Source organism: Pseudomonas sp. FG43 (genome assembly GCF_057809175.1).
Genome location: NZ_JBMDJL010000007.1, coordinates 1 through 114,809 on the forward strand (window position 1 = coordinate 1; position 114,809 = coordinate 114,809).

At 56.3% G+C, this 114,809-nt stretch carries 102 protein-coding genes, 3 tRNA genes and 1 pseudogene; 42 read left to right on the top strand and 64 right to left on the bottom strand.

The window, feature by feature from the left end:
• Positions 1–167 precede the first annotated feature (167 nt).
• Complete coding sequence (locus tag ACODS3_RS10250; RefSeq protein WP_489034103.1) at positions 168–890, bottom strand: pirin family protein; 723 nt, start codon at positions 888–890, stop codon at positions 168–170.
• 210 nt (positions 891–1,100) lie between these two features.
• On the opposite strand from ACODS3_RS10250, the gene ACODS3_RS10255 reads away from it, so the two are divergent.
• Complete coding sequence (locus ACODS3_RS10255; protein ID WP_489034105.1) at positions 1,101–2,051, top strand: GlxA family transcriptional regulator; 951 nt, start codon at positions 1,101–1,103, stop codon at positions 2,049–2,051.
• A gap of 220 nt (positions 2,052–2,271) precedes the next feature.
• On the top strand, positions 2,272–3,741 hold the full coding sequence (locus ACODS3_RS10260; RefSeq protein WP_489034107.1) for an ATP-binding protein: 1,470 nt from the start codon (positions 2,272–2,274) through the stop codon (positions 3,739–3,741).
• On the opposite strand, the gene ACODS3_RS10265 is transcribed toward ACODS3_RS10260, so the two are convergent.
• From ACODS3_RS10265 to ACODS3_RS10280, 4 genes are all read right to left on the bottom strand, one after another.
• Positions 3,721–6,495 carry an ATP-binding protein gene (locus tag ACODS3_RS10265; protein WP_489034109.1) on the bottom strand — a complete coding sequence of 925 codons (2,775 nt, stop codon included), beginning with the start codon at positions 6,493–6,495 and terminating at the stop codon, positions 3,721–3,723. The two genes, ACODS3_RS10260 and ACODS3_RS10265, sit on opposite strands and share 21 nt — an antisense overlap.
• A gap of 99 nt (positions 6,496–6,594) precedes the next feature.
• A complete protein-coding gene (locus tag ACODS3_RS10270; RefSeq protein WP_201000267.1) occupies positions 6,595–6,999 on the bottom strand; it encodes a helix-turn-helix transcriptional regulator in 405 nt (134 codons plus the stop codon).
• Positions 7,000–7,242: 243 nt separating this feature from the next.
• Positions 7,243–8,670 (bottom strand): mechanosensitive ion channel domain-containing protein, encoded by a 1,428-nt coding sequence (locus tag ACODS3_RS10275; protein ID WP_489034111.1) that lies wholly within the window; start codon positions 8,668–8,670, stop codon positions 7,243–7,245.
• A 64-nt stretch (positions 8,671–8,734) separates the two neighbouring features.
• Complete coding sequence (locus ACODS3_RS10280) at positions 8,735–9,757, bottom strand: alpha/beta hydrolase (RefSeq protein WP_489034113.1); 1,023 nt, start codon at positions 9,755–9,757, stop codon at positions 8,735–8,737.
• A gap of 150 nt (positions 9,758–9,907) precedes the next feature.
• On the opposite strand from ACODS3_RS10280, the gene ACODS3_RS10285 reads away from it, so the two are divergent.
• The 3 genes from ACODS3_RS10285 to ACODS3_RS10295 all read left to right on the top strand — a co-directional run bounded on the left by ACODS3_RS10285 (position 9,908) and on the right by ACODS3_RS10295 (position 14,334).
• Positions 9,908–10,801, top strand: a complete 894-nt coding sequence (locus ACODS3_RS10285) for a LysR family transcriptional regulator (RefSeq protein ID WP_200999893.1) — start codon at positions 9,908–9,910, stop codon at positions 10,799–10,801.
• A 232-nt stretch (positions 10,802–11,033) separates the two neighbouring features.
• Positions 11,034–11,957, top strand: a complete 924-nt coding sequence (locus tag ACODS3_RS10290) for an ABC transporter substrate-binding protein (protein ID WP_489034308.1) — start codon at positions 11,034–11,036, stop codon at positions 11,955–11,957.
• Positions 11,958–12,063: 106 nt separating this feature from the next.
• Positions 12,064–14,334 carry a molybdopterin guanine dinucleotide-containing S/N-oxide reductase gene (locus ACODS3_RS10295; protein ID WP_489034115.1) on the top strand — a complete coding sequence of 757 codons (2,271 nt, stop codon included), beginning with the start codon at positions 12,064–12,066 and terminating at the stop codon, positions 14,332–14,334.
• 2 nt (positions 14,335–14,336) lie between these two features.
• Here ACODS3_RS10295 and ACODS3_RS10300 read toward each other — a convergent pair whose 3' ends face one another.
• The 14 genes from ACODS3_RS10300 to ACODS3_RS10365 all read right to left on the bottom strand — a co-directional run bounded on the left by ACODS3_RS10300 (position 14,337) and on the right by ACODS3_RS10365 (position 29,189).
• Entirely contained in the window at positions 14,337–14,999 is a 663-nt protein-coding gene (locus ACODS3_RS10300) for a response regulator (protein WP_200999891.1), read from the bottom strand.
• A gap of 168 nt (positions 15,000–15,167) precedes the next feature.
• Entirely contained in the window at positions 15,168–16,220 is a 1,053-nt protein-coding gene (locus ACODS3_RS10305) for a protein-glutamate methylesterase/protein-glutamine glutaminase (RefSeq protein WP_304574438.1), read from the bottom strand.
• On the bottom strand, positions 16,217–16,747 hold the full coding sequence (locus ACODS3_RS10310) for a chemotaxis protein CheD (RefSeq protein ID WP_236250234.1): 531 nt from the start codon (positions 16,745–16,747) through the stop codon (positions 16,217–16,219). The genes ACODS3_RS10305 and ACODS3_RS10310 overlap by 4 nt, the downstream gene beginning before the upstream one ends.
• On the bottom strand, positions 16,738–17,550 hold the full coding sequence (locus ACODS3_RS10315) for a CheR family methyltransferase (protein ID WP_200999888.1): 813 nt from the start codon (positions 17,548–17,550) through the stop codon (positions 16,738–16,740). The genes ACODS3_RS10310 and ACODS3_RS10315 overlap by 10 nt, the downstream gene beginning before the upstream one ends.
• A 1-nt stretch (position 17,551) precedes the next feature.
• Positions 17,552–18,070, bottom strand: coding sequence for a chemotaxis protein CheW (locus ACODS3_RS10320; RefSeq protein WP_201019364.1), 519 nt, complete (start codon positions 18,068–18,070; stop codon positions 17,552–17,554).
• Positions 18,071–18,084: 14 nt separating this feature from the next.
• On the bottom strand, positions 18,085–19,713 hold the full coding sequence (locus tag ACODS3_RS10325) for a methyl-accepting chemotaxis protein (RefSeq protein WP_201019363.1): 1,629 nt from the start codon (positions 19,711–19,713) through the stop codon (positions 18,085–18,087).
• Between the two features lie 27 nt (positions 19,714–19,740).
• On the bottom strand, positions 19,741–21,807 hold the full coding sequence (locus ACODS3_RS10330; RefSeq protein WP_201019362.1) for a chemotaxis protein CheA: 2,067 nt from the start codon (positions 21,805–21,807) through the stop codon (positions 19,741–19,743).
• A 3-nt stretch (positions 21,808–21,810) separates the two neighbouring features.
• Positions 21,811–22,128 carry an STAS domain-containing protein gene (locus tag ACODS3_RS10335; RefSeq protein ID WP_201019361.1) on the bottom strand — a complete coding sequence of 106 codons (318 nt, stop codon included), beginning with the start codon at positions 22,126–22,128 and terminating at the stop codon, positions 21,811–21,813.
• A gap of 4 nt (positions 22,129–22,132) precedes the next feature.
• Positions 22,133–22,498, bottom strand: a complete 366-nt coding sequence (locus tag ACODS3_RS10340; RefSeq protein ID WP_201019360.1) for a response regulator — start codon at positions 22,496–22,498, stop codon at positions 22,133–22,135.
• Between the two features lie 33 nt (positions 22,499–22,531).
• Entirely contained in the window at positions 22,532–23,635 is a 1,104-nt protein-coding gene (locus ACODS3_RS10345; RefSeq protein ID WP_489034120.1) for a methyl-accepting chemotaxis protein, read from the bottom strand.
• A 496-nt stretch (positions 23,636–24,131) separates the two neighbouring features.
• Positions 24,132–25,310, bottom strand: a complete 1,179-nt coding sequence (locus ACODS3_RS10350) for an acyl-CoA dehydrogenase family protein (protein WP_201019358.1) — start codon at positions 25,308–25,310, stop codon at positions 24,132–24,134.
• Entirely contained in the window at positions 25,307–26,659 is a 1,353-nt protein-coding gene (locus ACODS3_RS10355; protein ID WP_200999880.1) for an LLM class flavin-dependent oxidoreductase, read from the bottom strand. Before ACODS3_RS10355 ends, ACODS3_RS10350 begins: the two co-directional genes overlap by 4 nt.
• A gap of 341 nt (positions 26,660–27,000) precedes the next feature.
• Positions 27,001–28,584 (bottom strand): rhodanese-related sulfurtransferase, encoded by a 1,584-nt coding sequence (locus ACODS3_RS10360; RefSeq protein WP_489034122.1) that lies wholly within the window; start codon positions 28,582–28,584, stop codon positions 27,001–27,003.
• Entirely contained in the window at positions 28,581–29,189 is a 609-nt protein-coding gene (locus ACODS3_RS10365; RefSeq protein ID WP_201019356.1) for a cysteine dioxygenase family protein, read from the bottom strand. The genes ACODS3_RS10360 and ACODS3_RS10365 overlap by 4 nt, the downstream gene beginning before the upstream one ends.
• 228 nt (positions 29,190–29,417) lie before the next feature.
• Between ACODS3_RS10365 and ACODS3_RS10370 the strand changes: the two genes are divergently transcribed.
• Positions 29,418–30,323, top strand: a complete 906-nt coding sequence (locus ACODS3_RS10370) for a LysR family transcriptional regulator (protein ID WP_489034124.1) — start codon at positions 29,418–29,420, stop codon at positions 30,321–30,323.
• Between the two features lie 60 nt (positions 30,324–30,383).
• Here the strand turns inward: ACODS3_RS10370 and ACODS3_RS10375 are convergent, their stop codons facing one another.
• Positions 30,384–31,472, bottom strand: a complete 1,089-nt coding sequence (locus tag ACODS3_RS10375) for an LLM class flavin-dependent oxidoreductase (RefSeq protein ID WP_489034126.1) — start codon at positions 31,470–31,472, stop codon at positions 30,384–30,386.
• A 252-nt stretch (positions 31,473–31,724) separates the two neighbouring features.
• Positions 31,725–32,606, bottom strand: a complete 882-nt coding sequence (locus ACODS3_RS10380; RefSeq protein ID WP_489034128.1) for a DUF4123 domain-containing protein — start codon at positions 32,604–32,606, stop codon at positions 31,725–31,727.
• 407 nt (positions 32,607–33,013) lie between these two features.
• Here ACODS3_RS10380 and ACODS3_RS10385 point away from each other — a divergent pair, with 407 nt between their 5' ends.
• Positions 33,014–33,316: an Rdx family protein gene (locus tag ACODS3_RS10385; protein ID WP_489034130.1), complete on the top strand. Its 303-nt coding sequence runs from the start codon at positions 33,014–33,016 to the stop codon at positions 33,314–33,316.
• Here ACODS3_RS10385 and ACODS3_RS10390 read toward each other — a convergent pair.
• Positions 33,310–34,197 (bottom strand): DMT family transporter, encoded by an 888-nt coding sequence (locus ACODS3_RS10390; protein WP_201019353.1) that lies wholly within the window; start codon positions 34,195–34,197, stop codon positions 33,310–33,312. The two genes, ACODS3_RS10385 and ACODS3_RS10390, sit on opposite strands and share 7 nt — an antisense overlap.
• A 133-nt stretch (positions 34,198–34,330) precedes the next feature.
• Between ACODS3_RS10390 and ACODS3_RS10395 the strand changes: the two genes are divergently transcribed.
• Positions 34,331–35,152 (top strand): UDP-2,3-diacylglucosamine diphosphatase, encoded by an 822-nt coding sequence (locus ACODS3_RS10395; RefSeq protein ID WP_201019352.1) that lies wholly within the window; start codon positions 34,331–34,333, stop codon positions 35,150–35,152.
• A 6-nt stretch (positions 35,153–35,158) separates the two neighbouring features.
• Here ACODS3_RS10395 and ACODS3_RS10400 read toward each other — a convergent pair whose 3' ends face one another.
• Positions 35,159–35,470, bottom strand: a complete 312-nt coding sequence (locus ACODS3_RS10400) for an Mpo1-like protein (protein WP_201019351.1) — start codon at positions 35,468–35,470, stop codon at positions 35,159–35,161.
• Positions 35,471–35,528: 58 nt separating this feature from the next.
• Positions 35,529–36,983 (bottom strand): TrkH family potassium uptake protein, encoded by a 1,455-nt coding sequence (locus tag ACODS3_RS10405; RefSeq protein ID WP_200999870.1) that lies wholly within the window; start codon positions 36,981–36,983, stop codon positions 35,529–35,531.
• Positions 36,984–37,146: 163 nt separating this feature from the next.
• Here ACODS3_RS10405 and ACODS3_RS10410 point away from each other — a divergent pair, with 163 nt between their 5' ends.
• Entirely contained in the window at positions 37,147–37,707 is a 561-nt protein-coding gene (locus ACODS3_RS10410) for a nitroreductase family protein (RefSeq protein ID WP_304574448.1), read from the top strand.
• A gap of 33 nt (positions 37,708–37,740) precedes the next feature.
• Here ACODS3_RS10410 and ACODS3_RS10415 read toward each other — a convergent pair whose 3' ends face one another.
• The 6 genes from ACODS3_RS10415 to ACODS3_RS10440 all read right to left on the bottom strand — a co-directional run bounded on the left by ACODS3_RS10415 (position 37,741) and on the right by ACODS3_RS10440 (position 41,921).
• Positions 37,741–39,081: a sensor histidine kinase gene (locus ACODS3_RS10415; protein ID WP_489034134.1), complete on the bottom strand. Its 1,341-nt coding sequence runs from the start codon at positions 39,079–39,081 to the stop codon at positions 37,741–37,743.
• Positions 39,082–39,161: 80 nt separating this feature from the next.
• A complete protein-coding gene (locus ACODS3_RS10420) occupies positions 39,162–39,623 on the bottom strand; it encodes a Spy/CpxP family protein refolding chaperone (protein ID WP_201019348.1) in 462 nt (153 codons plus the stop codon).
• Positions 39,624–39,762: 139 nt separating this feature from the next.
• Complete coding sequence (locus ACODS3_RS10425) at positions 39,763–40,440, bottom strand: response regulator transcription factor (RefSeq protein WP_200999866.1); 678 nt, start codon at positions 40,438–40,440, stop codon at positions 39,763–39,765.
• Positions 40,441–40,447: 7 nt separating this feature from the next.
• A complete protein-coding gene (locus ACODS3_RS10430; protein ID WP_201019347.1) occupies positions 40,448–40,861 on the bottom strand; it encodes an SH3 domain-containing protein in 414 nt (137 codons plus the stop codon).
• 159 nt (positions 40,862–41,020) lie between these two features.
• Positions 41,021–41,320, bottom strand: a complete 300-nt coding sequence (locus ACODS3_RS10435; protein WP_117164088.1) for a YciI family protein — start codon at positions 41,318–41,320, stop codon at positions 41,021–41,023.
• A gap of 1 nt (position 41,321) precedes the next feature.
• Positions 41,322–41,921, bottom strand: coding sequence for a septation protein A (locus ACODS3_RS10440; RefSeq protein ID WP_201019346.1), 600 nt, complete (start codon positions 41,919–41,921; stop codon positions 41,322–41,324).
• 67 nt (positions 41,922–41,988) lie between these two features.
• On the opposite strand from ACODS3_RS10440, the gene ACODS3_RS10445 reads away from it, so the two are divergent.
• The 7 genes from ACODS3_RS10445 (at position 41,989) to nadA (ending at position 48,139) form a co-directional block, all read left to right on the top strand.
• Complete coding sequence (locus ACODS3_RS10445; protein WP_304574451.1) at positions 41,989–42,852, top strand: PHP domain-containing protein; 864 nt, start codon at positions 41,989–41,991, stop codon at positions 42,850–42,852.
• 13 nt (positions 42,853–42,865) lie between these two features.
• Entirely contained in the window at positions 42,866–43,495 is a 630-nt protein-coding gene (locus ACODS3_RS10450) for an L-threonylcarbamoyladenylate synthase (protein WP_200999861.1), read from the top strand.
• Complete coding sequence (locus ACODS3_RS10455) at positions 43,495–44,313, top strand: segregation and condensation protein A (RefSeq protein WP_025261214.1); 819 nt, start codon at positions 43,495–43,497, stop codon at positions 44,311–44,313. Before ACODS3_RS10450 ends, ACODS3_RS10455 begins: the two co-directional genes overlap by 1 nt.
• Positions 44,314–44,328: 15 nt before the next feature.
• Positions 44,329–45,090, top strand: coding sequence for an SMC-Scp complex subunit ScpB (gene scpB / locus ACODS3_RS10460; protein ID WP_201019344.1), 762 nt, complete (start codon positions 44,329–44,331; stop codon positions 45,088–45,090).
• Positions 45,091–45,118: 28 nt separating this feature from the next.
• The gene (locus ACODS3_RS10465) at positions 45,119–45,310 is read left to right on the top strand and encodes a DUF1289 domain-containing protein (protein ID WP_200999859.1); all 192 of its coding nucleotides are present in this window, start codon (positions 45,119–45,121) and stop codon (positions 45,308–45,310) included.
• Positions 45,311–45,495: 185 nt separating this feature from the next.
• The gene (rluB, locus tag ACODS3_RS10470) at positions 45,496–46,716 is read left to right on the top strand and encodes a 23S rRNA pseudouridine(2605) synthase RluB (RefSeq protein ID WP_489034140.1); all 1,221 of its coding nucleotides are present in this window, start codon (positions 45,496–45,498) and stop codon (positions 46,714–46,716) included.
• Between the two features lie 364 nt (positions 46,717–47,080).
• Positions 47,081–48,139, top strand: a complete 1,059-nt coding sequence (nadA, locus tag ACODS3_RS10475; protein ID WP_489034142.1) for a quinolinate synthase NadA — start codon at positions 47,081–47,083, stop codon at positions 48,137–48,139.
• 63 nt (positions 48,140–48,202) lie between these two features.
• Here nadA and ACODS3_RS10480 read toward each other — a convergent pair whose 3' ends face one another.
• On the bottom strand, positions 48,203–49,636 hold the full coding sequence (locus tag ACODS3_RS10480) for a M48 family metalloprotease (protein ID WP_200999856.1): 1,434 nt from the start codon (positions 49,634–49,636) through the stop codon (positions 48,203–48,205).
• A 148-nt stretch (positions 49,637–49,784) separates the two neighbouring features.
• Between ACODS3_RS10480 and ACODS3_RS10485 the strand changes: the two genes are divergently transcribed.
• Both ACODS3_RS10485 and ACODS3_RS10490 read left to right on the top strand, forming a co-directional pair.
• Positions 49,785–50,036 (top strand): sulfurtransferase TusA family protein, encoded by a 252-nt coding sequence (locus ACODS3_RS10485; protein WP_200999855.1) that lies wholly within the window; start codon positions 49,785–49,787, stop codon positions 50,034–50,036.
• A 35-nt stretch (positions 50,037–50,071) separates the two neighbouring features.
• Positions 50,072–51,142 carry an AI-2E family transporter gene (locus tag ACODS3_RS10490; protein ID WP_200999854.1) on the top strand — a complete coding sequence of 357 codons (1,071 nt, stop codon included), beginning with the start codon at positions 50,072–50,074 and terminating at the stop codon, positions 51,140–51,142.
• A 45-nt stretch (positions 51,143–51,187) separates the two neighbouring features.
• Here ACODS3_RS10490 and ACODS3_RS10495 read toward each other — a convergent pair whose 3' ends face one another.
• Together ACODS3_RS10495 and ACODS3_RS10500 are read right to left on the bottom strand one after the other, a co-directional pair.
• On the bottom strand, positions 51,188–51,661 hold the full coding sequence (locus tag ACODS3_RS10495; RefSeq protein ID WP_200999853.1) for a peroxiredoxin: 474 nt from the start codon (positions 51,659–51,661) through the stop codon (positions 51,188–51,190).
• Between the two features lie 9 nt (positions 51,662–51,670).
• A complete protein-coding gene (locus tag ACODS3_RS10500; protein ID WP_200999852.1) occupies positions 51,671–52,234 on the bottom strand; it encodes a glycine cleavage system transcriptional repressor in 564 nt (187 codons plus the stop codon).
• Between the two features lie 326 nt (positions 52,235–52,560).
• Here ACODS3_RS10500 and dapA point away from each other — a divergent pair, with 326 nt between their 5' ends.
• The 12 genes from dapA to ACODS3_RS10560 all read left to right on the top strand — a co-directional run bounded on the left by dapA (position 52,561) and on the right by ACODS3_RS10560 (position 65,812).
• Entirely contained in the window at positions 52,561–53,439 is an 879-nt protein-coding gene (dapA, locus tag ACODS3_RS10505) for a 4-hydroxy-tetrahydrodipicolinate synthase (RefSeq protein WP_095067464.1), read from the top strand.
• 18 nt (positions 53,440–53,457) lie between these two features.
• On the top strand, positions 53,458–54,573 hold the full coding sequence (gene bamC / locus ACODS3_RS10510; protein WP_304574455.1) for an NlpB/DapX family lipoprotein: 1,116 nt from the start codon (positions 53,458–53,460) through the stop codon (positions 54,571–54,573).
• The gene (locus tag ACODS3_RS10515; RefSeq protein WP_122320391.1) at positions 54,574–55,332 is read left to right on the top strand and encodes an MBL fold metallo-hydrolase; all 759 of its coding nucleotides are present in this window, start codon (positions 54,574–54,576) and stop codon (positions 55,330–55,332) included. It abuts the gene before it with no gap.
• A gap of 28 nt (positions 55,333–55,360) precedes the next feature.
• On the top strand, positions 55,361–56,071 hold the full coding sequence (gene purC / locus ACODS3_RS10520) for a phosphoribosylaminoimidazolesuccinocarboxamide synthase (RefSeq protein ID WP_122320392.1): 711 nt from the start codon (positions 55,361–55,363) through the stop codon (positions 56,069–56,071).
• Between the two features lie 91 nt (positions 56,072–56,162).
• Positions 56,163–56,252 (top strand) — tRNA-Ser (locus ACODS3_RS10525).
• Positions 56,253–56,522: 270 nt separating this feature from the next.
• A complete protein-coding gene (locus tag ACODS3_RS10530; RefSeq protein ID WP_489034147.1) occupies positions 56,523–58,559 on the top strand; it encodes an acyltransferase family protein in 2,037 nt (678 codons plus the stop codon).
• A gap of 215 nt (positions 58,560–58,774) precedes the next feature.
• Positions 58,775–59,242 (top strand): gas vesicle accessory protein GvpU, encoded by a 468-nt coding sequence (gene gvpU, locus ACODS3_RS10535; protein WP_263964087.1) that lies wholly within the window; start codon positions 58,775–58,777, stop codon positions 59,240–59,242.
• A 344-nt stretch (positions 59,243–59,586) separates the two neighbouring features.
• Positions 59,587–61,278 carry an NAD-dependent malic enzyme gene (locus ACODS3_RS10540; protein ID WP_489034150.1) on the top strand — a complete coding sequence of 564 codons (1,692 nt, stop codon included), beginning with the start codon at positions 59,587–59,589 and terminating at the stop codon, positions 61,276–61,278.
• Between the two features lie 238 nt (positions 61,279–61,516).
• Positions 61,517–63,166 (top strand): phosphoethanolamine transferase, encoded by a 1,650-nt coding sequence (locus ACODS3_RS10545; RefSeq protein ID WP_489034152.1) that lies wholly within the window; start codon positions 61,517–61,519, stop codon positions 63,164–63,166.
• 205 nt (positions 63,167–63,371) lie between these two features.
• Complete coding sequence (rnd, locus tag ACODS3_RS10550) at positions 63,372–64,505, top strand: ribonuclease D (protein ID WP_201019340.1); 1,134 nt, start codon at positions 63,372–63,374, stop codon at positions 64,503–64,505.
• On the top strand, positions 64,502–64,795 hold the full coding sequence (locus ACODS3_RS10555) for a YcgL domain-containing protein (RefSeq protein WP_200999847.1): 294 nt from the start codon (positions 64,502–64,504) through the stop codon (positions 64,793–64,795). Before rnd ends, ACODS3_RS10555 begins: the two co-directional genes overlap by 4 nt.
• A gap of 84 nt (positions 64,796–64,879) precedes the next feature.
• Positions 64,880–65,812, top strand: a complete 933-nt coding sequence (locus tag ACODS3_RS10560) for a D-2-hydroxyacid dehydrogenase (RefSeq protein ID WP_201019339.1) — start codon at positions 64,880–64,882, stop codon at positions 65,810–65,812.
• A gap of 143 nt (positions 65,813–65,955) precedes the next feature.
• Here ACODS3_RS10560 and ACODS3_RS10565 read toward each other — a convergent pair whose 3' ends face one another.
• Positions 65,956–66,549 (bottom strand): nitroreductase family protein, encoded by a 594-nt coding sequence (locus tag ACODS3_RS10565; protein ID WP_489034155.1) that lies wholly within the window; start codon positions 66,547–66,549, stop codon positions 65,956–65,958.
• A gap of 216 nt (positions 66,550–66,765) precedes the next feature.
• On the opposite strand from ACODS3_RS10565, the gene ACODS3_RS10570 reads away from it, so the two are divergent.
• Positions 66,766–67,215 (top strand): YcgN family cysteine cluster protein, encoded by a 450-nt coding sequence (locus ACODS3_RS10570; RefSeq protein WP_200999844.1) that lies wholly within the window; start codon positions 66,766–66,768, stop codon positions 67,213–67,215.
• Between the two features lie 5 nt (positions 67,216–67,220).
• Here ACODS3_RS10570 and ACODS3_RS10575 read toward each other — a convergent pair whose 3' ends face one another.
• The 7 genes from ACODS3_RS10575 to ACODS3_RS10605 all read right to left on the bottom strand — a co-directional run bounded on the left by ACODS3_RS10575 (position 67,221) and on the right by ACODS3_RS10605 (position 73,996).
• Positions 67,221–67,598 (bottom strand): YgaP family membrane protein, encoded by a 378-nt coding sequence (locus ACODS3_RS10575; RefSeq protein WP_489034157.1) that lies wholly within the window; start codon positions 67,596–67,598, stop codon positions 67,221–67,223.
• Positions 67,599–67,675: 77 nt separating this feature from the next.
• Complete coding sequence (locus ACODS3_RS10580) at positions 67,676–68,164, bottom strand: RNA methyltransferase (protein ID WP_489034159.1); 489 nt, start codon at positions 68,162–68,164, stop codon at positions 67,676–67,678.
• Between the two features lie 52 nt (positions 68,165–68,216).
• Positions 68,217–69,089 carry a copper resistance protein B gene (locus ACODS3_RS10585; RefSeq protein ID WP_489034310.1) on the bottom strand — a complete coding sequence of 291 codons (873 nt, stop codon included), beginning with the start codon at positions 69,087–69,089 and terminating at the stop codon, positions 68,217–68,219.
• Between the two features lie 10 nt (positions 69,090–69,099).
• Positions 69,100–70,830, bottom strand: coding sequence for a copper resistance system multicopper oxidase (locus tag ACODS3_RS10590; RefSeq protein WP_489034161.1), 1,731 nt, complete (start codon positions 70,828–70,830; stop codon positions 69,100–69,102).
• A 114-nt stretch (positions 70,831–70,944) separates the two neighbouring features.
• Complete coding sequence (locus tag ACODS3_RS10595) at positions 70,945–71,316, bottom strand: YajD family HNH nuclease (RefSeq protein ID WP_200999840.1); 372 nt, start codon at positions 71,314–71,316, stop codon at positions 70,945–70,947.
• Between the two features lie 68 nt (positions 71,317–71,384).
• Positions 71,385–71,861 (bottom strand): cyclic nucleotide-binding domain-containing protein, encoded by a 477-nt coding sequence (locus tag ACODS3_RS10600; protein WP_201019335.1) that lies wholly within the window; start codon positions 71,859–71,861, stop codon positions 71,385–71,387.
• A 77-nt stretch (positions 71,862–71,938) separates the two neighbouring features.
• A complete protein-coding gene (locus ACODS3_RS10605) occupies positions 71,939–73,996 on the bottom strand; it encodes a S9 family peptidase (RefSeq protein WP_201019334.1) in 2,058 nt (685 codons plus the stop codon).
• Positions 73,997–74,137: 141 nt separating this feature from the next.
• Here ACODS3_RS10605 and ACODS3_RS10610 point away from each other — a divergent pair, with 141 nt between their 5' ends.
• The 4 genes from ACODS3_RS10610 to ACODS3_RS10625 all read left to right on the top strand — a co-directional run bounded on the left by ACODS3_RS10610 (position 74,138) and on the right by ACODS3_RS10625 (position 76,797).
• Entirely contained in the window at positions 74,138–74,611 is a 474-nt protein-coding gene (locus ACODS3_RS10610; RefSeq protein WP_201019333.1) for an MFS transporter, read from the top strand.
• 52 nt (positions 74,612–74,663) lie between these two features.
• On the top strand, positions 74,664–75,449 hold the full coding sequence (locus ACODS3_RS10615) for a class II glutamine amidotransferase (protein WP_201019332.1): 786 nt from the start codon (positions 74,664–74,666) through the stop codon (positions 75,447–75,449).
• A 29-nt stretch (positions 75,450–75,478) separates the two neighbouring features.
• Positions 75,479–76,003 (top strand): DUF2937 family protein, encoded by a 525-nt coding sequence (locus tag ACODS3_RS10620; RefSeq protein ID WP_201019331.1) that lies wholly within the window; start codon positions 75,479–75,481, stop codon positions 76,001–76,003.
• Between the two features lie 206 nt (positions 76,004–76,209).
• Complete coding sequence (locus ACODS3_RS10625) at positions 76,210–76,797, top strand: hypothetical protein (protein WP_489034165.1); 588 nt, start codon at positions 76,210–76,212, stop codon at positions 76,795–76,797.
• 48 nt (positions 76,798–76,845) lie between these two features.
• On the opposite strand, the gene ACODS3_RS10630 is transcribed toward ACODS3_RS10625, so the two are convergent.
• The 5 genes from ACODS3_RS10630 to ACODS3_RS10650 all read right to left on the bottom strand — a co-directional run bounded on the left by ACODS3_RS10630 (position 76,846) and on the right by ACODS3_RS10650 (position 82,095).
• Entirely contained in the window at positions 76,846–77,691 is an 846-nt protein-coding gene (locus ACODS3_RS10630; protein WP_304574468.1) for a hypothetical protein, read from the bottom strand.
• A 204-nt stretch (positions 77,692–77,895) separates the two neighbouring features.
• On the bottom strand, positions 77,896–78,615 hold the full coding sequence (locus ACODS3_RS10635) for a WbqC family protein (RefSeq protein WP_304574469.1): 720 nt from the start codon (positions 78,613–78,615) through the stop codon (positions 77,896–77,898).
• 189 nt (positions 78,616–78,804) lie between these two features.
• Positions 78,805–79,983, bottom strand: a complete 1,179-nt coding sequence (locus ACODS3_RS10640) for a vWA domain-containing protein (RefSeq protein WP_201019327.1) — start codon at positions 79,981–79,983, stop codon at positions 78,805–78,807.
• Between the two features lie 39 nt (positions 79,984–80,022).
• Positions 80,023–80,868, bottom strand: a complete 846-nt coding sequence (locus ACODS3_RS10645; protein ID WP_304574470.1) for an AAA family ATPase — start codon at positions 80,866–80,868, stop codon at positions 80,023–80,025.
• Between the two features lie 156 nt (positions 80,869–81,024).
• The gene (locus ACODS3_RS10650) at positions 81,025–82,095 is read right to left on the bottom strand and encodes a DUF748 domain-containing protein (RefSeq protein ID WP_489034168.1); all 1,071 of its coding nucleotides are present in this window, start codon (positions 82,093–82,095) and stop codon (positions 81,025–81,027) included.
• A 126-nt stretch (positions 82,096–82,221) separates the two neighbouring features.
• On the opposite strand from ACODS3_RS10650, the gene cysK reads away from it, so the two are divergent.
• Positions 82,222–83,196 carry a cysteine synthase A gene (gene cysK, locus ACODS3_RS10655; RefSeq protein ID WP_489034170.1) on the top strand — a complete coding sequence of 325 codons (975 nt, stop codon included), beginning with the start codon at positions 82,222–82,224 and terminating at the stop codon, positions 83,194–83,196.
• A 117-nt stretch (positions 83,197–83,313) separates the two neighbouring features.
• The gene (locus ACODS3_RS10660) at positions 83,314–84,252 is read left to right on the top strand and encodes an aspartyl/asparaginyl beta-hydroxylase domain-containing protein (protein WP_201019324.1); all 939 of its coding nucleotides are present in this window, start codon (positions 83,314–83,316) and stop codon (positions 84,250–84,252) included.
• Between the two features lie 76 nt (positions 84,253–84,328).
• Here ACODS3_RS10660 and ACODS3_RS10665 read toward each other — a convergent pair whose 3' ends face one another.
• Positions 84,329–85,954, bottom strand: coding sequence for a methyl-accepting chemotaxis protein (locus ACODS3_RS10665; protein WP_489034172.1), 1,626 nt, complete (start codon positions 85,952–85,954; stop codon positions 84,329–84,331).
• Between the two features lie 292 nt (positions 85,955–86,246).
• On the opposite strand from ACODS3_RS10665, the gene aceK reads away from it, so the two are divergent.
• Positions 86,247–87,971 carry a bifunctional isocitrate dehydrogenase kinase/phosphatase gene (aceK, locus tag ACODS3_RS10670; RefSeq protein WP_489034174.1) on the top strand — a complete coding sequence of 575 codons (1,725 nt, stop codon included), beginning with the start codon at positions 86,247–86,249 and terminating at the stop codon, positions 87,969–87,971.
• Between the two features lie 166 nt (positions 87,972–88,137).
• Here the strand turns inward: aceK and ACODS3_RS10675 are convergent, their stop codons facing one another.
• Positions 88,138–91,611: a hybrid sensor histidine kinase/response regulator gene (locus tag ACODS3_RS10675; RefSeq protein ID WP_489034175.1), complete on the bottom strand. Its 3,474-nt coding sequence runs from the start codon at positions 91,609–91,611 to the stop codon at positions 88,138–88,140.
• 217 nt (positions 91,612–91,828) lie between these two features.
• Between ACODS3_RS10675 and ACODS3_RS10680 the strand changes: the two genes are divergently transcribed.
• The gene (locus ACODS3_RS10680; RefSeq protein WP_201019320.1) at positions 91,829–93,703 is read left to right on the top strand and encodes an MFS transporter; all 1,875 of its coding nucleotides are present in this window, start codon (positions 91,829–91,831) and stop codon (positions 93,701–93,703) included.
• A 43-nt stretch (positions 93,704–93,746) separates the two neighbouring features.
• On the opposite strand, the gene ACODS3_RS10685 is transcribed toward ACODS3_RS10680, so the two are convergent.
• The 3 genes from ACODS3_RS10685 to rdgC all read right to left on the bottom strand — a co-directional run bounded on the left by ACODS3_RS10685 (position 93,747) and on the right by rdgC (position 98,083).
• Entirely contained in the window at positions 93,747–95,708 is a 1,962-nt protein-coding gene (locus ACODS3_RS10685; protein ID WP_201019319.1) for a methyl-accepting chemotaxis protein, read from the bottom strand.
• Between the two features lie 404 nt (positions 95,709–96,112).
• Positions 96,113–97,078, bottom strand: coding sequence for a bile acid:sodium symporter family protein (locus tag ACODS3_RS10690; RefSeq protein ID WP_122320655.1), 966 nt, complete (start codon positions 97,076–97,078; stop codon positions 96,113–96,115).
• 84 nt (positions 97,079–97,162) lie between these two features.
• The gene (gene rdgC / locus ACODS3_RS10695) at positions 97,163–98,083 is read right to left on the bottom strand and encodes a recombination-associated protein RdgC (protein WP_489034178.1); all 921 of its coding nucleotides are present in this window, start codon (positions 98,081–98,083) and stop codon (positions 97,163–97,165) included.
• 161 nt (positions 98,084–98,244) lie between these two features.
• Here rdgC and ACODS3_RS10700 point away from each other — a divergent pair.
• A tRNA-Val gene (locus ACODS3_RS10700) sits at positions 98,245–98,320 on the top strand.
• A 21-nt stretch (positions 98,321–98,341) separates the two neighbouring features.
• Positions 98,342–98,418: transfer RNA gene (locus ACODS3_RS10705), tRNA-Asp, on the top strand.
• Positions 98,419–98,657: 239 nt separating this feature from the next.
• Here the strand turns inward: ACODS3_RS10705 and ACODS3_RS10710 are convergent.
• The 13 genes and pseudogenes from ACODS3_RS10710 to ACODS3_RS10770 all read right to left on the bottom strand — a co-directional run bounded on the left by ACODS3_RS10710 (position 98,658) and on the right by ACODS3_RS10770 (position 110,859).
• Positions 98,658–99,791, bottom strand: a complete 1,134-nt coding sequence (locus tag ACODS3_RS10710) for an acetyltransferase domain-containing protein (RefSeq protein WP_489034180.1) — start codon at positions 99,789–99,791, stop codon at positions 98,658–98,660.
• A gap of 344 nt (positions 99,792–100,135) precedes the next feature.
• On the bottom strand, positions 100,136–100,816 hold the full coding sequence (locus ACODS3_RS10715) for an SDR family oxidoreductase (protein ID WP_489034182.1): 681 nt from the start codon (positions 100,814–100,816) through the stop codon (positions 100,136–100,138).
• A gap of 20 nt (positions 100,817–100,836) precedes the next feature.
• Complete coding sequence (locus ACODS3_RS10720) at positions 100,837–101,640, bottom strand: ABC transporter permease (protein ID WP_489034184.1); 804 nt, start codon at positions 101,638–101,640, stop codon at positions 100,837–100,839.
• Positions 101,641–101,645: 5 nt separating this feature from the next.
• Positions 101,646–102,404: an ABC transporter permease gene (locus ACODS3_RS10725; protein WP_489034186.1), complete on the bottom strand. Its 759-nt coding sequence runs from the start codon at positions 102,402–102,404 to the stop codon at positions 101,646–101,648.
• A gap of 78 nt (positions 102,405–102,482) precedes the next feature.
• A pseudogene (locus ACODS3_RS10730) lies at positions 102,483–103,328 on the bottom strand (ABC transporter ATP-binding protein); the annotation flags it as partial.
• Positions 103,329–103,508: 180 nt separating this feature from the next.
• Positions 103,509–104,525 (bottom strand): cytidine deaminase, encoded by a 1,017-nt coding sequence (locus tag ACODS3_RS10735; protein ID WP_489034188.1) that lies wholly within the window; start codon positions 104,523–104,525, stop codon positions 103,509–103,511.
• A gap of 11 nt (positions 104,526–104,536) precedes the next feature.
• Positions 104,537–105,436 carry a class I SAM-dependent methyltransferase gene (locus ACODS3_RS10740; protein ID WP_489034190.1) on the bottom strand — a complete coding sequence of 300 codons (900 nt, stop codon included), beginning with the start codon at positions 105,434–105,436 and terminating at the stop codon, positions 104,537–104,539.
• A gap of 41 nt (positions 105,437–105,477) precedes the next feature.
• A complete protein-coding gene (locus tag ACODS3_RS10745; protein ID WP_489034192.1) occupies positions 105,478–106,437 on the bottom strand; it encodes a hypothetical protein in 960 nt (319 codons plus the stop codon).
• Between the two features lie 78 nt (positions 106,438–106,515).
• Complete coding sequence (locus tag ACODS3_RS10750) at positions 106,516–107,583, bottom strand: hypothetical protein (RefSeq protein WP_489034194.1); 1,068 nt, start codon at positions 107,581–107,583, stop codon at positions 106,516–106,518.
• Positions 107,580–108,110, bottom strand: a complete 531-nt coding sequence (locus ACODS3_RS10755; protein ID WP_489034196.1) for a dCTP deaminase — start codon at positions 108,108–108,110, stop codon at positions 107,580–107,582. Before ACODS3_RS10755 ends, ACODS3_RS10750 begins: the two co-directional genes overlap by 4 nt.
• A complete protein-coding gene (locus ACODS3_RS10760; protein ID WP_489034198.1) occupies positions 108,091–108,636 on the bottom strand; it encodes a dCTP deaminase in 546 nt (181 codons plus the stop codon). Before ACODS3_RS10760 ends, ACODS3_RS10755 begins: the two co-directional genes overlap by 20 nt.
• A gap of 139 nt (positions 108,637–108,775) precedes the next feature.
• The gene (locus tag ACODS3_RS10765; RefSeq protein ID WP_489034200.1) at positions 108,776–109,885 is read right to left on the bottom strand and encodes an S-adenosylmethionine:tRNA ribosyltransferase-isomerase; all 1,110 of its coding nucleotides are present in this window, start codon (positions 109,883–109,885) and stop codon (positions 108,776–108,778) included.
• A 2-nt stretch (positions 109,886–109,887) separates the two neighbouring features.
• Positions 109,888–110,859, bottom strand: coding sequence for a nucleotidyltransferase domain-containing protein (locus ACODS3_RS10770; RefSeq protein WP_489034202.1), 972 nt, complete (start codon positions 110,857–110,859; stop codon positions 109,888–109,890).
• A 1,554-nt stretch (positions 110,860–112,413) separates the two neighbouring features.
• On the opposite strand from ACODS3_RS10770, the gene ACODS3_RS10775 reads away from it, so the two are divergent.
• On the top strand, positions 112,414–114,792 hold the full coding sequence (locus ACODS3_RS10775; protein WP_489034312.1) for a TonB-dependent receptor plug domain-containing protein: 2,379 nt from the start codon (positions 112,414–112,416) through the stop codon (positions 114,790–114,792).
• Positions 114,793–114,809: the final 17 nt, after the last annotated feature.

Consider the following 114,809-nt stretch of genomic DNA (forward strand, 5'->3'; position numbering starts at 1 on the left):
GAGCACGACCTTGCCAAGGTCGGGGTCGCGAGTTCGAGTCTCGTTTCCCGCTCCATATTCTACGAAAACGCCGCTCATTGAGCGGCGTTTTTGTTTTTGCCTTTTCCCTTTGTGTGCCCCCCAGTCATCAGGGGGCACGTTTTTTCCTTCTATATATAAGAAAGCCTTCAAGGCATCTGTGGCCGCTCGTTCGGGCGCAAATCGAAGACCAGTACTTCGGCATCGACGCCTTCACTCAACTGAATCAGTTGTTCGTTGCGCAGACGCACACCATCTCCTTCTCCAAGCCGTTCGCCATTGAGCACAACACTGCCGCGGGCTATATGCACGTAGGCATGACGGTCGGCTGCAAGTTTGAGGCTGGCCGTTTCATCTCCATCGAACAGACCGGCATAAACCCGGGCATCCTGACGAACTTTCAACGAGCCGTCGTTTCCTTCGGGGGAAATGATCAACTGCAAGCGGCCGCGTTTCTGTTCAGGGCTGAAATGCTCTTGCTGATAGTTCGGTTCAGCACCCGCCACATTCGGCACAATCCAGATCTGCAGGAAATGAACCTGTTCGCTTTTGGAGTGGTTGAACTCGCTGTGAGCGACGCCACTGCCAGCACTCATCAATTGCACATCGCCAGGGCGGATGACCGAACCGGTTCCCAGTGTGTCCTTGTGTTCCAGAGCACCTTCGAGCACATAGGAGAAAATCTCCATGTCGCGGTGGGGGTGTTGGCCGAAGCCTTTGCCTGCTGCAACACGGTCATCGTTGATCACCAACAGATCGGAAAACCCTTGTTCCAGCGGGTTGTAGTAGTTGGCAAACGAGAAGGTATGAAACGATTTCAGCCAGCCATGGTTGGCTGCGCCACGTTCGGAAGCTTTGCGAAGAGTCAGCATGATTCTTTCTCCATCCAGATGTCGACGCTGCACATTCAGGTATCGACCAAGTGAGATAGAGGTTACTGGTTATCGAGGTGCGTAATAAGTAGCTGAAAAACGAATGACTGTCCTGCTCTGGTTGACAGTCAAGGGCGTGCAGCAGAGCTGGCTCATCTTCGTCATAATGCGCAGTCTGTCTTCCCACCTTATTCAAGTGATGCACAACTTATGAAAACTGTGGCGATGGTTCTATTCCCGGACTTTCTCTTGCTCGACATGGCTGGGCCTATCGAGGTTTTTTCCATTGCCAATCGCTACCTGCATCCCGATAAGCACTATCAGATATCGACCATAGGGACCGAGCAGGGCGCTCTTCGTGCGTCCAGCGGCGTAAACATCGTGGCCGACCGGCATATGGATCAGGCCATTGAGGATTACGACCTTCTGTTGATACCCGGAGGGCCGGGTGCTTACAACGAAAGGCACCAGCCTTTATTGAACTGGTTGAATGAGGTTGCGCCCCGGTCTTCTTGCTATGGCTCCATCTGTACCGGGGCCTTCATTCTGGGAGATGCCGGGCTGCTCGACGGGCATCGCGTCACTACCCACTGGCATTACACGGACCGGCTCATCAAGCGTTTCCCCAAGGCGCAGGTGGAAACCGATCAGATCTACATCCGGGACCGCAACCTCATGACGTCGGGTGGCGTCACTGCCGGTATCGACCTCGCTCTCGCGGTTGTGGCTCAGGACCATGGCAAGAAGGTCGCTCAGGATGTGTCCAAAGTGCTGCTGGTATTAATGAAGCGCCAAGGCGGCCAGGCACAGTTCAGCCCCTTGATGACTGCCGTCGCTCTTCAGGAAACCGCCATCACTCGTGTGCAGAACTATGTGCTGGAACATCTGGACGAGGCCTTCAGCATCGAGCGCATGGCAGGATTGGCCAACATGAGTGCCCGACACTTTGCCCGCACCTTTGCTCGTGAAGTCGGGATGACGCCCATGGACTTCCTGCAAAGCGCCCGTATCGATCACGCGAGGAACCTGCTGGAAACCACGGACCTGCCGCTCAAGACCGTGGCGTATAAAAGCGGCTTCGGCAGCGTGCGACACATGCGGTTTTTATTCAGCGGCAGGATCGGGCTGACGCCAGCCCAGTATCGTGAGCAATTCAGCTAGGATTTGTGCGGGGCTGCATAGCCCCGGTCCCCTCCATGAGCGCAACGAGCGCTTCAACGGCTGATTCCACTCCCTATTGTCCGTATTGCGCACCGCAATGACCGTATCACGTCTCCCGTGCCGGTTGTCCCGGCGCTCCTGCCTGCCAAGATAAACGCCAATCCTTTACAAAGGTCGTGCGGTGGTCCGGGGAGCCGGGTTTATCGGCGCATGAATGGATATGGACAGCCTCAAGAACATTCACAACGATTCGGTGCTGGGCTTCGGTCCCTATGTGTTTCATGTTCGTCAACGCCTTGTGATGAAGGGCGATACGGCGTTGCGTGTGGGGGGCAGGGCGCTCGATATTCTTCAGGTGCTGATCGCACACGCGGGTAGCATCGTCAGCCAAAAGAGCCTGATGGCTCAGGTCTGGCCCAATTCTATCGTCGAAGACATCAACCTGCGTGTACAGGTTGCAGCCCTTCGGCGTGCCTTGGGGGATGGGCGTAACGGTCAGCTCTATATCCAGACGGTTCCCCAGCGAGGTTATTGCTTCGTGGCCAGCGTTCAGCATGTCGAACCATGCAGCGAGCCCCCTGCGTCACGGCATAATCTGCCAGCACGTCTGACGCCGGTCATTGGCCGTGACGAGGTCGTGGGCAAGATCGTGCGTCAGTTGCCAGGCCGGCGTTTCATGACGCTGGTCGGGCCTGGAGGTATCGGCAAGACAACCGTGGCCTGCCGGGTCGCCGAATCACTCCTCAGGCATTATCCGGACGGTGTCTGGATGATCGATTTTTCTGCGCTGGATGGCCCGCAGCAGGTGGCCGATCAATTGGTGACGGCGCTGGGGCTTGCCCGGCAGTTGTCTCTGGATGGTCTGGTCGATACCTTGGCCGGACGTCGTGCGTTGCTGATATTCGATGGTTGTGAACATCAGCCCGAAAGCGGCCGGCGTTGGGCCGAGTCCTTGTTGCCGGCCTGTACCCATCTGTCGATTCTGGTGACCAGTCGCCAACCGCTGCATGCCGAAGGCGAGTCAGTGTTGCGCTTGCCTGGGCTGGCCCTTGCGCCAGCCGGTACACATGACGCCATGGCCTATTCCGCCATTCAGCTATTTGTTCGTCGAGCCCAGGCGTGTCAGCAAGGTTTTGTCTTGCGCGAGCAGGATGTCGCGGTGGTGGGCGATATCTGTCGACGGCTCGATGGCATTCCCTTGGCAATCGAACTGGCGGCTGCGCGAGTCGACGTCTTCGGGCTATCGGGTTTGCAGGCGCAACTGGACAATTTCTTTCAGTTGCTGACCTTTGGCCGACGCACCGCCGTCACCCGGCATCAGACCTTCAAGGCCTCGCTGGACTGGAGTTTCGAGCGCCTGAGTCTTCATGAGCAAGTCGTGTTTCAGCGCCTTGCGGTCTTTACATCGGCATTCACGCTGGCGGCCGCCATTGAGGTGATCGCCTGTACCTCGTTGAGTGCCGATTGCGTGTGCAAGGCTGTGGAGCAATTGGTAGACAAATCGCTGCTGTCGGTAACCCAAAACACCGGCACGTTACGGTATGGCTTCCTGCATACCACTCGCTTCTATGCTCTGGAAAAACTGCAACACAGCGGTCATGGGCGAGTATATGAAGCACGTTTTGCGAGACATCTCGCTCATGGGCGTGTCTGTGAGACGTACACTCCGTCACTGCAACTGGTCGAGTAGTCGCCGGGCAGCGATCAGGTCCGGTGTTGCAAAACCTTCGGTGAACCGCGCATGGACAGCCTCCAGCACGTCGTACGCCTGCCGTTCATGTCCCTGACGCTGCTTGAGCCGCGCCAGTGATGTTGCGCTGCGCAGTTCCCAGGCGAGTGCTCCCTGTTTTTTCGCCACCTTCAACGCTTTATGCAGTATGGCTTCGGCCTCGTCTGCCTCTTGAGGCGGCAGGCTGTCGGCCCTGGCCCGCAGGATTTCCGATGTACACCAGCCGGCAGCTCCGCTTTGCGCCCGCTCGAACAAGGCATCATCGATCTGCCCCTGGCGCAGGGTGAGCATGATGTCCCTGATAATCCCGTCACTGTCCGCAAAGTTGATATCGGTGTCGGGAGATGCCATCAACTGCGCATAGTGTTGCCCCCAGTCATAGAACAGCAGCGCCGAGTGCCGTTGTGACTGTTCGCGCAGCAGTTTCAATAATTCGCTGGCTGTCTCGGTATTGCCGTTGTAGAGCGCGATGGCGCAACCGGCGAGGGAGAGGGTGTGGCAGATCGAGGTTCCGTGGTTGATCTGCAAGGCAATCTCCAGCGCCTGCCGGGCTGTCTGCCAGGCCAGTTCGGGGCGACCTTGCAGCCAGAGAATACGCGCCTGTATGGTCAGGGCCGCAACGCTCTGGTCGTACTGCACGCCGAAACCATAGGTGAATCGATTGAGATGCCCGCTTTGTGCCAGGCGCTGAATGACCCGGTCGGCATTCTGTCGCGCCAGAGTCTGATCGCCTGAAAAATGCAGCGCCAATACCCGTAAACGATGGGTGCTCAGGCAGGTGATGAGGTCGGTGCGCATGCCCAGTCGATTGAACTGCCGGTTTTTTTCAAGGGCTTCCTTGTACTGACCCTGACACAGATTGACGGTCATTTGCCCGGAGATTGCCCGCAACTGACCTGCCACATCATGAGTCTGTTCGGCCAGTGCCTGGGCTGTCACGAAGGCATCCATCGTTTCGGATATGTTGCTGTGCGTGTGATAGGAAACGCTCCCCAGTGCCAGCTTGAGAGAGATCAGCAGTTTCGGTGATGGAAATGGATCTGCTTCCAGCAGCTTCAAAGCCTTGCGTACATAAAAGCCATGTTCCTTGAGCAGCGAAAGCTCCTGCCAGAGCGGTGTGCAGTATGCGATCAGTTCGATGACCAGCTTCTGCGCATGCCAGTTATCGAGCCCCCAATCCAGCGCAGCCCTGATGTCTTCCAGGCTGTGGATATAGCGCTCGATCCATTTATGAGTGGGGATTTGCTCCCAGTCACTATGAGCCTGCTGCATGATGGCCAGGCAGCGTTGGGCATGGCGTTCGCGTATGGCCGGCAGTTGTTCGCTGTGGCGCAGTTTCTCCAGGGCATAACTGCGAGTGGTGTCGAGCAGGTAATAGAGCACGTCTTCGTCCACGAACTCGACATTGAGCAAGGACTTGGTGACCAGTTGGGGCAGGGTGGCAAAGACTTCAGGCGCTGTAATCTCTGGATCGGTCACCACTGCCATGGCTGACTCCAGGCTGAAGCGGCCCTTGAACAGGCTCAGGCGTTGCAGGCAGATCTGCTCGCTGGTGCTCAACATCTGGAAGCTCCAGTCCAGTGTGGCGCGCAAGGTCTGATGGCGAGCCAATGCACCCTGATGGTTTTGGCCATGCAGGAGGAAGCTGGCTTGCAGATGTTCAAGCAGATTACTGAAGCCCAGGTTGCCCACCTGAGCGGCTGCCAGCTCGATAGCCAACGGAATGCCATCGAGCCGCTGGCATATTTCAATGGCCAGCTGCAGGTTGGCTTCAGTCAGTTCAAAGTGTTCCTGGTTAGCCGTCGCGCGCTCGACGAACAATTGCAGGGCAGCAAAACTCATGGCTTCGGCAAGGCTTTTTCCCGCAGCGGGCGGGCAGTCCAGAGGCTCCAGGCGCTCCACGAACTCGCCATCGATCTGCAGGCTCTCGCGGCTGGTGATCAGAATATGCACATCGGGCGCATTGCGCAGAATGCCTTCGCTCAGCAAGGCAATGGCATCGACCATATGTTCGCAATTGTCGATCACCAGCAGCATCTGTCGGTCTCGCAGGAACGCGCCGATACGGTTCATCGGCTCGTCATCGTGCGCTGCGATATCGAGCAGCATGGCCAGATGAGTCGTGATCATTGCCGGGTCGGTAATGGGGGCCAGATCCATCAGGCGAATGCCATCGCGGTAATGGCCTATCAATTGTTCCGCGACCCGCAATGCGACCGTGGTCTTGCCGATGCCACCGGGGCCGGTCAGTGAAATGAAACGGTGTTGTTGCAGTTGGCTCGCCAGCCTGTTGACCAATGCATCACGTCCCAGAATACGCGATTGACGAGTGGGCAGATTATGGCTGGTCGAGGTATTCATATTGGCGTTTGGCCTGTGTTCGACCCGTTGCAGGGTGATGGGAGCGACAAAGCTGTAACCACGTTGCGCAACTGTAACAATATAGCGCTGCCCGGACTGACCATCGCCCAGCGCTTTGCGCAAGGCAGCCATGTGTACGCGCAGGTTGCCGTCCTCAACAACGCTTCTTGGCCAGACATGAGCCATGAGCTGTTGCTTGCTGACCATATCCCCGGCGTTCTCGATCAGGATCAACAGAATATCCATGGCGCGGCTACCCAGCCGCACGGGACGGTCGGCGTCCAGCACCAGACGTTGTTGAGGGTAGATCCGATAAGGGCCGAAATGCACAGCCAGTTCGGTGAGAAGGGTCAAGGGTTCATTCCTGTTATGTCGCCTCCGGCTGCTGTTTTTCGGGCAGATAAATGCGCCCCCGAGCTTGCTCGTGATGCGACTTTCAATCTAGCTCTTATTTCAGAATTCAGATGCGACAAAATGCTCGGTGTGATGTGTTTTCTTTAGCGCATGGCCACGCCATGTAAAGGGATTGATGCCCTCGGCGCGGGAAAATATATGCGAGAAGTGCGACTGGTCACAGAATCCGCACTCCTGGCTTATCTGCGTCAGGGTCATTTCAGTGTGCTGGATCAGGCATTTGGCGCGGGCGATGCGCTGGCAGCGGATCCATCCCTGAGGGGACAGGCCGGTGCTGCATTTGAATGCCCGGGAGAAGTAGCTCCTGGACAAGGCACAGGCGCGAGCCAGTTCGGCGACTTCGATATTTTCGCCCAGCCTCTCAAGGATCAACTGTTTGGCCAGGCGCTCGCGCCAGGGAGTAAGGCCACCGCTGACTGCTGTCTGCTTCTCGATGCCTTCCATGCGTTTGCATGTCGGGCAGGGGTATTGCGGAGCGTGGGTCATGGCAATGTCCATTATCGCGGTAGGGTGCGGATGGGTTGGCTGTGTTGTCAGCACCTTTCGATGGGCAAAAGTCTGCGCAGAGAGCGCCATTCTTGAGTGCAGGAACAGGGCTGACGAGTTAATCGTTGTTAATTTCGCAGGCGACGATCAGTCGCCATTTGCTTTTTCGCAGTGCTCTGGCCTGCGGTTTTCAGTGTTTTCTCAGCGAGTTTTCAGCCAGCCGAGAAAGCCGCCTTTCTTGATCTGGGCCGGCCTTGCCAGCAGCGCCGAATGGCTGTTCTTCTGCCGGACCGCCTGCAATTTGTGCAGCGCGTTATTGACCTGGCCGGATTGCTCCATGCAGGCCCGTGCGACGTTCTTGTCGATGCGATAAATGATGCTGGAGGTCATGGCCGTGAAGCAGGCTTCGGAAGGCGTATCGGCGAGAATGCTTTGCTCGCCCATGACTTCGCTCGGCCCCATGCGGCCTGCTTCGATCCGTTCGTTGCCGTCGGGGACCGAGGCACTGACCACTCCCGTGGCGATGACGAACAGGCAATCGGCAACCTCATTGAGATCCAGCACCACCTGACCGGCCGAGTACTGCTGCGCCGTCATGTTCTGTGCCAGTCGGTCCCGCTCCGATCCACTCAAGGAACGGAAGACTTTCACCTCTTCGAGCAGGGTCCGGGCACGGGAAGTCGGTTCGCTGCTGCCGTCTGGCTGGCGAGCGATGCCTGCGGCTTCCAGGTGGCGATGCGCAAGGTCGAAGAGTTGATTGCGCACTTCGCCTTTCTTGCCCAGGTCCGCGATAAAGCCGCTGGCCACATACTCGGACATGTTTTCGCCGGCTTCCTTGAGCACAGCTTTCGGGGCTGGCGAAAGCAACAGGCTGCTGCTGCCCTGCAAGGTGCGATCCAGTGCGTCAAGCACACGGCGTGGGCGGATATGGTTGGGGACCTGAATGCTGATCGAGACACCGTGCATGTGAGTCGGCCTGCTCAGGTTGACGATCTTGGCCTTGGCCGCTACGGAGTTGGGCACGACGGCAGTGCTGCCGGCGCCGGTCAGCAGGTGTGTGGCGCGCCAGTCGATATCGGTCACCTTGCCTTCGATACCGTCGATCGCGACCCAGTCATCGACCTGATAGGGTTTGGTGGTGTTGAGCACGATCCCGGAAAACACATCGCTCAAGGTGCTTTGCAGTGCCAGACCGACAATGATTGCCACGGCGCCCGAGGTTGCCAGAAGCCCTTTGACGGGGAGTTCCAGCACATAACCGGCCGCCGCAACCACTGCAATCAGAAACACCAGCGCGCCTATCACGTCCTGAAGAAGGCGTCCGCTATGACCGATGCGGTGCATCAAGGCCAGGCCGATCAGCACGGTCAAGACACGGGCGGCATACACCCACCAGAGAATGGCCAGTGCCGTGGCACCCAGTTGCAGCACGCTGTCATCCGGCCAGGACGGGGCCAGCAACGGGCTGATACCGGCATTGATGATGAGCGTACTGAAGGCCAGGAACAGACCCAGGCGAATGCCGACCCGAATCACTCGTAGCTGGATGGGCGACAGATGCCAGATCGACACATCGGCCAGCAGCAACAGGGCACTCCACAGCAGGGGATGGCTCAGCAGAAAAGACATGATGCGACTCCGGGCATGACAGGCTGGAACCTGCCCGGTCGGGCAGGTTGTGGCGGGTGGCTGATCAGTTGCCGAGGTGGGCCTTCAGCTCGTTAGCTGCCTGGCGCATCGCGGCGCGGACTTCAGGCACCTGGTTCAGCGGGTTGAGCAGGCCGAAGTCATGAATCATCCCGTTGTAGCGCACTGCCGTAACCGGCACGCCTGCCGCATCCAGCTTGCGGGCATAGGCTTCGCCTTCGTCACGCAGCACGTCGAACTCGGCGGTCTGCACCAGTGCCGCAGGCAGGCCACGCAATTGTTCGCTGCTGGCTTGCAGGGGCGAGGCATGGATCCGGGCACGCTGGCTGGCATCGGTGGTGTAGTTGTCCCAGAACCACTTCATCATGCCTTTGGTCAGGAAATGACCTTCGGCAAATTGCTGGTAGGAGCCGTTATCGAAGTTTGCATCGGTCACCGGCCACAGCAGCAACTGGAAGCGCAGCGCCGGGGTTTGCTGTTCCTTGGCCATCAGCGCAACGACGGCTGCCATGTTGCCGCCGACACTATTGCCCGCCACCGCCAGACGGCTGCCATCGACACCGATCTGCTTGCCATGCTCGGCCACCCAGCGGGTTGCGGCATAGGCCTGGTTGATTGCCGTCGGGTATTGCGCCTCAGGTGACGGCGTGTAATCCACATACACGGCTACCGCACCGGAGCCCACCACCAGATCGCGGATCAGTCGCTGGTGAGTCGGGAAGTCGCCCAACACCCAGCCGCCGCCGTGGAAGAACATGAACACCGGCAGGTCACCCTTGAGCTTGGCAGGGCGGACGATCTTGAGGGTGATCTTCTGACCGTTGGCATCAATGGAACGCTCGCTGACCTCCACGCCCGACAGATCCACCTGGACCGAGGCCTGCGCGCCGGTCAGCACTGCACGGGCGTCCTTGGGGCTCAGTTGCTCAAGTGGCTTGCCACCGCCAGCGGCCAGTGCTTCGAGAAAGGCCTGAGTGTTGTGCTCTACGCCTGGGCTGCCAGCGGCAAAGGCGTTGTTGACGGACAGGGCGAGCAGGGTGGTGGTCAGGGCTTTTTGCAGAGTGTTCATGGGGTCAGTCCTTTTGAGAAAACGAAAGTGGTTAGCGGGTGAGGGCAGTCCTGGCTTCGGGCCTCGGCTGCACCATGGACACAGATTAATAGGGTGCCGAAAGGCGAAAAAGCGGCTATAAAGCGTTTAACTGTCAACCAGGTTGTGACAATGAACCCCTTTGAAGATATGCGTATTTTTTGCCAGGTCATGGAGTCGGGCAGCTTCACGGCGGCCTCCGACAAACTGGGCCTGTCCAAACAGTTCGTCAGTCGTCGCTTGATGCAACTGGAGGAGCGGCTGGGCGTGCGCTTGCTCAATCGCTCGACCCGGCGTCTGGATGTCACCCCGCTGGGGCAGAGTTATTACGAGTCAGCCTTGCGCCTGCTGAGTGAAGTGGAACAGGTCGAGCAGGGTATTTCTGGGCAGAACAGCGAACCGCGTGGCACCTTGCGTCTGAGTGCGCCACTGTCGTTTGCCGTGGCGCATCTGGGTTGCCTGCTGCCGTTGTTCTTGCAGCGCTATCGGGATGTGGCGGTGGAAGTAGACCTGAGTGATCGCCCGGTGGATCTGCTCAGCGAGGGCTATGACCTGGTGCTGCGCATTGGCGTGCTGGAAGACTCCAGCCTGATTGCCCGGCGTATCGCCACGATCGACAGGGTTTACTGCGCAAGCCCTGTTTACCTGGCCGAGCGGGGTCGCCCGGAAAGACCGGAAGACCTGCATGCCCATGATTGTTTGCCCTACGGCCATAACCGTCAGGTGCAGTGGCGTTTCCAGAGCAGTGGCAAACCCGTGAGCCTGAATGTCAGCGGGCGCATGCGCACCAATAACGGCGAGTTGCTGCGCGATGCAGCGATTGCCGGGTTGGGCATCACCTACTTGCCGACCTTCATTGTGGGGGCCGCGCTGAGCAGCGGAAGTCTGGTCAGGGTGCTGGACGATCTGCGTCCCGAGCCTCTGACGCTGTCGGCGGTTTATCCGCAGCATCGTCAGGCTTCAAGGCCGGTTCAGGCCCTGATCGAGTTCCTGCGCGAACGGCTGGAACTCAATGACATGCTTTGAACCGAGAGGGCGGTAACTGAGTCGTTTGCATATTAGGCTAGATCGAAAATGAATTTAGATAATGATTTTCAGAGTGATAAGGTTCTAAAAATACCTTTCAAACGTTGAAATCGTTATCAAAAAGTCGGTGACCGTGCATGCGGACCCAGGCTTCATTCTGATCCAGTGGAGATTGCACGTGCCCGACAACACCCTCGCCCGATGGAAGAAAAGCGTTCTGTCCGGTCTGTTCATGACGCTTGCGGCTTCCTTGACTGCCGTCCATGCCGCCGATCTGGTGGTCGGCGACCAGAGTTACAGCGCCCGTACCGTGATGGAGGCCGCGGGTGTACTCGATGATCTGCCTTATGAGCTGGAGTGGAAGCAATTCACCGCTGGTTCGCCCGTGGCCGAAGCCCTGAACGTCGGCAGCCTGGATGTCGGTTTGCTGGGCGATTCGCCCGCCTTGTTCATGGGCGCTCTGGGCGCGCCGATCAAGGTCATCGGTGTTTCGCGGCAGAATCTGGATGGCGTGGCCATCGTGGTGCGCAAGGACTCCTCCATCAAGAGCGTTGCGGATCTGGCGGGCAAGAAAGTGGCGATCTGGAAAGGCTCGTTCAGCCAGCAATTGATGCTTACTGCGCTGGACAAGGCGGGCGTGCCCCGTGATGCCGTGGAGTATCGTTACCTCAGTGCGCTGGACTCCTCCCATGCCCTGGACGGCGGTTCGGTGGATGCCATCGCGACCTGGGAGCCCTATGTCACCCAGCAGGAACGTCAGGGTGCCAGGGTCATCATCACGGCCAAGGGGCTGATACCCGCGCAGAGTTTCATTGTTGCCAACGACAAGGCCATCAAGAACAAGCGCGCCCAGATCAACGATTTCCTTCAGCGTCTGCAAGCGGCCCGCGACTGGTCGGTGCGTGATCCGAAGAACAGCGAAACCTATGCCAACGCCTGGTCGAGCCTGACCCGGGCCGATGCGGAGGTGGCCCGGCGCTGGTTCTCCCGTTCACAGATAGTTGTGGTGCCGATTACACCCGAAGTGGTGGCTGGCGCGCAGCAGACCATCGATTTTTTCAACAGTGCCGGGCTGACCAAAAGCTATCCTGCGGCCAGCGTGTTCGATGAGTCGTTCAATTCGGCGCTTAAATTGCAGGAGCAGGTTTCACGTTGATTCATCTGCTTCTTTTCGCGAATGAATTCGCTCCCACACCCAAGGAGCGAATTCATTCGCGAAAGCTCCACGCCAAAACCCCACCCCCCCTCAGGAGCCCTTCACCATGACTTTCACTTCATTGCACTGGGGCGTCTACCGTCCACAGGTTGTGGACGGAAAGCTTGAGGCGCTGGTGCCCGCAGAGTGGGACAAGAACCCTTCGCCCATAGGGGATTCGGTAGCAGGTGCCATCGCATCGCCGACCCGTATCAAGCGTCCCGCCGTGCGCCGCAGTTTTCTTCACGAGCAAGGCGGTCGGCCCGACCTGCGAGGGCAGGAGCCTTTTGTTGAAGTGTCCTGGGACGTTGCACTGGATCTGGTCGCCCGAGAGCTGAAGCGCATCAGGGGCGAGCATGGCAATCAGGCAATCTTCGGTGGCAGTTACGGCTGGGGCAGCGCGGGGCGTTTTCATCATGCCCAGAGTCAGTTGCATCGCTTCCTCAACTGCCTGGGCGGTTATGTATTCAGCACCGACAGTTACAGCCTTGGTGCAGGACGAGTGTTGATGCCGCATATCGTCGGTAATATGGACTGGCTGCTGGCGGCGCACACCTCCTGGAAAAACCTGGCCGAGCACTGCGAGTTGTTCGTGGCCTTCGGTGGCCTGCCTGCCAAGAACGCCCAGACAAGCCCCGGTGGCGCCAGCGATCACTTGCTGAGTGATGCTTTGCAGTCGATGTCGAAAGCGGGTGTGGAGTTCGTCAATGTCAGCCCGTTGCGCGATGACTTGGTCGGCCCTGAAAGGAATGAATGGCTGGCGATTCGTCCCGGCAGCGATACGGCGTTGATGATGGCGTTGTCCTGGATCCTGATCACCCAAGGGCTGCATGATGAAGCCTTTGTGCAGCGTTATACCGTCGGCTATGAGCGCTTTCGTGACTATCTGCTGGGCCATGTCGACGGACAGCCAAAGGACCCGCAATGGGCCGAGCAACTGACTGGAATCCCGGCCCGCCAGCTCATCGAGCTGGCACAACGCATGGCCAGCAAGCGGACCATGATCAATGTCGCCTATTCCTTGCAGCGTTCGATCCATGGCGAACAACCGTTCTGGATGACCGTGACCCTGGCCGCACTGCTGGGACAGATCGGTTTGCCGGGTGGCGGTTTTGGGCTGGGTTATGGCTGCATGAACAATACGGGCAGCGGCCGCAAGGCATTTTCCGGGCCGCGTTTCGAGCAGGGCAGCAACCCGGTCAAGGATTTCATCCCGGTGGCACGTGTCGCCGACATGCTGCTCAATCCCGGTGCGCCTTTCGATTACAACGGCCAGCAACGGCACTATCCCGACATTCGGCTGGTGTACTGGGCCGGCGGCAATATCTTTCATCATCACCAGGACCTCAACCGTCTGCTGGATGCCTGGCAGCGCCCGGAAACCATCATTGTTCACGAGCAGTACTGGACCGCCCAGGCCAGGTACGCCGATATCGTCCTGCCTGCGACTACGGCGCTGGAGCGCAATGACATCGGCAGTTCGGCTTCCGACCGTTTCATGATCGCCATGCAGCAAGCCATCGAGCCAGTGGGTGACGCCCGCGACGACTATTCGATCTTCGCCGACCTGGCACAGCGTCTGGGCTTTGCCGATACCTTCACTGAGGGGCGTGATGCGTCTGCCTGGCTGCGTTATATCTATGAACAGTCTCGCGAGCGGGCCGAAACCTTCGGCGTGCAGTTGCCGGACTATGATCGGTTCTGGCGCGAGGGCCTGTTCGAGGTGCAGTACCCCGAAACCGACATGATCCTGCTCAAGCCCTTCCGCGACGACCCGCAGGCCAACCCTTTGCCCACGCCTTCAGGGCGTATCGAAATCTTCTCCGAGCGCATTGCCGGGTTCGGTTACGCGGACTGTCCGGGGCATCCGGTCTGGCTGGACAAGCCAGCGGCCACGTTTCCCTTGCACCTGCTCTCCAACCAGCCGCGAACCCGTTTGCACAGTCAGTACGACCACGGTGCCTATAGCCGCGCTTCAAAGATCCACGAGCGTGAGCCCTTGACCCTCAATCGCATCGACGCGCAGGCCCGAGGCATTGTCGATGGCGATGTGGTCAAGGTTTTCAACGAGCGAGGGGCTTTTCTGGCCGGGGTGATTGTCTCGGATGACATTCGCCCCGGCGTCGTGCAGATCGCCACCGGAGCCTGGTTCGATCCACTGGTCCATGGCCAGAAGGGCAGCCTTGAGAAACATGGCAACCCGAACGTGATTACCCTCGATGTGGGGGCTTCACGCTTGTCTCAGGGTTGCTCGGCACAAACCGCGTCGGTGGAGGTCGTCAGGTGGGATCAGGCGTTGCCGCAAGTGACGGCCTTTGAGCCGCCACTGCTGACGTGAGGCTAATCGTTGACCTGAATGATCCCCTCACGCACGGCAAACAACACCAGGCTGGCGATATCGTGAATCCCCAGACGATGCATGACCTGAGAGCGATGGGCCTCGACTGTCTTGACGCTCAGGCCCAGGCCCAGTGCGATGGAACGAGTCGATTCGCCACGGGCGATCAGGCGCAGGATTTCCAGTTGGCGTTCAGTCAGTGAAAAGTTTCCGGATCTGCTGCCCGAAGGCTGCGTAAGGCTTTTCTTGACGGCCTGGCTGACCACCAGCGGCACGACTTCCGAAGACAGATATTGATCGCCATGCTGCAACGCCTGTAAGGCCAGTTCCAGCTCCAGAAAGCTGGCGCTCTTGAGCAGATAGCCCTGGGCACCCAGTTGCAGGCATTTCATGACGAAGCTTGAGTCGGTATGTGTCGATAGCATGAGCACCTTGCTGCAGGGCGCATGGACTGACAACTCCTCCAGTGTATGGACGCTGCATGATCGCTCCATGGACATGTCGAGCAGGATGATGTCCGGCGACAACAGGCAAGCAAGCTGGACGATGCTATCCCCATCGCCAGCCTCCCCGACGATTTCGTATTCGTGTTGTTTTTCCAGTAGTGCTCGTATACCAGCCCGAAACAACGGGTAGTCATCGGCGAGCAGAATTCGGCAAGGCATATGTACGGCCTGTGTCGCATGGGAAGTGAATAGCGGCCAACGAGTGACAGCTACGATTACTATTCTCCCGTGGGGGTTGATGATAGCCCGCTGATGGCTAGCTGCATCCATTTGCAAGACGCCCACGGGGAGGACGTCCCTATCCCGAATATCGGCGATGGCATTCCGTTAGCCATGCCGTGCGCTGTCACCAAACTGTTGGATCAGTATCGGTACTCTGGACAGCGGTTCTATCGCTTGTGCCGCGCCCATGCGAATCGCTTCCTTGGGCATGCCGAACACAACGCAACTGGCCTCATCCTGGGCGACGGTGTGGGCTCCGCTTTCGCGCATGGCCAGCAGGCCGCGCGCTCCGTCGTCTCCCATGCCGGTCATGATCACGCCCAGCGTATTGGCGCCTGCATGTCTGGCCATAGAGCGAAACAGCACGTCTACCGATGGCTTGTGCCGGTTGACCGGTGGGCCATCGAGAACCTCGACTTGATAGTGTGCCCCGTTGCGTTTGAGCTGCATGTGCAGACCACCGGGAGCGATCAGTGCCAGACCGCTGTGAACGCGATCCAGATGCCTGGCTTCACGTACTTCTATCTGGCAGAGACTATCGAGACGTCTTGCGAAATCTGCCGTGAATTTTTCCGGCATGTGTTGAACGATCACAATGCCCGGGCAGTCACGTGGCAGTTGGCGAAGAATGAATTCCAGTGCCTGGGTGCCTCCGGTCGAGCAGCCCAGTGCGACCACCCGGTCGGTGGTCCTGAACAATGGATTTACTGCGGGCGGTGCTTCCTGGACCTGCGCGCGGGCAGGTGGCCGGAAAGCGCCTGGGCGTGTGCGGGCGGCCTCTTCGATCTTGCGGATCAGATCCCCCGACAGTTGCTCCAGGCTTTGTTTCAGACCCAGCCGGGCCTTGGTGAAAACCCCCACTGCACCGGCTGCCAGTGCCTCGACGGAAACGCTGGCACCTTCCTCGGTCAGCGTCGAACAGATCAGGGTCGGAGTAGGGCGTTCGCTCATGATCTGACGCAGAAAGGTAAGACCATCCATGCGCGGCATTTCGACATCCAGAATCACCACGTCAGGCCAGTCGCGGCGCATCTTGTCGATGGCGTAAAGCGGGTCACTGGCCTGGCCGATCACTTCGATGCCGGGATGGTTTGCCAGGCAATTGGTAAGCACCTGGCGAACCAGGGCCGAGTCGTCAACGATGAATACGCGGATCACAGAATATGCCCACCTGTCCTTGAGTTCGGCATGACGGGCGGCGTGACTTCATTGCGCTGACAGTCGATCCTGCCACTCAGGCCATCTATCTGAAGGCGGCGGTAGTGCTCGCCATTGAGGTCGTGCAAGTCCACCGCCCAGTTGCGCAGGCTGAACTGTTTGCGGGCGAAGTCGCTGTTGGTGTGGCCGATCTTGCGCAGCGAGTTACCCTCGAAACGCGACAGGCAGCCACCGCCGAAAATCCCTTTGCGGTACTCGCTCGGGTTGGTGCCGTGACGCACCATGTCGGCGTGCATGCGCTGGAACACGGCATCGCCGTAGCGCGTGTCCTGATCGTTGAGCGGTGCCTTGTTGTAGCTGGCCGTCGGGTCACGGGGCAGGACGTAATGGGATACGCCCAGCAAGCGCCAGCGTGGATGCCAGAGAATGATCGATACGCAACTGCCCAGCAGGGTCGTGACAGGACCGTCGTGGCGCCCAAAGAAGTAATCGCCGGGGCGCAGGAAAATGGGTTGATTCACAGACATTCGTACACCGAGGGCCGTACCAGTCGTACGGGTAGCTCAAAACCATGAATGCTTTCGGCGTGGCCTATGAATAGCAGGCCGCCGGGACGCAACTGACAGACAAGGCGCTGCACAATACGTTTCTTTTCTTCGTTGTCGAAGTAGATCAATACGTTGCGCAGAAAGATCACATCGAACATGCCCACGTCTTCTGCCAGCGGCTGGACGATATTCACCTCGCGCAGCGTGACCCGGTCGCGCAGGGCCGCCTGCACCCGGAAGCGTCCGCTCATGTCGCCTACGCCGCTCAGGCAGTAGCGCTGCATCCAGCCCTGGGGAAAGTACTTGGCCTGGGCGATGTCATAGATGCCTTCGTGGGCCTTGTGCAGCATGCTCAGGCTCAGGTCGCTGGCCATGATGGACCAGTCCTGTGTGGTGGCGTGTTCGCTGAGCACCATCGCAAGGCTGTAGGGTTCTTCACCCGATGAACAGGCGGCACTCCAGATCCGCAGTGAACCCCGACGTCTGGCCAGCCACTGGCCGAGAAACTCGAAGTGCGGATGTTCGCGGAAGAAGTACGTTTCGTTGGTTGTAAGCAGATCCACCACCAGACGGCGTTCCTGCTTGTACATGGGCTGTTCGAGCATGTGCAGGTATTCGGTGTAACTGTCGAGCCGGTAATAACGAAGGCGTTTCATCAGGCGACCGGCAACCAGCGGGCGCTTGTTCTGCGCCAGCTGGATGCCTGAAGCATCGGCCATGAGTTTTTGCAGATGGAGGAACTCGGTATCACCGAGTGTCGGCATCTTCAGTGCTTCTGACATCTCAGGTTCCCTTGAGCACAGCAAGACTGAGCTGGCGAATGTCGTCCAGTGACAACACTTGTGCAATGTTCAGAATGATGGTGAAAGTCTGGTCGCGACGAGCCATGCCGGCGATGAAGTCTGTGCGGATACCGGCCCCGAAAGGTGGGGCGGGCACCACCTGTTGCGGATCGATATCGAGCACGGCGTCCACGGCGTCCACCACCAGACCGATGCGCTGGTAGAGGTCTTCCAGCGTCAGTTCGATGATCACGATGCAGGTGCGCTTGCCGGGCTGCGTCAGCTCGAAGCCGAAGCGCGCCGCCAGATCGAGCACCGGCACCACGTTACCGCGCAGGTTGATCACGCCATGGATAAAGGCCGGCATCATCGGTACGGAAGTGACTTCGTCGTACTCGATGATCTCTCGCACCAGATCGATGGGTAACGCATACGCGGCATCGCGTACCCGAAACGACAGATGCTGGATGCTCATCGTGTCGGCGTCGGATAACAGCTCTACAGTTTGCGGAAGGCTCATAGGTCACGTCCCCCTTAATTGAAACTGACGAACTGGCCTTCATCGACCTGCGACTTGCCTCTGGACCATGGCGGCGGCGTGCTGCTGTAGTTGTCCGAGGCTCGTGGCTGAGGTCTGGATGAAGACTGTGCTTCAAAGCGGAAGAAGCCGATCAGTTCCTGCAACTGGCCGGCCTGGGCATTCATTTCTTCTGCCGTGGCCGCCAGCTCTTCGGAGGCCGAAGCGTTCTGCTGGGTGATCTGGTTCATCTGGCCCATGGCGATATTGATCTGCCCGGCCGCGCCGCTCTGTTCCTGGGACGCCGCAGTGATTTCCTGCACCAGGTCGGAGGTCTTCTGGATATTGGGCACGATCTCGTTGAGCAAGCGTCCAGCCTGCTCGGCCAGTTGTACGCTGCTGGAGGCGACCTGACCGATTTCCTGGGCCGCCACCTGGCTGCGTTCGGCCAGCTTGCGTACTTCGGCGGCGACCACTGCGAAGCCTTTACCGTGATCGCCCGCTCGTGCGGCTTCGATTGCGGCGTTCAGGGCCAACAGGTTGGTCTGGTAAGCGATGTCGTCGATGATGCTGATCTTGTCGGCAATCTGCTTCATGGCCAGAACCGTGTCTCCTACTGCGCCACCGCCTTGAACGGCGTCATTGGCAGCCTTGCCTGCGATGCCGTCAGTGATCTTGGCGCTTTCGGTGTTCTGGGCAATGGAAGCGGACATCTGTTCGACCGAAGCGCTGGTCTGTTCGACGCTGGCGGCCTGTTCGTTGGCCGCCTGGCTCAGGGATTGCGAGGTCGAACTGACCTGCTCCGAGGCTGAAGACAGCGAGTCTGCGGCACTGCGTACATCGCCCAGAATGCTGCGCAGACGCAGGGCCATGTTCTGCATGGAAGCCAGCAACTGACCGGTTTCGTCCTTGCTGTTGACTTCAAGATCCTTGCTCAGGTCGCCGGCCGCCATGCGGTTGGCGGCTTCCACCGCGCCATTGAGCGGTTTGGTGATGCTGCGTGTGACCAGTACGCCGATCAGCATGCCCAGCAGAGTGGCGACGGCCACCAGCACAATCATTTGCACGCGGGAGCTTTCGGAGATCGTGGTGATTTCCTGATTCGACTGTCCGGCCCGTTCTTTCTTGTAATCGACCACTTCACCCAGCATGCGGTCGACTATCTCGGACGTCGATATGGCCTTTGGCAACAGATTGGTTACCTCGCTGGCTTCCTGGAGCTGGCCGCTTTGTTGATGGGCGAGCAAGAGTTGCTTGGCTACGTTTTCGTATTCGGTCAGTGGTGCCAGCAAGCCATCGACTCTGGCCTGGCCTTCTTTGGTGATGAAGCTCTCGCGGGATTTGACGATCAGAGCGCGAGTGGTTTCCAGTGTGCTGCGAGTCAGGTTGGCCGCACTTTCCCGCTCTTCCTGAGTGGTGGAGAGCAGGCTCTGGCGCATGGCGCGACCTGCGGTGATCAGCTGGATATTGGCTTCCTGCAACTGGCTCATGCCCTCGACGTCGATGTCGTACATTCGATCCGAAAGCCGGTTCACCTCGTCCAGGTTGCGGATGCCAAGCAAGCCAATGGTCGCGGTCAAGGCCACGACGATCAGAAAACCGAGTGTCAGCCTGACCCCTATCTTCATATTTCGGATGAACTGCATGTTTACATCTCCTGAAGGCTGAAAAAGTTAGTTGGTGCTGGCGACACTGGTCTGGTTGGCGCTTTCGACCAGGGCTTGTAAATGGCGAAACAGGCTGGGTATATCCAGAATCAGTGCGACCTGACCGGAGCCCAGAATGGTGGAGCCGCTGATACCGCGAAGGTGCTGGAACATCTTGCCCAGAGGCTTGATGACGGTTTGCAATTCGCCATGCAACTGATCGACGATCAGCCCGGCCTGCTGGCGTCCCTGGCTGACCACGACAATATTGCGGCGGCGCGAAGGCTCTGCCTTGATACCGAAATGGCTGTCCAGTGCGATGCAGGGCAGGGGTCTGCCACGCAGGTTCAGATAGCCATAGCCGTTTTCCAGAGGTGGCTCGCTGGCCTCCATGCATTCGGTGACCATGTCCAGCGGAATGACGAAACTGTCCTGGCCTACGCTGACCAGAAAACCGTCGATGATGGCCAGGGTCAGTGGCAGGCGAATGCGGAATGTGCAGCCTTCACCGGCAACCGAATCGATCTCGATCAGGCCGCGCAGTTGATCGATGGCGCTACGCACGACATCCATTCCCACACCGCGTCCCGACAGGTTGGAAACCTGCTCGGCGGTGGAGAACCCGGCCTCGAAAATCAGCAAGTGAATATCGCTGTCGCTCAGTTGTGCGTCAGGTTCGACCATGCCTTTGGCGATGGCTTTTTCCAGAATGCGTGCGGTGTTCAGGCCGCGCCCGTCATCGCTGATTTCCAGCACGATCATCCCTGAGTCGTGATAGGCATTGAGGCTCAGATTGCCCTCGGCGGGTTTGCCGACGGCCAGGCGGTCGGCCGCGGACTCGATGCCGTGGTCGATGGCGTTGCGCACCAGATGCGTCAACGGGTCGGCCACCTTGTCGATCACCGACTTGTCCAGCTCGGTTTCGCCCCCGCGAATGGTCAACTGGATCTTCTTGTCCAGTTCCTGGCTGACGTCACGCACTACGCGGTGGAAGCGGTTGAAGGTTTCACCCACTTCGACCATGCGCAGCTTCAACGCGCTTTCGCGGATCTGCTCAACATGCTGGAGCACCGCCTGAGTGCTTTCGATACAGGCGTTGTGGCCACTGAGACGGGCCTGCATTTGCGCGCCGGCTGTACTGATGACCAGCTCGCCGACCAGATTGATCAGCTCATCAAGCTTGTTTGCTGCGACCTTGACCAGCGTGGTTTCCACGGGCCGACGGTCACGGTTGGGGGCCGCGGAGGGTCTTTCAGGCGCGGCTACGGGGACCTGAGCCACGGCCTGCGCTTGCATGACCGGAGCCTGTTCGACGACTGGGTAATGCTCGATAACGGTTTGGCCAGCATCGGGTTCAGGAGTCAGTTGCTCGATATGCAGTGTGCAGAAATCCTGAATGAACTCGAAAACGTCTTCGATCTCGCTGGCCTGAGCGCTGCTGCGCAGGGTCAGTTTCAGCTCCAGGTAGCAGTCTTCAGGGTCGAGTTTCCCCAGCTCGGGCAAGGAGGGCGTCAGCGTCTGCAAGTGCGTGATGGTGCCGAGCTTCTTGAGGTAACGCACGAAGGCCGCAGGGTCAAAACCGTTCTGGAACAGTTCCTTGGCAAACGCGATGCAAACCTGCCAGTCGCGTTCGTCGGCACTCACGGCCGTTTCACTGCTGCTCGACGCGGTATCTTTGGTCTCGACGGCATCATGTCCCTGAGCCTTGGCCAATGCCGCGAGCAGTGGGGCCTGGCGGCTTTCGTTGGCTTCCATCAGGCCGTTGTCGGGGTCTACGCTTTCGAGCATCGTGCTCAGTTCATCCATGCATTTGAGCATTAGCGAAGTCAGGTCCGAGGTCAGCACTCGCTGGCCGTCGCGTACCGACATCAACAGACTTTCCAGGTGATGGGTGAGGGTGACCAGCGGCGTCAGCGAAAAAATGCCGGCTGACCCTTTGAGGGTGTGTACAGCCCGGAAAAGGCCATTGACGGCGTCGTGATCGTCAGGCGAGGTTTCAAGACGCAGCAGGCTGTCTTCGGCATCCTTGAGCAGGTCACGGCCTTCATCCAGAAAGCCCTGGAGTAATTGATTCCACTGTTCGCCACTGAGCATCGGTCAATCCTCGGCCTTGGCCACAGGTTGGAGAACATCCAGAGCCAGCAGCTCGGCCATTTCAATCACGCTGGGCGAGGCTGCACTGACGGTGGCTGGTGTCCCGGTCAATGACAGCTCGCGCTGCAATGCCAGCAACAGTTGGGCGCCAGCGCTGTCGAGTTCATCGATGCCGCTGAGGTCCATTTGCCATGAATGGGCCTGGGTGGACATCAAGGGGATGAGCAACTCACGCGCCTGTCTGACTTCATAGATGGTCAGGTCGCCCTTCACATGCATCAGTGTCGGGGCGTCTTGCGTACCGCCTGTTATCGAGAACATGGGCTTACCCCAGCAGTTTCTCGACCGCAGCGAGCAATTGCTGAGGCTGAAAAGGTTTGACGATCCAGGCTTTGGCACCCGCGGCCTGGCCTTCGGCTTTCTTGGATTGTTCGCTTTCGGTGGTGAGCATGATGATGGGCGTGAAGCGGTATTCAGGGCGTGCCTTGACTTCCTTGACCAGGCCTATGCCGTCGAGGTTGGGCATGTTCACGTCGCTGATGATCAGGTTGACCTTCTGCCCGGTCAGCTTGTTGAGGGCATCGCGCCCGTCTACAGCCTCGATCACCTGATGCCCGGCGCTGCTCAGGCTCATTTTCACCAACTGGCGCATCGATGAAGAGTCATCGACGATCATTACGGTCTTGGCCATGTTCGGAACTCTCGTATAGGGAAAAAGCAGGAATCAGAAAAAAGTGATTTCGCTGGCAGCGGCCTGTGGTCGCCCGTTGCGCTCTTCTTCCGTGGTGAAGCGCTGACGCAGGCGATCCAGCCATGCGTGCGGATCATCGAGGCTCTGGTCTTGACTGTGCAGGGCATCGAGCAGTTGTTGCTGATCGGCCTGGACGTGATCGAGCATCTGGTCGGCGCGGTCCTGGAACTGCAGGTTGACCATGATCGAGTGGATATCGCGCTGGGTATCCCTGGCATCGCGTTGCAGCGCCTGGGAGGAATCTGAAAGTTCGTTGAGGTTCTCTCCTAGGCGGGCCATGACTTGAGTGACCGAGTCGTTGAGAAAGTCCAGGTTGTTGCGCTCGCTTGCGCCCAGTTCGGCGGCCGCTGTGATGGTGAACTGGATGGCCTGGTTGATTTCTTCGACCTTGGTGTCCATGCCCTGGCCTGTCTCGGCGGACAGCGAAGAGAGCTTGCGCACTTCGTCGGCGACTACCGAGAAGCCACGGCCATGTTCGCCGGCACGAGCGGCTTCGATAGCGGCATTGAGGGCCAGCAGGTTGGTCTGGCTGGCGATTTCCTGCACGCGCTTGGCCATGAATTGCAACTGACCGGCATAGCTGTCGAGTTTGCCGATCGTGGTCGTCAATTCCTGCTGGCGCTGACTGCTGGCGTTGAAGGAGTGGGTCACTTCCTTGAGCCGTTCGTTGGCTTCAAGCAGGCTGGCTCCGACGCCACCGTTTCCGAGGATGTTCTCGGAGTTCTGCAGGCTGCCTTCCAGGCGGGTCGCAATATTACTGAAGCTGTTGAACAGTTCACTGATATTGGTTTGCAGCAGGTCACGGCTCTGATTGATGCTTTCGCTCCAGCTTGGAACGACGGTATGCAACAGCGCCGGTACGTCGGGCTGGCTCAGGGATTGAGCCGGGTCTGAGTCGGAGTGTTCTGTGGCAAGTGGCGTTGTAGACGCTCTGGCACGTAAATGCAGGGCAATAGTAGCGATAGCAATAATAACCAGGCCACTGGCTGAAACTATGTTTTGTCCCAGTGCGATCCCGGTAGCGCTTACAGCGAGGCCAAGCCAAAAACCAATGTAAATAGCCATCCTCGCATCCATTCGATTGCCTTAAAGATAATCGGATGATATCGATGGTAAATTGACGTCAATATCGGGATAACCCCTAATCCTTGCAATGGGCGGCGTAGGCTCTACGACAAAGGTATTTGGATTTTTAGCTGACTGGAGTGTCAGGTAAAAGTCATTGTATTCAATGTTTTTGGATCCAGAACGGACTGTCGCAGGTGTGCGCGACAGGTGTGTGGTCCTAGGTAAATGGCTTAAGGGTGTGAGCTTGAAAGCGGTTTGAAAGGGCGAACTAATATGAGTTTTAGATGGATTTACTATCGATGTACGATAACTAACTAGGGTGATATTTCAGGGGGGATGAATGAGGGGGGACAAATAAAAAAGCGGTTTGCTAAAGGGTTGAAAAAATAGGCTTTTAATATTGAATATGACATTTTTATTTTGATGTTCGTCTTCACGAAGTTATTCGTGAAGACGCCTGTTAAATAGATTCATTATCATCGGAAAAAACGATCTGATGAAGTCCTTACAGGGATGTACTGCGAGCCGCGAAAACAGCCTTGCCCACCCCCTGAAGGACCGCGTCGTTTTGCGGCGTATGAACCCGGCCACACAGCACATTACGGTAATGGCGTTGCAGCGGATTGCTGCGTGACAGGCCGGGATTGCCGGTCGCTTCGATGGCCAGCTCTACAGCGCGAAGGGCGTTGCCGGTCACCAGGTATTTGATCTGCGCAGCGTTTTTCGTCGGCACCAGCCCCCTGGCGGCAGACTCCAGCAGGTTCTGATTGGCGAACAGCAAGGTGTCGATATGGCCGACCACCTCCTGAAAGCGTGGCAGGGTCGACAGTGCAGCTCCGAGGTTGGACGGTTTGCGCTGCTCCAGCCACTGAACCAGCCAGTCCCTTGCCGAGTGGGCGATACCGTCATAGACCGATGACAGCAGCACCGACATCCAGAGCAGGCCCGAAGCGTCGAGCTCCGGCTGTGGAGCGCTCCAGCGGCTGACACTGACGGCATGTTCCAGCGGTACCAGCACGTCCTCGAAGATCACTTCATGACTGCTGGTGGCACGCATCCCCAAATGGTCCCAATCTTCGACTATACGGATGCCGGGCGTGTCCTTGTGTACCAGCCAGGCTCCGACCAGTGGGTCTTCATCATCACTGCGAGCCCAGACGCTGAACCAGGTCAGGCCATGGCTGCCGGTGGAGTAGATCTTGCTGCCGCTGATCCGCCAGCCTTCCGCTGTGCGGCGGGCAGTGGTGGCAGGCAGGCCGCCGCGAGCTGGAGTGCCGAGGTCTGGCTCCACTCGCAGTGCATTGATCAGTGCGCCATCCTGAACGGCTTGTTTCGCGACCAGTACACGCAAATCCCTGGGCCAGCTTTTGCTTTCCTGCAAACGGGAATGCTGGATGTACTGCATGACCAGAATCAGCGCAGTGGAAGGTTCGCCCTTGGCAACGGCACTGACCGTTTGCAGTGCCTGAACCAGATCGGCACCGCCGCCGCCCAGGTCGGTGGGGACGGTAAGGCCCAGCAGTCCGTGTTCATGCAGCAGACGGAAGTTGTCGTGGGGGAACTCGCCGCTGACGTCGTAATGCTCGGCTGTTTCGGCCAGTTGTGCGGTGATCTGGGCCAGCCGGGCCGCGAAAGCCTCGGCTGATTCTGGATTGTCCTGAGGACGAAGCAGGGAAAGGCTCATGCCACGGCTTCCTCTCTGGAACCGAGGGCCTGGGCGTCTTGTGCATGGCGATTGACCGGTACGGACAAACCAAAGTGCTCACGCAGGGTTGCGCCCGTGTATTCGCTGCGGAACAGACCGCGTTGCTGCAACAGCGGCACGACCAGCTCGGTGAAATACTGCAAGCCGTCCGGCAACAGCGAATTGATGATGAAGCCATCCGCCGCGCCTTGTTCAAACCAGGTCTGGACAGCGTCGGCAACCTGTTCGGGTGTGCCGACGAAATCGCGGCGAGGGCGCGAGAAGTACAAGGCGACTTCACGCAGGGTCAGGCCTTCGTCTTTGGCCAGTTGCTTGATGCGGTCCGAGCCGCCTTTCTGACTGTTGGAGCCCAGGTCGCCCAGTTCGGGGAACGGCTCATCCAGTGGGTACTGGCTGAAATCGTGATCGTTGAATGGGCGACCCAGCGCAACGATGGCATCTTCGATGGATACCAGTTCCACGGCCTGTTGATAGCGGCTTTCCACTTCGGCTTCATCGCGGCCGATGATCGGGCGGATACCCGGCAGGATCGACAGGTCTTGCGGGTTGCGGCCGAATCCTGCGGCGCGTTTTTTCAGGTCCCTGGAATAGTTTTTGGCGTCTTCGAGGGTTTCTGCATGAACAAAGATGGCATCGGAATATTCCGCTGCGAAATTGCGCCCGTCCTCGGAAGTCCCGGCCTGAAACAGCACGGGATGACCCTGACGGGAGCGGGAAATGTTCAGCGGGCCTTTGACCTGAAAGAACTCGCCTTGATGGTTGAGCGCATGCAGCTTGCTCGGGGTGAAGAATTCGCCGGTCTGTTTGTTGCGGGCAAAGGCGTCGTCTTCCCAGGAATCCCACAGGCCCTTGACCACCGAGACGTGTTCCTTGGCGATGCGATAGCGAACCGCATGGGGCGGATGCTCTCCCTTGCTGAAGTTGTCGGCAGTACCGCTGAGCCAGGAAGTGACCACGTTCCAGCCAGCGCGACCGCCACTGATGTGATCCAGTGAGGCGAACTGGCGGGCCACCTGGAAGGGTTCGGTGTAGCTGACCGTGACAGTCGCCACCAGACCGATGTGCTGTGTGGTGGCCGCCAGTGCCGAGAGGATTGTCAGCGGCTCGAAGCGGTTCAGGTAGTGCGGGCTGGATTTCTCGTGGATATGCAGGCTGTCGGCAATGAAGACGAAATCGAATTTGGCCGCTTCGGCCAGGGCGGTCTGCTGCTTGTAGAAACCGAAATTGACACTGGCATCCGCCAGCGCATCCGGATGGCGCCATTCACCCCAACCGTGGCCCACGCCATGAACCATGGCTCCGAGTTTCAAGTGACGTTGTGTGCTCATGTCGAGTGCTCCTGAATGGGTGTCGTGGGCTGACGGCTCTGGAGGTCAGCAGTCCCTGCCTGGGTGAATGAGATTGAAGTTATTCCTATAAGAAACCGATGTGAAGTATCTTTTGGTTATATGCTAATTATGTAATTAACTGATTTTTAGTTTTAAAAATATAAATAATATTGATTTTGTTGGTGCGGATTCATCCGCTAGGCGTCATTGAAGGCAGTGGATTTTCCTTGGCTGTACAGGCCTTCGCGAATGAATTCGCTCCTACGGAATCAAGTTCACATGTGAGCTTTTCTGTAGGAGCGGATTCATCCGCGAAGAGGCTAGTGAAGTTCAGTGCAAAGTCAGATCACATTGAAGCCATGGGTCCCGTCGCGGCCCAGTTGCTCCACCAGACCAAACTCCCAGTCCAGATAAGCCTGCATCGCGTCGCGTGGTGCATCAGTGCCTTCATAGGGGCGGCGATAGCGATCAATGCGTGGCGAGGCCAGGTGACTTTCGCCGTGCTCCAGTGGCAGGCCAGCCTTGATCCAGCTGGCGGTCCCGCCGTTGAGCAGGAACACCTGCCTGCCGGTCAAGGCCTCTACCTCGGCCACCGCCAGGCGGGCCAGACGGCTGCTGCCACAAGTCAGCACATAACGTTCGGCACTGGGCACTTTGCTCAGGGCCTGTGCGAGATCCGCCCGCAATGTCCACCATGCGCCGGGGATGTGTTGCTTGACGTAGTTGGCGCTGGCGGTGAAGTCGAGCACCGCGACATTGCCGTCGGCCTGCCATTGGGCCAGGGTTTCAGGGCTGATTTCCTCGACCTGAGGCGGCGTCGGGAACGGCGCATCCCAATCACCTTGCTCGCTGAAGTCCGCAGCTTGCAGATCATCGATCACGAACACTTCCCAGCCCAGTTGCGCCAGCCACGAAGCCGACATGTTGGCTCGCACACCGTCATCGTCCACCAGCACCAGACGCGCACCGCGCACGCTGGCGAAGTGATCGGTTTCCTGCACCAGTTGCCCGCCGGGCGTGGAGCGAGCCGCAGGCAGGTGGCCTTTGGCGAATTCTTCCGGTGTGCGTACATCGAACAGATACGTGGTTCGTGTGGCGTCGGCCTGCCAGCGTTGCAGGTCGGCGCGGCTGGCGCGTTGTACGCCGGCCTTGTCGGCAACCTTGCGGGCATCGGCACTGGCCACTTCACGAGTTTCCTCGCTGACTGCCGCGAAGCGACGTGCCTGACCGTGATCCAGTGTCTGTCCGGCCAGCAGCCAGCCGATGGTGCCGTTGCGCAGTGCGTTGATCTGATTGGGAAGGCCCGCGTTGACCAGCGACTGTGTGCCAATGATGCTGCGGGTACGTCCGGCACAATTGACGATGATCCGGGTGTTCGGGTCCGGCGCCAGTTCCCGTGCGCGCAGCACCAGTTCGGCGCCCGGCACGCTGATCCCGCTGGGGATGCTCATGGTCTGGTACTCGTCATAGCGTCGAGCGTCGAGCACCACAACGTCTGCCTTGCTATCGAGCAGTGCCTTGACCTCTTCGGCCGACAGGGAAGGGGTATGGCGATGATGTTCAACCAGTTCGCCAAAGGCCTTGCTGGGCACGTTGACGTCGATAAACAGTTCGCCACCCGCATCGCGCCAGCCCTGCAGGCCGCCATCGAGCAGTTTGACGTCGCTGTAGCCCAGGCCCTGCAAGCGTTGCAGGGCAATCTGCGCCAGGCCTTCGCCATTGTCATAAAGGGTGATGGCGGTATCGCGGCGCGGAATGCGCGAGAACACTTCCAGCTCCAGCTTCGACAGCGGGATATTGGCTGCGAACAGCGGGTGCGCTTCAGCGAACGGGGCTTCTTCGCGCACATCCACCAGCGCGGTTTCCCGGCGTTCCAGCAGCGCTTGGCGAATGTCGGCAAAGGTTCGGGTCGATTGTGTGGTCATTGGGCTTTGCTCTCTTTTGACAGGTCCCAGATATTCGGGAGAAAGGCGTTGGAATAACCGGAAATGAACAGTTTTTCGGTGCCGTCCGGCTCATAGACGGCACGCTTTACCGCGCCGATGTTGGCGCCGTAGACATGAATGCTGATCGACACTTGATCGCTGAAGGCGTTACTGACCTGGTGGACATCGTTGCTGCGTGGCGACAGGGCCTCCACGTGACCGGGCTCCAGGCGAATCGCCGGGCCTTCGCGCTCCAGGCGTCCATCGGGGCTGCGAACGAAACCCTGTGAGTATTCGGCGCCACGCAACATGCCGATCAGGCCCCAGACCCGATGGTCGTGAATCGGCGTGCTCTGGCCCGGCCCCCATACGAAGCTGACAATCGAGAAGCGCTGCCGGGAATCGGCATGCAGCAGGAATTGCTGATAGCGGGTCGGGTCGGGGATCGCGAATTCGTCAGGTAGCCAGTCGTCATGGCTGACCAGTTGTGAAAGCAGTTTGCCGCCACGATGCAAGAGATCGCCCTCGCGCGGGTTGCCATCGATAAGCTCGGCCAGTGCTCCAATGAAGGCCCTGAGTCGTTCCGGGTGTCGAGTCTGTGTCATATCCATTCCAGGGCTGGTTGATGCCTGAATGGATGTAAACATAATGTGAGATCTTAATATGCTATTTTTTTATGATTAGGTTATAACGAAAAGCTCTTTAATACTTTTTTGCGAGCCGGGACTTTCGTGAATGATTCGCTCTTGTCGCGTGAAGGCAGCTATTCAGAATCCTGAAATCCCACTATGCTTTTTGCCTATGTTCTTTTTATATTTTTATGTGCGGTCCGAATGAAAATTGATGATATCGATGCTTTCGTTGCAGTGATTCGTTGTCAGTCGATCAGCCATGCGGCGGATTCGCTGGATTTGACTCAGCCTGCGATTACCCGCCGGGTACAGAATTTCGAGCAGGCGCTGGGTGTCGAGTTGTTCGACCGCAACACCAAGCCGCTCAAACCCACACCGATCGGCATGCAGGTCTATCAAAAGTGCCTGGCGATCCTGCGTGAGATGGACTCGCTGCGAGAACTCGTAGCCAGCGATACACCGCCCAGCGGTTTGTTGCGCCTGGGTGTGCCGCAGACCATTGGCGATGTGGTGCTGCTTGATGCGCTCAAGCAACTGCGGGGCGAATTCCCGGACCTGCGTGCCCAGGTGGTGACCGGCTGGGGCAGCAACCTGATCGGCAAGATCGAGAACGGTGAGCTGGATGCGGCGGCGGCGCTTTTCCCGGCAGGCAAGATATTCCCGGAAAACATCATCGGCCAATCCATCGGCAAGGTGGAACTGGTGGTGGTTTGCGCCAAAGACGCAGTGATGAAGAAGCCCGGCAAGCTGGCTGACTGTTATGAACAGGGCTGGGTGCTCAACCCGGATGGCTGTGGCTTTCGTGCAGGGCTACAGCGCACCTTGTCCGATCAGGGGCTGAACCTGAAGGTCAACCTGGAAACCTTCGGCACCGAGCTGCAACTGGGTCTGGTTGGCGATGGCATGGGGCTGGGGCTGGTACCGCGTCCATTGCTGGAGCGCAGCGCCCATCGCGAGCAACTGGCGGTACTGCCACTCAAGGACTTCAAGCCGGTGATGGATTTGTGGCTGGTCTACCCGCGCTTCCTCGGCAACCTGCAAGGGCCGGTGGAATCATTCGGCAGTCTGGTGGCGAGGTCGTTGCGGCAGGAACAGGTCGCGGCATGAATGACCAGGCCCTTCCCGCATGGGTAATCGTGGGAGGGGCCTTGCCGCGACGGCTACGTATCAGGCAACCCGTTCCCGAGCCTGACACTCACGTTCTGCAACCAGCTCCCGAGTCAGCGGGATCAGCTTCTTGCCGTAATCGATTGCATCGTCCAGCGGATCGAAACCACGGATCAGGAATGTGGTGATTCCCAGATCGTAATAATCCAGCAGTGCTTCAGCGACTTGCTCCGGCGTCCCCACCAGCGAAGTGGAATTTCCCTGGGCGCCCAGCAGGCCAGCAATGCCGGTCCACAGGCGTTTGTCCAGACGCGCCCCTTGAGCCGCCGCAGCCAGCAGGCGACGCGAGCCTTCATTTGGCGGTTCGCGACGTACGAAACCATTGCTCTGAGCCAGGGCGGTGGCCTTCTCCAGAATGCTGTCGGCACGCGCCCAGGCTTTCTCTTCGGTCTCTGCCAGGATCGGACGCAATGACAGGCTGAAGCGAATGGTGCGGCCATGTTTGGCCGCTTCGGCGCGGACTTGTTTGACGACATCGCGCACCTGCTCGTAAGTCTCTCCCCACAGCGCATAGACATCGGCATGCTTGCCTGCCACGGCAATCGCTGCGGCGGATGAGCCACCGAAGTACAGAGGGATATGCGGCTGCTGTGGCGATTTGACCTGCGAATGAGCGCCTTCAAACTGGTAATAGGTGCCTTGATGGTCGAACGGCTTGTCGCTGGTCCATTCCTGGCGCACCACGCTCAGGTATTCATCGCTGCGGGCATAGCGCTCGTCCTTGCCGATATGGCTGCCATCGGCACGCAGTTCCTTGTCATCCCCGCCAGTGATGATATGCACGGCAGTGCGCCCGCCATTGAAGACATCCAGCGTCGCGAACTGGCGTGCAGCCACGGTTGGCGAAATGAAACCCGGGCGATGGGCAATCAGAAACTTGAGTCTGGTTGTGACGCTGGCGGCATGAGCGGCAACAAACGCGCTGTCAGGGCTATTGGAGTGATACGCCACCAGCGCCCGATCGAAGCCTGCGTCTTCATGAGCCTTGGCGACCTTTTCCACGTAGTCGGGCTGAATGGTCGGGCCGCTGCGGGGATGGATTTCAGAACCGGGTTGGGTGGCGATATAGCCGATGAATTCGATGCTCATGACAACTCCTGCCAATGGTAGAGGTCCGTTCGACCTTGTCCAGAGCACCTTAAAGTGATGCAGCACTGCCTGTGAAATTCGATTTTGGTCTAAGTTAATTATAAAAAATATGCATCACTTTTATTGATTATGATCAGTAAGTTTTTTGGCTTACTGTGAGATGCCCAGGCACAATCGAGCTTGCGATATGAAGGTTGGGCATGCGCAAGCTGTACGACTTGCTGCATGCCGTTGCCGAAGGGGGCGTGCTTGTCAGTCTGGGGGCGCACCGGTGATGCTGCGTGCATGTGCTGCGACTGCCTCGACGCGAAGCTCGGGAGGCAACTGTGCCTTGTCGGGAAACAGCGTCAGCCAGCGCTGATAGGGGCCGTCAGTCCGATCCATGAAGTCCAGGCCCCAGGTGTGGCAGACATCCGCCCACGCCACGAAGGCGTAATCACTTTCCAGCCCCCATGCCCGGCCTTTTTCCAGTACGTGTTCCATCCAGCGGCGGACCTGTTCGTCCGTCTGGTTGGCGAACGCCGATGAGTGGTTCTCGGTGAGCCATTCGTGAAGCTGCTCGATGAACAGCCAGCGATAAGACTGCTCGAATGCGGCCAGTTGCTGTTCGCCCTGTAGCGCAAAACGTGCATCCCAGGTTTGAGGCGGGCCATGGCGGGCAAAGTGTGTGAAAGGGGACTCGGGCTCAGGTTGCCAGCGATGAATCGGTGTCTTGATCCATAAGTCGGTGACAGGCCCCAGCAATGAGTCCAGATGTTCCTGGCGATAGCTCGATAACCAGAAATACATCACGACGGGGTCGGCAAAGCGCAGCAGGCTGTGATTGCCCAGATGGTCCGGCGGCTGGAGGAAATGGCGCAGGTGGCTGGAGACCGTGCGCAAGGGCGCCTGGCTGGTGAAGACACTGGCAGACAGGTGCTGGACTGCACTCTGTTGCCATTCGGCAATCAGCGAGGTGCCGACAGGCGCGTGTACCAGAATCGGTCCTTGTTCCTTGAGAGTGGCCAGGCCTGTGCCGAGGTAAAGCGGCTCGATTTCCAGTGGCTCGTTCCGTTGTTGCAGATGGCGAATGGCGTTCGGGTGCAGGGCACCGTCGATCAACATGTAATTGGCCTGATGAGCAGGTGTGAACATCCCTTGTTCCTTTGTCTTGCGGGCGATGCTGCCCGCTGAATGGCATTGCCTCTATCAAGAGTCGTGCCTGAATTTATTTCCATATTTAAATCAATTGCTTATGTTTTTAGCGAGCGATTTTTGATTGTTTTTTGAGCAAATACCTCCGATAAGCTGCGCAAAAAAATGCGCACATGCGCAATATCGTGCGCAGTTGGGTGACTGGCTTGATCCATAAGGGCTGTAGCGGTTTTTATGGCGTTTTTTCTAGAGATGGGTGCGCAAATAGATGCGCATCAAGGCTTGTGGCTACTATTGATAGGTGGGCAGTTAAAAAACGGAGTTCCACAAACGTCATGAAAACAAGGAATGTTTATCATGTGCTCTATTGTGGGTACCTCAATTGATTTGTCTTGAAGAGTCCGTTCATGTCAGTCGAAAAAGCTGAAGTCGTCATTACATATTGCACCCAATGCCAGTGGCTGTTGCGTGCGGCCTGGCTGGCCCAGGAGTTATTGAGCACGTTCTCGGACGATCTCGGTAAAGTTTCCCTGGAACCGGGTACGGGCGGGGTATTTCGCATCACCTGCGATGGTGTGCAGATCTGGGAGCGCAAGGCCGATGGCGGGTTTCCGGAAGCCAAGGTTCTCAAGCAGCGAGTGCGCGACCAGATCGATCCGCAGCGCGATCTGGGTCATAACGACAGGTCGGGCCAACCCGATACTCAGTGAGTCCTGGCGGTGGCCGAGGGCGTGGTGTCCGATCGATTCATCAGCCCTGAAACCATGATGGCGCTAATGATCAAGGCGCCTCCCAGCAGCATTCTCGGCGAGGGGCTCTCGGCAAATATCAGCCAGGCGAAAGCAATGCCATAGATCGGCTCCATGGCGAACACTATCGCTGCCATTCTTGCCTTTATCACTGCCAGACTGGCGACGAACAGGCTGTGTGCCACACCTGTGCAAAATACGCCAAGCAGCCCGATCCACAGCCAGTCCAGCCTTGAGACATCACCCAGTTCACCGGCCGCAGCAGGCAACAGGCAGACCGCTACGATCAGGTTCTGGCACAACGCAGCCTGCACCGGGGGGACATGTGCAGAGCTTGCGCGATTGACCAGTGACAGCAGCGAGAATGTCAGCCCCGAAAATATGGCCCAGAGCAGGCCCGTGGTCGCCTCGCTGGCAAGGTCGAAATCCGGTGTCACAAGTATCAGCCCGGCACTGACCAGCACCACGAGAAGAATTTCCGTGAGGCGAATCCGTTCGCGAAAGAACAGGCCTTCGAGAATGACCGTAAAGGCCGGAAAGCTGGCAAAGCCCAGAGTCGCAACCGCCACGCCCGATATTTTCACCGCCATGAAGAACGTGACCCAATGGGCACTCAGCAACACACCGCTGAGCAGCAGTTGTGCCCAATGCCTTATGCGCAGAGATGCCCAGGCGGTATTGCGGGCGAAATGGATGAAGAGCCACAAGGCAACCGCTGCAAAGGCTGCGCGTCCGAAAACGATGACCGAAGGCGAGGCGGCAGCCAGCTTGCCGAGTACACCGGCAAGGCCAAACATCAGGGCGCCGATATGCAAGGCGCCGAGGGCGGAGCGCTGATTCATTCTGATCCCTGAAAGCAGTGAAGTGTGTGAGTTCATGGCAGGGGCGGAGTATGTCATTACACGGTCATATCGGTGTCACATCCAGTTAACCCATATGCCGCACTCTCGTGGAAAACCTGCCGGAGGTCTTCCCATGAGCAGTGCTCAGCTTGCCAAACCCAGCTCCAAGCAACGTGTGCGGACCTTGTGGATTTCAGATGTGCATCTGGGCACTCGCGATTGTCAGGCTGAACATCTGTCGGCTTTCCTCAAGCGCTATCAGGCCGACAAGGTTTATCTGGTCGGCGACATCATAGACGGCTGGAAGCTGCGCAGCGGCATGTACTGGCCTCAGGCGCACACCAACGTGATTCGCCGCTTGCTGACCATGAGCAAGCGCGGCACCGAGGTGATTTACATCACCGGGAACCATGATGAGTTCCTGCGCCGTTACTCGAAGCTGATCCTGGGCAATATCCAGCTTGTGGATGAAGTCGAGCACGTGACGGCGGACGGCCGTCGATTGCTGGTGATTCATGGCGATCAGTTCGACGTCATCACGCGCTATCACCGCTGGCTGGCTTTTCTGGGGGATTCGGCCTACGAGTTCACGCTGACTCTCAATCGCTGGCTCAACCACTGGCGGGCAAAATATGGCTACGGTTACTGGTCGCTGTCGGCGTATCTGAAGCACAAGGTCAAGACGGCGGTGAATTTCATCAGCGACTTCGAGGAAGCCATCGCCCACGAATGTGTGAAGCGCGGGCTCGATGGCGTGGTGTGCGGGCATATCCACCACGCTGAAATTCGCATGGTTGGAGAAGTGGAATACCTCAATTGTGGCGATTGGGTAGAGTCCTGCACCGCCTTGATCGAGCATCTGGACGGTACCATCGAACTGTTTCGTCTGGCCGATGCGCATCTTCAGCAAAAGGCTGCTGCGCCGCAGGAGCCGGTCGCTGAGTCGGTCGTTTGATGCTGTCTAGAACGGCACCTTGCCCAGCAGCATGTCCCGGTACATGACGAAGTCGCCGAGCAGGCTGTAGAACGGGTGCTTGAAAGTGGCCGGCCGGTTTTTCTCGAAGAAGAAATGCCCCGCCCATGCAAAGCCGTAACCGGCAACGGGCAGTAGCCACAACAGCCACCATCTGCCGCTGCCGATTCCAAATGCCAACAGGAAGATCACCAAGCTGGTGCCGATGAAATGCAGGCGTCGGCTGGTGCTGCTGCGGTGTTCCTGCAGATAGAAAGGATAGAACTCAGCGAAGCTCGTGAACTGTTTGACGTGATCCATGATGCCCACCCTCATGTCGGTCTGACCTGAGTCTAGCCGAGTGAGGGCAAGCCTTGCATCAGTGCCGCCAGAATGCCGGTACGCAAAGCACCAGAACAGTGATGATCTCCAGACGGCCCAGCAGCATGCCTGCGGACAGAATCCATTTCGCAGCATCCGGCAGAGTGGAGAAGTTGCCCGCTGGCCCGATTATTTCTCCCAGCCCAGGGCCCACGCCTGAAACCGTGCTTGCAGCACCGGTCAGGGCAGTCATCCAGTCCAGGCCCAGCAGTGAAAGCAGCAGCGCGATCACGCAGATGGTGATGGTGAAGAAGAACGAAAAGGTCAGGATCGAACGTACGATTTCGTCGTCGAGCCTGTGCCCGTTGTACTTCTGCTTGATGACGGCGCGCGGGTGGATCAACTGATTGAGGTTGGCGCGCAGCAGGATATAGGCCACCTGGAAGCGAAATATCTTCACGCCCCCGGCGGTCGAACCGGAGCAGCCACCAATGAAGCCCAGATAGAAAAACAGCATCAGCGAGAAATTGCCCCACAGGCTGTAGTCGCCCAGTGCGAAGCCGGTGGTGGTGACGACCGAGGTCACGTTCAAGGCCACGTGACGCAGTGCGTCGCTCCAGGGCAGGTCGGTGGTCGCGCCGTACCACAGAGTCATCATGAGCCAGGTGACCAGTAGCAGGCCGAGCAACCCTTGAACCTGTTCATCCTTGATCAACGCCTTGCGATTGCCGCGTAGGGTGGCCACGTACAGCGTAAAGGGCAGGCTGCCGAGGATCATCACCACGATTGCGACCCAATGCACGGCAGGCTGTGGCCACTTGGCCAGGGAAAGATCGGAGGTGGAGAAACCGCCTGTGGAGATCGCAGACATCGCATGGTTGATTGCGTCGAACAGGCTCATGCCCGCCGCCCAGAAGGCAAGGCTGCCCAGAGCGGTAAAGCCGACGTAGGCCAGGACGATGAACTTGGCCACCATATGCGAGCGTGGCATGACCTTTTCCGAGCGGTCGGAGGACTCGGTCTGGAACAGGCGCATGCCGCCGATGCGCAGCAGGGGCAGGATCGCTACCGCCATGCCGATGAAGCCGATGCCGCCCAGCCAGTGCAGCATGGAGCGCCAGATGAGAATCCCCGGAGACGCGCTGTCCAGATTGCTGAGCACGGTCGAGCCGGTGGCGGTGATCCCCGACATGCTTTCAAAGAACGAATCGGTGTAGCTGATGTGCTGGGTCAGCAGGAAGGGCAGGGCGGCGAAGATGCAGACGATGATCCAGCTGGAAACCGTGAGCATGTACATGTCCCGCGGACGCAGATGGACATGCTCCGGCCGGCCCGGCACCACAAGCGCCAGGCCCGCGATGAAGGTAATGGCGCTGGCCCACAGAAAGGAGCGCAGGTCTTCGAAACGCTCGTATATGACGAGTGTTGCCATGGGCACGATCATGGCAACCGCCAGAGTGATCAGGAATATGCCGATGATGAAACCGATGATGCGGAGGGTCGGCAACGCCATGAACTGCTCTGACTGAAATAGGGAAAGGCGGCCATTTTACCTGTGCCTGAGTGCATGTAAACCGACAGGCAAAGGTCATCGGTGGTAAGTAATTGCTCGACGTGCTCGTTATTGACTCTGAACACACTCTAGAATGCCCGATCAATTCTCAAGGAGGTCGCCCATGGAGGCTCTCGACGTTTTGCTCAATCGTGTTTCGGTCCCGCGATTGGTCGATCCCGCCCCGGATGCTGCACAGCGGGAAATCCTGTTTGGTGCAGCCTTGCGCTCACCCGATCATGGCCAGTTGCGGCCTTATCGTTTCATTACTGTCGAAGGTTCGGCCCGTGAGCGCATGGGCGAACTGCTGGTCGAGGCGCTGCAGGAGGGCGGTGGCGAAATTACGCCTCAGGCACTGGACAAGGCGCGTCTCGGGCCGTTGCGTGCTCCGTTGGTCGTCGTGGTGGTTGCGCGCTTGCAGGATCATTTCAAGGTGCCGCGCAAGGAACAACTGATCACTGCCGGCTGTGCCGCGCATGCCGTGCTGCTGGCCGCTTATGCCCAGGGCGTCGGAGCGGTATGGCGTACCGGTGATCTGTCGTACTCACCCCATGTCGCCAAGGGCTTCGGGCTGGCCGATGACGAGGAAGTCATTGCCTTCCTGTATCTGGGCACGCCGCAGAACCCGCCCCGTGAAGCTGCGAAAGTGGACGTGGCGGGTTTTGTCAGCGAATGGCAGGGTTGATTGCAGGTCGCTCTGATGAGCGACCGGGATCGATCAGTTTGTCTGCGGGTTGACGGGCTCTAGCGGTATTTCCAGTGTGGCAATGAAGCCGCCCTCCGGATGATTGCCCAGCGTCAGGCTGCCACCATGACGCTCCGCCGCCCGCCTGGCAATGGCCAATCCCAGGCCATGGCCAGGAGCCGTCTGGCCGGGCGCGCGGTAGAACGGTTCACCCAGTTGTGACAGGTGCTCCTCTGCGGCGCCGGGGCCGTGATCGCGCACGCTCAGCTTTATATGGTTATCCGTGCGCACAGCCTGCACGTCGATGGGCTGGCCTGGCGGATTGAAGCGCAAGGCGTTACGCAGCAGGTTGTCCACGGCACGTTCGAGCATGTCCGGCCAGCCTTGCAGTTGCAGGTTGTCCTCGACCTGAACCTTGATGCTCTGTTGGGCGTTGTCCAGTTGCGTGTCGTTTTTCAGGCGTTGCAACATCGTGCTCAGATCCACGGGTTCCGGGCTGCCAAAGTCGGCATCCAGGCGAGCCAGAGCAAGAATTTCACTGATCAAGGCTTCCAGGCGATCGCATTCACGGCCCAGGCGTGGCCAGAGCTTTTCTCGTTCTGCCGGCTCTGCGCGCTCGGCCAGCGCCAGGGCAATACGAAGTCGTGCGAGGGGCGAGCGAAGTTCATGGGACACGTCACGGAGTAACTGGCGCTGGCTGCCGATCAGGCTTTGCAGGCGTGCGCCCATGCGGTTGAAGTCAGTCGCCAGTACACCGAACTCGTCGCGGCGGTTGGCCAGTTGCGCCAGGCTGTGTTGCTGATAGCTGGTTTGTCCCAGGTCATGCACGGCACCGCGCAGTCGACTCAGTGGCCGGGTGATGGAGAGTGTCACCAACAGGCTGAACAGGGTCAGCACCACCAGCGCGATACCCAAGGCACTCAGCGGCCACATCAGGCTTTGGCGATGCCATTCTTCGATTTCGGGATGCGGGATGCGGAAGATCAGCAGGTAGGTGATGCCGGTGCTGTCGCTGGTGTATTCGGTGGTCAGGCGTCGCCATGGCAATTGGCGCGCATCGTCCTGCTGACGGGCTTCAAAAGCCGCCGCTCGCGGGGGAAAGGTCCCGAGTACCACGGATTCGCCGTTGTCATTGAGCACCTGTACATCGATCCGGTAACGACGTTTTATGCTCTGCAGATAATCCTGGGCCGTGGCTGCACCTTGTTCTTCATAAACCTGCACCCATTTTTTCGGAAGATCGTTCAGGACCGGATGACGGCTGAGGATCCAGGCATCCTGATTGAGCATATGCCCAAGCAGAATCGACAGGCCTGCAACCAGGGCTATGGCTAACCAGAAGCTGGCCAGGATTCGCCAGAACAATGAACGCACAGGATGACCTCAATGGAGAAACCCGACATGCGTTGGCATGCCGGGTTTTAGCTAAGTGAGCAGGCTCACAATCAGGGCAATTATTGCGCCTTTTTTGCCTTTTCTGCTTTCCAGGCTTTGAATTCAGCCCATTCAGCGCGGCGTTCTTCCTGCTTTTTCCGAATCTCGTCGAATTGCTTCTGTTGATCAGGCTTGAGCAGGGCGCGGATATCGCTATCGGTCTTGGCCTTTTTCGCGTCCAGTTCTTCTTTCATGGCTTTCTGGTCTGCGGGGGACAGCTTGGCCAGATAGCGTTCAGTGACGTCACGGCGGCTGTGCATCTGCTCGCCCAGCAATTTTCCGATATCGCGGCGTTGTTCGCGAGTCAGGTCCAGGTCAGCGAAAGGGCCAGGGCCACGTTTCAGCTCTGGGCCAGGGCCGCGATGATCACGATCCTGATGCAGGCCTGGAGCATCAAGGTCCGGGCCGCCAGGTGGTGGAACGGCCATGGCGACGGTAGGCAGGGCTGCTGCGAACATCAAAGCGATCAGGGTCTTGCGCATGGTGTATCTCCTTGTCTCTGGTGCGGCTCGATGCCGTTGGAGCCCAGTTTAGGGAGATCAAGGTCAAGGGCGGTCAGCCCAGGGTAAAGCTTGTGTAAAGCGAACCGGCACCAGGATTTACCAAGCGCCGAGGCTTTGTTTACAGGCTGTAGAAATAACCGCGGCTGCGCAGTGCCACGATACGTGGCCGGCCATCGGGGTGTGGGCCGATCTTCTTGCGCAGGTTGCTGACGTGCATGTCCAGGCTGCGATCATAGAGTGTCAGTTTGCGCCCCAGTGCCAGTTGGGCCAGTTCCTGCTTGTCCAGAGGTTCGCCCGGCTGACGCAGCAGCGCTTCGAGCAGGCGGCTTTCGGAAATGGTCAGGGTCAGTTCTTTTTCATCGATGCTGACAACGCCACGTACCGGGCTGAAACACAGGTCGCCCAGTTCAAGCTGGCTGGGTGTGGCAACCGGGTGACTGCGGCGCAGTACTGCACGCAGCCTGGCCGTCAACTCCCGAGGGTCGCAGGGCTTGGCCAGATAATCGTCGGCGCCCAGCTCAAGGCCAAGGATACGGTCCAGAGGTTCGCCACGGGCCGAGAGCATCACAACCGGAAGGTCGGGGTGGTCAGTGCGCAGTTGCTTGAGCAATTCTAGGCCGCTGCCATCGGGCAGCATCACATCCAGCACAACGGCAGACGGAGCGGTTTCAGCCAGTGCCCGACGCGCGCTGTGGCCGTCGTGACAGGCGCGTACCTGAAAACCTTCCTGGTTCAGCCAACTGCTCAGAAGCTCACATAGCTCCTGATCATCATCAATTAGTAACAGCTCGCTCATGACTCACTCAATTTAGCCATTGCTGACGTTGCTTACGTCGGCCGCCGACAAATATACCGCACACAAGGGCAGTCACCGCAACGCCACCGCCTGCAACGAACCATTGTTGCTGTTCGGTCAGGACTCGTGAGGAGGCGACGGATTGTGCTTCTTTGAGTTGCAGCTTGAGCCTTTGGTTCTCTTGACGCAAACGTGCCAACTGCGCGCTTTCACGCTCTATATCGGCATTCTGCGCCTGCTTGAGCTGTTCCTCACGCAGACGCTCGCTTTCCTTGAGTCGTTGCTGAAGCTCGGCAATCTGGCTGGCAGGGCTGGGCAAATGCAATGCCTGCACTGTGCCGGAGGCACTGGTTTCTTCGGCCTGAACTTCAACGTTTACCGCCAACACCATCATCAACAGATACAACGCACCTGAACGCATCTGAACTCCCTTGATAGAGCCGTTTCTATTAGAAATATCGATGAGGTTGTCGGCAGGAAGGCGGGAATGATGAGCAAAGGGGAGGTATGCGTAGGAGCGAATTCATTCGCGAGACGGTGCTTTTCGCGAATGAATTCGCTCCTACTCGCAATAGCCGATTTAAGGCAGGACTTGCTTGAACGGCTTGACCACAACATTGCCATAGACGCCAGCTGCAACGAACGGATCAGCCTTGGCCCAGGTTTCGGCGGCGCTCAGGGACTCGAACTCGGCGACGATCAGGCTGCCGCTGAAACCGGCCGGACCCGGATCGTTGCTGTCTACCGCTGGATGTGGACCGGCCAGCACCAGACGGCCTGCGTCCTTGAGGGCGTTGAGGCGCTCAAGATGAGCAGGACGTACGCTCAGGCGTTTTTCCAGCGAGTCGGCAACATCTGTAGCAATGATGGCGTAGAGCATGTCAGTCCTCGGTTTTGGTGGTGGAAGAAGGTGCCGCGTCACTCAGGTGACGGCTCAGGTAAATGCCTTGAGCGACCAGGAAGATCAGGGTCATTGCCAGGCTGCCGAAGACTTTGAAGTCGACCCAGAAGTCCTGATAGGTAAAGGCCACATACAGGTTGGCCGCACCGCAGAAGACAAAGAACAGGATCCAGGCAACGTTGAGCTTGACCCAGACGGCAGCGGGCAGGTTCAGGGCATGGCCCATGACACGCTGGATCAGTGGACGATCACCGATGAAATGGCTGCCGGCGAATGCCAGGGCAAACAGCCAGTTGACCACCGGCGCTTTCCATTTGAGGAAGGTTTCGCTGTGAAAGGCCAGGGTCAGGCTACCGAAGACCAGGCAGGCGATCAGGGTCAGCCACTGGCTTTTTTCCAGTTTGCGCTGCTTGATGTAAAGGATTCCGTATACGACCACGGAGCTTACGATCAGCATCGCGGTTGCACTGAAAATCCCGCCTAGCATGTAACTGTTGCCCAGGATGTCGACGGCGCGAGGTTCGGTCTTGTAGACGATGAAAAACAGGAGCAGCGGGATGAAGTCTAGGAATTGTTTCACAATGGCAGCCAGAAGCAGGATGTGACGGCATAATAACAAACATCAAAGACAGCGAAAGCACCCCAATATGAATGTTGACCTGCACTGCCACAGCACCGCTTCGGATGGCTCTCTTGCGCCAGCGGCTGTGGTTGCCCGTGCCTATGAAAACGGCGTGCGCGTCCTTTCCCTGACCGACCATGACACGGTCGAAGGCCTTGAAGAAGCCCGTGCGGCTGCGCATTCGCTGGGGATGCAGCTGGTCAACGGGGTTGAATTGTCCTGCACCTGGGGCGGCGCGACCATTCATGTTCTGGGCTACGGATTCGATGTGAATGCCCAGGCGCTGGTCGATGCAATCAGCCGTTTGCACGAAGGCCGCTGGCTGCGGGCCGAAGAAATCAGTCGCAAATTGGCGATAAAAGGTATGCCTGGAGCGCTGGAAGGTGCCCGGGCGATCCAGCAGGAGCTGGGAGACAGCGGTAATGCACCGGCCCGTCCGCACTTTGCGGACTTTCTGGTACGTGCCGGCTTCGTCAAGGACCGCTCTGAAGCGTTTCGCAAGTGGCTGGGGGCGGGCAAGCTGGGTGATGTGAAGCAGCATTGGCCGACTCTGGAAGAAACAGTCGCCACTTTGCGGGCTTCAGGTGCCTGGGTCAGCCTTGCGCATCCATCGCATTATGACTTCACGCGCAGTAAACGGCGTAAACTGGTCGCCGATTTCATCCAGGCTGGTGGCCACGCCATTGAAGTGGTGAATGGCATGCAACCGGCCGATCAGGTCGGGACCCTGGCAATACTGGCCCGTGAGTTCGGCTTGCTGGTTACGGCCGGCAGCGACTTTCACGGCCCAGGTGCCTGGTCCGAGATCGGTATATACCGGCCATTGCCCGAGGATCTGCCGCCACTGTGGTGCAGATTCAAACATGAACAGCCTCCAGCCTCCGTCTGAACAGGAAGTTACCGTGAGTCAATTTTTCCAGGTCCACCCGGAGAACCCGCAACCGCGTCTGATCAAACAGGCCGCGGAAATCATCAAGGCCGGCGGGCTGGTGGTGTACCCGACCGATTCGTCCTATGCGCTGGGCTGCCAGATCGGCGACAAGAGCGCCATCGAGCGTATCCGCCGTCTGCGCCAACTGGACGACAAGCACAATTTCACCCTGATGTGCTGCGACCTGTCGCAACTGGGCCTGTTCGCCAAGGTCGATACCGGTGCCTTTCGGGCGCTCAAGGCTCATACGCCAGGGCCTTACACCTTTATTCTGAATGCAACCCGTGAAGTGCCACGCCTGATCCTGCACCCCAAGCGCCGTACCATTGGTCTGCGCGTGCCCAGCCATCCGATTGCTCAAGCGTTGCTGGAGCAACTGGGCGAGCCGTTGATGAGCGTCAGCCTGATCATGCCCGGTGACAGCGTGCCGCTGAGCGATCCTTATGAGATGCGCCAGATTCTGGAGCATCAGGTGGACCTGATCATCGATGGCGGCATGGGCGGCATTTCGGCTTCCACGGTCATCAGCCTGGCTGACGGCGAGCCACAGATCGTGCGTGTCGGTTGTGGTGATCCCACGCCGTTCGGTGAAGAAGCGTAATGACGAACCTGGAAACGGTAGACAGCCAGGCCGATGCCCAGCAGGAGCTGCCGTTCGCTCTGGTCTACGGGCAGGCGGTCACGCAAATGCCGCTGGACCTTTATATCCCGCCTGATGCTCTGGAAGTCTTTCTTGAGGCGTTTGAAGGCCCGCTCGACCTGCTGCTGTACCTGATTCGCAAACAGAACATCGATATCCTCGACATCCCGGTAGCGGAAATCACCCGTCAGTACATGGGGTATGTCGAGCTGATGAAAACCGTGCGCCTGGAACTGGCCGCGGAATATCTGGTGATGGCCGCGATGCTGGCCGAGATCAAATCTCGGATGCTGCTGCCGCGTTCGGCAGAAGTGGAAGAGGATGAAGAGGACCCGCGTGCCGAGCTTATCCGTCGCCTCCAGGAGTACGAGCGTTTCAAGGCTGCTGCTGAAGGGATCGATGGCTTGTTGCGGGTCGGGCGCGATGTGATAGTGCCCAAACTCGATGCGCCCGAAGCGAGGGCGCGCAAGCTGTTGCCGGACGTGAGTCTGGAAGAGGTCCTGATGTCCATGGCCGAGGTGCTGCATCGGGGCGACATGTTTGAAAGCCATCAGGTCAGCCGCGAGGCATTGTCGACCCGCGAGCGCATGAGTGATGTGCTGGAGAGGCTCAAGGGCGGCGGTTTTGTGCCTTTTGCCGAGTTGTTCACTGCAGAAGAAGGGCGCCTTGGCGTGGTCGTGACCTTCATGGCTGTGCTTGAACTGGTCAAGGAATCCTTGGTCGAGCTGGTCCAAAACGAGCCCTTTGCGGCGATCCATGTCCGGGCGCGAGCCGAGTAGAGCAAGAACTGAATCATGAACCTCAATGAACCCCGCGAACTGGCCCCGTTGCTTGAAGCATTTCTGCTGGCCTCTGGAAAGCCGCAGACGCTGGAGCGCTTGTACGAGCTGTTCGAGGAAGGCGAGCGCCCAGAGCCCTCGGTCTTCAAGAAGGCTTTGCAGGTGCTGAGCAAGTCCTGTGACGGGCGGGCTTTCGAGCTCAAGGAGGTTGCTTCAGGCTATCGCTTGCAGATTCGCGAGCGTTTTTCACCCTGGGTCGGGCGTTTGTGGGAAGAGCGCCCGCAGCGTTATTCCCGCGCCATGCTGGAAACCCTGGCGCTGATTGCCTATCGTCAGCCGATTACCCGTGGCGAGATCGAGGATGTGCGTGGCGTGGCGGTCAACAGCCATATCGTCAAGACGCTGCTGGAGCGCGAGTGGATCAGAATCGTGGGTTATCGCGACGTGCCCGGCAAACCCGCCATGTTTGCGACCACCAAGGGCTTTCTCGATCACTTCAACCTCAAGAGTCTTGAAGAGCTGCCACCGCTGGCCGATTTGCGCGAGATGGAGACCGAGCCTGTGCTTGAGTTCGACGATGCGCCGGTCCCGGCGCATTTGCAGGCCCTGGCCGATGCCAGCCTGGATGTCGATGAGGATGAGCCTGAAGCGCCACGGGATGAAACCAGCTTCCGCAGCCTGTTGCTTGAACTCGACTCCATGGAGCAGGGTCTGAAGACCGACTTCGATGATCTGTTGGTCGAACAACCCGATAAAGAGCCTGAAGACGACGTTTGACGGTTGAATTCATTCGCGAAAAGACCCTATGAGTAGTACCAAGAACCCCTGTATCAGCCTCTGCAAGTTTGACGACGACATCTGCCTGGGATGCGGTCGCAGCAAGCGGGAGATCAAGGCCTGGAAGAAACTCGACAAGGACGACAAGCGCACCGTGCTTGCCGAATCGGCCATGCGTCTGGCGAAGCTGAAGACCACCGGTCGTAAAAAGAAGAAGTGACCGGCAGATTTTCGACTAGCCTTGGATGCGCAACCGGCTGCATGAGCGTATGATTCGCGACCCTTTGGCGAATCCTCTTCGCCCAGGCTCAAAGTATTTCGCCTTGCGGCTATCCACAGCGCGCACGGCAGCAGGTCTTGCCGGTCCTCGGCAATCCCTGATTCGACACACCGGGAGGTGCCCAGATGAGTGAAAAAGACACGCAGGACAGCCAGGAAATCGGACCCGCAGGTGAAAAACTGCAGAAGGTTCTGGCACGTATTGGCGTCGGTTCGCGCCGTGACGTCGAGGCCTGGATCAGCCAGGGCCGCATCAAGGTCAATGGCCGTGACGCCACCCTTGGTCAGCGCGTAGACCTGCATGACGCCATTACCGTTGACGGCCGCGTCATCAAGCGCGAAGAGGCGGCCGAAACGGTACGCCGCGTCATCATGTACAACAAGCCGGACGGCGAGATCTGCACCCGTGACGACCCGGAAGGCCGTCCAACGGTGTTCGACCGCCTGCCGCGCCCGAAGGAAGGCCGCTGGATCAATATCGGTCGCCTGGACATCAACACCACCGGTCTGCTGATGTTCACCACCGACGGTGAGCTGGCCAACCGCCTGATGCACCCGTCTTTCGAGATGGACCGCGAATACGCCGTGCGTGTCCGTGGTGAAGTCGATGACGACATGCTGTTGCGCCTCAAGAACGGCGTGATCCTTGAAGACGGTCCTGCACGTTTCACTGACATTCAGCAGGCGCCGGGCGGTGAGGGCTTCAACCACTGGTATCACTGCGTGGTGATGGAAGGCCGTAACCGTGAAGTTCGTCGTCTCTGGGAATCCCAGGGGCTGGTGGTCAGCCGCCTCAAGCGCGTTCGTTACGGGCCGGTGTTCCTCAACTCCGACCTGCCTATGGGCCGCTGGCGTGAAATGAGTCAGCAGGAAGTCGATATCCTGGCTGCCGAAGTCGGCCTTACGCCTGTGGCCCAGCCGCAGATGAACGCCAAGACCAAAGACAAGCTGGAGCGTTTGCAGCGCCAGTCGTCCCGTCCATTGGGCAAGGGCGAGCGTGTGCGGACCCTGCGTCCGGCCAATGGCGCACCGGCTACCGGCGAGCGCGCACCGCGTCAGCCGCAGGTCACTGGCAGCGATCGTGATCGTCCTCGTGGCGATTCCACCCAGCGTCCGCCACGCAAGGACTCGGGCAAACCAGGTTCGCGTTCGCCGCGTCCTGCCGATAACAGCCGTGGTACGCCGGTTGCCGAGCGTCCAGGTGACGTTAGCAAGCGTCCAGCCAAGCCTTCGCCAAAGCGCGCAGGCATCAAGCTGGTCGACGATGATGCTCCATCGGGCAAGCGCCGTGGTCCACCGGCCGGTTCCGGTCAGCGTCCTGGTTTTGGGCGTCGCAAGCCGCAGTAAGTTGGCATGTAAATGAAAAAACGCCGGTTTCGACTGGCGTTTTTTTATGGCTTTCATTTAATGAGCGCTCATAAATGCGCCTTGTTTGAAGTTGTCTCGCCAAGTTGTCAGAGGCATATGAATTGATTTATTGATGTTAATGATTCTCGTTACTTGGAAGGTCAGCCAAACCAATGGGAAATCAGTCTCTTGCAGTCGGGCTCGATGTGCGTCTGGCTTGCGTTGCGTGTGCTTTACAGTCTTGAAGAGTGATACCTGAAAAGTTGGGCCACTCCTGAAAATCAGCTATTTCGGCTTTTTTCTTACCTGCCTTTCCAGTGTAAACTTGCCGCTCGCGCTCAAGTGCATTCAGGTCCAGCTAAAAATGACGCAGATTTCCGAACGCTTTCTGGTACAGGCTCACCTTGATGCCAAGCAGCCCAAAGCGTTGAGTATTGAAGAACAAGCCCATTACCGCGCCGAGATCGCTGCCGAACTCAAGGCTCGGGATGCGGTGCTGGTTGCCCATTATTACTGCGACCCGGTCATTCAGGCCCTGGCTGAAGAAACCGGTGGCTGTGTGGCCGACTCTCTGGAAATGGCCCGTTTCAGCAATAACCACTCAGCCAGTACCGTGCTGGTGGCTGGCGTTCGTTTCATGGGCGAAACCGCCAAGATCCTCAATCCGGAAAAACGGGTATTCATGCCGACGCTTGAAGCCACCTGTTCTCTGGATGTCGGCTGTCCTGTCGACGAGTTTTCCGCTTTCTGCGATCAGCATCCCGACCGCACCGTGGTGGTTTACGCCAATACTTCGGCGGCGGTCAAAGCCCGTGCCGACTGGGTGGTGACTTCCGGCTGTGCCCTGGAGATCGTTGAAAGCCTGATGGATAACGGCGAGAAAATCATCTGGGCGCCGGACAAGCATCTGGGGCGTTATATCCAGCGTGAAACCGGTGCCGACATGTTGCTGTGGGACGGTGCCTGCATCGTTCACGAAGAGTTCAAGTCCAAGCAGCTGCAAGACATGAAGGCGCTGTATCCGGAAGCCGCCGTGCTGGTCCATCCCGAGTCGCCTGAGGAAGTCATTGCCCTGGCCGATGCCGTGGGTTCCACCAGCCAGATGATTGCCGCCGCCCAGCGCATGCCCAACAAGACCTTTATCGTGGCCACCGACCGAGGCATCTTCTACAAGATGCAGCAGTTGTGCCCGTACAAGATCTTCATTGAAGCGCCAACTGCCGGTAATGGTGCCGCGTGCCGCAGTTGCGCTCATTGCCCGTGGATGGCGATGAACACCCTTGAGCGCACCTTGCAGTGCCTGCGAGAGGGCGGCAACGAGATTTTCGTCGATCCTGCACTGATCCCCCATGCTGTGCGTCCTTTGCAGCGCATGCTGGACTTCACCCAGGCGGCACGCATGAAACAGGCTGGCAATGCCTGACAGGTGTTTCTGAAATGAAAATCCCGGCCATCGAGCCGGGATTTTTCATGTTGCGGTGAACGATCAGTTCATCATGTCCTTGACCATTCGTTCCTGCTCGATCAGGTCCTTTTGCCGGGCATCGATGCGTGAGGCCAGCTGGAAGTTGTTGCTGGCGCGGCGTTTGGCGAACTCCAGTTGCTGAATCGCCTGTCGAAAGTCGCCGACCAGGGCGAAATATTCGGCACGGGCCTGATGCAGGCCAATGGTGTTGCCATTCAGGCCGCGGGTTTCTGCCACTACGTACCAGATGTCCGGATCGTCGGATCGGGTCTTGAGCAGTGACTCCAGTGCCTTTTCAGCTTCTGCGGTACGGTTCTGCTTGAGCAGTACGTCGATTCGCACATCGTTCAGGGGATAGTTGTTCGGATACAGCGTGAGCATCCGGTCAACCCGCTGCTGGGCATCTGCCAGGCGGTTATTGGTAATGTCCAGATCGATCTGCGTCAGGTTGTAAGTGATGTCGTTGGGGGCTTTGGCCAGTAGCGGCTTGAGCTCTTCACGGGCTTCATTGAGTTGTCCGGCCTTGATCTGCGCGATTGCCAGCCCGTAGCGTGCCGAGTCGGAGTTGGGGTTTTCAACCAGTTGGGCGCGGAAGCGCTTGGCGGATATGCCAGGGGTTTCTTCATAGATCAGCGCGACCCGTGCACGCATCAGTTGATAGAGAAGGCTGTCTTCCTTGCCGCCGGCCTTGGCCTGTTCGGCGCGGTTGCGGGTGTCGGCGATCCGCGATTCGCTGACCGGGTGAGTCAGCAGGAACTCCGGTGGCCTGGCATCGAACCGATACTGGCGCATGAGACGCTCGAACATGGTCGGCATGTTGCGAGGGTCATAACCGGCTTTTTCCAGGTTCAGGATGCCGATACGGTCTGCTTCCTGCTCGTTCTGGCGCGAGAAGCGGCGCTGCTCCTGGATTGCAGCGGCCTGGGAGCCGGCAATGGCTGCGATGCCCGCGTCACCGGCGCCTGCTGCGGCCATGACGATACCAGCCAGCATGGCCGCCATTACGGGGACCTGCATGCGCTGCTGGGCTTCGACGCCACGGGCGAAGTGGCGCTGTGACAGGTGAGCCAGTTCGTGGGCCATGACCGAGGCGTATTCGCCTTCGGTCTGGGCGTTGAGAAACAGCCCGCCGTTGACCCCGATGATCCCGCCGGGAGCGGCGAAGGCGTTCAGTTGTGGGCTGTTGATGAGGATGAACTCAAGGCGCCGGTCCTGGACCTGGCTGGTTTCTGCGAGACGATAGACCGAGGTTTCGACGAAATCCTTGAGCTGCGGGTCGGACAGTTGGCCCACCTGGGCGCGCAACATGCCCAGCCAGGCACGGCCCAACTGGTGTTCCTGTTCGGGCGAAACGATGGAAGAGCTGGCGTCGCCCAGGGACGGTAAGTCATCAGCCATGCTCGGTGTGGCGAGCAGGCAGGCAAGCGTGAGCAGTGTAGGACGCAAAAAATTCATGCACGAGGCTCTGAGCTGGAGAACCCTTACTGTAGCTGGCTCAATGGCGTGCTGACCAGAGTGAGGTATTCTTAGCGTCTTGTCTGAAATGTCCGCCTGTATTTTTCCGAATACTTTTTAACTCAATGTGTCCGCCTGGAGAGAAACGATGTCTGACGCTGTAACGCGGCCTGAGGTGTGTGATGCCGAACTCGATGCCTGTGGCCTCAATTGCCCGTTGCCGTTGCTCAAAGCCAAGATGGAACTCAATCGCCTGCCCAGTGGTGCGGTATTGAAAGTGACGGCGACCGATGCGGGATCGCAGCGTGACTTCAGAACCTTTGCCAAACTGGCAGGGCATGTGTTGCTGCATGAAGAGGCCAATGAAGGCATCTACAGCTATTGGTTGCGCAAGGCGTAAATCATTGCCCGTTTTTCTCCTAAAAAGGATGTTTGATGTTCAAGGTGCTTCGCAATTGGGTGCAGCTTTATTTCTCCGATGAGGAGGCGGTTGTACTGGCGGTCTTGTTGTTTCTGGCGTTCACCATCGTCCTGACTCTGGGAGGCATGCTGGCTCCTGTGCTTGCCGGGTTGGTTCTGGCCTTCCTGATGCAGGGCGTGGTCAACTTCCTGGAGCGCCTGCGCATGCCGGAAGTGGGGGCGGTCGGTCTGGTATTTACCCTGTTCATGGGGGTGTTGCTGGTTTTCCTGCTGGTGCTGGTCCCGCTGCTCTGGCATCAGTTGATCACCTTGTTCAACGAGCTGCCGGGCATGCTCGCCAAATGGCAGTCACTCCTGCTGTTGCTGCCGGAGCGTTACCCGCATCTGGTTTCGGACGTGCAAGTGCTGCAAGCCATCGAAGCGGCTCGTGGCGAAATCGGCAAGATCGGCCAACTGGCGCTGACGTTCTCCCTGTCCAGCCTGCCTTTGCTGGTCAATCTCATGATCTATCTGGTTCTGGTGCCTATCCTGGTGTTCTTTTTCCTCAAGGACCGACAGATGATCGGTCGTTGGGTGCGCGGCTACCTGCCTCGTGAGCGGGCATTGCTGACTCGGGTTGCCGAGGAAATGAACCGCCAGATCGCCAACTACATTCGCGGCAAGGTCATCGAGATATTTATCTGCGGCGGCGTGACCTACGTGGCGTTCGTGGCGCTGGGCCTCAATTACGCCGCGCTGCTGGCGATGCTGGTGGGCGTGTCGGTTGTAGTGCCTTATGTGGGGGCCGTCGTGGTGACGGTGCCGGTGGCACTGATTGGCCTGTTTCAGTGGGGTTGGGGCGATCAGTTCATCTATCTGATGATGGTACACGGCATCATTCAGGCGCTGGATGGCAACGTGCTGGTGCCGCTGTTGTTCTCGGAGGCCGTCAATCTGCATCCGGTGGCGATCATCTGCGCAGTGCTGCTGTTTGGCGGGCTGTGGGGGTTCTGGGGGATATTCTTCGCGATTCCGCTGGCGACCCTGTTCAAGGCCGTTCTCGACGCCTGGCCGCGCAATGAGCCGAGCGTAGCGCCGATGTTGTAGCGCTTGCTGTGGCGCATTGCGCGCCGCAGCAAGGTGGCCGGATGATCAGGCCTTGTTCAGGGCCTGAGCTTCTGCCAGTACTTCGTCCACGTGGCCCGGGACTTTCACGCCACGCCATTCCTTGCGCAGTACGCCGTTCTTGTCGATCAGGAAGGTGCTGCGATCAACGCCCAGATATTCCTTGCCATACAGCTTCTTGAGCTTGATGACGTCGAACAGCTGGCACAGGGCTTCGTCCTTGTCCGAGATCAGCTCGAACGGGAACTCCTGTTTGGCCTTGAAGTTCTCGTGGGCCTTGAGGCTGTCGCGCGATACGCCGAAGACCACGGTATTGGCCGCCTGGAACTGCGCAATGCTGTCACGGAAGTTCTGACCTTCGGTGGTGCAGCCCGGCGTATTGTCCTTGGGGTAGAAATAAATGACGACCTGCTGGCCCTTTAGCCCGGAAAGGCTGACAGCCTGCCCGCTGGTGGCGGGCGCCTGGAAATCGGGAACGGATTGATCTACTGCAACTGCCATGAGAACTCCTTACATGGGGGCTTGCGGGCGCCATGGTTCGATCAGCGCATCGAGGTTCAGTGCGTCGGCGAAGTCCAGGAACTGGTCGCGTAACCAGCTGATCTGCGTACCTGCCGGCAGCGTGACCGTGAAAGTGGCGTTGAGCATGGTGCCGCCGGTCTGCGGTGCCTGGTAGGTATCGCAGATCAGGTTTTCCAGCTCGACGTTGTGGTCGATGAAGAACTGGCACAGTTCATTGATGATGTCCGGGCGATAGGCCGAGCTTACGTAAGCCACGTACGGCAAGGCTTCCGGGCGGCTCTCAAGCGTGGCGCTGCGCACGACACTGATAGTGAAGGCGTGCTTTTTCGACAGCCCCGGCAGGCCTGTCTCAAGACGGGCCAGGGCATCCCAGCTACCAGAGACCTGAAGGATCAGCGCGCTGCATTCACCGTGGCGGGTCAGGCGTGAGCTGACGACCGAGCAGCGGTTTTCATGGCTGGCGCGGCACAGGACGTTGGTCAGCTCCATAGGGTTTGCGCCAAGGGCACTGATAACAAGGAATTGTTCGCGAACTGTGGGGGTGGACGACATGCAGCATTCCTAAACGATGAGCGGTCGATACTTTTTGGGCTCTGCCGGGCTGTTTCGACGATCGTGACTGCAAGACACCAACCCGGGCTGCGTCGTCGTACGCCTGCATGGCATGGCCATGGTAGGGCTGCAACGCGCTGGCGCAAGGGGGTTGGCGGCAAAAAACGATCGATTGAACGTGGTGCGCAGATGACCAGTACCGATCAAAGGACGAAGGGTAGCGAAAACCATCGCTCAGGGGAATGCTCACAGTGCGGTACTTCGCTTGTACAAGGCTGATGGCGCCAGTACCATTACGGCTCTCTTTTTCCGGCAGGAGCGGTTGCATGATTGCGGGCAGTATGGTGGCACTGGTCACACCTATGGATGCACAAGGTCGTCTGGACTGGGACAGCCTGAGCAAACTGGTGGACTTCCACTTGCAAGAGGGCACCAACGCCATTGTTGCCGTCGGCACTACAGGTGAGTCGGCGACACTCGATGTGAGCGAACACATCGAAGTCATTCGTCGTGTGGTTACCCAGGTTGCAGGGCGTATCCCTGTCATTGCAGGTACTGGTGCGAACTCCACGCGCGAAGCCGTCGAACTGACGACCAACGCCAAGACCGCAGGCGCCGATGCATGCCTGCTGGTAACGCCTTACTACAACAAGCCTACGCAAGAAGGCCTGTTCCAGCATTTCAGCCACATCGCCAAGGCAGTCGACATCCCGCAGATCCTCTACAACGTGCCTGGGCGTACAGCTTGTGACATGTTGCCCGAGACTGTCGTGCGCCTGTCGAAGGTCCAGAACATCATCGGCATCAAGGAAGCCACGGGTAACCTGCAACGCGCCAAGGACATCCTTGCAGGCGTCAGCAGTGATTTCCTGCTGTACTCCGGCGATGACGCCACGGCCGTTGAACTGATGCTGCTGGGCGGCAAGGGCAACATTTCCGTGACCGCCAACATCGCTCCGCGCGCCATGAGCGAACTGTGTGCTGCCGCGATGCGTGGCGATGCCGAAACGGCACGGGCCATCCATGAAAAGCTCATGCCGGTCAATAACACCCTGTTTATCGAATCCAACCCTATTCCCGTGAAATGGGCTCTGCATGAAATGGGTCTGATGCCGGACGGTATCCGTCTGCCACTCACCTGGCTCAGCGAAGCCTGTCACGAACCGCTGCGTCAGGCCATGCGCCAGTCCGGCGTATTGGTTTAATTGAGGAAGCATTACGCAATGAAGCGACTGGCCGGACTTTCCGCACTAGCCTTGATTATCTCCAGCACCAGTGGTTGCGGTTGGCTGTGGGGGCAAGATGGTTACTTCCGTGATCGCGGTAGCGATTATCTGGAAGCATCCCAGACAGCACCGATGCAGGTGCCTGCCGATATCTCCAGCGCCAAGCGTCTGGACCCTCTGCTGCCGATTCCTCGTAATGTGGCTGACAGCACCGTGAAGGGCGAATACAAGGTGCCTCGTCCGCTGCCTCTGTCGGTAGCTTCCGAATCAAGCGATTTCAGCTTGCAGAAGAGCGGCGATAACCACTGGGTTCTGGCTCAGCGTCCACCTGCCGAAGTCTGGCCGGTGGCGCATCAGTACTTTGAAGACAACGGTTTCCGTATCGCTGAAGAGCGTCCGCAGACCGGTGAATTCAGCACCACCTGGCAGCGTCTGGACGAGCTGTCCGCGTCGGTTGCCAAGCGCCTGACGGCCAGTGGTGTATCGGCCGGTTCCGAAACCCGCGTGCGGGTTCGTATCGAGCCGGGTGTGCAGCGCAATACCAGTGAAGTCTATGTGGTCAGCGTCGAGCGTCCGGCTGGCAGCACTGCCGATGTCGGTTTCCCGCCCCGCACCACCAATATCGGTCTCGATGCCGCACTGACCGACGATCTGCTGGCCAGCATGAGCCGTAACGCCGAGAAGGGTGGTTCCGTATCCCTCGTGGCCGCACGTGACTACGATACGCCGAGCCGTGTAGCGCTGAGTGAAGATGGCAGCGGTAACCCGGTCCTGAGCGTGGGTGCCGATCTGGATCGCGCATGGTCGAGTGTCGGTCGTGCTCTGGATCAGGGCGAATGGCGCGTTGAAGACATCAACCGCAGCCTCGGCCTGTACTACATCAACCTGGCAGAAAAGGCGAATACGCCTGCGAACGAGCCTGGTTTCTTCGGTCGCCTGTTTGGCAGCAAGTCCAGCAAGGAAGAAATCGAAGCCCGTGCCGAGCGCTATCAGGTCCGCCTGAGCAAGGTGGGTGACAGCGTGCAGGTTACTGTCGAGAAAAACATCAATACCGTTGCGCCGGCCGACGTCGCTCGCAGGGTCTTGAGTGTCATTCAAGACAACCTGGGTTAAGTGCGTTTCGCTGTACTGGGCAGCGGCAGCCGTGGCAACGGCACGCTGGTCGCAAGCAACGATACGTACGTGTTGGTCGATTGCGGTTTCTCCCTGCGGGAAACCGAACGGCGTCTGGCGCGACTGGGAGTCAGCGCCAGACAGTTGAGTGCCATTCTGGTGACCCACGAACATGCAGATCATGTGCATGGCGTGGGTTTGCTGTCTCGGCAGTACAATGTGCCGGTCTATCTCAGTCGCGGGACCTTGCGCGGGATGCGCAAGCCGGTCGAAGCCGCCGGGGTGGTGGAGGGTGGTCAAAAGCTGCAGGTGGGGTCGCTGGGCATCGATGTGGTGTCTGTCTCTCACGATGCGCTGGAGCCTACCCAGTTCGTCTTCAATGACGGGCGCCGACGCTTTGGCCTGCTGACCGACCTTGGGTCTTACTGCCCGAAAGTGCTGCAAAGCTATCATGGCCTGGATGCCTTGATGATTGAAGCCAACCACTGCCGCGACATGCTTGCCCGAGGCCGTTACCCGGTCTTTCTCAAGCAGCGGGTGGGAGGCGAAACGGGACATCTGAACAATCATCAGGCTGCAAACCTGGTGAGCGAACTGGGGTGGAGGGATTTGCAGCATCTGGTGCTGGCCCATCTCAGCAGCAAGAACAACCTGCCGTATCTGGCCCGGCAATGTTTTGCCGACACTCTGGGGTGTGACCCGGACTGGCTGGAGCTGGCCGATCAAGATTCAGGGCTCGACTGGCGACATATCGCCTAGCCCAACTACTTAGCAAGCGGAGCCCATCATGGAAAAACGTGAAGAACTCTACCGCGGCAAAGCCAAGTCGGTTTACAAGACCGACGACGCTGACCGCTTGATCCTGCTGTTCCGTAACGACACCTCGGCGTTCGACGGCAAGCGCATCGAACAACTTGACCGTAAGGGCATGGTGAACAACAAGTTCAACGCCTTCATCATGCAGAAGCTGGAAGAGGCGGGCGTTCCGACTCAATTCGACAAGCTGCTGGGCGACAACGAGTGCCTGGTCAAGAAGCTGGACATGATCCCGGTCGAATGCGTCGTGCGTAACTACGCCGCTGGCAGCCTGGTCAAGCGCCTGGGCATTGAAGAAGGCACCAAACTCGACCCGTACACTTTCGAGCTGTTCCTCAAGGACGACGCCAAGGGCGACCCGTTCATCAACGAATCCCACGTTGTGGCATTCGGCTGGGGTACTGCCGAGCAACTGGTCCGCATGAAAGAGCTGTCGCTCAAGGTCAACGAAGTCCTCAGCAAGCTGTTCGACGACGCAGGCCTGCTGCTGGTCGACTTCAAGCTCGAGTTCGGCGTATTCCACGGCGAGATCGTCCTGGGCGACGAATTCAGCCCTGACGGCTGCCGCCTGTGGGATAAAGACACTCGCAAGAAGATGGACAAGGACCGCTTCCGCCAGGGCCTGGGTGACGTCATCGAAGCCTACGAAGAAGTCGCAAACCGCCTGGGCGTCCCGCTTTAAGGCAAAAGTTACGCAAGCGCTTGATAGCACGAAAAAAATTAGCGTAAAGGGCTTCGCCTTACGCGCCGATGCTGTTATCATGCGCGCCGTTGGAGAGATGCCAGAGTGGCCGAATGGGACGGATTCGAAATCCGTTGTACCTTCACCGGTACCTAGGGTTCGAATCCCTATCTCTCCGCCATTACATTGAAAAGCCCCGTAGATTAACGTTTACGGGGCTTTTTTGTTTTTGGTGTTTTAGAAAAGCTCAAGGCAAGGCATATCATCTGCTGGTCGACTTTTGGCCAATCTGGTATATGGCTGGACCGGATCGGATACTGGGCTACTCAAATGATGAGCGCCCCCGTTCTGCGGTTGTTACAAGGTAGAATCTGAAGCGCCTGTGAGAGATTCACAGGTTGTATTGATTCGTAGTTGTCGAGCGGTGAACAAGAATTAAGGGTAGTGACAGATGGGGCGTATTGAACAGCTCGAAACCTCTCGAGAGCGATTAACGACGCAGCTAGGGCGGGGAGATGATTTCAGGCCCGATATTAACGGACTTAGAGCATGGGCCGTTATGTCTGTGGTTTTATACCACTTTGGTGTTTATGGGTTTTCTGGTGGTTTTGTTGGGGTAGATGTTTTTTTTGTTATCTCTGGCTTTCTCATGGTCGGAATAATTGTTAGAGGGTTGGATACGAAAGGTGAAGGGTGGTTCGGGACTGCGTTTACACTTTCTGATTTTTATTTGTCCAGGGCCAGGAGAATTGTACCAGCCCTGGCTGTTCTCTGTATTTTTCTGGCGCTGCTAGGGTGGGTATTATTGTTTCCTGCGGAATATGTCACCTTGGGGAAGGGGATGATCGCCGCAGTAGGTTTTTTTTCAAATTGGCAGTTTAATAAAGAGTTTAGTTATTTTGATGATGCGGCAAAAGAGAATTTTCTTTTGCACACGTGGTCGCTCTCTGTTGAGTGGCAGTTTTATATGTTGCTGCCTTTGGCGATATTGCTGTTGTGGCGTGTTTCGTCAAATAGAAATGTTCTGGCTGTGATTTTTTTAACAGCAGCAGTCGTCTCTTTTTCTATTTCTGTCGTGCTGTCAAATACAAAGCCGATGTATGCTTTTTATATGCTGCCATCACGAGCCTGGGAAATGCTTTTGGGGGGGACTTTATTTCTTGTTTCGCACAATTTAAATTGGGGGGCGAGGGTCAGGGGGTGGCTTGAGGTCCTGGGCTATGGGTTGATAGTCTTTTCCATTTTTATGCTCGATGAAAGCTCCCGATGGCCAGGCTTCAATGCATTGTTGCCAGTGTTCGGTACGCTGCTGGTATTGGCGTCTGCACAGAAAAAATCAATATGGAGTGGTAGTAGAGTTGCGCAGTGGCTGGGTAATAGTTCTTATTCTATTTATCTTTGGCATTGGCTGCTTGTCGTGGGGTTGTTGTATATCCAGGGCAAGGGGGAATTTTGGCTTGTCTCTTCTGGGATTGCTATCTCGATTGTTCTTGGATGGCTCTCGTTTAAATTTATCGAAGGGCCTGGTCGCAGGTTCTTGAGCGGACCATCCAGGGTTTTCTGTAGTGTCAAACTGCTGGCGGTATTCCTGGGTGTTTCTTTGATTGGTTTTTCTGTGACAAAAGTGGACTCGCTCTATGCTCATAGGTTGCCCGAAAAGGCGATCAATGACTATGCAGAAGCCAAGGATGTGAATCCTCGGCAGGTCGAGTGCCATATTTATGGTGCTGGCAAACACCCTGAATGCACTTATGGGGGGAGTAAATTGGGCGCCATAGTTATTGGTGATAGCCATGCGGGTGCGCTTATTCGAGCAGTGGAAAATTCCTTGCCTGATAGCGCTCTTCATGTTCTGGACTGGACTTATGCGGCATGCCCTACCATATTGGATATCAAACATGTCAGCGATAACACCTATCGGTGTGGTGAAAGCGTAAGAAGATTTCTTGAGAAAAGTCATACGCTGCCTTCATCGGTTCCACTTATTATTATTAATCGTTTATCGGTTTATACGATTGGATATAATGAGCCTGACTTGAAGGTCAAGTATCAGGCACCTTTGAACTATTTAACGAAAAAGTATGAAAATCGAAGTGAGGCGTTCTTGAATGAGATGCGCGAGGGAGCCGTCAGCACAGCATGTGAGTTTGCGAAGGATAGGCCTGTTTATATGGTTCGCCCTATTCCGGAGCTGGCGATAAATGTTCCTAAGTCCATGGCTAGAGGTGTATTACTCGGAATGGATGGGCGTGTGTCGATCTCGCTGGATGATTACAGGAGGCGCCAGGAATATATTTTTGAAACACAAGACCTGGCAGCGGCACGGTGCGGTGTGAAAATACTTGATCCGATTCCTTATCTTTGCCACTCAGGAAGGTGTCAAGGAGATCGTGACGGGTTACCTATCTATTTTGATGATGACCATCTTAGTCTTAGGGGCGCGAATTTGCTCATTCCGATGTTTAGAGAGGTTTTTGGAGTGAAGTAAGTAGTCTCTCGAGAACCCCTTGCTTATTGGAGGCAGAAAACCCCGTAGATTAGCATCTACAGGGTTTTCTGCTTCACTCCCTGGCTTTCTTGCACTACACAAGCATCCGTTCTCAATCCCCAGAAAAATCCTGACCGTCAACCCTTCGCCTGGTTTCGTTTTCAGCTAAGGTGTTATAGCTAAATCTCACGTTTTGTGGTGCAAGGAGCTATCAGATGTCGGACGTAAACCAGGCGCAATCGCAACCGTCTCCCAGCCAAAGTCATGATGATGTAATCGCCCAATTCAAGTGGCAGGGCAAGCAGATCGACTGGCTGCTTCAGTGGCTTGTCAAATTCGTTGCAAACACCAAGGTGGAGTTGGGGATTACCCTGTCGGTAGGCGGGAATCTCGTTTCCGGCCATCTGATTTCCCACGATGCCTACTTTGAGCAACTGGCCGCAGATATCTCTGCACCTTTCACCCAGTTCAATAATGGTACTGACGAGTCGATGAAGGAGATGATCCTGTCGTTCAAGCCGGGTGAGTCCAATGAAGATACTCCAGCGTTCCACTTCATCCATCTGAAGGACTGCAGAACGTACTCGACCGATGAAAGCCCTATCTGCGATGCGGGTGTGCTGTGGCGCGGCAGGATTGCCGCTGTCGATGGCTTCACCATCGGGCTCATTGCGCGAAAGTGACCCCCTGAAATGCAGAGTGGCCCCGGTATTTCCGGGGCTTTTTGTTTGGAACTGACTGAATCAGCATGGGGGCTATTTCTTCTTGTGCCTCTGTGAATCATGCCCTTTACAGGGCAGAAAGCGAGTTCTGTTTTTTACATTGAGACATCATTTGGCCATGTTTTGCGCGACAAAATGCCGCAACCGGCTCCATCGCAGGTAATATGGGCCATTCGATTTTTATGCCCGGAATGGCCTGATAGAAAACTGGCAACCAGAAGAAGAACAAGAAACAGAGAGCCAGGCTGCCCGCCCCGGTCGATACCCAGAATTAATGAGTAGACGAAAAAAGGCGATTAGAAAAAATGACCAACACTTCGCGACCTTTGTACATTTCCTATGCCGGCCCCTCGCTGCTGGAAATGCCCCTTCTGAACAAGGGGAGTGCTTTTACCCCGCAAGAGCGGGTCGAATTCAATTTGATCGGGCTGCTGCCGCAGAACGTAGAGACGATCGAAGAGCAAGTCACCAGGGTGTACAGCCAGTACAAGCAGTGCGCCAGCGACCTGGACAAGCATATTTATCTGCGTTCGATCCAGGACAACAACGAGACTCTGTTCTTCCGCCTGCTGGACTCGCATCTGGACGAGATGCTGCCGATCATCTACACCCCGACGGTCGGTCAGGCGTGTCAGGAATTCTCCAAGATCTACCGCACGCACCGCGGGCTGTTCATTTCCTACCCTGAACGCGACCGCATCGACGACATCCTGCGCAGCGCCACCAAAGACCGCATCAAAATCATCGTTGTCACCGATAGCGAGCGCATTCTGGGTCTGGGCGACCAGGGGATCGGCGGCATGGGCATTCCGATCGGCAAACTGTCGCTGTACACCGCTTGTGGTGGCATCAGCCCGGCCTATACGTTGCCGATCGTGCTGGATGTCGGTACCAATAACCGCGAATTGCTCGACGACCCGATGTATATGGGCTGGCGTCATGAGCGGGTGACCGGCAAGGAATATGACGATTTCATCGCAACGTTCATCGAGGCCGTGCAGCGTCGCTGGCCGGATGTGTTGTTGCAGTTCGAGGATTTCGCTCAGTCCAACGCGATGCCGCTGCTGGAGAAGTATCGCGACGAGCTGTGCTGCTTCAACGACGATATTCAGGGCACTGCATCGGTGGCCGTGGGCACCTTGCTGGCTGCCTGCAAGGCCAAGAACGAGACCCTTGGCCAGCAGAAGGTCGTGTTCCTGGGCGCGGGTTCTGCCGGTTGCGGGATTGCCGAGCACATCATTGCTGCGATGAAGATCGAAGGCCTGAGCGAAAGCGAAGCGCGTCAGCGTATTTTCATGGTCGACCGTTTCGGCCTGCTGACCGAGGGCATGGATAATCTGCTGGACTTCCAGCAGCGCCTGGCTCACAAGGCGGGTGATGTTGCGGGTTGGGCTACTGGCGGTGAAGCTTTCCCGCAGTTGCTTGATGTGGTGACGCACGCCGGTGCGACGGTTCTGATCGGTGTTTCGGGCCAGCGTGGTCTGTTCACTGAGCAAGTGATCCGTGAATTGCACAAGCATTGTTCCAAGCCGCTGGTCATGCCGCTGTCTAACCCGACTTCCAAAGTCGAAGCCACGCCAGAAGAGATCCTGCGCTGGACCGATGGCAATGCGCTGGTTGCCACCGGCAGCCCGTTCGCGCCTGTGGAGATCAATGCTCGTACCGTGCATATCGCGCAGTGCAACAACTCCTACATTTTCCCGGGCATCGGTCTGGGTGTGGTGGCTTGCAAGGCTTCGCGTATCACCGACCGGATGCTGATGGCCGCTTCCAATGCCTTGGCTGAGTGCTCGCCGATGGTGTCCGGGCTTGGTGATGCAGTTTTGCCGCCGCTCAAGGAAATCCAGCAGGTCAGCCGCAAGATCGCTCTGGCTGTGGCCAAGGAAGCTCAGGCTGAAGGTCTGGCCCTTGAGACGTCGGATGAAGTACTGCTGGAGGCCATCGAGCGTAATTTCTGGGTGCCTGAGTATCGCGGCTACCGTCGTCGCTCCGTCTGACAGTAAGCGTTACTACTGAATGGCCCTTCGCGAGCGTGCTCGTGAAGGGCCATTTTTTATGCCGGGATTATGGTGCGGGTTTCTTGAAGGTTTTTTCCTACAATGAAATAAGTTTAATTCGACCAGTTATTCGCGTTCTTTTCACAAAAAATTGATAGGATGCCGCCTAAAGTCTGCGCATGGATGGGCCGTCTGGTTCAATCTATACTCGATAAAAAATTATATAAGCAGACTGTCAATGCTGAAAATCAAGGCTGTACGTCCAGAAGTTGTTACGTTGATTGCCAGTGCCTTTTTGTTGTTCGGTTATAACGCCAATCTTTGGCAGCATCTTTTTGAAATCACGGGAGGGAGCAGTAAAGGTATTGCCATGCGCATTGCTTTTGGTGTGATGATCTTTTGCGTGTTCAATGTTTTTCTGACACTGTTTTCATTCAGACGTGTACTCAAACCGGTGTTGGTTTTTCTGTTTTTTGCCAGTGCTGCTGTTTCTTATTTCATGAGCGAATACGGCGTCATGATTGATGTCGGCATGTTTCGTAACTTTGCGGAAACCAACCCTACCGAAGTTCAAGGCCTGCTGTCCCTGAAACTGGTGATTTACATCGTTCTGCTGGGGCTTCTGCCGTCAGTATTGCTGTGGCAAACCCCGATCAACTACCGCCGCTGGCACCGTGAGCTGTTCAGCAAGGTGCTGGTCTGTTTTATCTGCTCGGTGTCGATTGGTGGGGTCGCGCTGGCGAATTATCAGGGGCTGTCGTCGCTGTTTCGCAATCACCATGAGTTGCGCCTGATGGTCGTGCCTAGCAACTACATTGGTGCCTCGGTTGGTTATCTGAGCGAGCAGATCATTTCGTCCCGGCGCCCGTTTCTGGCAATTGGCGAAGATGCCAGGCGTTCGCCGGACTGGTCGACGCATGCCCGTAAATCCCTGACGGTCCTGGTGGTGGGGGAAAGTGCCCGGGCGGAGAATTTCGGCATTCTGGGCTATGGCCGCAACACCACGCCAAAGCTCAATAAACAGAGCGGTCTGGTGGCATTTACCGATGTGTATTCGTGCGGCACCGAGACGGCAGTGTCGGTGCCTTGCATGTTTTCCAATATGGGACGCAAGGATTACAACGCGACCAGGGCGCGCAATCAGGAAGGGCTGCTGGATGTATTGAAACGTGCAGGTCTTGAAGTGATATGGCGCGATAACCAGTCTGGCTGTAAAGGCACGTGTGACCGCGTTGCTTTCCAGGATGTCAGCAACCTCAAGGACCCGTTACTGTGCGCCAACAATGAATGCCGGGACGAGATCCTGCTGCAAGGGCTCGACACGTTTATCGATAGTCTGGATAAAGACACCGTACTGGTACTGCACCAGATGGGCAGCCACGGGCCGGAGTATTTCAAGCGTTACCCAAAGGCGTTCGAGAAGTTTACGCCTGTCTGTGAAAGCAATGCGCTGAACAACTGCAGCCGTGAGAGTATTGTCAACGGTTATGATAATACCCTCTTATATACCGATCACGTGCTGTCCACATTGATCGATATGTTGCGCAGTCGTCAGGATAAAGTCGATACCGCCATGTTGTATCTCTCGGATCATGGTGAGTCGTTGGGCGAATATAATCTGTTCCTGCACGGCACTCCTTATATGTTGGCGCCGGATCAACAGAAGCATGTACCGATGATGGTGTGGCTGTCCGATAACTATCAGAAGTCTTTTGCCGTCAATCCGGAATGCCTGGCAAAAGAGCGGAATGCACCACTGAGCCAGGATAATCTCTTTCACTCCATGCTGGGTTTGTTGAAAGTCGACACCAAGGTCTATGACCCGAGCCTTGATATGTTTTCCGGTTGCAGAAGTTCGATCGGTAATGGTGTGGCCGATAACAGGTAATCAATATCCCTGATCGTGAGGCGCGGGTAGTCGCTGTGAAGAACATGGCGGTGCAGGGCGCGGCCCGAAGCGCATCGTCGGCCAGGATGGCCGACCTGCTGTTTGTCGGCGATCTGGGTGAAGATATCCAAGAGTTTCAGGGCAGATGCGCGATAAACCTCCTATGGCGATATATACTGCGCGCCATTGATCAAGGGAGAGCCGTGTGGCCATCGATATTCATTGGATTCGCGACGACGACAGCCTCGCCCGACAGTGCGCGCAGTGGCAGTCGCTGCCATTTGTCGCGCTCGACACCGAGTTCATGCGGGTCGACACCTTTTACCCTATTGCCGCGCTGCTACAGATCGGCGACGGTTCCAGCGCCTGGCTGATCGATCCGCTGCTCATCAGCGATTGGACGCCTCTGTCCGCATTGCTTGAAAACCCCGACGTCATCAAGGTGGTTCATGCTTGCAGCGAAGACCTGGAAGTCCTGTTGCGCCTGACGGGCAGCCTGCCGGTTCCGCTGTTCGACACCCAACTGGCGGCCGCTTACCTGAACATCGGGTTTTCCATGGGCTATTCGCGTCTGGTGCAGGAGGTGTTGAACATCGACTTGCCCAAGGGCGAAACCCGCTCCGATTGGCTGCAACGCCCATTGTCGGAAACCCAGATCAGCTATGCGGCAGAAGATGCCGTGCATCTGGCTGAGCTTTTCACTCTGCTGAGGCCACGTCTTTCGGACGACAAATACCTCTGGGTTCTTGAGGATGGTGCGGAGCTGGTCGCCAATCTGCGCCGTGAAGTCGATCCTTACGAGACTTACCGTGACGCCAAGCTGGCCTGGAAGTTGTCGCGTGCTCAACTGGCGGTATTGCGTGAGCTGTGTGCATGGCGCGAGATACAGGCGCGTTCGCGCAACCTGCCGCGCAATCGCATTGTGCGTGAGCACTCATTGTGGCCGCTGGCCAGGACTCAGCCAGACAACCTTGGAGCGCTGGCCAGAATCGAAGACATGCATCCGCGTACGGTGCGCCAGGATGGTGAGTTCCTGCTGGAACTGATCAGAAAGTCCGGCAGCCTGCCGCCGGATCAATGGCCTGCGGCGTTGCCCGAGCCGCTGCCGATCGAGGCTTCCGGCATTCTGAAAGGCTTGCGGGCCATCGGTCAGCAGTACGCCGAGCAACTGGATATTGCCCCCGAGGTCATGCTGCGCAAGAAGACTCTCGAAGTGCTGCTCAAGAGCGGCTACCCCGATGGTCCCTATACATTGCCAGACTCGCTGCGTGGCTGGCGCCGCGAGTTAATGGGACAGGCGCTGCTCGACAGCCTGGCCAATGCAGGAGAACAGCCTTGAAACGTATTTGCTCCATTTATCGCAGTCCGAAAAAGAACGAGATGTACCTGTATGTGCTCAAGAGCGATGTGCTCAAGCGTGTACCGGTAGAGTTACTGGCTGCGTTCGGCACGCCTCAGCATGCTTTCGACCTGGTGCTCAGCCCCGAGCGGGCGCTGGCTCGTGAAGATATCAACAAGGTGCTTGAGAACCTCGACAAGCAGGGCTATCACTTGCAGATGCCGCCTGCCGAAGAGGAATACATCCAGCATTTGCCCGAAGAGTTGTTGCGTCGCAACGATCCTGTCTGATCCGTTGTGCCGCACGGTGGCGCCGGCTTTGACCGGCCCATGACTGTTGCAGGTTGTTTGTCCCGTTTTTAAGGTTTTTGAAACATGCGCGTTCTGATTGCCGAACACGATTACCCTATCTACACCCAACTGTTGCGCAAGGTAGCGCCTGAAGTTGAAATCATGAGCAGCGGCGACTCGGCCGAGCTGTCTCGCATGGCCAGCGAATGCCCGGTCTGGCTGGGACAGCCTGATCTGCTCGCCAATCTGTTACGTCAGGGCCACAAGCCGCAATGGTTGCAATCGACCTGGGCGGGGATTACTCCGTTATTGGCTGAAGGCGTATCCAGGGATTATCGGTTGACGCGGGCGGTCGGTATTTTCGGTCAGGTCATGGCTGAGTTTCTGCTGACCTACATGCTCGGTCACGAACGTGAAGTGCTGGCTCGCCTGATGAGCCAGGTCGAGCGCAAATGGGACAACCGTCCGGGCCAGAGCCTGTTCGGTCGCAAGGCACTGATCGTTGGCGCGGGAGATATCGGCCAGCGTGTCGCGCAGTTCCTCGTGCCTTTTGGTGTACAGGTCTACGGCGTCGCCTCACAGGCGCGAACGCAGGAGCCGTTTATTGAAGTCGGTGCCCTGGCGGATCTGGAACAGATGGTTGGCGACATGGATTACGTGATCAATCTGCTGCCCAACACACCCGAAACCCACGATTTGTACGACGCGAAACTGTTCGCGGCATTCAAGCCCTCGGCGTTGTTCATCAACGTCGGGCGCGGTGTGGCGGTGGTCGATGCGGATCTGGTGGAGGCCTTGAAGGAAGGGCATCTGGCGGGTGCGGTGATTGACGTTTGTCGTCAGGAGCCGTTGCCGCAGCGTCATCCTTTCTGGACCGCCTATGGCCTGTTGCTTACCGGCCACAGCTCGGCACCGACATCGCCGGTGGCCATGACCGAATTGTTCGTCGATAACCTCAAGGCATTTCAGGCGGGTGAGCCGCTGCGCGGAGAAGTGGATTTTTCGCGGGGGTATTGAGCGGGGAGCTGCAAGTGGCAAGCTACAAGCTACAAGTCAAAAGCTTGAGGCTTGAGGCTTGAGGCTTGAGGCTTGAGGCTTGCAGCTTGCAGCTTGCAGCTTGCAGCTTGCAGCTTGATGCTTACAGCTTACAACTCTGAAACCTACAACGAAAAATCACCCTCGACCGCCAGTTCTTCTACCGGCTTACGTGGGCTTGGGACTTCGCGGCCTTGCAGGTATTCGGGCAGGATCGCCTTGTCGCCCAGCTTGCCGATGGCCACGGCTGCATGCAGGGCATAACCTTCCGGAATGTTCAGCTCCTTGCGGGTCAGTTCCTTGTCGAAGCCTGACATGCCGTGGGTGTACCAGCCGCTCAGGCTCGCTTGCAGGGCAAGGTATCCCCACGCGGAACCGGCATCGAATTCGTGTGTGGTTGCCGGGCTTTCTTCGGTTGCGCCCGGTGCGGCGAAGGTTGTCTTGGAGACGACGATCACCAGTGCCGAAGCGCTCTGTGCCCAACTGCGGTTGAACTCATTGAGCAGGCCCAGGTAACGCTCCCAGTTTGGCGTGTCGCGACGAGCGTACAGGAAGCGCCATGGCTGCGAGTTGTAAGCCGAAGGTGCCCAGCGTGCGGCTTCAAAGAAACTCAGCAGTGTTTCCTGTGAAATGCTTTCACCGGTGAAGGCGCGAGGCGACCAGCGATTGGTGAATTGTGGGGCGATGGTATGGTCTGCGATGCGTGGATTAATGCTCATGAACATCCTGTCATTACGAGGGTTTGAAGTGAGCCTGACGTATGGGCCGTGGTCGGCAGGCATCGTCTTGAGCCGTCAAAATCGTCCTAACGCTACTGTTTTGTTTTATGGCTGACAAGTGAAGTTGTTGGATACCGGCAGTCGCAATTGCTTGGCCCGCACCCAATGTGACACTAGACTGGCGGCCTTTTCATTGCTGATACCGTTGTCCGAACCATGGCCGCTAAAGTTGAACCCTTCTGGATACGCAAGACACTCGCACAACTGGACAAGGACGAGTGGGAGTCGTTGTGCGATGGCTGCGGCCTGTGCTGCCTGCAAAAGCTGGAAGATGAAGACGACAACAGCGTTTACTACACGCGAATCGCCTGCAAGTTGCTGGACCTGAAAACCTGCCAGTGCTCCGATTACAGCAATCGTCGGGCGTCTGTACCTGACTGCATCCAGCTCACCGCCGGGCAGGCCGATGAGTTCAAATGGCTGCCACCCACCTGCGGTTATCGTCTGGTCAGCGAAGGGAAGGATCTACCGCTCTGGCACCATCTGGTGTGCGGTGATCGCGAAGCTGTGCATCACGAGCGCATCTCCCAGTCGGGTCGCATGCTCAGTGAGAACAGCGTGCCCGAGGATGACTGGGAGGACTATCTGATTTTCCGCGCCGGCTAAGGGTTTCAGACGTCGGTTTTCGGATCTTTCAAGGCATCGATGCCGTTGATGACCGTGTTTCTGGCGGCCCGCTCTGCATTGTCCTTGAGCTGTCTCAACTCAGCACCCGCGCGTTCGATATCCGAGCGCGCACTGTGCAGGTTGCTGCGGCTTTTTTCGATCAGGCTTTTGGCCGAGCAGTGTCCGGTGATACCGCGTGCCAGCACGGCACCGCCGATGGCCAGTTGCACAAGGCCCAGGATGCCGCCACGGCGAAGTCCCTTGCCCATCAGTGTCACGCCGCCCGCCAGAGAGCCTACACGCTCCCAGCCCTGGACGTTCTGCTGCGGATGGTTGTGCAGCCGCGGGGTGTCGATTCTATCGATGATCGGGGTGTCGCTCATGATGCTTCTCCATGATGTGATAAGTCGGCTTCAACGAAACTGACTGCCCATCGGTGAAACTGTTCACTGCATTTTCATCAGCGGTCGAGCTTGTCCCGGCCGAATTGTGGACCGGAACGGGTATTCACGCCCTTGGCCATGCGGTCATAGAGCACGACGTTGACGGTCGCCGCCAGGTTCATGCAGCCCTCGGTCGGGATGTAGACCACGTCTTCGCACCAGTCGCGGATTTCCTGATCCAGCGAGCCGTCTTCCGGGCCGAAGATATACAGGGCACGATCCGGGTGAGTGTATTCGGGCAGGGCGCGCGCGCCGTCCACCAGTTCCACCGCTACCGGAATGCAGCCCAGAGGCAGAATGCTCTTGAGGTCTTCGATGCCGATCAGCGGGATATCCTGATGAATCTTCTTGGTGTCGGTGATGAAGTCCCGCGCGCGCTCATAGCGTTTGCCAGTGTAGAAGACCGAAGCCACGCCATAACAACCCGCCGCCCGCATCACCGAGCCGACGTTTTCCGGAGATTTCGGGTTGTAAAGACCGATGCAGGCGTACCGTTTATTTGCCACTTGGAGGATGCTCTGGGTAAAACGCGCAAGTATACGGCAGAACGTAAAAGCGCTAGAACCACATCCTGATACCCATCACCAACTTCGCTTCGCTACGGTCTTCGCCTTCCTCACGAGCATAATCAGCCGTCTTGCCGTAAGTCCGGTTCCAGCTCAGGCCAATATAAGGCGCGAATTCCCGGCGGATTTCGTAGCGCAGCCGCAGGCCGACTTCGGTGTTGGCCAGGCCAGAACCAATGCCTCTTTGTGGATCGTTCTTGCCGTAGATGTTGAGTTCGGCCGTGGGCTGCAGAATGAGCCGGTTGGTCAGCAGCAGGTCGTAATCGCCCTCAAGGCGTGCGGCGCTCTGGCCAGCTTCGCCGATGAAGGCTGTGGCTTGGGCCTCGAAGCTGGAAAGTGCCATGCCCTGAATGCCGAATGCGGCCCAGGTCTGTGGATCGCCGGGCTTGAAGTCCTGCCTGGCACCCGCGACCAGATCCCACCATGGGCTGATCGCATGACCCCACAACGCCTGGATTTCGGCATCTTCTGTCTTGCCATTGGTGCGCTCGCCTTCGGAGCGTATCCACAGACGATCGATATCACCGCCGACCCAGCCTTTGACATCCCAGGCCAGGGTGCTGCCTTTGTCTGCGTCCTGCCATTCCAGTTTGTCGGCCAGGACGAAGGTGTTGATGGCGGCATCGTGGACCATATGGCCCGTATGGCTGGTGTAAACGGCCGCTCTGTCTTCATCCGTCAGTTCGGGGATTGGCGTACGGCTCTGGTCTGAGGTGGATTGCACGGGCTGCGCGTGGTCATGGTGCATGGCGTGGCTGCCATGATCCATGCCGCTCATGTCGGAAGCCAGAGCAGGCGTTGCCATCAAGGGACCCAGCGCCACAAGCAGTCCGGACAGGCGCGAAGGGGGAAAGATTCTGTTCATCATGAGGTTCTCATTCTTCCACACGCACTTCACGGAACATGCCCATTTCCATGTGGTACAGCAGATGGCAGTGATAGGCCCAGCGCCCAAGGGCGTCGGCGGTGACGCGATAACTGCGTCTTGAGCCGGGCGGCATGTCGATGGTGTGTTTGCGGACCATGAACTGCCCGTTCTCGTCTTCGAGATCGCTCCACATGCCATGCAGGTGAATGGGGTGAGTCATCATGGTGTCGTTGACCAGCACGACCCTGATGCGCTCGCCATATTTGAGCTTCAGTGGCTCGGCATCCGAGAACTTCACGCCATTGAAAGACCAGGCGAACTTCTCCATGTGACCGGTGAGGTGCAGTTCGATGGTGCGTCCAGGCTCGCGCCCGTCCGGGTCCTCGAAGGTGCTGCGCAGATCCCCATAGGTCAGGACCCTGCGGCCGTTGTTTCTCAGGCCGATGCCTGGGTCGTCCAGCTTTGGAGTGGTTTTCATGGCCTGCATGTCCACCAGCGGATTGTTCTTCTCCGTTTCCGGGTGGGACTGCATGTTGCCCATGCCTGACATGTCATGGTGATTCATGCCTGCCATGTTGCTGTGATCCATCGCGGCCATCTTTGCGTGATCCATGCCGCCATGATCCATTCCCATATCGTCCATGCTCAGCAGCGGGCGCGGGTCGAGAGGCGGCACAGGTGCCGTTGCACCGGCTTTTCGAGTGAGCGTGCCTCGGGCAAAGCCGCTGCGGTCCATGGACTGGGCGAACAGGGTGTAAGCCTCTTCGGTCGGTTCGACGATGACATCGAAGGTCTCGGCAACGGCGATGCGCAACTCATCCACATTGACCGGCTTGACGTGCAGGCCATCGGCAGCGACCACGGTCATTTTCAGGCCGGGAATCCGCACGTCGAAGTAGGTCATGGACGAGCCGTTGATAAAGCGCAGCCGAATCCGTTCGCCCGCTTTGAATACGCCTGTCCAGTTCATGTCCGGTGCCTTGCCGTTCATGAGGTAGGTGTAGGTCGCAGCGCTGACGTCGGCCAGGTCGGTCGGGTTCATCTTCATCCCGGCCCACATCGTGCGATCGGCAACCGCCTCGCCCCAGCCTTTTTCGCTGACATCGTGGATGAAATCACCCACCGTGCGTTTGTTGTAGTTGTAGTAGTCCGACTGTTTCTTCAGGTTCTTCATCAGCTTGACCGGATCGTCATCCGTCCAGTCCGTGAGCATCACCACGTAGTCGCGTTCGTACTGAAAGGGCTCAGGCTCTCTGGCATCGATCACCAACGGGCCATACACCCCCGATTGCTCCTGAAAGCCCGAATGGCTGTGATACCAGTAAGTGCCGTTCTGCCGGACCTTGAAGCGATAGACATACATGCCATCAGGCTCGATGCCTTGAAAACTGAGGCCCGGAACGCCGTCCATGTTGGCGGGCAGCAGGATGCCGTGCCAGTGAATGGAAGTGTTTTCCTTGAGCCGGTTTTTCACCCGCAGCGTCACGGTGTCGCCTTCACGCCAGCGCAGCAGGGGGCCGGGGATGCCGCCGTTGATGGCCATGGCCGTTTTTGATGTGCCGGTGATATTGGTCTGGATTTCGCCGATGAAAAGATCGAACTCGGTACCCGCCAGCACCTTGGGTTCATCCGCGCCGCTGATGGCCCAGACAGGGCTTTGCCAAAGCCCCATACCGCCCAGCAGACTGCCGGCAGTCAGCCCCTTCACAAAGGTTCGTCTTGATGTCTTGGAGTGCATGCAGAGGTTGTATCCAGTCAGTTGCGTGCTTGTCTGACGGGACGATGCCATAACGGGGCAGGGCGGGTGATTACATTTCAGTCAGGTTGCAAACCCCGCCCCGCGAATCGGGCGTTATTCCTTTTTCATCAGCCCGGCCAGCGCCGCGAACGGGTTATGGGTCGCCTTGGCGGTTTTCGGGGTGCTGAGGGAACTGTCGGAGAAATACTGCTGGTCGGTGTAGCGCGAGTGCTCGTTGTCATGGCAGTACAGGCACAGCAATTCCCAGTTGGAGCCGTCCTGAGGATTGTTGTCGTGGTTGTGGTCGCGATGGTGAACGGTCAGTTCGCTCAGACGCTTGCCCGCGAATTCGCGTGCGCAACGGCCGCAGACATGAGGGTACATGCGCAAGGCCTTGTCGCGATAACCCATTTCACGGTCGCGCTGAGCGTCGGCCAGGATACGGTCCAGCTTGGACGTGTTGGAAGGAGGGTTGGCCGTGCTCATGGTGTCACCTGTGTCGTGTGCGCATTGATAGCGGGAATGCGCACAAGTTTAGCGCCAGATGACGAAACTCACACCTGTTGGGAAAGCAGTTGGCCGTCGACCATACGCAGGCGTTTGGACAGGGAAATGGCCAGGGCACGAATGATCTTCGCCGCGATTTTCGGCGCTTCGTCGAGCATCTTGTCCAGCGAGTCCCGGCCCAGGTTCAGCAACTGGCAATCCGATGCAGCGATGCAACTGGCCGAACGGCGTTCGCCATCGAGCACCGCCATCTCGCCAAATGCCCGACCCCGACGCAGCGTGGCGATTTCCACCTGTTGGCCTTCGGGGTTGAGTTTCTGTACCGAAACCGTGCCGCGGTCGATGATACACATGAAGGTTCCGGCATCGCCCTCGTTGAAAATGCTCTGGCCTTGCGGGATATCACTGATGCTGAAATAACCCGCTACGGTCAGGTAATCGGCGGGCAGCAGGGTGTCGAACAGGCCGCAGTCCAGCAGCATGTCGCGTATGGCATTGTTCAGGTGTGACAGTTGTTCTGACATGGTTCGATCTTGTGCAAGTAAGAGGGGAGCAGGTCCGTGCTCCCCGATGCTACTAAGACAGACTTTTACAGCCAAGTTCAGTCCAGCTGCAAAACCTTGAAGATAAAGCCATATTCCAGCGCTACATCGCGCAGCCCCTGATAACGACCGCTCATGCCGCCATGACCGGCACCCAGTTCGGTTTTGAGCAGAAGCAAGTTGTCGTCAGTCTTGGTATCACGCAGCTTTGCGACCCATTTGGCGGCTTCCCAATACTGCACGCGGCTGTCGTTGTAACCCGCAATTACCAGTGTGGCGGGGTAGGTTTGAGCCGTGACGTTCTCGTAAGGCGCATAAGCCTTGATGCGCGCATGAACATCTGGCTCCTGCGGGTTACCCCATTCGTCGTACTCGGTAACGGTCAGCGGCAGCTCAGGGTCGAGCATGGTGTTGAGCACGTCCACGAACGGCACTTCGGCAATAGCTGCCTTGAACAGCTCGGGGCGCTGGTTGAGCACGGCGCCTATCAGCAGGCCCCCGGCGCTGCCGCCACTGATGACCAATTGATCGGCACGGGTCAGGCCCTGATCGATCAGGTGTTCGGCGCAGGCAATGAAATCGCCGAAGGTGTTCTGCTTGTGCTCCTGTTTTCCATTGCGATACCAGGCTTCACCCAGTTCGCCGCCACCGCGGACATGGGCAATGGCAAACGCCACGCCACGGTCCAGCAGGCTCAGGCGAGCGTGGGAGAACCATGGGTCCAGGCTTTCGCCATAGGCGCCGTAGCCATACAGGTAAAGCGGCGTCGCCTGGCCCAGCAACTCGCGTTTGACCACCAGGCTGATGGGTACTTGCGTGCCATCGCTGGCGGTTGCCCAGAGACGCTGGCTGACGTAGGCATCGGCATCGAACTCACCGAGCACCGGCGTTTCCTTGAGCACCAGCTGTTCGCCGGTGGCCAGCGTCAATTGGCGAACCTGCGGGGGGCGATTGAGGGACTGGTAACGCAAGCGAATGCTGTTGCTGTCGAATTCCAGTGAGTCCTGCACATACAGGCTGTAGGCCGCATCAGGCAATTGCACGCGATAGACCGGCAGGCCCTGTGGGCGAACTTCAATGATCGGCAAACCACCTTCGCGCAGGCTCAACGTGAGGCTTTTGGCATTGAGGCTCACACCTTCAAGCATCACTGAATCGTTATGCGGGACCAGGGTTTGCCACTCATTGCGAGTAGGCACTCCCGTGGCTTTTTCTGCGGCTTGATACAGCGCGAAGTTGATACCGCTCTGGTTGCTGCGGATAAACCAGCTCCAGACGCCATCGAGCTGGCCATGATCCGGAAAGTATTCATGGCCTTCGACCCGCTCGGCCATGCACACAAAGGCCTGTTCGGGATGCTCGGCATCAAGCACCCAGGCTTCGCTGGTGGTCTTGCTGTTGAGCAGTAAAATCAGTTGGCGCTCGGAACTGCTGCGAAAACAGTGCAGGAAGAAGCGGCCGTCCGGTTCGTTGAACACCAGGTCGGCCGAGTCGTTGCCCAGGCGATGGCGATAGAGTTTGTGCGGACGATGGGTGTCGTCCAGTTCACCAAAGAACAGTGTCTGGCTGTCGTTGGCCCAGGTCATGCTGCCGTCGCAATCCTCGAACGGCAGGCTGCTGACTTCGCCTGTGCCCAGTTCCTTGACGTAAAGCTGATAAACCTCTTCGCCGGTGGTATCCAGGCTGTAGGCCAGACGCTGATGGTCAGGGCTGATGCTGAAAGCGCCCAGGGAGAAAAAGCCGCCATTGGCCAGCACGTTGGGGTCCAGCAACAGCTCTTCATGGCTTTCATCCACCGTGTTCGAGTCGTCTGCCGGGCGTGGGCAGCGATAGTGCCGGGCATATTCATCGCCCTCGGTGGTGCGGGTGTAATACAGGTAGGGGCCCCAAGGGGAGGGCAGCGACAGGTCGGTCTCAAGAATACGGGCCTTGATTTCCTGGAACAGGGTTTCTCGCAACTGTGCCTGATCGGCCAGTTGCTGTTCCTGATAGTCGTTTTCCGCCTTGAGGTAATCGAGCACCTCATCGCTGTCGCGATTCTGTAGCCATGCATAGGGATCGGAGCCGTCGGCCTTGCGAGCGATCGGGGCGCTGGAGGTGGCATTCGAGAAGGACATGCGGGGCTCTCTTTAAAGGCATCGGGTCATTGAAGTATCGGTGGCTGCAAGTATGGCGCACCTATTACTGAAGCCGGGCGAGCCGGGCCAGTGAAAAGTCGTTATCATAAGCGCCTATTTACTTGCCTTACCACGGACGTCATGACCGAGAACGACTATCTGATCGCCTGGGGCCTCTATGCATTCGCAGCATTGGGCTGCCTGCTGGTGTGGTTTCTGATGACCCGCTGGATGTGGCGCTACCTGAAAGAGCCGCTGCGGGTGATTGGCGCAGTGCTGCTGTTCACGCCGACCATCGTCGATCCTGCCAAGGAATTATTCGCGCCTGCCGTGGCCGTTACTGCGCTGGACCTGCTGTTCAAGGTCGGCAGCAACGTCTGGAGCGCGCTCATCGATCTGTCCACCTATGGCATGTTTGCCTTCGTTGCCTATCTGGTCTTCGTACTGGTGCGCTGGCCTGTCGAGAAAAACCGCAAGGCCCGTGAGTCAAGACAACCGGTGGCTGAGCCTGAAGAGGCCGATGACGAGCCCTTTGCCAGTGACGACCGCTACGGTCGTCGGCCAGCAGCGCCAGCCAGCACCGTGAGTCGTGGGCGAGTCGAACCTCGTTTGTAAGAACCCGCTTCGTTGGCAAGCGTGCAGCACGTATTGAAGCGAGAACCTGAGCATGTGTGAACTACTGGGCATGAGCGCCAATGTCCCGACCGATATCGTTTTCAGCTTTACCGGGCTGATGCAGAGGGGCGGGCGCACCGGTCCGCATCGCGATGGCTGGGGGATCGCTTTCTATGAAGGACGCGGCCTGCGCCTGTTTCAGGACCCGGCGGCCAGCAGCGAATCTGAAGTCGCCCAGTTGGTACAGCGTTACCCCATCAAGAGCGAAGTGGTCATTGGCCATATCCGTCAGGCCAATGTCGGCAAGGTCTGCCTCTCCAACACCCATCCCTTCGTGCGCGAGCTTTGGGGACGCAACTGGTGCTTTGCCCATAACGGCCAACTGGCCGATTTCAGCCCGCGTGCTACCTTTTATCGTCCTGTGGGCGATACCGACAGCGAGGCGGCGTTCTGCGATCTGCTCAACCGGGTTCGCGAAGCTTTCCCGGAGCCGGTGGAAATCGAACAGATACTGCCGTCCCTGATTCAGGCGTGTTCCGAATACCGTGGCAAAGGCGTTTTCAACTGCCTGCTCAGTGATGGCGACTGGTTGTTTTGTTTCTGCAGTACCAAACTGGTACAGATTACCCGTCGTGCGCCCTTTGGTCCGGCCCGCTTGAAGGATGTCGACATGATCGTCGACTTTCAGGCAGAAACCACGCCCCATGACGTGGTCACTGTAATTGCCACCGAGCCGTTGACCGAGAACGAAATCTGGAATCGCTATGAGCCGGGCCAGTGGAGCTTGTGGCGCAAAGGCGAATGCGTGACCCAGGGTTCAACCGATACTCCGGTATGAAGCTTGCCCAACCAACAAGAGGGATCTAAATGCTGCGAAGTTATCTGCGATTGGTCTTGTTCACGACTGGCCTGCTGGTAGGGGTTCAGGTTCCGGGTTTCATCAGTGACTACAGCAAGCGAGTCGAAGCGCATCTGATCGAGGCTCAACAAGCCATCAAGGGTTACAACGCGACCGCGCAGCAGTTCTTCAAGGGCGATATTCAGGCGTTGATCCAGCATTATCGCAACAGCGAAGACCCGGTGTTTCGCAGCGATGCCGACACTATCAGCACATTGTTGACCCGCACCCACGTGCTTGAGCGCCAATGGCTAGGCTTGCAGGGCGCGTGGTATTCCAGAGCCTTGTATGTAGCAACCTCCGCCGATGCCGATATCCGCCGCGAAACCTTCAATGGCTACACCTGGCAAGTGCTGCTGGCGCCTGAAGTCATTGCCTGGGGCATCATCTCGGCATTGTTACTGGCGCTGCTGATCGAAAGTTTCTTCCTGCTGTTGGGCTGGGTGGTGACGGGTGGTCGGCGCAAGCCAAAGTTGAACAGGGAGTGGCGTTGATCGGCATTACCCCGGTCGCTCCTACTGTGTAATGCCAGTCAGTTGAGTGTGTTCCCCAGGTTAAGCTGAACAGCCGGTTTTTTATGCGGGCTTGTAGTTAATTTCACTCAACGTGCTCAGACTTTTCATGCTTTGAAGTCAGGTCGGATTTTTCTGTTGTCAGCCGTCATAGACAGGGATGACAACAGCAAGAAGAGGCCATGCCCATGAATATTACTTTGACCGTCGAGCAGCACCTTAGCTACAGGGAAGCATTGAAAATTGCCTACGATAAAGCCAGGCAGGACGGCACGCTGGATGAAATAACAGAGGCGGCTTGCCAGGAGGAATTCAATAGTCCACCACCGGCTGCAATTTACCATGAGTCAAGTATGGTCAGCAGCAACAGGGTTTCTGATACGGGGGGTACTTATTTCAAGTGCTGGACCCTTAGAGATAGCTATGAGCAAGCAAAAATTAACGCCAGGGTCTATGCGGCTGAGTCGCTATCGAAGAACATCAATGATGCTGTTGAGGGAGTCAAGGAAAAGCTAAAAGCTTCGGGGGTAGCTTTTAACGAACAGGACTTGAACTTTTCGATAAATGAAAAGGGAGAATTCAAGCCGGCTTCTGTATCTGGAAAGCCCCATGAAGAAGTGGACAGTGTTTTTACAAAACTATTGAATGAAGACGAAGACTTTAGGGAAATGGCTCGCCAATATGTTCGGATGGTTTTCAGTCTGGTGGATTTTACGGTGGAGGGGTGGGATGCACCTTACGCGCGATATCTTGTGCCAGAGGAAATAGAGAGCTGATTTAAGGCTAACGGGCTACAGACCCGTTAGCGGTTAAGCCAATCACTCTCAGCGGATTATTTTTTGGGTGCAGATATGTACGAACGGAGTCTTGATCCCGGTTTTACTGCCTGCACCGCCATCTTCATGGCTGTCGGGGTAAGCGAACCAGTAGCCTGTGTTATAGGTCAACTGCCATTTTGTCCTGAAGCCGTATTGCCATAGCCAGAAAGGTTCGGTTCTATCTCTCCCCTGACATTCGGGTAGTGAGAGCGATGTTCTGAAAAAGCCGCTCTTGTTACTGATGCCTTGAGATAATTTATGTTTTGAATTTGGGTCTTGATTTATATTTAGCTCAAGCGTGAGCCGCACTCCCTCAAGTGGGTGCCCCTTATAATCGACAACCCGCGTTTGCCAGTTCAAGACTCGATAGGCCCTGTGTTTGCCAAATTGTGTATTGAAGTGCTCGACATCACCGGTCACCTCTGTGTCGGCAAGGCGAGGTGCCGAGCCGAACAGTATTTTGTAGCGCTCATCTTTTTTAATGTTACGGTGCGATTTTTTCGACACCCTTAGCTGGACTTGTTGCCCGGGATTCATATTTGGCGTTGCATAAGCGTCATCGCCATGTTTGGTTTTCCATGTGTCACTTTCTTTGTATTCGAGCAGCCAGGGCGAGTTTTCCGGGTCGATCTGGTTGATCAGTACCCTTTGTCCTCGAATTGCCGTGAATGAGTAATGCTTGACGTCAGCGTCATTGGCGAGGCTATCAATGATCGTATTGAGTTTGTCCGGTAACTCAATAACTTGCGCGGTTGCAGGCGTGCTTGAATCTGTCATGGCATTTGCCGGGTTCATATTAAACCCCGAAAAAACCAGTGCCATGATCAAGGCCTTTTTCTTGAAAATATCCATTTTACAAATTCCTTATATCGCACAGCCGCTATTGTCGAGGCGTTAAAGTCCCCAGCCTATAAGGCTGTAAATATCAAAAAAGAGTTAAGGCAGACGCACTGAGAGCGTCTGACAGACAGTTGTTTATCAACTGATCGTCAGGACGTAATCACTGGTAAGAATCGTTGTCAACACGGTGTTGATAAATAAACATGAGGCCTGCTCTTAAACCACACACTCCGTGTTGTACCTTATGTACTCCGTGATAGCCCCTGGCTCGTTCCACATCAGTACATCCAGGATGGAGAGATTCTCTACGAAGGTGTAGGGGCCGGTTGGGTATCTCAGTACCGAGGGCTGCAGGAATCGCAGTTCTATTTCCCGCTCGTGCCATTCACGGGGGATGAATATTTCGCGTCCGCCGGGAGCGTTGATGTAGCGTCGGGCGCCCAGCAGGCTGCTGATTTCCAGTGCCCATTGGCCGGGATGTTCAATGGCGGGCAATTCCAGTTGCATTTCTGAACAGGGTGTCCAGTTGAACTCCATGCCGAGGTAGTCGCATACGACTTTCATGGATAAGGCATTCAGGTCGCCAATGCTGTTTGAGCGGGCGGGGTTCAATGTCAGGTCGATCAGTTGCAAGGTCTGTTGAAAGAAGGGGGCCTTGCCATGGTAGTGCTCAAGCTGACCGCGGATGCGTTTCAATGTGCTGGCGTGATCGATGACCATTGTGTCCTTGATCAACATGCCGTCGCTGGTTTTCACGGGGACGGTTATGTATTGCCAGCCACCCTTGGCATCCAGCATTCGATTTCGATTCATCCAGCTCTTGCGTTTGTATTTGACGATATCGAAGAGGATTCCCTGTTCGACCGAGGCGATAAGTTGAAAGTAACCGAGGTAGGGAAAGAAATAGGGCTGCATGATGCCCAGTGTAGTGGTCATGGGGAACCCACGAAGTCTCGACGACGGCGTTTTAGCCGAAGGAGTAGTCAGGAATACAACTGAGTGGTTGTGATGACTGCTGGTGGGTGCCGCATTGACAAGGCTAGTCTGGCAGGCTGAAAGGGCGCTGTTATTGGTCGCCTTCGACAAGCCAGTCGATGACTGGCTTTGACGAAAGGCAAAGAGGGTTTATTTGGCCAGGTAGCGCATGCTTTCTTCCAGGCCGCGCAAGGTCAGGGGATACATCTGGTCTTCGATCAGATCACGGATGATGTGAGTGGAAGATGTGTAGTCCCAGGCATTTCTGGGATAGGGATTGATCCAGACGATCTTCTTGAATTTGGCCATGAAGCGCTGCATCCACACATAGCCTGCCTCTTCGTTCCAGTGTTCGACACTGCCACCCGGCTGGGTGATTTCATAGGGCGCCATGGCGGCATCGCCGATGAAGATCACTTTGTAGTCGGCGCCGTACTTGTGCAGCAGGTCCTGGGTTGAGGTGCGTTCCGAGCCACGGCGCAGGTTGTTCTTCCAGACCGATTCATAAATGAAATTATGAAAGTAGAAATATTCCATGTGCTTGAACTCGGTTTTACAGGCCGAGAACAGTTCTTCGCAGACTTTCACATGGGCATCCATCGAGCCGCCGATATCGAATAACAGCAGCAGCTTGATGGTATTGCGCCGTTCAGGGCGCATCTGGATATTCAAAAGTCCTGCATCGCGAGCGGTATGGTCGATGGTGCCGTCGATATCCAGCTCATCGGCAGCGCCCTGACGGGCGAACTTGCGCAGGCGGCGCAAGGCGACCTTGATGTTGCGTGTGCCCAGTTCCACCTGATCGTCGAGGTTCTTGTACTCGCGCTGATCCCAGACCTTGACCGCCTTGCCTCTGCGCTCACCGGCCTCACCGACGCGGATGCCTTCGGGGTTATAGCCTCCCGAGCCGAACGGGCTGGTTCCGCCGGTGCCGATCCATTTATTGCCCCCAGCGTGGCGTTCCTTTTGCTCTTCCAGGCGCTTCTTGAACTCTTCGATCAGCTTGTCCAGACCGCCCAGAGACTGGATCTGGGCGCGCTCTTCCTCAGTCAGTGAACGCTCGAATTCCTTGCGCAGCCAGTCCTCCGGGATCAGGGCCTGCAAGTGATCGTCGAGGTTTTCCAGGCCGTTGAAATAGGCGCCGAACGCCCGGTCGAACTTGTCGAAATGGCGTTCGTCCTTGACCAGGATGGTGCGCGCCAGAAAGTAGAACTCATCGATATCGGCGAAGACGACCCGTTGTTTCAGCGCGTTGATCAGGTCCAGCAATTCACGCAATGACACCGGCACTTTTGCCGCACGCATTTCGTTGAACAGGTTGAGCAGCATGGCTGTCGCCCTTTTTCGTGGCAGGGTGGATAAAGACGGTCAGCGATTACCGCGACGGCTCATGAATGCCAGGCGCTCCAGCAACTGCACGTCCTGCTCGTTCTTGACCAGTGCGCCAGCCAGCGGCGGGATTGCCTTGGTCGGGTCGCGTTCACGCAGCACTGCCTCGCCGATATTGTCGGCCATCAGCAGCTTCAGCCAGTCCACCAGCTCTGAGGTCGAAGGTTTTTTCTTCAGGCCCGGCACTTTGCGAACATCGAAAAATACATCCAGCGCTTCGCTGACCAGATCCTTCTTGATGTCGGGGTAATGCACATCGACGATCTTTTGCAGGGTGGCGCGATCCGGAAAGGCGATGTAGTGGAAGAAACAGCGGCGCAGGAACGCATCCGGCAGTTCTTTCTCGTTGTTGGAGGTAATGATGATGATCGGGCGTTTTCTGGCCTTGATGGTTTCGTCGATCTCGTAAACGTAGAACTCCATCTTGTCGAGTTCTTGCAGCAGGTCGTTGGGGAATTCGATATCGGCCTTGTCGATTTCGTCGATCAGCAGGATCACCCGCTCCTCGGACTCGAAGGCTTCCCAGAGCTTGCCCTTCTTCAGGTAATTGCGTACGTCGTGAACCTTGTCGACACCCAGTTGCGAGTCCCGCAGACGGCTGACCGCATCGTATTCGTACAGGCCCTGATGGGCTTTGGTGGTGGATTTGATGTGCCAGGTAATCAGCCGGGCACCGAAGGACTCGGCCAGTTGTTCGGCCAGCATGGTCTTGCCCGTACCGGGTTCACCCTTGACCAGCAGCGGTCGCTCCAGAGTGATGGCAGCGTTGACTGCAAGCTTGAGGTCGTCGGTGGCGACGTATGCGTGGGTACCTTCGAACTTCATCGGTGAATCCTCTAACGTGACGCGCAGCCTCTGGCTGGCGCGGCTCAATGGGTGCAAGGAATGTGACGACTATAGCGCGCAGGATCGCCGACTGTGAACGCAGATGCCTCATTCAGTCATTGAATGAAGGATTGTGCTCCCAGGGTCGGGGCGGGCTCAGGAGCCTTCATTGCTCTCGTAGCGTGTGTTGAAGGCCTGGACAAAGGCATTGCGCAGCACCTGTATAAAGGCCTGGAAGCCACTGATGTCCTGCTGGCGCACACTGCCACTGAGGTCGACCCGGGTGGCGAACTGATTCTGTCGCTGGTTTTTCAGAGCGGTTGTGCCGCCACCCACCAGCGCTTCCCAGATCGAACGAAAGAACCCCTTGTTCTGGTTCTCCACATCCTGTTGCCAGTTGAAGACATCGACATTGCGCAGCAGCGGCTTGATATAGCCACTGAGCTGGCCGTTGGTGGCCTGGGCCTCGATCACAAGGTCGCCATTGCCTGCGTTGAAGTCGAACTTGCCGTAGGCCGATGCAAAGTCATTGAGCCGCCGCAGATGGATGCCTGTAGCGCGCAGACGAAAATCGAAATCCTGAAAGTCGCTCAGCGGATCGAAGGTGGCGGTGGCTTCTACGGCGGCACTGCCCAGCAACCGGCCCTTGCCTTCAAAACGTGCGTCGCGCTTGCCCTCGACATCGACCACGTTGGTCAGGTTATAGAGGCTGGCATTGATCCTGTCGGCCTCGATTTTGACCTTGGGGCTGGAAGTGAAGTTGTTGAAGGTGATGCGGGCACTCTCGATGCGGACCTCATCGAGTGTGATGGGGAGCAGTTTATTCAGTTGCGTGCGCCAGTCCGTGCCCTGACCTGTCTGCGAAGCCTGCTTGTCATTGCCGCCGTCGACAAAGTTCAGCTCCGGTTCGATGAACACCATCCTGGCCACCACCGCATGGTTATACCAGAGGGCATGCCAGCTCACTGCGAGGTCGATGACCGGCACCTTGACGAACGGAACCGGGACTTTGCCATCCACCTTGACGATATTCAGCCCGTTGATCTTGTAGGCTCCGCGCCACAGGGCGATGTCTACATCGGCGATCTGGCCACGGTAATCGCCCATGTCCGCAAGTTTTTCATTGAGGTAGTTACGCACCATATAGGGCAGGGCGGCATTGATGACGACCAGCAATACGACAACAGTGGCCAGTATCCATAGCAGCCAGCGGTAGCGAGGTTTCATGGCCTGAGCCTCTGGATTTGTTGAATGGTTGACTCCCAAGGCTTGCATCCGTTCGGTGTAACTGGACGCGCACTGGCGGTAAGCATAGGCTTTGAGTTTTTAACGCATGCGTACAAGGACACGATCATGAGCCGTATTTATGCTGATAACGCCCATTCAATCGGTAATACGCCCCTGGTGCAGATCAACCGTATCGCGCCGCGGGGTGTAACGATTCTGGCCAAGATCGAAGGGCGCAATCCGGGCTATTCGGTGAAGTGTCGGATTGGCGCCAACATGATCTGGGACGCTGAAAGCAGCGGTAAGCTCAAGCCCGGCATGACCATCATTGAGCCCACATCGGGCAATACCGGGATCGGCCTGGCGTTCGTTGCCGCTGCCCGTGGCTACAAACTGACGCTGACCATGCCGGCATCCATGAGTATCGAGCGCCGCAAGGTGCTCAAGGCGCTGGGAGCAGAACTGGTGCTGACCGAGCCGGCCAAGGGCATGAAAGGGGCTATCGCCAAGGCCGAAGAGCTTCTGGCCAGCGATTCCGAGAAATACTTCATGCCGGCGCAGTTCGATAACCCGGCCAACCCGGCAATCCATGAAAAGACCACCGGTCCTGAAATCTGGGAAGACACCGAAGGCGCCATTGATGTGCTGGTGGCAGGCGTGGGGACGGGCGGTACGATCACCGGTATTTCCCGTTACATCAAGAACACTCAGGGCAAGCCTATCCAGTCTGTCGCGGTCGAGCCGGATGTATCGCCGATCATCACCCAGGCGCTGGCTGGCGAAGAGATCAAGCCCAGCCCGCACAAGATTCAGGGTATTGGCGCCGGTTTCATTCCCGGCAACCTGGACCTGTCGCTCATTGATCGGGTCGAGCGGGTCAGCGATGAGGAAGCCAAGGCCATGGCGCGGCGGCTGATGCAGGAAGAGGGCATTCTGTGCGGCATTTCCTGCGGTGCGGCCATGGCAGCTGCGGTGCGTCTGGCGGAAAAGCCCGAGATGCAGGGCAAGACGATCGTCGTGATTCTGCCAGACTCCGGCGAGCGTTATCTGTCGAGCATGCTGTTCAGTGATCTGTTCACCGAGCAGGAATTGCAACAGTAAACGTATCTTTGCCTTGTCGACTTTGTACTGAGTCGACAAGTGTTTATGATGCCCGGCTACTGAGCGCCCCCTGACATGACGGCAGTTCAGCTACCTGTCCGTTACTAGGAGAGTTTCATGACCCTTTCATTTGCTGCCAAGGCATCGATCCTGATGCTGTTTCTGTGCAGCACGCTGTATGTGCATTTACGTGGCAAGGCGCGATTGCCTCTGTTGCGTCAGTTCGTGAACCATTCGGCGCTTTTTGCTCCTTATAACACCTTGATGTACCTGTTTTCCCGCGTGCCGTCCAAGCCGTATCTGGACCGCAGCAAGTTTCCTGAGCTCGATATCCTCAAGGACAACTGGGAGACCATTCGCGATGAAGCCATGCATCTGTTCGATGAGGGCTATATCCGGGCGGCCGAGAAGAACAACGACGCCGGTTTCGGTTCGTTCTTCAAGAAAGGCTGGAAGCGTTTCTATTTGAAGTGGTACGACAAGGCGCTGCCGTCTGCCGAAACCCTTTGTCCGAAAACCGTGGCCCTGGTCAACAGCATTCCGAATGTCAAAGGCGCAATGTTTGCGCTGCTGCCGGGCGACAGTCATCTCAATCCGCACCGTGATCCGTTTGCCGGCTCATTGCGTTATCACCTGGGCCTGTCCACGCCCAACTCCGATGCCTGCCGGATTTTCGTCGATGGTCAGGAGTATTCCTGGCGTGACGGTGAAGACGTGATGTTCGATGAAACCTACGTACACTGGGTCAAGAACGAAACACAGACCACGCGCGTGATCCTGTTCTGTGACGTGGAACGCCCGCTGACCAATGGCTTCATGACCCGTATCAACCGCAGTGTCAGCGCCTTCCTTGGCCGCGCCACCGCGCCGCAGAATCTTGATGACGAGCGCGTAGGCGGCATCAACCGGGCTTATGCCTTCAGCAAGCGTTTCAGCGACAGCTTCAGCGGCAAGGTCAAACAGTTCAAACGCCAGAACCCCAAGGCCTACCGCGTCATGCGCCCGGTGCTGGCGGTGGTGGTGGCAGTCTTGCTATGGAAATGGCTGTTCGGATAAGCCGAATGCCTTATCGGTAGGAGAATTCATTCGCGAGACGGGTCGCGAATGAATTCGCTCCTACCGGGGTTGCTTGTTACAACGCGAAGCGCGCTACCAGTCCATTCAGGCCAATGGCCAGGCGTGACAGTTCATGGCTGGCTGCCGAGGTCTGGGTCGCTCCTGCGGCGGTTTGTGTAGACAGGTCACGAATGCTCACCAGGCTGCGATCCACTTCCCGCGCTACCAGCGACTGCTGTTCAGCCGCGCTGGCGATCACCAGATTGCGCTGGTTGATTTCAGAAATGGCCGCCGTGATCTTCTCAAGGGCCTGACCTGCGCTGCTGGCACGCTTGAGGGTTTGTCCGGCCTGTTGTGCGCTGTTCTGCATGGCTCCGACTGTCTGATGGGTGCCGTTCTGAATGCTGCTGATCATCTGCTCGATTTCCTGCGTCGAGTCCTGAGTGCGTTTGGCCAGCGAGCGCACCTCATCGGCGACTACTGCAAACCCCCGACCGGCTTCACCGGCTCGTGCGGCTTCGATGGCGGCGTTGAGTGCCAGCAGGTTGGTCTGGTCGGCGATGCCCCTGATGACTTCCAGTACCTTGGTGATGTCCTGCGCTTGTGTCGCCAGTTCCTGTGCCTGTTCCGATGCGCCCAGCACTTCGGTGACCAGCCCTTCGATGGACTCGATGGTTTCGGCAACCTGACGATGACCATGCTGGCTGTCGGCATCCGAGGCCTTGGACGCTTGTGAGGTCGATACGGCGTTGCTGGCCACTTCATCCACCGCAGCGCTCATCTGGTTGACCGCAGTGGCCGCCAGTTCGATCTCATCATTCTGTGCCTGCAGGCCGCGTGTGCTCTGCTCCATGACCGAACTCATCTCTTCGGCTGCCGAGGCCAGTTGTGATGATGACTCGCTGATGCTCTGGATGGTCGAGCGCAGGTTGGTCTGCATGGCCGACAATGCCTTCAGCAACTGTGCCGGCTCATCCGAGCCTTCAATCTGGATCGAGGCGCGCAGGTTGCCTTGGGCGATGGTCTGCGCAACAGCCAATGCTTCGCTGATCGGTTTGACGATGCTGCGGGTCAGCAGCCATGCCAGCAACACGGTCCCCAGCAAGGCGACGGAAATGATCAGGGACACGATGGTTTTCGTGGAGTCATACAGCTCGGCTGCCTCGTTGGCAGCATTGTCGGCGCCTTTTTGGCTGAAACCGATCATGGCTTCCAGGCTGGCATCGAGTAGGCGGCCCTGAGGTGTGAGTTCGTCGGTAAGGATCGCCCTGGCGTCATCGAAATGCTGACTGTCTATTTGCGCGATGATCTTGTCCACCAGTGTCAGGTAGCGTGTCGCGCTGCTTTCAAGGTCGCCCAGCAACGTGGTTTCCTGGCTGTTGGTGGTTTTGGCTTTTTGCCTTTGCAGGCGGGTGAACAGTTCGCCTCTGGCGTCGTTGATGACTTTCTTGCTGCGTAACTGGCTGTCAGGTGCCGGCATGGCGATCAGCCGAAGGGACTCCATACGAATGGACGCGATAGCAGCGCCCGCATCGTGCATGTTCTCGATATCCGGCATCCAGGACTGTTCTATGATTTCTGCACTTGAGCGCAGTTCTGCCATTTTGCCCAGGCAGAAGATTCCTACAAATGCGAGTAAGACAGCCACTAATCCAAAGCCGAGACAGGCTCTGATCCCAATACGCATGTTTCTGATAAACATTGACCGCTCCTTGTGTCGTAAAAACTCCCTGATTGTTTTTTTTGAGTGGGAGAAGGTATGAGTAATATCTTCGAGCCATCATGTTATCGGGATGCGAGGATCGCAGGTTTATAAATGATGGCGGATTTATGGCTATGTCCCCGTTAAGTGGTGCCAGAGCCTGTATGGGTTCCGGGCTGCACTCGACATGGTCTTGTGTAACACAGCCATGGTTTTTGCCATTGACGCAAGGCAGGGTCAGGCTTTTGAGTGACTGGGCTAGGCTTTGAGTGTCTCGACATGAGGCTCGTCCATGTCCGCTATCGCTATTGCCCGTCTGATCCTCGACGGCTTCGATGATTACCGTGAGCACTTCCGGCAGATAACCGCCGGTGCCCGGGAGCGTTTCGAGCGTGCGCAATGGCAGTTGATCCAGAGCGCTTCGGCAGGGCGGATCAATCTCTATGAGCAGAAAGTCAACGAAGTGATCGGGCACCTGGAGGCTGTCGCAATCGCCAGTGCCCAGCCTCTGGACGTCAGGGCATGGCCTGACGTCAAAAGCGTCTATATCGAGCTGATCGATTCGCGACTGGACGATGAGCTGTCTGAAACCTGGTTCAACTCGGTTTTCTTCGGCCTGTTCAGTCATGACCTGATCAGTGACGAGCGCATGTTCATCCATAGCACACGGCCTGCGGCACAGGCTCATGAGCATATGGCGCAGATTCGCAGCTACCGGCCGCTGGGTGATATCGCGGCCATGTTCGAGAGCATATTTGCCGATTACCGCTTTGAGGTGCCTTATGCGGATCTTGGCGCAGATCTACAGCGAATACAGGCCCGACTGCGGGAAAACCTGCCCGATTGGGTGTGCAAGGATCCAACGCTGTGTATCGAACTGTTTTCATCGGTCTTCTATCGCAACAAGGGTGCCTATCTGGTGGGGCGCGTCTACACCCGCGAGGAACAATGGCCGCTGGTCATTGCGTTGGTACACCGCGAAGGCCTCGGGGTCCTGATCGATACACTGATCACCGATGAGGCTGAGGTGTCGATCATCTTTTCCTTCACCCGTTCGTATTTCATGGTCGACGTACCGGTGCCGGCAGCGTTCGTAGGGTTTCTCAAAGGTATTCTGCCCGGCAAGCACATTGCCGAGCTGTACACCTCCATCGGTTTCTACAAGCAAGGCAAGTCCGAGTTCTATCGCGCACTGATTCATCATCTGGCCAGTAGCGACGACCGTTTCATCATGGCCCCCGGAGTACGGGGCATGGTCATGAGCGTGTTCACGCTGCCGGGTTTCAATACGGTGTTCAAGATCATCAAGGACCGGTTTTCGCCCTCCAAGAATGTTGATCGCATGACCGTAATCGACAAGTACCGATTGGTGAAAAGCGTCGACCGGGTAGGGCGCATGGCGGATACCCAGGAGTTTGCCGATTTTCGCTTTCCCTTGAGCAAGTTCGAGCCCGAGTGCCTGGCCGAGCTGTTGCAGGTGGCACCTTCCACCGTTGAGGTGGAGGATGGGGACAGAGTGTTGATTCGCCACTGCTGGACCGAGCGGCGCATGATTCCATTGAACCTCTATCTGGAAAAGGCCAGCCCCGAACAGATGCGCGAGGTGCTGGATGATTACGGGCTGGCGATCAAGCAACTGGCGGCAGCGAACATTTTTCCCGGCGATATGTTGCTCAAGAACTTTGGCGTAACCCGCCATGGCCGTGTGGTGTTCTATGACTACGACGAAATCTGCTTTCTCACAGAAGCCAACTTTCGCCGCATTCCGACGCCGCGTACGCCCGAGGATGAAATGGCCTGCGAGCCCTGGTATTCCATTGGCCCGATGGATGTATTCCCCGAGGAGTTTCCGCCTTTTCTGTTTGCCGACCTGCAACAGCGCCGCCTGTTCGACAGCCTGCATGGCGAGCTGTACGACGCCGAGTATTGGAAAGGGCTGCAAGCGGAGATTCGGGCCGGCAAGGTGATCGATGTGTTCCCGTATCGGCGGTGCAGGAGCCAATTCATTCGCGAATGAATTCGCTTACAGCCTAATGCCTATCAGTTAGGGCACAAGAGGCAGCCTTGCTGGCGAAGAGGCCTGGAAGCCGGCAGATATTCTGCGTCTGTACGCTCAAGTCGCCAGCAAGCTGCCTCCCACAAAGTTATTCATGACCTTGACTGATCGCATTACTCCCGAGTATTCAATTCAGTTGCACATGCCGACTCAACAAGGCCCGCAGCGCCGCAGGCTTGACCGGTTTGGGCAGGTAATCCAGCCCGGCCGCATGCACTTGGGCAATCAGCTCCGGGCGACCATCGGCGCTGATCAGCACTCCCGGCACGGGTTGTCCCAGTCGGGTACGCAGCCAGGCCATCAATTCCGTACCGATTTCACCTTCGTCCAGGTGATAGTCCACCAGCGCCAGTTCCGGGCGAATGCCGTCGTTGAGCAGGGTCTCACACTCCTGACGATTGCGGGCGGTCCACACCTGGCAGCCCCAGCGTGACAGCAGGCTGTTCATGCCGATCAGAATGCTGTCTTCATTGTCGACACACAGGACCTGAATGCCGTTCATCACCAAACGGTTGGGTTCGGTTGGTGTGTGGGGGGCCGACGCCAGTGGTTGAGCCAGAGGAACGGTGACACTGAACATGCTGCCTTTGCCCGGCCATGATTTGACCTGCAACGGGTGATCGAGCACTCGACACAGGCCGTCGGCAATCGCCAGACCAAGCCCCAGGCCTTTTGCAGCGTGGGTCTGATGGCTGTCCAGGCGTTTGAATTCCTCGAAAATCACTTTCTGCTTGTCTTCGGGAATGCCAGGGCCGCGGTCCCAGACTTCCAGGCTCAGGTTGCCGCCATGACGTCTGACACCCAGCAATATCGGGCCTTTGGCATAGCGGAAGGCATTGGTCAGGAAGTTCTGCAGGACGCGGCGCAGCAGTTTTATGTCGCTGTCGACCCGCAGTTTGCTGCCCTTGACCCGAAACTTCAGACCCTGCTCCTGAGCCAGCGCCTTGAACTCTGCGCCCAGTGTGTCGAACAGCGCATTCAGGGCGAAAGGTTGCCGATCAGGCGTGATCTTGCCGTTTTCCAGACGCGATATATCCAGCAAGTCGCTGATCAGGTCTTCGGCAGAGCGCAACGAACTGTCCAGGTGCTGGATCAATTGCTGCGCGTCACTGGAGATGCCTTCTTCCTGATGAGACAACGCAGCGGAAAACAGCCGGGCGGCATTCAGCGGTTGCATCAGGTCGTGGCTGACGGCGGCGAGAAAGCGAGTCTTGGATTCGTTGGCGGACTCGGCTATTCCTTTGGCTTCGGTCAGTGCCAGGTTCAGTTGCGACAGCTCGTGGGTTCGCTCTGCGACTCGTTGTTCAAGGCTTTCATTGGCGCCCTTGAGGGCATGCTCGGCGTCGCGGAATGCAGAAATATCGGTGAAGCTCATCACGAACCCGCCGCCGGGCATCGGGTTGCCGATCAGCTCGATAACCCGGCCATTGGGGAACAGCCGCTCTGATGTGTGTGCCCGGCCCTGACGCATCCAGTGCAGTCGACGTGCAACGTGGACCTCGGCTTCGCCCGGCCCGCACAGGCCACGTTCGGCGTTGTAGCGGATGATGTCGGCAATGGGGCGTCCGACGCTGATCAAACCGTCCGGATAATTGAACAGCTCCAGGTAGCGATGATTCCAGGCCACCAGCCTCAGGGACTGATCGACGACACTGATGCCCTGGGTGATGTTCTCGATGGCGCCTTGCAGCAGAGCGCGGTTGAATTGCAGCACTTCCGACGCTTCGTCGGCGATGCGCACCACGTCTTCAAGCTGCATGTCCCGGCCTTCGATGGCCGCCTTGACCACGGCTCTTGCCGATGAAGTGCCCAGCACCCCGGCCAGCAGCCGTTCGGTATGGGCGATCCATTCGCCGTTGGCGTTCTGGTTCGGGTTGAAGCTCTTGCCCTGACGATAGGAGAAACGGATGAAACTCTGCCGGGCTCGTTCTTCGCCGACAAAGCGTGATGACAGGCTCAGCAGGTCTTCGACCTGAACAGCCAGCAACGGGCGGCTGCCAGGGCGCACATGGGTTTCCTGACCGATGAAGCGACCGGCCTGCCAGTGCTCCGAAACACGGGTGCGCGACAGCATCGATACCCAGACGAACAACGTGCAGTTACCGAGCATTGACAGCACGACGCTCTGGGTCATGGGCGTGATTGGCAAATCCAGGGGGTTGCTGTGCAGCCAGCTCAGCAAGGGGAAGTTATCCAGCGACCAGTCCATGCCATGTGCCACCACCGGCAGCACCAGGGTGTAGAACCAGATAAAGATACCCGCCGCGAGACCGGCGAATACGCCTCGGCGGTTGGCCTGTTTCCAGTACAACGCACCAAACATGGCAGGAGCCAGTTGCGTGATGGCGGCAAAGGCAATCTGGCCGATGGTTGCCAGACTCGCCGTGGAGCCCAGCATGCGATAGCTGACATAGGCCAGCAGCAGGATCATCACAATGCTGATGCGGCGTACCGACAGCATCCAGTAGCGGAACGCCTCGAAAGGCCGCTCGGTATTCTTGCGCCGCAACAGCCAGGGCAGCAGCATGTCGTTGGAAATCATGGTCGACAGCGCGACACTGGCCACGATCACCATGCCCGTGGCCGCCGAAGCACCACCGATAAACGCCAGCAACGCCAGTGACGGATGCGCATGGGCCAGCGGCAGGCTGATGACGAACGAGTCGGGCAGCATGGAACCTGGCAACAGCATTTGCCCGGCCAGAGCGATGGGCACCACGAACAGAGCGGCCAGGGCCAGATAAGCGGGGAACACCCATTTGGCCAGGTGCAGGTCCTGGGGTTCGATGTTCTCGACCACCGTGACGTGGAACTGCCTGGGCAGACAGACAATCGCCATCATCGCCACGCCGGTCTGCACAATCATCGCTGGCCAGTTGATGGTTTCTTTCCAGTATTCCTCAAGGCGCGGGGCGAGCTTTGCCTGATTGAACAGGTCATCGAAGCCATCGTACAGGCCAAAGGTGACGAACACCCCGACCGCCATGAACGCCAGCAGCTTGACCAGCGCTTCAAAGGCAATCGCCAGCACCATGCCGCGATGGTGTTCGGTAACATCGAGATTGCGGGCACCGAACACGATGGTGAACAGCGCCAGAACCACCGATACCACCAGTGCGGTGTCCTGGGCACGAGTGCCGGTTGAGTCGGGGCCGGCTCCGATCAGGATATTGACCCCCAACACGATGCCTTTGAGCTGCAGGGCGATGTACGGCAGCATCCCGATCAGGCAGATCAGCGTCACCATGATCGCCAGCGGTTGCGACTTGCCGTAGCGCGCGGCAATGAAGTCGGCAATCGAAGTGATGTTTTCCTGCTTGCTGATCAGCACCATCTTCTGCAGCACCCAGGGTGCCAGCAGCATCAAGACGATAGGCCCCAGATAGATCGGCAAAAACGACCACAATTGCTCGGCCGCCTGGCCTACGGCCCCGAAGAAGGTCCAGCTTGTGCAATAAACAGCCAGCGAAAGGCTGTAGACCCAGGCGCGCATGGTCGGACGCAGCGAGGCGCTGTACCGGTCGCCGTAGAAGGCGATGGCAAACATAATGGCCATGTAGGTCAGGGCAACGGCAGCAATCAGCCCGCTGGACAGCGACATATGAATTTCCAGAGTGTATCGATCTCGAACCGGCAGTCTCGCACGATGCCTGGCATTCGTCTTTCTCGACCAAGGTCGAGCGTGGTGTTATGTCGCAGGAGACGTATTTCCAGGTTGCAGGAGCGGGCCTATCGACATCCGGCAACGTTACGTCTTCAATGTGCTCCGGATTGGATTCAGAACTTCCAATTAGCCAAGCCATTCAGGACCACGGACGATGAGCCAACAGTCACAATTCAGCCTGCTCGGAAAACGGCGCTTTCTGCCGTTTTTCATCACCCAGTCCCTTGGGGCGTTCAATGACAATATCTTCAAGCAGTCACTGATTCTCGCCATCCTTTACAAGCTGAGCATCGACGGCGACCGTTCGATCTACGTCAACTTGTGCGCCTTGTTGTTCATCCTGCCGTTCTTTCTGTTTTCGGCCTTGGCCGGGCAGTTTGGCGAGAAGTACCCCAAGGATGCGCTGATCCGGCTTATCAAGCTTGCGGAGATCGGCATCATGGTGGTCGGTGCTGCCGGGTTTCTGTTTGATCATCTGTGGATGATGTTGCTGGCGCTGTTTGCCATGGGCACTCATTCGGCACTGTTCGGGCCGGTCAAGTATTCGATCCTGCCGCAGCACCTGCGTGAGAACGAGTTGGTCGGCGGGAACGGGCTGGTGGAAATGGGCACCTTCCTGGCGATCCTTGCGGGCACCATCGGCGCCGGGATCATGATGTCCTCCAGTCATTACGCCTTCGTGGTATCTGCCGCCATTGTGCTGGTGGCATGCCTGGGTTTCGTGGCCAGTTACGGCATTCCGAAAGCGCCAGCGGCTTCCCCGGAAATGAAGCTGAACTGGAATATCTTCACCCAGTCCTGGGCTACCTTGCGCATGGGGCTTGGGCAAACACCTGCGGTGTCGCGCTCGATTGTCGGCAACTCCTGGTTCTGGTTCGTGGGGGCTATTTACCTGACACAGATCCCGGCCTACGCCAAGGAGTGGATGTACGGCGACGAAACCGTTGTCACACTGATCCTGACGGTGTTCTCCATCGGTATTGCTCTGGGCTCGTTGCTTTGTGAGCGGATGTCCGGCCACAAGGTCGAGATTGGTCTGGTGCCGTTCGGCTCCATGGGGCTGACGGTGTTTGGCCTGTTGCTGTGGTGGCATTCGGGCGGATTCCCGCAGAACGTGCAGGCCAACGACTGGCTGGCCGTGCTTTCCTATGGGCAGGCCTGGTGGGTATTGCTGGATATTCTCGGGATCGGGGTTTTCGGTGGCTTTTACATCGTGCCGCTGTACGCGCTGATCCAGTCCCGAACCCCGGAGAAGGAGCGCTCGCGGGTCATTGCTTCCAACAACATTCTCAATGCGCTGTTCATGGTGGTGTCGGCCATCGTTTCCATCCTGATGCTCAGCTTCGCCAAACTGTCGATCCCGCAGTTGTTCCTGGTGATCTCGCTGATGAACATCGCGGTCAACGCCTACATCTTCAAGATCGTCCCCGAGTTCACCATGCGTTTCATGATCTGGCTGCTCAGCCATTCCATGTACCGCGTCGAGCATCGCAACCTGGACCTGATCCCTGAAGAAGGCCCGGCCTTGCTGGTCTGCAACCATGTGTCCTTTGTTGATGCGTTGCTGATCGGTGGCGCCGTGCGGCGGCCGATCCGTTTTGTCATGTATTACAAGATCTATCGCCTGCCGGTGCTCAACTTCATTTTCCGCACGGCCGGTACCATCCCGATTGCGGGGCGCAACGAAGACCTGGAAATCTACGAGCAGGCGTTCAAACGGATTGCCCAATACCTTGCGGACGGTGAACTGGTCTGCATCTTCCCGGAAGGCAAACTGACCCGCGATGGCGAAATCAGTGGCTTCAAGGGCGGCATGACCCGTGTGATCGAGGAGACGCCGGTGCCGGTGATCCCGCTGGCGTTGCAAGGTTTGTGGGGCAGCTTCTTCAGCTATGCGCCGGACAAGAAGCTGTTTCGTCGCCTGTGGTCGAGAGTGGTGCTGGTTGCAGGCGCTGCGATTGCGGCCGATGCAGCTAAACCTGCCGATGTGCGAGAGCAGGTGAAAGCGTTGAGAGGGGCTGGGCGCTAGAGGATATGCAAGGGGCGGTCGATACGCCCCTTGCATGCGAGTGTCAGGCAACCTTGAAGCGGCTGACCAGACGCTGCTGGTGTTCGGCCAGTCGCGCCAGTTCCTGGCTGGTAATGGCTGTCTGTTCAGCACCGGCACTGACCTGAATGACCAGATCGTTGATCTCGTTGACGTTGCGGTTGATATCCTCGGACACCGCACTCTGTTCTTCCGCCGCCGAGGCGATCTGAATGTTGCGGTCGCTGATGCTGGTCACCCCTTCGGCGATTTCCGTCAGCAGTTCGCCAGCGCGCTCGACCTTGAGAGCTCCGGACTGCGCCTTGCCCAGGGTTTCCTGCATCGAGGTGGTCGCCCGGTCAGAACCTGTCTGCAGATTGGTAATCATCTGCTGAATGCTGCCGGTGGATTCCTGAGTCTTCTGCGCCAGGGTGCGCACCTCTGAGGCCACTACTGCAAAGCCACGGCCATGGTCGCCGGCGCGCGCGGCTTCGATGGCGGCGTTCAAGGCCAGCAGGTTGGTCTGCTCGGCAATCCCGCGAATGACATCAAGCACTGAAGAAATCGCGTCACTCTCGTGTTTCAGGTCGCCAATAATGGAAGCTGTCTGCTCGGCCTGCCCCGACAACTGGCGAATCAGTTCGATGGTGCTCTCGATTTCACCACGGCCTTGCGTTGTGCTGGTGTTGACCTGTTGGGACATTTGCGCTGCATCGCTGGTGCTGAGCGCCACTTCCCTGACGGTTGTGCTCATCTCGTTGATCGCCGTGGCTACCAGCTCAGTGCTCTGGCGTTGCTGCTCGATGCTGCGGCTGGTTTCTGAGGTGACGGTGGAGCACTCCTCGGCTGCGGTCGCTACCTGTGCGGTAGCATTGCCGATTTCCTGAACGATATCTCGGATCTCTTGCGCCATCCGGTTGAGGTTACGTGAGATCTGGCCGAACTCGTCCTTGCTCTCGTAGGTCGCTCTTGCAGTGAGATCACGCCCGGCAAGGTCGTCCAGCACCTTGTTCACATCACTGACCGCCAGGTTGATATTGCGAATGATCAGATACGACAGTGCCGATACCGCAAGCAGCGCGGCGATGGCAGCACCGATAGTCAGCCACAGGGCGCGGTTGGCGACATTGCGTTCATGCATGGCGAGCTTGCTGACACTCTGGCCCAGGTCCTCTTCAATATCGCTCATCATGTCGATACGGCGCGTAGAGGTTTCAAACCAGGCTTGCGGCTTGATGCCCAGTGCTTGCCCCATCGGCACATCAAATGCCAGACGCTGCAACTTGCCGACTTCCAATGCTGCGGGGGCCTGCATTTTCTCATTGAACTCCTTCAAGGAGTCTGTCGGCGCCTTGCGGCTGAATGACTCGGAATAAGCGATGAACTCTCCGAGATTACGGCTGAAGCTCGACAATAGTTTTTCGTCGAAACGATCCTGATTGAACACCAGGCCAAGTACGACACGTTCGCGGCCGGCTCGCTCTTTCATTTCGATGAATTGATTCAGCGCACTGAGGGCGTGAACAATAGTCGCATTATTGACGCTGGCCTCCAGAGAGTGGGTATAACCAATAAGTGTTTGAATGACCTGGGTATAACGTGCTCCCGACTCGGTGCTGTTGATCGCTTGCTTGTCGACGTTAGTGCGAGTTTGTATCACGCTGTCGAGTGCGCGAAGTACAGGGTCGAGTTCGGAGGCTCCGGATGTAGATAACTCGCGTACGGCCTCTATAGTGAGATTCGAATCCTTGCGCAATTCGATAAGCCGGTCGCCCATGGTCGTGCCGCGACTGCCCAGGAACACGCCGCTGGCGCCACGCTCGCGTTGCAGCGTCGTGATAAGACGGCTCAGTTTCTGGGCTGTAGCACTGGCCGTTACTGTCTTGTTCATGTCGTTCAATGTTTTGTAATTGTTTGAAACAAATACGCCGGCCAATATCAGGAAACCCAATAAGGGAAGCAACAAAATCAATAAGAGTTTTATCCTTAGCGGTGCATTTTTGAGCATTTTCGTGAAGCTCCCTTGATGTGTGAAATCTTGGCGCGCGACAGAGTGGGGTTGTTATAGTTCGCGTTACATGTGTCGGCGCATGTTACTGGGGATTTAGGCGGGAGGTCGTTTTTTATATTTTTATTTTGCGCTGGATAGTTTGTCCGACAAAAACTAACCAGGCTGCCTTGATCCGGGTCAAGGAAACGGTCTGTTTTATAAGGGGGTTAGACTTTGTACGAAATGTATCTGCGCTCGGTGATGCTGCGTTAAAAACAGGCTCGGAATGCTCATTTACACCAGTAAACTCCGCTTCCTCGCCTGTTTTTGCCTTGCCTCACCTTCGCTCGAAAACATTTCGTACAGAGCCTAGTTGCCCGGACGGTTATGGAAACAGTCCGGGCATTGATGAACGCCTGGCCTTAATGAGCGACAGGTTTGTCAGCGGGCTGTTGAGTGTTTTCTTCCGGCATCTTGCGGAAGTAAGTGGAGAGCAGGGCACCCGAAATATTGTGCCAGACGCTGAACAGCGCGCTGGGTACTGCCGCCAGTGGCGAGAAGTGTGCGCTGGCCAGCGCAGCACCCAGCCCGGAATTCTGCATGCCGACTTCCAGAGCCAGGGATTTACGCTGCGGCAGCGGCAGCTTGAATACCTTGCCTGTGAAGTAACCCAGCAGGAAACCGAAGGTGTTGTGCAGGATCACCACCGCCATGATCAGCAGGCCGGACTCGGCGATCTTCGCCTGGCTGGCGGCCACCACGGCACAGACGATCAGCACGATGCTGACCACCGAGACCAGCGGCAGTACGTCGACCGCATGGCTGACCCGGGCACCGAGCAGGCGCTGGGCGGCGACGCCGAGGCAGATCGGCAGCATCACCAGTTGCAGGATCGACCAGAACATATCGGTGAAGGATACCGGCAGCCAGGCCGAGGCCAGGAACCAGATCAGGGTGGGCGTCAGCAACGGAGCGAGCAGGGTGGTGACGGCTGCGATGGCCACTGCCAGCGCCAGATCACCCTTGGCCAGCCAGGCCATGACATTGGATGAGGTGCCGCTCGGGCAGCAACCCACCAGAATCACACCCACTGCGATTTCCGGTGGCAGATGAAAAATCTGGCACAACAGCCAGGCGACGCCGGGCATGATGACGAAGTGCGCGACCACACCCAGCGCCACGCGCCACGGGTTACGCACCACCTCAGAGAAGTCTTCAAGCTTGAGTGTCAGGCCCATGCCGAACATGACCAGCCCCAGCAACGGGACAATCCAGCCTTTAAGACCGATGAACACCTGAGGGAACAGGAACGCCAGAATAGCGAACAACAGCACCCAGTACGCAAACGTATTCCCTACAAAACGGCTCAAGGCTACCAATGCCCGCATGTCTTGTTCCTTTTTCCTGTATCCATGAAAAAGAGGCGCCGCCTATATAGGCGGCGTCATCCTGTTGCAGTCCAGCCGGAAGAATCAGATCCCTTGCGGGATTTCCTCTCCGCCCAGTGCCTCGAACAACTCAGGCAGGAACTCGCCGAAGGTCAGCATCATCAGAGTGAAGCTGGCGTCCAGCTGGCCCAGGGCTTCGTCGCCGCCGTCCTGTTCGGCCTGATCCTGCAGCAGATCCTCGAACTTCAGGCGCTTGACCACCAGCTTGTCGTCCAGAACGAACGACAGCTTGTCTTGCCAGGCCATCGAGAGCTGGGTGACGACCTTGCCGGTGTTCAGGTGCAACTGGATTTCATCGCTGGTCAGGTCCTGACGCTTGCAACGCACGATGCCACCATCTTCGTGGGTGTCGCGCAGTTCGCATTCGTCCAGTACAAAGAAGTTGTCGGCGGCTTTCTGGGTCTTGACCCAGTCGGTCATGATTGCGCTTGGCGCGGTCTTGACGGTCAGCGGACGCACCGGCAACGAGCCGATCACTTCACGCAGGGTCGACAGCAGGTCTTCGGCACGCTTCGGGCTGGAAGCGTTGACCAGAATCAGGCCCTGTTTCGGCGCAATGGCGGCGAAAGTGGCCGAGCGACGGATAAAGGCACGAGGCAGGAAGGCCTGGATGATTTCATCCTTTAGCTGGTCACGCTCTTTCTTGTAGACCTTGCGCATCTGTTCGGCTTCGATCTCGTCGACCTTTTCCTTCAATGCATCACGTACCACGCTGCCGGGCAGAATGCGTTCTTCCTTGCGCGCAGCAATCAGCAGGAAGTCCTGGCTGACGTGTACCAATGGCGCGTCCTCGCCCTTGCCGAATGGTGCGACGAAACCGTAAGTGGTCAACTCCTGGCTGGCACAGGCGCGGGCCGGCTTGGTCGCCAATGCAGTTTCCAGCGCCTCGGCGTCAAAAGGCACATCCTGGGTCAGGCGATAGATAAGCAGGTTTTTGAACCACATGAGGTGAATCTCTCCTTCCATACAAAGGAGGGCATTATTCGCTGCTCGGCCGTCCGGGCCAACCCTGCGCTAAGCCTTTGGAAGGATTATAAAAATTATTTAAAAAAGTGCTTGCCAGAGTATGGGGCGCTCCGTAGAATGCGCGCCACACCGAGAGTGAAGGGTGATTAGCTCAGCTGGGAGAGCATCTGCCTTACAAGCAGAGGGTCGGCGGTTCGATCCCGTCATCACCCACCAATCTCTCTCTTAGTGTTACGCGCAGCGGTAGTTCAGTCGGTTAGAATACCGGCCTGTCACGCCGGGGGTCGCGGGTTCGAGTCCCGTCCGCTGCGCCATATTAAGCTTCAAGGCCCTTGAACTCCTTGAAGCAACCAGAAAAGCGACCTTAGGGTCGCTTTTTTGCTTTCTGGTGTTCCTCCGGAATCTAGCAGCAGCCAAGTATTTTTACTGTGTTAGATTGTGATGCAGTTGTTGATGGTATTTTCAGCCCCAAGTCTCCTATTCAAGAAAATCAGGATTAGCAATTAGTCCGCCATTAAAGAGTTCCATCGTGCTGATGAAGTCATGAAAGGGGTCAAAAATATTTAAGCCATGGCCATTCTTTGTGAGTGTTTTTGAATGTGACAAAAGCAACTGCGCAAGGATATATCCCGAATGTAATGATAATAGATATTAACCATATGCCGGCTAGCGACTCAACCCCCAAAAAACCAATATGCCGTCGATCGAAGAAATACACCATAACCTCGAACAATGTTCTCAGAAAATACAAGTGCAGGATGTAAAGAAACAAGGAGGCTTGACCGTATGTGGTTAAAAAACCGATCCAAGCTGAATCCTTCTGTTTTTCCAGCCATGCCAGGCTTGTTAGTGCAAGGCCCAAAGTAAGTAAGGTATACATCAGCGAAGGAGGGTATTTAGTCAGGTTAATAAATCCCATAAAACTCTTGGCTAAAGTTTCTTCGTTTTTCCAGGGATGATCTCCATAACTATTGAGTAGACGAAGACCTATAAAGGCAAGCAGTGCCCCTCCACCAAAACTCAGCAAGATATGTACTCTCCTTTTTTTGTCATAGGAGAATTTGAAAAGTGGACCAACAGCATATCCTAGAATCATTATGCCAATCCAAGGTAAAAGAGGATAATAAATCTTGAGCTGAATGCCGGGTATCGGCGTCAGAGTTGCTCGCTCATGCAAAAACAACCACGCCACACGAAACCAGGATTCGGAAGAAAACTGGTAGGCGTCAAGTATATTATGTGTGCAGCAAATTGTAGCTGCAAAAAAAATTAGCAATATTCTTGGCAAAAAGATAAGGATGGATAATGATATCATGCTTGCGCCTATAGCCCAGATCACCTGTAAAGTTAAAAGATGAGATGAAAAATCAAATTTCCAGACAAAACTTAAAACTGTGAGCTCCAATGCTATCAGGAATATGCCTCTCTTCAGAAGAAATAGTGAGAGGGCTACGATGGAGTTTTGTTTTTCACCAAAAATATAAGCGGATAACCCAGCCAAAAAAACAAAGATAGGTGCGCACAGATGAGTAATGAGTCTTGTAAAAAATAATGAAGGGGGCGTTGTGTCCAGATTCATCGGATCTGAGATAGGCCAGTGATAAAAATTCATTCGTACGTGGTCTAGAAACATGAGGAGAATTGCAAGTCCACGTAGTGTGTCTATTGACTTTGATCTTGTTGACATGGGTGTCTAGCCTGATATTCATGGGGCTATTTCTAAGGGCGCAGTGTGGCTCATTTCAGTTCCGAAGGCATTGATAAGGCCAGGAAAACGTAAGCGCTCAGAAACTTAGCGTTGAAATAAAGTACGGTGCTTTGACGTAGGCTAAATATCAGTAATTTAGTCGTCTGGGTTAGGTGAGTTGTCAAGAAATTATTCTGATCAAAGGTGATGGTCAGATTTTAAATAGTCATTTCAGTCTTGGTCATGAGGCGCATATTCTTTCACGCTGCTGTTCGCTGCTGATACTTTGGGCAGCGCCTTTCTGAGTGTTCCGTGACTTGAACTGAAAATTTTCTGGGCGGTACTCACTTAGCCATATTATTTCCAAGATAATCAATGAAATGGACGCCTCCACGGCCCATGAACAAGAGTGCTTGTTCAATAAGACCTTGAGTGCTCGTTTGGATATCGATATATGCCAAGTCTCCCCCCATATCGGTTTTAACCCATCCTGGATAAAATCCTAAAATCGTAATTTTTGAGTCAGTAAGGTGTGCGGCAAAGTTCATGATCAGATAATTCAACGCTGCCTTGCTTGCTTTATAGGTTGCAGAGCGAGGTGAGTCAGGTTTCTCGATCGTTGCCAAGCGTGAGCTCATGAATGCAATTGTACCAGTGTCGTTGCGCAAGTTTTTAAAAAAGCGTTCGGCTATACGGATGGGCGCAATGGTGTTCGTCATGAATAACGTTCCCACTTCTTCGGTATTGAAGGCTCCAGGATGTTTTTGATTGGGGCCAAATATTCCGGCATTTATGAACAATAGATCCAGTGTAATGTTGTTGAGGTGTTGATATAAAGCCTCGAGTTGTTCGTCATTTTTAATATCAAAAATTTCTATTTTAACGCTTGCCAATGATGTCGGTAGATCGGCCGTCTGCCGGTCTCTTACAGTAGCAATAACCTCCCATTCTCTCTCTAGTAATCGCTGGACCAGTCCCAATCCTATTCCTCGGGAGGCACCTATAATCAATGCAGTTCTTTTCATGTTTATGACTCCTGTTATTTTTAACTGCCGGTGGATGTATATTTAGAAATACCCCGTTGCCAAATCAGGGATGCCAGTGCCAAGAATATAAAACCCGCCAGAGGTGTGAGTGGCAAGAGCCAGTCAGGCGCACCCATAGGGTCGGGTCGTCCGAGAATAGCCAGTACCGGATAGTAAGATATACAGGCTAGTGGTACGACAAAGGTTAAAAAGATACGCAGCCAATTTTCATAAAGACTGATAGGAAACTGGCCCGCATAGACTCCGCCATAAGTGAATGCATTTATTGCTTCAAGACCTTCGACAGTCCAGAATGCCAGTGCAGACTGGAATATAAATAGTGCGATAAAGAACGCTACACCTCCGGCTACAGTCCAAAATACCAAGCCGATGATATGAGGGGTCCAGATAAAGTGAAGCGAGTGGCTGGCCACTATCAAAATAATCGTAGCCTGAAGTAGCCGCCCAAATCGGCTGATACGAAACTCATGGCCGATCAGCTGTAGAATCGCTGAGCGAGGTCTTAACAATAAACGATCAAAATCACCTGTACGTACAAATTGCGTGCCGAAGACCTCAAAACCGCGGCTGATAAATTCGGCAATGGCGAAGCTAATCCCCAAGAGTGAATAAAAAAATGCTACTTCACCAAAGCTCCAGCCCTGTAATGTGCCAAAACGTTCAAATAGTGCCCAGATTGATATGATCTCTATCGAGGTGGAAATCAGTTGCCCAAACGTTAACATAAATGTCGAAGCTGGATATTGCAGTTGGCTGCGGACCGATGTGGTGAAGTATCGATTGAGGAGCCTGCACGTATTCATCGTTATCATCCTCCCTGAACTGCAAGACGTTGCATGCTATGGTTCAGCCACTTTTTGCCGATAACCACCAGTGTAAAAGTCCAGAACACCTGCAAGCTGATCCCGATCCAGGCCATGAGTCCTGTCAGGGCACCTGAGTAAATTCGGCTGGGTATGTCAAGCACCCCCGCCAAGGGTTGGATAAAGAGCGCAATCCGCGCCATGTCGGGGTATAAGGGCAGAGGGAGCAAGGCTCCGGAAAATATGAATACCAAGGGTACCGCCAGCGTATTGACGCCTCGCTCATTGAGCGTTGATACCACGGTAAGGTTGATCAGCATTACCACCGTGCAGGAGAGTGCTACCGCCACTGTTAGGGAAAGGACAAAGAGCATCGTAGCTGCTACATCAGAAGGCGCTTTCCACGCCCATTCTTCCTTGCCCATCAGTGGCAGTAAAATCCCGGCGGCTATAATCATGAGGAGCAATCTTGGAAGGATACGAGCAATCATTCTTCCGGCCGTACAGGCATACCACAGATTATAAGTATCCACCGGGCGCAGTCGATCATGACCGATGGCTCCTGTGCGCATCGCCGCAGCAATATCTGGGTCTGCCGCCCAAGGTAGAAGCGCCAAAAGACCTTGGGCGAGCCAGGTATAAGTGACTGCCTGAGAAAAGCTCAATGGCAGAGCGGAGCCACTTTCGGCGGCTCCTGCATAGAACGCAGCTAATACCATGACGCGCACTAGTCCAAACCAGCATTGCGTAAGGAAGCTTGCCAAGGCCGCAGACCTGTACTGCATCATGAGTAGAAAACGCGAAGTGAAGGCCGCAAGATAGGGAGTACAAGCGTTCACTTCCTATACCTCGCCAGCGTTATGCAAGTCGTAGAAGCGGGCAATGACTTCTTCAATGGCCGGTTGTTCCACATGAATGTCCTCGATGGCGTGATTGGCGGTAATCGTGGCAATCAGATCAGGGACTCCAATAATCCGCGGATCGAATACAAGCTCTATGGAGCGGCGGTTTTGCTCCCGAACGTGCACTCCTGGCAATATTAGTTCTGGCGCGTCCTCCGCGAACTCCACAAACAGCCGGCGTTCGGCAAGTACCGTGGCGCGTAGGGCGGCAAGCGATCCGTCTGCCAAGACCTGGCCATTACCAATGACTATGACGCGCTCTGCCATAGCTTCGATGTCATGCATATCGTGGGTGGTCAGCAGCACGGTAACGCCATGCTGTTGACTGAGTTTTTTTATAAACTCTCGAACCGCTAGTTTCGATGGCGCATCCAGGCCTATGGTTGGTTCATCGAGAAAAAGTATTGAAGGTTCATGTAACAGCGCCGCTGCAAGTTCCGCGCGCATGCGCTGACCGAGAGAAAGTTGCCGTACGGGTTGGTCAAGCAAACGTTCAAGCCGTAACATTGAAACCAACTGATCCCGCTTGTTCCGATACCGTTTCGGCTCCAAACGATAAATATCGCGTAATAAGTCAAATCCTTCGATGACCGGTAAATCCCACCATAGCTGGGTTCTTTGACCAAATACCACGCCTATTCGGCCAACGTGGCGGATACGATCGGCGTAAGGCGTCAAGCCCGCCACTTCAACTCGGCCGGAGTCGGGCCGAAGGATACCGGAAAGAATTTTTATAGTGGTTGATTTACCGGCGCCATTAGGGCCAATAAACCCCAGAATTTCTCCGCGTTCTAGGCTAAAACTTACGTTTTTCAATGCATGTACTATGCGCCAGCGTCGATGGGCCATGCCCCGTAGAGCGCCAAGAAAACCGGGCTCGCGTTCTGCGATGCGATAACTCTTACTTAGTCCTTCAACCAAAATTTGCACCATGATGAGCCTCGCAGATTTTAATATAAGCGTCTTTCAGTAAGTCCACTTGGTACCTTTATATTTGTGCGGCAACATATCGTTGAGGGCGAATAGTTTTATTTCGCCCGCAACTTCAATTGCCGTTTTAGCATGAATACCATAATCCAGTAGAAGCTCGCGACAGAGCCCACAAGGGGGAACCAGGGTCACGCGCTTATCGATTTCCGATGGCTTGGGGTGTCTTACGGCTAGGGCGAGTCTGATATCTGTTGCACCTGCTTCGCGTGCTTTACCTAAAGCGACTGCTTCGGCGCAAACAGAGGCACGACCGACCATTGCTTCAATATGAAGGCCAGTAAAAATTCGACCATCTGATGAAAGGACCGCTGCTGCAATTTGATGACGGTTCTCTGCATAGTGAGCGCTAATCAACGTTTGTGCCTTAGCCAACATTTCCTGAATGACGATGTTTTCATTTGAGGCTTTCTCATCGAGCAGAGTGGATGCCGTAGCGTTTTCCCAGGTATCCAGTATGCGAAGGATCTGCTGTTCAAATACATCTATACCGCCGTCATTATTGATGGTTATATCGGCGGTCCAATTCGCGCCTTCTGGAGAGCGCTCTGTGGGGTGATTATCGTCGCCACTGAATTTATCGCCGCGTGCGGTTTTACGTGCTTTGCGTAGATCATCAGGAGCAACGATCCTAATAATGGTGAAGCCTTGTTTGTGCAGCGTTTCCAGGTCAAGGGGGCGGGCATCATCGCAAATCAGTGCTCTGGCACCAGACAGGATTGCAGCCGAACAACGCCACGCCAGATCGCGTCCGAGGAATTCGGGATCTACTTTTCTGAAGTGTCCGCCCAGAAAGTTGAGTAGTTGTCCATCCTGTTGCTCCTCCAGAAGCGGTGTCTCGATACGTTTATAGAAAGCTGTTTGTATGTCATAGAGCGGCGCCGCGAGCTTGATGACTTCCGCGTTAATCTGCCGGTCCATCAGCGTTTGCAGTAGCAGTTTGCTGGCCGTTGATTTCCCGACGCCAGGCAAGCCGGTAAGTGCAATTTTAAGCATGTCAATCACCTCTACTTAGCGGCCTGTTTTGCGCCGCGACAGACAAATATGGAGTTTTGCTTACTTAGGTTAAATTTCCCATGCAGGGAAATGGTTTCCTTCACACGCCTTTCAACTTCAGCGTGCAAAGACTTCAATAAGGCATCAGAGACTGTTCCGGAGGCCATGGCTTGTGCGCCAAGATAGCGGTGACCGGCAGCATAGAAGTCAAGGAAGGGGGAGGCGCTCTCGAACACTAATGTGTCCACATAGGGATGTTCGGTCACCTCTTCAAAATGCTGCAGCAAAATTTCCAGAGCATTATCCTGAACCATTTTTCCACGGCGCCCCGTGGGTAAGCGATCAATGAAATCTTTTGGAAAACCGGTTGTATGCATGGCGTCGAAATGTAATTGATACATCTGGGCCATGGAGTGCCGAGCCTCGATGCTGACTGTTACGAATCCATGTGGCTGGACCACCCGGCCTAATTCGCGGCAAACGACATCAGGATTATCTACATAGTGAAAGATGAAATTGGCTAATACCCGATCAAAGCGAGCGTTTTCATACTGAGATAGATCTTCTGCCACCCCTTCTACGAACGTTAGTGGAATCAGAGCCTTGGCAGTGTTTTTTTTCGCCAGTGCTAGCATGTCTGGCGAAATATCTAGGCCGACGGCCCTTGCCCCGACACGCAGTCGATTGACGATTTCGCCCAATATAAAACCGTTACCGCAGCCAACATCAAGTAGGGATTCCTGGCCTGATAGCTCAAGGGTGCGAATCATAAAATCAATGAGACGCTCAGGGTTGCTTCGGTAGAGGTTATGGGTGATTTGCTGAGTGGCTAACGGGGTATTGGAGCCAAAGTGTTCCCGAATGTAGTCGATGCCAAAGTGAAATGGTGCAAACGGTGTTTCAGTGTGCATGTTAACTCCTTGGATTTAAAGTAAAGGTGCAATAAGGGGGGTTATTCAGCGTTTTTTTTGATGAGCTCAATAAGATGGCTCATGTGATGTAACAATGTGACGGGGCTGCCCCAGTTTTTCCATGTTTTCCAAGAACCAGGGTCTCGACTTGCATAAAAGGACATCACTCCTAAAGCTTGCCAAAGCTCCAGTTGTAGTGCTGCATGACATTCCGCTTCGCTAAATTCTCTTGTTGCAGCTTGCCAATAAGATTCCCCAATGTCGGAGTAACGCAAATGAAAGTGTGTGGCGCCTACGCCATGTGCTCTCGTTGAGTAACCCACAATCGGTACATTCAAAATGCAAATTGTGGCATCTTCAAGTCGCAGGAAATTTTTCAGGTTGACGTCTATGGCGACGGTTTGCCAAATCTCCCCTGCATCTACCCCGGGCAGTCCTGTGTGAAGCCACTGATCTACCCAGCTGACAAGTTGTTGTTCATCCTGTAGTACTGGCCTGATCCGGGACCAAAATTTGTGTGCGTACGCCGATATGAACTGATGGGGAGTTTCATATAAGGTCGCATTGTTTTTGAACAGTCCGAACCCTTTGCCCAGTCGGGGCAGATCAGAGCATCGGGAGGTGAATTCGAGTAAGAAATCACCAAAATCAATTAGGTTTCGTGTATTATTTTTTTTCTGGATAAGATCAAACAACGTTTCGCCTTCAAGAAATGGCGATATAATAAAGCTACTGCCTTCGGGTTGATAAACTGCTTCAACAATATCCTGCACGGGTAAGTATGTTGATAATTTTCTATTGACTTCGAGCATGTAGCACACCGGAATGTCGTTGTCGATAACCTTTTTTACAACCAGTGTTTGGCCCGTCCTGGTATAAAGTTTTATCAGATCATTATTGGTGTTGCTCAGTGGCGTTGCCTCTGCGCCCGGGAATCGATAGGCAACAAACTCTTCAAGGTCGCTAAAATTATGTCGGGGAGGAGGGGGCAATATTGTCAAGTTTGCTCCGAACATTATCTATAAAGCGGTTAATGATGGATTTCATTCGGTTTTCTGGGGTAGGTTGACACCTTGGCTCTATTCCTTTAGTCGGGAAATGATCGCGTCCGTGGTCAAGCGAACAGTGTTGACGCCAGAAATTATCGACCAACAGCGAATATCGCCCAGGCCTGAGAGTTGATGTAACTCAAACTTGGGAGAGCTCCAGAAGGGTTGGCTCGAATCGATGTCTTCGAGGCGGTTTTTCAGTAGCAGGCTCTGTATTTGCTCCGCATTTACCGAGGAAATCCTTACTCCCTCTGCTCGCTCGTCTCGATGAAGATGGAATACATCCGTCAATGCAAAGCCAGGACTGCAGGTAGCCCGAAAGCGTGCCACGAAATCGGCGGGTGACAAACTCACATCTTCGGCAGGTCTGTCTGAACTGATGTTGTGGGGGTTGGGGACGGGACCATTACCAAAGTTTATGGCTTGAAACTGACGCTGCGTGTCCTGGCGTAGATTGACTGACACTGGTAACCCTGCCAGGCTTCCATCGGGAAACAGGCAAACACGGTCATTAGAAACGAAGCTTGCGAGGCCTCGGTCAAGCATGTGGCAGACCTGTGTGGTCTTGCCTGCATGTCGATCACCAAGTAAAAGAACGCCACGGTTCTGAGTTTGCAAAGCGGCTGCGTGCAAATGCAGCGCACCGTCCCCCAACCATTGGGAAACAGTCAGATTTCTGATCGTTCTGACACTCGCCAGATAGGAGGGAGGCCCAGTCCGCCCAGTGACTACGATGATCTGATCTTTGCGGCCCATTATCAGGTCGTAGAGTTTGTTCCCATGAAACCGTGCCCATCCGTAATCCCATGAAGGGACGGTAATATGCGCCAGTGTCAGATGGGTTCGCGCAATGACCTTGTTTGGTTGTATGAACTCACTCAGTTGTAATTCAAGTTGTGCGTTACTCTCCACGACCCTAAGACGAATATCTCCGGTGCTGGTTTTTTTCCAGTAAGGCGTGAGATAGGCTAGTGTGGTCTCTAATACGTCGTTTTTGCCCTCAAGGGTAATCGAGTGGCTTGGGTAAGTGACGTTGACAAGAGATAGTTGATCTGCAGATTGATCAACAAGATCGGCAAGAATTGACATCAGAGTCATTTATCACTCCAGAAGGCATCCCGGAAGATCATCGACTTTCTCGGACCTGTTGAGTTCTGATATTTACCTCTATACAGTTCGATTTCACCCAGTGGACGCCAAAAAGTGACTTGGCCAATCAGCATACCCGGGAAAATCTTGAGGGGTAGCGTGGGATAGAGTTGAAACGTGACGGTGCCGATTGATCCAATGTCTATAAGGTCGGCTGTGACGTGCACGAAAAGCCCTGCTCTGGCGATACTCGATTTGGCGTGAATCAGCGGTACAAAATGATTGCTGCCGATTATTTCCTGTGAACTGCCTAATACAAAGTCGCCGCGATTGAGCGTGAGTCCTTCCAGAGGTATTTCGATCTCTTCAACCGTGGTCTCGACACGTGGGTCAATTGGTAAATGGGTATATCGAAGAAGTTTATTTCCTAAGGAAATATCGAAGCTGTTGGGGTTGAGTCGAGCAGGGTCGAATGGCTCAATAACTATGTTACGAGCCACGATTTGTTGGTGAATTTCAGGGCCGGTTAAAATCATTGACAGCTCCCCGGGTTGTAAAAGATGGATCATGCTGTTTGGACGGCATTGGAATATTATGTCTGCCGAACCAACCGTTGTATTTCAGTGGCTGACCATGTGTAGCCCAGAAAGAAACCTGGCCTATCGTTTGCCCAGGATAGACATAAATGTCTTGAGTGGGGAAAAGCTCTAGAGTCCAACGGTGTATGGCTCCCATTTGTCCAAGGTTTGCCGAGACTTGAACAAATAGACCCAAGCGGCCGATGGAGCTTCGGCCGATTAAAGAAGCAACATATTTCTTACTGCCAATGATTTCATGGGTATGGCCGAGGTAGAGATTATCTTTGAGCAATAGAAACCTTTCTCCATCAAAGGGAACAGGAACATAGTCGATCTTGTTTTCGGTGTCCGCTTGTACCCGATAAAGGCGGTCACCCAGCCTATAGTTGATGCTATTGGGATTGATCGCCCGAGGATCGAATGGCTCGAAGAAAATATCCTTGTTATGAATAGACTGTAGTATTGCGCTACCTGTCAGGATCATGGTTATCATCCATTTAAGTAATATCTCCATAAATAAAATGATTGGCGGTTTCGTCCATACCTGACAGGTAATGGCCACGTACTGTCTCGGGTTCCACGGCCTGAATTTCAGTTAGGTGTGGCAGGGGAAATACCTCCTCTCATGCCTTATTCCAAGCAGTGGGCTCATGAGCTCCGAGCACCAACATCGAGTCTCCATGAATACCGAATTTCATTCTTTTTTTAACAGCAACCTCACAGGCCTCAATCACTAGTTCACGGCCGCCATAGGCCGCTGCCATGATCACATGTGTGCCACTGGGGTTGTGCAGGTTGGTTAAAAGTGAGCGCGTGTATTTGAATTCAAAGCCGGGTGAAATGAACAGGTCAGTTCGTTCTGCGGTTGCTGGATAGGGGGATGTGAGGCTCTCAAGTACTCTTGAGCCACTGGTTCCAATAGAGACAATATTGCGTCTTTTTTGCATGGCGTCACGTAGGATTTCGGAACCTGCTTCCCTGATCGTATACTCTTCAAAGTTCATCTTGTATTCGTCCAGCCGTGTTTCAGCGGTTGCTTGTCGCCAGCTGAAACACATCCAAAGCGAAAATTGTAATTCGGTCATGCCGCGACCATAGAGTGATTTATACATGTCGCTGGTAATACGTCGTGCAGGCTCCGATACATGCACTGCATTGTTGATAGTCGTGGTATGAGGATTTAAGTTACGTTTAGGGAGTTTGTTCAAGTCTGAATACCAGGGGTGCATCAACAAACCATGGTTGTTCAACTGCTGAGCCAATTGATTTGGCTCCTGATCAATTTCGATCAGTCCCCGGTATCCAATGTATTTGTCCTTCTCGATCCAGTATGGTCCGTCAAAGTCCAAAGTCTTGCCGAGCAGACGACCAGTGATTACCCCGTTGCTCACAGCAAAGCGGCCCTGAGTAGGTGGTGGTGTTTGCGAAAGAATTACTACATCCCAAATCCTGTTTGAGCGGGACGGATCCTGTAGCATTAGAAAGCAGATATCAATTGGATGGGAAAGGCCGGCGACTCCGAGCAGACGCGAGGGACCCATGCCTACGTCATTGACAGCGAGCACATCGTTATCACCAAGATAATGACCCAAGTTGACGAAGCTATCTTCTTCGATTGTTCCATGGTTGGCGTCGACAATCAGCAAGCGGACATCTTCAGCCTCTCGATGTTCACCTCTGAAGTCATCGGGGGTCGCTGAAAAATTAAAGTCAGAAAAGCGTAGATCAGGCATATTTAGACCTCTTTTTTTCGGAGGATTAAGGGGGAGGTGCCGCCTTCGTGGATCCAGGAGCTAACTTCCAAGTCCAGTATGCTACCTTTTGATGGCAGGTTTGATAGGGCGAGATAGATGAACTCTTTAATAATCAATGGGTCTTTTCTGGCGAGGGTTGTTACATGGGCGTGGTAGTCGAGAATTTGATTGTAAATAGTGGTAGGTAGGCGGTGGCTGTTCTTTTCTAGAAGTCTGAAAAAAAACTTTTCTCCCACGTTGGTTTCACCGCATGCAGCTATTAGTACGCCAGTTAACGAGGTGAGTGTTTTAGTCAGCAAATGTTGTTTTGTGTGGTAATCCTCGGGAGTATTCTGGCAAATACCTTCCAGATCAGACAGGGTGCTTAATAGTAGTGAGGCGTGTGTAATACCCGCCAGATCTGCCAGATAATGAGAAGGGATATACGCCTTTATTTCGGTCAGTTGTTCGTGGCCATGCAGCGCAATGCCTGTGTATGTTCGGTGCAGTAGTTTCTGTTCGGAGTAGGGCAGCAAATATCGTGGCCTGATATGTGAGCCAGTTTTTTGTTCGATGCGTGATTTGGCATTTTCGATCCTTGCCGATAGATCCTCCTGCAAGGAGCTGATTACATCAGTTCGCGTCACATTGAGCTGAAGTTTGTGACCTGTTGAAAGCCGGTGGTTAATAATCATTGAACTGCGCATGGGAAAGATACTATGTCCTCCCTGTGCGTAGTCAAATATTTCACCGGTACCATCGTTACACCGCTCCCAATGTTTCAATCTGGCACTCGGTGGGTGCACGATCAAAAGATCTATATCGGAACTTGGTGTTGAGAAGCCCTCCGCAAAGGAACCCGCCAGGGCAACTGAGGCATTACTATCGATGGGTTTGGCGTGCAGCCAGAATTCGTCGAGGTTAATACCTCGGGCTTGCAAAGTGGTTAAAGCGCTTTCAATGGATACAGACACACGACCTCCATAATCAATGACTTTGTGAGTCTCTGAATCGAATATTTTTATGGGTAATATTTCAGCGCTCGCCGTGCGTCGGTATATCCGTTAACAGCGCTTAAGACTGATATTCAGCACCATCCCGATTTACAGTTGCCGGCCCATTGATTAACAAAAGGGTCTTGGCCTGTCAGTGCTATTCGGGATAGCTAAAGTTTTAATGGATTGTAGGGTAGTCGGTATGCCCGTCAGAGAGCGTAACCATGGATTGAGGGGCGCAAGCCGATGCAGGTGATGTCAACACGTTGTAGTGCGTTTCGCCAGTCTGGCGTGGGCACAGAAGTTGATAGGTGCTGCAATGCTGTGATTTGGTACGGGCGACTAATTCCACGTTCATGTCAAAAATCCCTGTATTCAAGACTCTTGCCCAACATGGCATGGCATGTTGATACAGACGCTTTTTTGCGAGGTCCGATAGGATCGCCAGAGCTCGAAGAAATACTATGAATAAGTCGATTAAATATGCAAATAACAAATTATAATAATTATATATTATTTTAATAGGTTATATTTCAGCCTGAAGCCGTACCCAGTTCGACCTGACGCTCTACAAAAGGGCAATCGATGCATTTGTGTTCACCTCAGAGGTAGAAGCTGGTTTTATGAAGGGAGATTGGAGGACTGGCTCAAGCGAAAGCGTCTGATCTGGCGATCAGCTCCGTACGCCCTGTGCCAATGCTTTTTTTTTCGCGATCAAATAGGCAGGTGAGGATCGGGCGGGCAGGTGGAGAGGGCGCCGGGATGGTTGTCTTCGATGCCTGATCTTCTTGTCTTAATCCAGGTCGCATCCGGAGTACCCAAATGCTGCTTTCTATAAAGTCGCCATCACGCTGGTTGCTGGCATCGCTCATGAGCTGATCTATCAAGGCTGTTATTCTCGATCTCCCGTCTCGCCCTTCGCATGCCATCAAGCCACTCTTTATCTACTTATATTCATTTTTTGGATTATGTATCAAATTAAAAATCAATATTTATCATATTAGCTTATAGCCAAATAGAAGTTTTTTTGAGCGATTGATTCCGTTATGTTTGGTTTCGACAGCCTACCCCTCACCTCGGATGGTACCAATCGTGATCAAGGTTCTGCGCGCATGCCATCGCGCAAACAGGCCAGGAGCCTGAGTTTGCAAGGCATGCCAGGGTGATCCACCACTGACCCCTGTTGCAGGATCGTTGGAAGGGAGTTCGATGTATGTTGCCACTTCAATCCCGTTATCCGGGTTCTTCTCGCCCTGTCGCTGACAGGCGTTCTGCAGTATTCCAGCCTCCTGCTCGTTCAACTGCGCACAGTTAGCTCGCGTTTCGTTTCGGGTGTTTTCAAGCACCGGGACTGAATGTCGGCATCAACGAATAAACGCATGGCTCGCTGTCTCGATGACGGCGTGAGTGCCCGACCGCGCAATCTGGATGAGCGGGCTGCAATGGCGGCCCTTTGGAGTGGATGTGCAGAGAGTCTTACAGGATGTTCATGTGTCCAGGCGCAGTCTGCGCTTGAACCCGTTGGCCTTGGCTATGGGGAGCGTGTTGCTGGCCGGGGCGGTTCAGGCACAGGAGGCTTCGTCCCAGAGTGGCGATACCCTGTCTACGGTGGTGGTGACCGGTAACCGTGGTGCCGAGCAGCGCACCGTCACCAGCAGCCCGGTGCCGATCGATGTGGTCAGCGCCAGGCAACTGCAAAGCACCGGCAAACCCGGCCTGATGGAGGCCTTGAGTGCCGTGATTCCATCCCTGACCCTGCCGGAAAAAACCGGCTGGGACGCCAGCGGCATGGCCCGTGCGCCGAACTTGCGTGGGCTGAGTGCCGCCGAAGTGTTGGTGCTGGTCAATGGCAAGCGCCGCCACACCAGTGCGACCTTGAATATCAACGGTATCAATACCGGCGCGGCACCTGCCGACCTGGATTTCATTCCCATCAGCGCCATCGACCACGTTGAAGTGCTGCGCGACGGGGCTGCCGCTCAATATGGCTCCGATGCCATCGCAGGTGTGATCAACGTCATTCTCAAGGCCGATAACAGCGGCACTGCCGTTACCAACGCGGGTATTGGTTATGACGGCAAGAAGCAGACGGTTCAGCAGAGTCTGAACAAGGGTTTCGAGATCGGCGATGGCGGCATCGTGCAGCTCGCGCTCGATGCCCGCAGCCAGAACGATGACAACAAGGCCAGTGCCAACGGCTACACCTATGATCAGGCGCTGGATCTGGCAGGCAAGTCCACGTATGGCGGCTACGGCACACCGAAGATCAACCTGCTGACCCTGGGCTATAACGCCGAATTGCCGGTCAGTGATGATCTCAGCCTTTATTCGTTCACCACCTATTCGCGTCGCAAGGCCGAGCAGGGTCAGAACTTTCGCCTGCCCACCATCACCAATACCATCACGACCGGCCCCAACGGATACCCCGGCGGGTATGTGCCAATCTGGTACATCGATGAAGAAGACTTCCAGGCGGCATTCGGTGCCAAGGGCCAGGTCGGCGAGTGGGACTGGGACTTGTCTTCGACTTATGGCCGCAACGAGGCCGAGCAGGGCACCGAGCGCAACCAGAACCCGTCCCTGGGCGAGGCAACGCCCAACAACTTTACTTCCGGCACCTGGATTGCCACCGAACTGACCACCAATCTGGATTTCAAACGCGGCTTCGATATCGGTCTGCAAAAACCTCTGGATCTGTCTTACGGCTTCGAGCATCGACGCGATGGATATGAAGTTCAGGAAGGTGACTGGGCTTCTTATGCCAACGGTGGATATTGCGTCTCGCCAGGCAATTGCGCTTCTTCCGGCGCGCAGGTCACCAACGGTATTTCTCCTGACGAAGCCAGCAGCGCCACGCGCAACAGCGTCGCCAGTTATGTCGACGTCGGTTTCAACCCGATACCACAGTGGTATCTGGGCACGGCGTTGCGTTATGAGCACTACAACCAAGGCGTGGGCGCGACCCGCAGTGGCAAGCTGACAACCCGTTATGACTTCACCCCCGAGTTCGCCGTGCGGGCGACGGTGAGCAACGGTTTCCGGGCACCTTCGCTGGCCAACAGCCTGTTCAGTGCCCGTTCGACCACTTATGGCGTGGTGAATGGCGTCTATCAGTCCATCAACTTCGGTGTGCTGCCGGTTGCCTCGGACGCGGCCAGAGCCTTGGGGGCCGAAGACCTCAAGCCTGAGCGCTCCACCAACTTCAGCCTGGGCTTCACCCTGACGCCGACCGAGCGCCTGAGCCTCACCGCCGATGCCTATGTGATCAACATTCGCGACCGCATCACCCTGACCGGCACGCTACTGGGCAGTGAAGTCACGCAAGTGCTGTTGGATAACGGCATCAATTCGACGTCGGGCGGCCAGTATTTCATCAACGGTGCCGACACCCGGACCAAGGGCGTGGATGTGGTCGGTAACTACCGCCAGGACCTGGGCGCGTTCGGTTCGGTGAAGTGGACCGCGGCGTTCAACTGGAACCAGACCGAAATCCTCAGCTACAAGGCTTCCACCACCATTCTGGGTACTTCCTATGACTTGATGGACCGTGAGGCCCGCAACGATGTGACCGGTATTCAGCCCAAGACCAAGCTGATCCTGGGCGGCGACTGGAGCATCGACAAGTTCAATATCAATCTGGCCCTGACCCGCTATGGCTCCTACAAGGAAGTCAACGATTCCACCGACCGATCCCTGGATCGTATCTACGCCGCCAAATGGATCACCGATCTGGACGTCGGCTACAACCTCACCAAAGACCTGAACATCGCCGTGGGCGCCAAGAACCTGTTTGACGTCTATCCCAAGAAGCAGGGCATCCCCAGCAACACCATGACCAGTAGCTACGGCACTTACTCGCCCTTCGGATTTACCGGTGGCTATTACTACACCCGCCTGACGTATGCCTTTTAAGTGAGCGCGCAGTCACT

What these genes read in the sequence shown, in the direction of transcription:
- ACODS3_RS10250 (WP_489034103.1), bottom strand. Translation starts at nt 890, where the DNA reads ATGCTGACTCTTCGCAAAGCTTCCGAACGTGGCGCAGCCAACCATGGC.
- ACODS3_RS10255 (WP_489034105.1), top strand. Translation starts at nt 1,101, where the DNA reads ATGAAAACTGTGGCGATGGTTCTATTCCCGGACTTTCTCTTGCTCGAC.
- ACODS3_RS10260 (WP_489034107.1), top strand. Translation starts at nt 2,272, where the DNA reads ATGGACAGCCTCAAGAACATTCACAACGATTCGGTGCTGGGCTTCGGT.
- ACODS3_RS10270 (WP_201000267.1), bottom strand. Translation starts at nt 6,999, where the DNA reads ATGGAAGGCATCGAGAAGCAGACAGCAGTCAGCGGTGGCCTTACTCCC.
- ACODS3_RS10275 (WP_489034111.1), bottom strand. Translation starts at nt 8,670, where the DNA reads ATGTCTTTTCTGCTGAGCCATCCCCTGCTGTGGAGTGCCCTGTTGCTG.
- ACODS3_RS10280 (WP_489034113.1), bottom strand. Translation starts at nt 9,757, where the DNA reads ATGAACACTCTGCAAAAAGCCCTGACCACCACCCTGCTCGCCCTGTCC.
- ACODS3_RS10285 (WP_200999893.1), top strand. Translation starts at nt 9,908, where the DNA reads ATGAACCCCTTTGAAGATATGCGTATTTTTTGCCAGGTCATGGAGTCG.
- ACODS3_RS10290 (WP_489034308.1), top strand. Translation starts at nt 11,034, where the DNA reads ATGACGCTTGCGGCTTCCTTGACTGCCGTCCATGCCGCCGATCTGGTG.
- ACODS3_RS10295 (WP_489034115.1), top strand. Translation starts at nt 12,064, where the DNA reads ATGACTTTCACTTCATTGCACTGGGGCGTCTACCGTCCACAGGTTGTG.
- ACODS3_RS10300 (WP_200999891.1), bottom strand. Translation starts at nt 14,999, where the DNA reads ATGCCTTGCCGAATTCTGCTCGCCGATGACTACCCGTTGTTTCGGGCT.
- ACODS3_RS10310 (WP_236250234.1), bottom strand. Translation starts at nt 16,747, where the DNA reads ATGTCTGTGAATCAACCCATTTTCCTGCGCCCCGGCGATTACTTCTTT.
- ACODS3_RS10315 (WP_200999888.1), bottom strand. Translation starts at nt 17,550, where the DNA reads ATGTCAGAAGCACTGAAGATGCCGACACTCGGTGATACCGAGTTCCTC.
- ACODS3_RS10320 (WP_201019364.1), bottom strand. Translation starts at nt 18,070, where the DNA reads ATGAGCCTTCCGCAAACTGTAGAGCTGTTATCCGACGCCGACACGATG.
- ACODS3_RS10325 (WP_201019363.1), bottom strand. Translation starts at nt 19,713, where the DNA reads ATGCAGTTCATCCGAAATATGAAGATAGGGGTCAGGCTGACACTCGGT.
- ACODS3_RS10330 (WP_201019362.1), bottom strand. Translation starts at nt 21,807, where the DNA reads ATGCTCAGTGGCGAACAGTGGAATCAATTACTCCAGGGCTTTCTGGAT.
- ACODS3_RS10335 (WP_201019361.1), bottom strand. Translation starts at nt 22,128, where the DNA reads ATGTTCTCGATAACAGGCGGTACGCAAGACGCCCCGACACTGATGCAT.
- ACODS3_RS10340 (WP_201019360.1), bottom strand. Translation starts at nt 22,498, where the DNA reads ATGGCCAAGACCGTAATGATCGTCGATGACTCTTCATCGATGCGCCAG.
- ACODS3_RS10345 (WP_489034120.1), bottom strand. Translation starts at nt 23,635, where the DNA reads ATGGATGCGAGGATGGCTATTTACATTGGTTTTTGGCTTGGCCTCGCT.
- ACODS3_RS10350 (WP_201019358.1), bottom strand. Translation starts at nt 25,310, where the DNA reads ATGAGCCTTTCCCTGCTTCGTCCTCAGGACAATCCAGAATCAGCCGAG.
- ACODS3_RS10355 (WP_200999880.1), bottom strand. Translation starts at nt 26,659, where the DNA reads ATGAGCACACAACGTCACTTGAAACTCGGAGCCATGGTTCATGGCGTG.
- ACODS3_RS10360 (WP_489034122.1), bottom strand. Translation starts at nt 28,584, where the DNA reads ATGACCACACAATCGACCCGAACCTTTGCCGACATTCGCCAAGCGCTG.
- ACODS3_RS10365 (WP_201019356.1), bottom strand. Translation starts at nt 29,189, where the DNA reads ATGACACAGACTCGACACCCGGAACGACTCAGGGCCTTCATTGGAGCA.
- ACODS3_RS10370 (WP_489034124.1), top strand. Translation starts at nt 29,418, where the DNA reads ATGAAAATTGATGATATCGATGCTTTCGTTGCAGTGATTCGTTGTCAG.
- ACODS3_RS10375 (WP_489034126.1), bottom strand. Translation starts at nt 31,472, where the DNA reads ATGAGCATCGAATTCATCGGCTATATCGCCACCCAACCCGGTTCTGAA.
- ACODS3_RS10380 (WP_489034128.1), bottom strand. Translation starts at nt 32,606, where the DNA reads ATGTTCACACCTGCTCATCAGGCCAATTACATGTTGATCGACGGTGCC.
- ACODS3_RS10385 (WP_489034130.1), top strand. Translation starts at nt 33,014, where the DNA reads ATGTCAGTCGAAAAAGCTGAAGTCGTCATTACATATTGCACCCAATGC.
- ACODS3_RS10390 (WP_201019353.1), bottom strand. Translation starts at nt 34,197, where the DNA reads ATGAATCAGCGCTCCGCCCTCGGCGCCTTGCATATCGGCGCCCTGATG.
- ACODS3_RS10395 (WP_201019352.1), top strand. Translation starts at nt 34,331, where the DNA reads ATGAGCAGTGCTCAGCTTGCCAAACCCAGCTCCAAGCAACGTGTGCGG.
- ACODS3_RS10400 (WP_201019351.1), bottom strand. Translation starts at nt 35,470, where the DNA reads ATGGATCACGTCAAACAGTTCACGAGCTTCGCTGAGTTCTATCCTTTC.
- ACODS3_RS10405 (WP_200999870.1), bottom strand. Translation starts at nt 36,983, where the DNA reads ATGGCGTTGCCGACCCTCCGCATCATCGGTTTCATCATCGGCATATTC.
- ACODS3_RS10410 (WP_304574448.1), top strand. Translation starts at nt 37,147, where the DNA reads ATGGAGGCTCTCGACGTTTTGCTCAATCGTGTTTCGGTCCCGCGATTG.
- ACODS3_RS10420 (WP_201019348.1), bottom strand. Translation starts at nt 39,623, where the DNA reads ATGCGCAAGACCCTGATCGCTTTGATGTTCGCAGCAGCCCTGCCTACC.
- ACODS3_RS10425 (WP_200999866.1), bottom strand. Translation starts at nt 40,440, where the DNA reads ATGAGCGAGCTGTTACTAATTGATGATGATCAGGAGCTATGTGAGCTT.
- ACODS3_RS10430 (WP_201019347.1), bottom strand. Translation starts at nt 40,861, where the DNA reads ATGCGTTCAGGTGCGTTGTATCTGTTGATGATGGTGTTGGCGGTAAAC.
- ACODS3_RS10435 (WP_117164088.1), bottom strand. Translation starts at nt 41,320, where the DNA reads ATGCTCTACGCCATCATTGCTACAGATGTTGCCGACTCGCTGGAAAAA.
- ACODS3_RS10445 (WP_304574451.1), top strand. Translation starts at nt 41,989, where the DNA reads ATGAATGTTGACCTGCACTGCCACAGCACCGCTTCGGATGGCTCTCTT.
- ACODS3_RS10455 (WP_025261214.1), top strand. Translation starts at nt 43,495, where the DNA reads ATGACGAACCTGGAAACGGTAGACAGCCAGGCCGATGCCCAGCAGGAG.
- scpB (WP_201019344.1), top strand. Translation starts at nt 44,329, where the DNA reads ATGAACCTCAATGAACCCCGCGAACTGGCCCCGTTGCTTGAAGCATTT.
- ACODS3_RS10465 (WP_200999859.1), top strand. Translation starts at nt 45,119, where the DNA reads ATGAGTAGTACCAAGAACCCCTGTATCAGCCTCTGCAAGTTTGACGAC.
- rluB (WP_489034140.1), top strand. Translation starts at nt 45,496, where the DNA reads ATGAGTGAAAAAGACACGCAGGACAGCCAGGAAATCGGACCCGCAGGT.
- nadA (WP_489034142.1), top strand. Translation starts at nt 47,081, where the DNA reads ATGACGCAGATTTCCGAACGCTTTCTGGTACAGGCTCACCTTGATGCC.
- ACODS3_RS10480 (WP_200999856.1), bottom strand. Translation starts at nt 49,636, where the DNA reads ATGAATTTTTTGCGTCCTACACTGCTCACGCTTGCCTGCCTGCTCGCC.
- ACODS3_RS10485 (WP_200999855.1), top strand. Translation starts at nt 49,785, where the DNA reads ATGTCTGACGCTGTAACGCGGCCTGAGGTGTGTGATGCCGAACTCGAT.
- ACODS3_RS10490 (WP_200999854.1), top strand. Translation starts at nt 50,072, where the DNA reads ATGTTCAAGGTGCTTCGCAATTGGGTGCAGCTTTATTTCTCCGATGAG.
- ACODS3_RS10495 (WP_200999853.1), bottom strand. Translation starts at nt 51,661, where the DNA reads ATGGCAGTTGCAGTAGATCAATCCGTTCCCGATTTCCAGGCGCCCGCC.
- ACODS3_RS10500 (WP_200999852.1), bottom strand. Translation starts at nt 52,234, where the DNA reads ATGTCGTCCACCCCCACAGTTCGCGAACAATTCCTTGTTATCAGTGCC.
- dapA (WP_095067464.1), top strand. Translation starts at nt 52,561, where the DNA reads ATGATTGCGGGCAGTATGGTGGCACTGGTCACACCTATGGATGCACAA.
- bamC (WP_304574455.1), top strand. Translation starts at nt 53,458, where the DNA reads ATGAAGCGACTGGCCGGACTTTCCGCACTAGCCTTGATTATCTCCAGC.
- purC (WP_122320392.1), top strand. Translation starts at nt 55,361, where the DNA reads ATGGAAAAACGTGAAGAACTCTACCGCGGCAAAGCCAAGTCGGTTTAC.
- ACODS3_RS10530 (WP_489034147.1), top strand. Translation starts at nt 56,523, where the DNA reads ATGGGGCGTATTGAACAGCTCGAAACCTCTCGAGAGCGATTAACGACG.
- gvpU (WP_263964087.1), top strand. Translation starts at nt 58,775, where the DNA reads ATGTCGGACGTAAACCAGGCGCAATCGCAACCGTCTCCCAGCCAAAGT.
- ACODS3_RS10540 (WP_489034150.1), top strand. Translation starts at nt 59,587, where the DNA reads ATGACCAACACTTCGCGACCTTTGTACATTTCCTATGCCGGCCCCTCG.
- ACODS3_RS10545 (WP_489034152.1), top strand. Translation starts at nt 61,517, where the DNA reads ATGCTGAAAATCAAGGCTGTACGTCCAGAAGTTGTTACGTTGATTGCC.
- ACODS3_RS10560 (WP_201019339.1), top strand. Translation starts at nt 64,880, where the DNA reads ATGCGCGTTCTGATTGCCGAACACGATTACCCTATCTACACCCAACTG.
- ACODS3_RS10565 (WP_489034155.1), bottom strand. Translation starts at nt 66,549, where the DNA reads ATGAGCATTAATCCACGCATCGCAGACCATACCATCGCCCCACAATTC.
- ACODS3_RS10570 (WP_200999844.1), top strand. Translation starts at nt 66,766, where the DNA reads ATGGCCGCTAAAGTTGAACCCTTCTGGATACGCAAGACACTCGCACAA.
- ACODS3_RS10575 (WP_489034157.1), bottom strand. Translation starts at nt 67,598, where the DNA reads ATGAGCGACACCCCGATCATCGATAGAATCGACACCCCGCGGCTGCAC.
- ACODS3_RS10585 (WP_489034310.1), bottom strand. Translation starts at nt 69,089, where the DNA reads ATGAACAGAATCTTTCCCCCTTCGCGCCTGTCCGGACTGCTTGTGGCG.
- ACODS3_RS10590 (WP_489034161.1), bottom strand. Translation starts at nt 70,830, where the DNA reads ATGCACTCCAAGACATCAAGACGAACCTTTGTGAAGGGGCTGACTGCC.
- ACODS3_RS10595 (WP_200999840.1), bottom strand. Translation starts at nt 71,316, where the DNA reads ATGAGCACGGCCAACCCTCCTTCCAACACGTCCAAGCTGGACCGTATC.
- ACODS3_RS10600 (WP_201019335.1), bottom strand. Translation starts at nt 71,861, where the DNA reads ATGTCAGAACAACTGTCACACCTGAACAATGCCATACGCGACATGCTG.
- ACODS3_RS10605 (WP_201019334.1), bottom strand. Translation starts at nt 73,996, where the DNA reads ATGTCCTTCTCGAATGCCACCTCCAGCGCCCCGATCGCTCGCAAGGCC.
- ACODS3_RS10610 (WP_201019333.1), top strand. Translation starts at nt 74,138, where the DNA reads ATGACCGAGAACGACTATCTGATCGCCTGGGGCCTCTATGCATTCGCA.
- ACODS3_RS10615 (WP_201019332.1), top strand. Translation starts at nt 74,664, where the DNA reads ATGTGTGAACTACTGGGCATGAGCGCCAATGTCCCGACCGATATCGTT.
- ACODS3_RS10620 (WP_201019331.1), top strand. Translation starts at nt 75,479, where the DNA reads ATGCTGCGAAGTTATCTGCGATTGGTCTTGTTCACGACTGGCCTGCTG.
- ACODS3_RS10625 (WP_489034165.1), top strand. Translation starts at nt 76,210, where the DNA reads ATGAATATTACTTTGACCGTCGAGCAGCACCTTAGCTACAGGGAAGCA.
- ACODS3_RS10630 (WP_304574468.1), bottom strand. Translation starts at nt 77,691, where the DNA reads ATGGATATTTTCAAGAAAAAGGCCTTGATCATGGCACTGGTTTTTTCG.
- ACODS3_RS10635 (WP_304574469.1), bottom strand. Translation starts at nt 78,615, where the DNA reads ATGACCACTACACTGGGCATCATGCAGCCCTATTTCTTTCCCTACCTC.
- ACODS3_RS10640 (WP_201019327.1), bottom strand. Translation starts at nt 79,983, where the DNA reads ATGCTGCTCAACCTGTTCAACGAAATGCGTGCGGCAAAAGTGCCGGTG.
- ACODS3_RS10645 (WP_304574470.1), bottom strand. Translation starts at nt 80,868, where the DNA reads ATGAAGTTCGAAGGTACCCACGCATACGTCGCCACCGACGACCTCAAG.
- ACODS3_RS10650 (WP_489034168.1), bottom strand. Translation starts at nt 82,095, where the DNA reads ATGAAACCTCGCTACCGCTGGCTGCTATGGATACTGGCCACTGTTGTC.
- cysK (WP_489034170.1), top strand. Translation starts at nt 82,222, where the DNA reads ATGAGCCGTATTTATGCTGATAACGCCCATTCAATCGGTAATACGCCC.
- ACODS3_RS10660 (WP_201019324.1), top strand. Translation starts at nt 83,314, where the DNA reads ATGACCCTTTCATTTGCTGCCAAGGCATCGATCCTGATGCTGTTTCTG.
- ACODS3_RS10665 (WP_489034172.1), bottom strand. Translation starts at nt 85,954, where the DNA reads ATGTTTATCAGAAACATGCGTATTGGGATCAGAGCCTGTCTCGGCTTT.
- aceK (WP_489034174.1), top strand. Translation starts at nt 86,247, where the DNA reads ATGTCCGCTATCGCTATTGCCCGTCTGATCCTCGACGGCTTCGATGAT.
- ACODS3_RS10675 (WP_489034175.1), bottom strand. Translation starts at nt 91,611, where the DNA reads ATGTCGCTGTCCAGCGGGCTGATTGCTGCCGTTGCCCTGACCTACATG.
- ACODS3_RS10680 (WP_201019320.1), top strand. Translation starts at nt 91,829, where the DNA reads ATGAGCCAACAGTCACAATTCAGCCTGCTCGGAAAACGGCGCTTTCTG.
- ACODS3_RS10685 (WP_201019319.1), bottom strand. Translation starts at nt 95,708, where the DNA reads ATGCTCAAAAATGCACCGCTAAGGATAAAACTCTTATTGATTTTGTTG.
- ACODS3_RS10690 (WP_122320655.1), bottom strand. Translation starts at nt 97,078, where the DNA reads ATGCGGGCATTGGTAGCCTTGAGCCGTTTTGTAGGGAATACGTTTGCG.
- rdgC (WP_489034178.1), bottom strand. Translation starts at nt 98,083, where the DNA reads ATGTGGTTCAAAAACCTGCTTATCTATCGCCTGACCCAGGATGTGCCT.
- ACODS3_RS10710 (WP_489034180.1), bottom strand. Translation starts at nt 99,791, where the DNA reads ATGTCAACAAGATCAAAGTCAATAGACACACTACGTGGACTTGCAATT.
- ACODS3_RS10715 (WP_489034182.1), bottom strand. Translation starts at nt 100,816, where the DNA reads ATGAAAAGAACTGCATTGATTATAGGTGCCTCCCGAGGAATAGGATTG.
- ACODS3_RS10720 (WP_489034184.1), bottom strand. Translation starts at nt 101,640, where the DNA reads ATGAATACGTGCAGGCTCCTCAATCGATACTTCACCACATCGGTCCGC.
- ACODS3_RS10735 (WP_489034188.1), bottom strand. Translation starts at nt 104,525, where the DNA reads ATGCTTAAAATTGCACTTACCGGCTTGCCTGGCGTCGGGAAATCAACG.
- ACODS3_RS10740 (WP_489034190.1), bottom strand. Translation starts at nt 105,436, where the DNA reads ATGCACACTGAAACACCGTTTGCACCATTTCACTTTGGCATCGACTAC.
- ACODS3_RS10750 (WP_489034194.1), bottom strand. Translation starts at nt 107,583, where the DNA reads ATGACTCTGATGTCAATTCTTGCCGATCTTGTTGATCAATCTGCAGAT.
- ACODS3_RS10755 (WP_489034196.1), bottom strand. Translation starts at nt 108,110, where the DNA reads ATGATTTTAACCGGCCCTGAAATTCACCAACAAATCGTGGCTCGTAAC.
- ACODS3_RS10760 (WP_489034198.1), bottom strand. Translation starts at nt 108,636, where the DNA reads ATGATCCTGACAGGTAGCGCAATACTACAGTCTATTCATAACAAGGAT.
- ACODS3_RS10765 (WP_489034200.1), bottom strand. Translation starts at nt 109,885, where the DNA reads ATGCCTGATCTACGCTTTTCTGACTTTAATTTTTCAGCGACCCCCGAT.
- ACODS3_RS10775 (WP_489034312.1), top strand. Translation starts at nt 112,414, where the DNA reads ATGGGGAGCGTGTTGCTGGCCGGGGCGGTTCAGGCACAGGAGGCTTCG.